The sequence below is a fragment of the Methylobacterium oryzae genome (assembly GCF_036441375.1).
In the GTDB taxonomy this organism is placed as follows: domain Bacteria; phylum Pseudomonadota; class Alphaproteobacteria; order Rhizobiales; family Beijerinckiaceae; genus Methylobacterium; species Methylobacterium oryzae_A.
In genome coordinates, this window is sequence record NZ_MLCA01000014.1 from 682,599 (window position 1) to 792,571 (window position 109,973).

Annotated in this window: 105 protein-coding genes, 3 tRNA genes and 10 pseudogenes (2 of these 118 cut by a window edge); 57 read left to right on the top strand and 61 right to left on the bottom strand. The window is 71.0% G+C overall.

Going from position 1 to position 109,973, the window contains the following annotated elements; translation table 11 throughout:
• Window positions 1-287, bottom strand: the 5' portion of a protein-coding gene (locus tag MOTC310_RS26895; protein WP_331303954.1) for an 8-oxoguanine deaminase. It extends 1,084 nt beyond the left edge of the window; the window shows 287 of its 1,371 coding nt (coding positions 1-287); the start codon lies at window positions 285-287; its stop codon lies off the left edge, out of view.
• Between the two features lie 179 nt (window positions 288-466).
• Here MOTC310_RS26895 and MOTC310_RS26900 point away from each other — a divergent pair, with 179 nt between their 5' ends.
• On the top strand, window positions 467-1,021 hold the full coding sequence (locus MOTC310_RS26900) for a MarR family winged helix-turn-helix transcriptional regulator (protein ID WP_419539959.1): 555 nt from the start codon (window positions 467-469) through the stop codon (window positions 1,019-1,021).
• Window positions 1,018-1,725 (top strand): response regulator, encoded by a 708-nt coding sequence (locus MOTC310_RS26905; RefSeq protein ID WP_331289403.1) that lies wholly within the window; start codon window positions 1,018-1,020, stop codon window positions 1,723-1,725. The genes MOTC310_RS26900 and MOTC310_RS26905 overlap by 4 nt, the downstream gene beginning before the upstream one ends.
• A gap of 38 nt (window positions 1,726-1,763) precedes the next feature.
• On the opposite strand, the gene MOTC310_RS26910 is transcribed toward MOTC310_RS26905, so the two are convergent.
• Window positions 1,764-2,000 (bottom strand): hypothetical protein, encoded by a 237-nt coding sequence (locus tag MOTC310_RS26910; RefSeq protein ID WP_331303955.1) that lies wholly within the window; start codon window positions 1,998-2,000, stop codon window positions 1,764-1,766.
• Between the two features lie 102 nt (window positions 2,001-2,102).
• Window positions 2,103-2,927: a 2-keto-4-pentenoate hydratase gene (locus MOTC310_RS26915; protein WP_331303956.1), complete on the bottom strand. Its 825-nt coding sequence runs from the start codon at window positions 2,925-2,927 to the stop codon at window positions 2,103-2,105.
• A gap of 349 nt (window positions 2,928-3,276) precedes the next feature.
• Between MOTC310_RS26915 and MOTC310_RS26920 the strand changes: the two genes are divergently transcribed.
• The 9 genes from MOTC310_RS26920 (at window position 3,277) to MOTC310_RS26960 (ending at window position 16,494) form a co-directional block, all read left to right on the top strand.
• Complete coding sequence (locus tag MOTC310_RS26920) at window positions 3,277-5,619, top strand: TonB-dependent siderophore receptor (protein ID WP_331303957.1); 2,343 nt, start codon at window positions 3,277-3,279, stop codon at window positions 5,617-5,619.
• A gap of 10 nt (window positions 5,620-5,629) precedes the next feature.
• Window positions 5,630-7,195 carry a PepSY-associated TM helix domain-containing protein gene (locus MOTC310_RS26925; RefSeq protein WP_331303958.1) on the top strand — a complete coding sequence of 522 codons (1,566 nt, stop codon included), beginning with the start codon at window positions 5,630-5,632 and terminating at the stop codon, window positions 7,193-7,195.
• Window positions 7,196-7,594: 399 nt separating this feature from the next.
• The gene (nikR, locus tag MOTC310_RS26930) at window positions 7,595-8,038 is read left to right on the top strand and encodes a nickel-responsive transcriptional regulator NikR (RefSeq protein WP_331303959.1); all 444 of its coding nucleotides are present in this window, start codon (window positions 7,595-7,597) and stop codon (window positions 8,036-8,038) included.
• 189 nt (window positions 8,039-8,227) lie between these two features.
• A complete protein-coding gene (locus MOTC310_RS26935; RefSeq protein WP_419539960.1) occupies window positions 8,228-10,366 on the top strand; it encodes a TonB-dependent receptor in 2,139 nt (712 codons plus the stop codon).
• An 849-nt stretch (window positions 10,367-11,215) separates the two neighbouring features.
• Window positions 11,216-12,730, top strand: a complete 1,515-nt coding sequence (locus tag MOTC310_RS26940; protein ID WP_331303961.1) for a methyl-accepting chemotaxis protein — start codon at window positions 11,216-11,218, stop codon at window positions 12,728-12,730.
• Entirely contained in the window at window positions 12,727-13,194 is a 468-nt protein-coding gene (locus MOTC310_RS26945; protein WP_331303962.1) for a hypothetical protein, read from the top strand. Before MOTC310_RS26940 ends, MOTC310_RS26945 begins: the two co-directional genes overlap by 4 nt.
• 8 nt (window positions 13,195-13,202) lie before the next feature.
• Window positions 13,203-14,429 (top strand): pyridoxal phosphate-dependent aminotransferase, encoded by a 1,227-nt coding sequence (locus MOTC310_RS26950; protein ID WP_331303963.1) that lies wholly within the window; start codon window positions 13,203-13,205, stop codon window positions 14,427-14,429.
• On the top strand, window positions 14,426-16,207 hold the full coding sequence (locus MOTC310_RS26955) for a patatin-like phospholipase family protein (protein WP_331303964.1): 1,782 nt from the start codon (window positions 14,426-14,428) through the stop codon (window positions 16,205-16,207). The genes MOTC310_RS26950 and MOTC310_RS26955 overlap by 4 nt, the downstream gene beginning before the upstream one ends.
• A 71-nt stretch (window positions 16,208-16,278) precedes the next feature.
• Window positions 16,279-16,494, top strand: coding sequence for a ferredoxin (locus MOTC310_RS26960; RefSeq protein WP_331303965.1), 216 nt, complete (start codon window positions 16,279-16,281; stop codon window positions 16,492-16,494).
• 200 nt (window positions 16,495-16,694) lie between these two features.
• On the opposite strand, the gene MOTC310_RS26965 is transcribed toward MOTC310_RS26960, so the two are convergent.
• Window positions 16,695-17,351 (bottom strand): TetR/AcrR family transcriptional regulator, encoded by a 657-nt coding sequence (locus tag MOTC310_RS26965; RefSeq protein WP_419539961.1) that lies wholly within the window; start codon window positions 17,349-17,351, stop codon window positions 16,695-16,697.
• Window positions 17,352-17,432: 81 nt separating this feature from the next.
• Here MOTC310_RS26965 and MOTC310_RS26970 point away from each other — a divergent pair, with 81 nt between their 5' ends.
• A complete protein-coding gene (locus MOTC310_RS26970) occupies window positions 17,433-18,173 on the top strand; it encodes an SDR family NAD(P)-dependent oxidoreductase (RefSeq protein ID WP_331303967.1) in 741 nt (246 codons plus the stop codon).
• A gap of 428 nt (window positions 18,174-18,601) precedes the next feature.
• Here the strand turns inward: MOTC310_RS26970 and MOTC310_RS26975 are convergent, their stop codons facing one another.
• A complete protein-coding gene (locus tag MOTC310_RS26975; protein ID WP_331303968.1) occupies window positions 18,602-19,348 on the bottom strand; it encodes a glucose 1-dehydrogenase in 747 nt (248 codons plus the stop codon).
• Window positions 19,349-19,454: 106 nt separating this feature from the next.
• Between MOTC310_RS26975 and MOTC310_RS26980 the strand changes: the two genes are divergently transcribed.
• Window positions 19,455-19,820: an ArsR/SmtB family transcription factor gene (locus MOTC310_RS26980; RefSeq protein ID WP_331292751.1), complete on the top strand. Its 366-nt coding sequence runs from the start codon at window positions 19,455-19,457 to the stop codon at window positions 19,818-19,820.
• A 235-nt stretch (window positions 19,821-20,055) separates the two neighbouring features.
• Here the strand turns inward: MOTC310_RS26980 and MOTC310_RS26985 are convergent, their stop codons facing one another.
• Complete coding sequence (locus tag MOTC310_RS26985; protein ID WP_331303969.1) at window positions 20,056-21,672, bottom strand: FAD-dependent oxidoreductase; 1,617 nt, start codon at window positions 21,670-21,672, stop codon at window positions 20,056-20,058.
• 492 nt (window positions 21,673-22,164) lie between these two features.
• Between MOTC310_RS26985 and MOTC310_RS26990 the strand changes: the two genes are divergently transcribed.
• Window positions 22,165-22,374, top strand: coding sequence for a hypothetical protein (locus tag MOTC310_RS26990; RefSeq protein ID WP_331303970.1), 210 nt, complete (start codon window positions 22,165-22,167; stop codon window positions 22,372-22,374).
• 19 nt (window positions 22,375-22,393) lie between these two features.
• Here MOTC310_RS26990 and MOTC310_RS26995 read toward each other — a convergent pair whose 3' ends face one another.
• Window positions 22,394-22,762, bottom strand: a complete 369-nt coding sequence (locus MOTC310_RS26995; protein WP_331303971.1) for a response regulator — start codon at window positions 22,760-22,762, stop codon at window positions 22,394-22,396.
• A gap of 741 nt (window positions 22,763-23,503) precedes the next feature.
• Window positions 23,504-23,722 (bottom strand): DUF6894 family protein, encoded by a 219-nt coding sequence (locus MOTC310_RS27000; protein ID WP_331292744.1) that lies wholly within the window; start codon window positions 23,720-23,722, stop codon window positions 23,504-23,506.
• A 270-nt stretch (window positions 23,723-23,992) separates the two neighbouring features.
• Between MOTC310_RS27000 and MOTC310_RS27005 the strand changes: the two genes are divergently transcribed.
• The 3 genes and pseudogenes from MOTC310_RS27005 to MOTC310_RS33000 form a co-directional block, all read left to right on the top strand.
• Window positions 23,993-24,190 carry a hypothetical protein gene (locus MOTC310_RS27005; protein ID WP_331292743.1) on the top strand — a complete coding sequence of 66 codons (198 nt, stop codon included), beginning with the start codon at window positions 23,993-23,995 and terminating at the stop codon, window positions 24,188-24,190.
• A gap of 812 nt (window positions 24,191-25,002) precedes the next feature.
• A pseudogene (locus tag MOTC310_RS27010) lies at window positions 25,003-27,009 on the top strand (HAMP domain-containing methyl-accepting chemotaxis protein); the annotation flags it as partial.
• A 3-nt stretch (window positions 27,010-27,012) separates the two neighbouring features.
• A pseudogene (locus tag MOTC310_RS33000) lies at window positions 27,013-27,318 on the top strand (methyl-accepting chemotaxis protein); the annotation flags it as partial.
• Window positions 27,319-27,506: 188 nt separating this feature from the next.
• On the opposite strand, the gene MOTC310_RS27015 reads toward MOTC310_RS33000, so the two are convergent.
• A complete protein-coding gene (locus MOTC310_RS27015) occupies window positions 27,507-28,439 on the bottom strand; it encodes a helix-turn-helix domain-containing protein (protein WP_331303973.1) in 933 nt (310 codons plus the stop codon).
• 246 nt (window positions 28,440-28,685) lie between these two features.
• Here MOTC310_RS27015 and MOTC310_RS27020 point away from each other — a divergent pair, with 246 nt between their 5' ends.
• On the top strand, window positions 28,686-29,657 hold the full coding sequence (locus MOTC310_RS27020; protein ID WP_331303974.1) for a bifunctional helix-turn-helix transcriptional regulator/GNAT family N-acetyltransferase: 972 nt from the start codon (window positions 28,686-28,688) through the stop codon (window positions 29,655-29,657).
• A gap of 538 nt (window positions 29,658-30,195) precedes the next feature.
• Here the strand turns inward: MOTC310_RS27020 and MOTC310_RS27025 are convergent.
• Window positions 30,196-30,467, bottom strand: a pseudogene (locus MOTC310_RS27025) (hypothetical protein).
• A gap of 200 nt (window positions 30,468-30,667) precedes the next feature.
• Entirely contained in the window at window positions 30,668-31,597 is a 930-nt protein-coding gene (locus tag MOTC310_RS27030) for a LysR family transcriptional regulator (protein ID WP_331303975.1), read from the bottom strand.
• A 114-nt stretch (window positions 31,598-31,711) separates the two neighbouring features.
• On the opposite strand from MOTC310_RS27030, the gene MOTC310_RS27035 reads away from it, so the two are divergent.
• From MOTC310_RS27035 to MOTC310_RS27050, 4 genes are all read left to right on the top strand, one after another.
• Complete coding sequence (locus MOTC310_RS27035) at window positions 31,712-33,028, top strand: CitMHS family transporter (RefSeq protein WP_331303976.1); 1,317 nt, start codon at window positions 31,712-31,714, stop codon at window positions 33,026-33,028.
• Between the two features lie 16 nt (window positions 33,029-33,044).
• Window positions 33,045-34,382 carry an acyclic terpene utilization AtuA family protein gene (locus MOTC310_RS27040; protein WP_331303977.1) on the top strand — a complete coding sequence of 446 codons (1,338 nt, stop codon included), beginning with the start codon at window positions 33,045-33,047 and terminating at the stop codon, window positions 34,380-34,382.
• Between the two features lie 18 nt (window positions 34,383-34,400).
• Window positions 34,401-34,736, top strand: coding sequence for an AtuA-related protein (locus MOTC310_RS27045; protein WP_331289416.1), 336 nt, complete (start codon window positions 34,401-34,403; stop codon window positions 34,734-34,736).
• 295 nt (window positions 34,737-35,031) lie between these two features.
• Window positions 35,032-35,319 (top strand): hypothetical protein, encoded by a 288-nt coding sequence (locus MOTC310_RS27050; protein WP_331289417.1) that lies wholly within the window; start codon window positions 35,032-35,034, stop codon window positions 35,317-35,319.
• A 304-nt stretch (window positions 35,320-35,623) separates the two neighbouring features.
• On the opposite strand, the gene MOTC310_RS27055 is transcribed toward MOTC310_RS27050, so the two are convergent.
• The 9 genes and pseudogenes from MOTC310_RS27055 to MOTC310_RS27095 all read right to left on the bottom strand — a co-directional run.
• Window positions 35,624-35,715: transfer RNA gene (locus MOTC310_RS27055), tRNA-Ser, on the bottom strand.
• A gap of 12 nt (window positions 35,716-35,727) precedes the next feature.
• Window positions 35,728-36,585 (bottom strand): glycosyltransferase family 2 protein, encoded by an 858-nt coding sequence (locus MOTC310_RS27060; RefSeq protein ID WP_331303978.1) that lies wholly within the window; start codon window positions 36,583-36,585, stop codon window positions 35,728-35,730.
• Window positions 36,582-37,850, bottom strand: coding sequence for a diaminopimelate decarboxylase (lysA, locus tag MOTC310_RS27065; protein WP_331303979.1), 1,269 nt, complete (start codon window positions 37,848-37,850; stop codon window positions 36,582-36,584). The genes MOTC310_RS27060 and lysA overlap by 4 nt, the downstream gene beginning before the upstream one ends.
• Window positions 37,851-38,007: 157 nt before the next feature.
• Window positions 38,008-38,142 (bottom strand): hypothetical protein, encoded by a 135-nt coding sequence (locus MOTC310_RS27070; RefSeq protein ID WP_331304135.1) that lies wholly within the window; start codon window positions 38,140-38,142, stop codon window positions 38,008-38,010.
• Window positions 38,143-38,343: 201 nt separating this feature from the next.
• The gene (locus MOTC310_RS27075; RefSeq protein ID WP_331303980.1) at window positions 38,344-38,646 is read right to left on the bottom strand and encodes a 3',5'-cyclic-nucleotide phosphodiesterase; all 303 of its coding nucleotides are present in this window, start codon (window positions 38,644-38,646) and stop codon (window positions 38,344-38,346) included.
• 145 nt (window positions 38,647-38,791) lie between these two features.
• Complete coding sequence (locus MOTC310_RS27080; protein ID WP_331303981.1) at window positions 38,792-39,505, bottom strand: hypothetical protein; 714 nt, start codon at window positions 39,503-39,505, stop codon at window positions 38,792-38,794.
• Window positions 39,506-39,642: 137 nt separating this feature from the next.
• The gene (locus tag MOTC310_RS27085; protein ID WP_331303982.1) at window positions 39,643-40,275 is read right to left on the bottom strand and encodes a DUF1134 domain-containing protein; all 633 of its coding nucleotides are present in this window, start codon (window positions 40,273-40,275) and stop codon (window positions 39,643-39,645) included.
• Window positions 40,276-40,376: 101 nt separating this feature from the next.
• A pseudogene (locus MOTC310_RS27090) lies at window positions 40,377-40,814 on the bottom strand (inositol monophosphatase family protein); the annotation flags it as partial.
• 72 nt (window positions 40,815-40,886) lie between these two features.
• Window positions 40,887-43,682, bottom strand: a pseudogene (locus tag MOTC310_RS27095) (bifunctional [glutamine synthetase] adenylyltransferase/[glutamine synthetase]-adenylyl-L-tyrosine phosphorylase); the annotation flags it as partial.
• Window positions 43,683-43,980: 298 nt separating this feature from the next.
• Here MOTC310_RS27095 and chpT point away from each other — a divergent pair.
• From chpT to MOTC310_RS27145, 10 genes and pseudogenes are all read left to right on the top strand, one after another.
• On the top strand, window positions 43,981-44,691 hold the full coding sequence (chpT, locus tag MOTC310_RS27100) for a histidine phosphotransferase ChpT (RefSeq protein ID WP_331289420.1): 711 nt from the start codon (window positions 43,981-43,983) through the stop codon (window positions 44,689-44,691).
• Window positions 44,692-44,795: 104 nt separating this feature from the next.
• A pseudogene (locus MOTC310_RS27105) lies at window positions 44,796-45,386 on the top strand (Hpt domain-containing protein); the annotation flags it as partial.
• A 97-nt stretch (window positions 45,387-45,483) separates the two neighbouring features.
• Complete coding sequence (locus MOTC310_RS27110; protein WP_419539969.1) at window positions 45,484-47,982, top strand: hybrid sensor histidine kinase/response regulator; 2,499 nt, start codon at window positions 45,484-45,486, stop codon at window positions 47,980-47,982.
• Window positions 47,983-48,130: 148 nt separating this feature from the next.
• The gene (locus MOTC310_RS27115) at window positions 48,131-48,649 is read left to right on the top strand and encodes a chemotaxis protein CheW (RefSeq protein ID WP_331289422.1); all 519 of its coding nucleotides are present in this window, start codon (window positions 48,131-48,133) and stop codon (window positions 48,647-48,649) included.
• 11 nt (window positions 48,650-48,660) lie between these two features.
• The gene (locus MOTC310_RS27120) at window positions 48,661-49,053 is read left to right on the top strand and encodes a response regulator (protein ID WP_043352407.1); all 393 of its coding nucleotides are present in this window, start codon (window positions 48,661-48,663) and stop codon (window positions 49,051-49,053) included.
• Window positions 49,054-49,111: 58 nt separating this feature from the next.
• Window positions 49,112-50,282, top strand: a pseudogene (gene cheB / locus MOTC310_RS27125) (chemotaxis-specific protein-glutamate methyltransferase CheB).
• Entirely contained in the window at window positions 50,279-51,142 is an 864-nt protein-coding gene (locus MOTC310_RS27130) for a CheR family methyltransferase (RefSeq protein ID WP_020094379.1), read from the top strand. Before cheB ends, MOTC310_RS27130 begins: the two are co-directional and overlap by 4 nt.
• 159 nt (window positions 51,143-51,301) lie before the next feature.
• Window positions 51,302-51,592 carry a hypothetical protein gene (locus MOTC310_RS27135; RefSeq protein WP_331303984.1) on the top strand — a complete coding sequence of 97 codons (291 nt, stop codon included), beginning with the start codon at window positions 51,302-51,304 and terminating at the stop codon, window positions 51,590-51,592.
• Window positions 51,593-51,756: 164 nt separating this feature from the next.
• Window positions 51,757-52,773 (top strand): asparaginase, encoded by a 1,017-nt coding sequence (locus tag MOTC310_RS27140; RefSeq protein WP_331303985.1) that lies wholly within the window; start codon window positions 51,757-51,759, stop codon window positions 52,771-52,773.
• Between the two features lie 89 nt (window positions 52,774-52,862).
• Window positions 52,863-53,396, top strand: a complete 534-nt coding sequence (locus tag MOTC310_RS27145) for an isochorismatase family protein (protein WP_331303986.1) — start codon at window positions 52,863-52,865, stop codon at window positions 53,394-53,396.
• Between the two features lie 13 nt (window positions 53,397-53,409).
• On the opposite strand, the gene MOTC310_RS27150 is transcribed toward MOTC310_RS27145, so the two are convergent.
• A complete protein-coding gene (locus tag MOTC310_RS27150) occupies window positions 53,410-54,006 on the bottom strand; it encodes a sigma-70 family RNA polymerase sigma factor (RefSeq protein ID WP_331289431.1) in 597 nt (198 codons plus the stop codon).
• Window positions 54,003-54,269: a NepR family anti-sigma factor gene (locus tag MOTC310_RS27155; protein ID WP_331303987.1), complete on the bottom strand. Its 267-nt coding sequence runs from the start codon at window positions 54,267-54,269 to the stop codon at window positions 54,003-54,005. Before MOTC310_RS27155 ends, MOTC310_RS27150 begins: the two co-directional genes overlap by 4 nt.
• Before the next feature lie 566 nt (window positions 54,270-54,835).
• Here MOTC310_RS27155 and MOTC310_RS27160 point away from each other — a divergent pair.
• Window positions 54,836-54,961 (top strand): hypothetical protein, encoded by a 126-nt coding sequence (locus tag MOTC310_RS27160; protein ID WP_331289433.1) that lies wholly within the window; start codon window positions 54,836-54,838, stop codon window positions 54,959-54,961.
• Between the two features lie 70 nt (window positions 54,962-55,031).
• Here the strand turns inward: MOTC310_RS27160 and MOTC310_RS27165 are convergent, their stop codons facing one another.
• From MOTC310_RS27165 to MOTC310_RS27180, 4 genes are all read right to left on the bottom strand, one after another.
• Complete coding sequence (locus MOTC310_RS27165) at window positions 55,032-55,790, bottom strand: SDR family oxidoreductase (RefSeq protein WP_331289434.1); 759 nt, start codon at window positions 55,788-55,790, stop codon at window positions 55,032-55,034.
• 17 nt (window positions 55,791-55,807) lie between these two features.
• The gene (locus MOTC310_RS27170; RefSeq protein ID WP_331303988.1) at window positions 55,808-57,022 is read right to left on the bottom strand and encodes an ABC transporter substrate-binding protein; all 1,215 of its coding nucleotides are present in this window, start codon (window positions 57,020-57,022) and stop codon (window positions 55,808-55,810) included.
• Window positions 57,023-57,321: 299 nt separating this feature from the next.
• Entirely contained in the window at window positions 57,322-57,822 is a 501-nt protein-coding gene (locus MOTC310_RS27175) for a hypothetical protein (protein WP_331303989.1), read from the bottom strand.
• A 1,672-nt stretch (window positions 57,823-59,494) separates the two neighbouring features.
• Window positions 59,495-59,566: transfer RNA gene (locus MOTC310_RS27180), tRNA-Thr, on the bottom strand.
• A gap of 293 nt (window positions 59,567-59,859) precedes the next feature.
• Here MOTC310_RS27180 and MOTC310_RS27185 point away from each other — a divergent pair.
• Together MOTC310_RS27185 and MOTC310_RS27190 are read left to right on the top strand one after the other, a co-directional pair.
• The gene (locus tag MOTC310_RS27185) at window positions 59,860-60,036 is read left to right on the top strand and encodes a hypothetical protein (protein WP_331303990.1); all 177 of its coding nucleotides are present in this window, start codon (window positions 59,860-59,862) and stop codon (window positions 60,034-60,036) included.
• A gap of 82 nt (window positions 60,037-60,118) precedes the next feature.
• Complete coding sequence (locus MOTC310_RS27190; protein ID WP_331303991.1) at window positions 60,119-60,379, top strand: hypothetical protein; 261 nt, start codon at window positions 60,119-60,121, stop codon at window positions 60,377-60,379.
• A gap of 286 nt (window positions 60,380-60,665) precedes the next feature.
• Here MOTC310_RS27190 and MOTC310_RS27195 read toward each other — a convergent pair whose 3' ends face one another.
• From MOTC310_RS27195 to MOTC310_RS27245, 10 genes and pseudogenes are all read right to left on the bottom strand, one after another.
• A complete protein-coding gene (locus MOTC310_RS27195; protein WP_331289437.1) occupies window positions 60,666-60,869 on the bottom strand; it encodes a hypothetical protein in 204 nt (67 codons plus the stop codon).
• Window positions 60,870-61,542: 673 nt separating this feature from the next.
• Window positions 61,543-61,788 (bottom strand): hypothetical protein, encoded by a 246-nt coding sequence (locus MOTC310_RS27200; protein ID WP_331303992.1) that lies wholly within the window; start codon window positions 61,786-61,788, stop codon window positions 61,543-61,545.
• 27 nt (window positions 61,789-61,815) lie between these two features.
• Window positions 61,816-62,713 (bottom strand): annotated as a pseudogene (locus MOTC310_RS27210) (3TM-type holin); the annotation flags it as partial.
• A 2-nt stretch (window positions 62,714-62,715) separates the two neighbouring features.
• Window positions 62,716-63,330, bottom strand: a complete 615-nt coding sequence (locus MOTC310_RS27215; protein ID WP_331303993.1) for a lysozyme — start codon at window positions 63,328-63,330, stop codon at window positions 62,716-62,718.
• A gap of 59 nt (window positions 63,331-63,389) precedes the next feature.
• Window positions 63,390-64,634 carry a hyaluronate lyase N-terminal domain-containing protein gene (locus MOTC310_RS27220; RefSeq protein WP_331303994.1) on the bottom strand — a complete coding sequence of 415 codons (1,245 nt, stop codon included), beginning with the start codon at window positions 64,632-64,634 and terminating at the stop codon, window positions 63,390-63,392.
• Window positions 64,631-65,086: pseudogene (locus MOTC310_RS27225) on the bottom strand (GTA baseplate fiber-binding domain-containing protein); the annotation flags it as partial. The pseudogene MOTC310_RS27225 and the gene MOTC310_RS27220, both read right to left, overlap by 4 nt.
• Window positions 65,071-65,391, bottom strand: coding sequence for a hypothetical protein (locus MOTC310_RS27230; RefSeq protein WP_331289441.1), 321 nt, complete (start codon window positions 65,389-65,391; stop codon window positions 65,071-65,073). The gene MOTC310_RS27230 and the pseudogene MOTC310_RS27225, both read right to left, overlap by 16 nt.
• Window positions 65,392-65,672: 281 nt before the next feature.
• On the bottom strand, window positions 65,673-66,866 hold the full coding sequence (locus MOTC310_RS27235; RefSeq protein WP_331303996.1) for a tetratricopeptide repeat protein: 1,194 nt from the start codon (window positions 66,864-66,866) through the stop codon (window positions 65,673-65,675).
• A 501-nt stretch (window positions 66,867-67,367) separates the two neighbouring features.
• Window positions 67,368-67,574, bottom strand: coding sequence for a hypothetical protein (locus MOTC310_RS27240; protein ID WP_331303997.1), 207 nt, complete (start codon window positions 67,572-67,574; stop codon window positions 67,368-67,370).
• Window positions 67,575-67,843: 269 nt separating this feature from the next.
• Window positions 67,844-68,881, bottom strand: a complete 1,038-nt coding sequence (locus MOTC310_RS27245; RefSeq protein WP_331303998.1) for a YihY/virulence factor BrkB family protein — start codon at window positions 68,879-68,881, stop codon at window positions 67,844-67,846.
• Between the two features lie 470 nt (window positions 68,882-69,351).
• Between MOTC310_RS27245 and MOTC310_RS27250 the strand changes: the two genes are divergently transcribed.
• Complete coding sequence (locus MOTC310_RS27250; protein ID WP_331303999.1) at window positions 69,352-69,795, top strand: VOC family protein; 444 nt, start codon at window positions 69,352-69,354, stop codon at window positions 69,793-69,795.
• A gap of 252 nt (window positions 69,796-70,047) precedes the next feature.
• Here the strand turns inward: MOTC310_RS27250 and MOTC310_RS27255 are convergent, their stop codons facing one another.
• Entirely contained in the window at window positions 70,048-70,767 is a 720-nt protein-coding gene (locus MOTC310_RS27255; RefSeq protein WP_331304000.1) for an SDR family oxidoreductase, read from the bottom strand.
• A 56-nt stretch (window positions 70,768-70,823) separates the two neighbouring features.
• Window positions 70,824-71,480 carry an SDR family NAD(P)-dependent oxidoreductase gene (locus MOTC310_RS27260; protein WP_331299796.1) on the bottom strand — a complete coding sequence of 219 codons (657 nt, stop codon included), beginning with the start codon at window positions 71,478-71,480 and terminating at the stop codon, window positions 70,824-70,826.
• Window positions 71,481-71,573: 93 nt separating this feature from the next.
• Here MOTC310_RS27260 and MOTC310_RS27265 point away from each other — a divergent pair, with 93 nt between their 5' ends.
• Window positions 71,574-72,497, top strand: coding sequence for a LysR family transcriptional regulator (locus tag MOTC310_RS27265; RefSeq protein WP_419539970.1), 924 nt, complete (start codon window positions 71,574-71,576; stop codon window positions 72,495-72,497).
• A 453-nt stretch (window positions 72,498-72,950) separates the two neighbouring features.
• Here MOTC310_RS27265 and MOTC310_RS27270 read toward each other — a convergent pair whose 3' ends face one another.
• A complete protein-coding gene (locus MOTC310_RS27270) occupies window positions 72,951-73,979 on the bottom strand; it encodes an IS110 family RNA-guided transposase (protein ID WP_331304001.1) in 1,029 nt (342 codons plus the stop codon).
• A 242-nt stretch (window positions 73,980-74,221) separates the two neighbouring features.
• On the opposite strand from MOTC310_RS27270, the gene MOTC310_RS27275 reads away from it, so the two are divergent.
• Window positions 74,222-75,172, top strand: a complete 951-nt coding sequence (locus MOTC310_RS27275) for a helix-turn-helix domain-containing protein (RefSeq protein WP_331289451.1) — start codon at window positions 74,222-74,224, stop codon at window positions 75,170-75,172.
• On the opposite strand, the gene MOTC310_RS27280 is transcribed toward MOTC310_RS27275, so the two are convergent.
• The 9 genes from MOTC310_RS27280 to MOTC310_RS27320 form a co-directional block, all read right to left on the bottom strand.
• Complete coding sequence (locus tag MOTC310_RS27280; protein ID WP_331304002.1) at window positions 75,124-75,639, bottom strand: hypothetical protein; 516 nt, start codon at window positions 75,637-75,639, stop codon at window positions 75,124-75,126. The two genes, MOTC310_RS27275 and MOTC310_RS27280, sit on opposite strands and share 49 nt — an antisense overlap.
• 111 nt (window positions 75,640-75,750) lie before the next feature.
• Window positions 75,751-76,611 carry a flagellar motor protein MotB gene (locus MOTC310_RS27285; RefSeq protein ID WP_331289453.1) on the bottom strand — a complete coding sequence of 287 codons (861 nt, stop codon included), beginning with the start codon at window positions 76,609-76,611 and terminating at the stop codon, window positions 75,751-75,753.
• 22 nt (window positions 76,612-76,633) lie between these two features.
• Complete coding sequence (motA, locus tag MOTC310_RS27290) at window positions 76,634-77,563, bottom strand: flagellar motor stator protein MotA (RefSeq protein WP_331304003.1); 930 nt, start codon at window positions 77,561-77,563, stop codon at window positions 76,634-76,636.
• A 118-nt stretch (window positions 77,564-77,681) separates the two neighbouring features.
• Entirely contained in the window at window positions 77,682-78,059 is a 378-nt protein-coding gene (locus MOTC310_RS27295; protein WP_331304004.1) for a hypothetical protein, read from the bottom strand.
• A gap of 57 nt (window positions 78,060-78,116) precedes the next feature.
• On the bottom strand, window positions 78,117-78,446 hold the full coding sequence (locus MOTC310_RS27300) for a hypothetical protein (RefSeq protein WP_331304005.1): 330 nt from the start codon (window positions 78,444-78,446) through the stop codon (window positions 78,117-78,119).
• A 105-nt stretch (window positions 78,447-78,551) separates the two neighbouring features.
• Complete coding sequence (locus MOTC310_RS27305) at window positions 78,552-78,917, bottom strand: response regulator (protein WP_043354361.1); 366 nt, start codon at window positions 78,915-78,917, stop codon at window positions 78,552-78,554.
• A 157-nt stretch (window positions 78,918-79,074) separates the two neighbouring features.
• Entirely contained in the window at window positions 79,075-79,641 is a 567-nt protein-coding gene (hpt, locus tag MOTC310_RS27310; RefSeq protein ID WP_331304006.1) for a hypoxanthine phosphoribosyltransferase, read from the bottom strand.
• A 151-nt stretch (window positions 79,642-79,792) separates the two neighbouring features.
• Window positions 79,793-80,155, bottom strand: a complete 363-nt coding sequence (locus MOTC310_RS27315; protein WP_331304007.1) for a hypothetical protein — start codon at window positions 80,153-80,155, stop codon at window positions 79,793-79,795.
• 245 nt (window positions 80,156-80,400) lie between these two features.
• Window positions 80,401-80,477, bottom strand: a tRNA-His gene (locus MOTC310_RS27320).
• A gap of 469 nt (window positions 80,478-80,946) precedes the next feature.
• Between MOTC310_RS27320 and MOTC310_RS27325 the strand changes: the two genes are divergently transcribed.
• Together MOTC310_RS27325 and MOTC310_RS27330 are read left to right on the top strand one after the other, a co-directional pair.
• Window positions 80,947-82,641, top strand: coding sequence for a chloride channel protein (locus tag MOTC310_RS27325; RefSeq protein ID WP_331304008.1), 1,695 nt, complete (start codon window positions 80,947-80,949; stop codon window positions 82,639-82,641).
• A 105-nt stretch (window positions 82,642-82,746) separates the two neighbouring features.
• Window positions 82,747-83,838 (top strand): tartrate dehydrogenase, encoded by a 1,092-nt coding sequence (locus MOTC310_RS27330; RefSeq protein WP_331304009.1) that lies wholly within the window; start codon window positions 82,747-82,749, stop codon window positions 83,836-83,838.
• 325 nt (window positions 83,839-84,163) lie between these two features.
• On the opposite strand, the pseudogene MOTC310_RS27335 reads toward MOTC310_RS27330, so the two are convergent.
• From MOTC310_RS27335 to MOTC310_RS27390, 11 genes and pseudogenes are all read right to left on the bottom strand, one after another.
• Window positions 84,164-86,150, bottom strand: a pseudogene (locus MOTC310_RS27335) (1-deoxy-D-xylulose-5-phosphate synthase).
• Window positions 86,151-86,193: 43 nt separating this feature from the next.
• Window positions 86,194-86,454, bottom strand: a complete 261-nt coding sequence (locus tag MOTC310_RS27345) for an exodeoxyribonuclease VII small subunit (RefSeq protein ID WP_012320922.1) — start codon at window positions 86,452-86,454, stop codon at window positions 86,194-86,196.
• 125 nt (window positions 86,455-86,579) lie between these two features.
• Window positions 86,580-87,092 (bottom strand): tyrosine phosphatase family protein, encoded by a 513-nt coding sequence (locus tag MOTC310_RS27350; RefSeq protein ID WP_331304010.1) that lies wholly within the window; start codon window positions 87,090-87,092, stop codon window positions 86,580-86,582.
• Window positions 87,093-87,142: 50 nt separating this feature from the next.
• Entirely contained in the window at window positions 87,143-87,703 is a 561-nt protein-coding gene (locus MOTC310_RS27355; RefSeq protein ID WP_331304127.1) for an HD domain-containing protein, read from the bottom strand.
• A 26-nt stretch (window positions 87,704-87,729) separates the two neighbouring features.
• Window positions 87,730-88,344 (bottom strand): DNA-3-methyladenine glycosylase I, encoded by a 615-nt coding sequence (locus tag MOTC310_RS27360; RefSeq protein ID WP_331304011.1) that lies wholly within the window; start codon window positions 88,342-88,344, stop codon window positions 87,730-87,732.
• A 109-nt stretch (window positions 88,345-88,453) separates the two neighbouring features.
• Window positions 88,454-89,305 (bottom strand): CAF17-like 4Fe-4S cluster assembly/insertion protein YgfZ, encoded by an 852-nt coding sequence (gene ygfZ / locus MOTC310_RS27365; RefSeq protein WP_331304012.1) that lies wholly within the window; start codon window positions 89,303-89,305, stop codon window positions 88,454-88,456.
• A gap of 101 nt (window positions 89,306-89,406) precedes the next feature.
• The gene (locus MOTC310_RS27370; RefSeq protein ID WP_331289477.1) at window positions 89,407-89,661 is read right to left on the bottom strand and encodes a hypothetical protein; all 255 of its coding nucleotides are present in this window, start codon (window positions 89,659-89,661) and stop codon (window positions 89,407-89,409) included.
• 159 nt (window positions 89,662-89,820) lie between these two features.
• Window positions 89,821-90,279 carry a TIGR02301 family protein gene (locus MOTC310_RS27375; RefSeq protein WP_331304013.1) on the bottom strand — a complete coding sequence of 153 codons (459 nt, stop codon included), beginning with the start codon at window positions 90,277-90,279 and terminating at the stop codon, window positions 89,821-89,823.
• Complete coding sequence (locus tag MOTC310_RS27380) at window positions 90,276-90,776, bottom strand: NUDIX hydrolase (protein WP_331304014.1); 501 nt, start codon at window positions 90,774-90,776, stop codon at window positions 90,276-90,278. Before MOTC310_RS27380 ends, MOTC310_RS27375 begins: the two co-directional genes overlap by 4 nt.
• Window positions 90,773-91,651, bottom strand: coding sequence for a hypothetical protein (locus MOTC310_RS27385; RefSeq protein WP_331304015.1), 879 nt, complete (start codon window positions 91,649-91,651; stop codon window positions 90,773-90,775). Before MOTC310_RS27385 ends, MOTC310_RS27380 begins: the two co-directional genes overlap by 4 nt.
• Before the next feature lie 59 nt (window positions 91,652-91,710).
• The gene (locus tag MOTC310_RS27390; protein WP_331289482.1) at window positions 91,711-92,433 is read right to left on the bottom strand and encodes an SDR family NAD(P)-dependent oxidoreductase; all 723 of its coding nucleotides are present in this window, start codon (window positions 92,431-92,433) and stop codon (window positions 91,711-91,713) included.
• A 187-nt stretch (window positions 92,434-92,620) separates the two neighbouring features.
• Between MOTC310_RS27390 and MOTC310_RS27395 the strand changes: the two genes are divergently transcribed.
• The 4 genes from MOTC310_RS27395 to MOTC310_RS27410 all read left to right on the top strand — a co-directional run bounded on the left by MOTC310_RS27395 (window position 92,621) and on the right by MOTC310_RS27410 (window position 95,474).
• Window positions 92,621-93,208 (top strand): carboxymuconolactone decarboxylase family protein, encoded by a 588-nt coding sequence (locus MOTC310_RS27395; protein WP_331304016.1) that lies wholly within the window; start codon window positions 92,621-92,623, stop codon window positions 93,206-93,208.
• A gap of 227 nt (window positions 93,209-93,435) precedes the next feature.
• The gene (ribH, locus tag MOTC310_RS27400) at window positions 93,436-93,930 is read left to right on the top strand and encodes a 6,7-dimethyl-8-ribityllumazine synthase (RefSeq protein WP_331304017.1); all 495 of its coding nucleotides are present in this window, start codon (window positions 93,436-93,438) and stop codon (window positions 93,928-93,930) included.
• A 137-nt stretch (window positions 93,931-94,067) separates the two neighbouring features.
• Complete coding sequence (gene nusB / locus MOTC310_RS27405) at window positions 94,068-94,547, top strand: transcription antitermination factor NusB (protein WP_419539072.1); 480 nt, start codon at window positions 94,068-94,070, stop codon at window positions 94,545-94,547.
• A 3-nt stretch (window positions 94,548-94,550) separates the two neighbouring features.
• Window positions 94,551-95,474, top strand: coding sequence for a thiamine-phosphate kinase (locus tag MOTC310_RS27410; protein ID WP_331304018.1), 924 nt, complete (start codon window positions 94,551-94,553; stop codon window positions 95,472-95,474).
• Here the strand turns inward: MOTC310_RS27410 and MOTC310_RS27415 are convergent.
• On the bottom strand, window positions 95,394-95,759 hold the full coding sequence (locus MOTC310_RS27415) for a hypothetical protein (protein ID WP_331304019.1): 366 nt from the start codon (window positions 95,757-95,759) through the stop codon (window positions 95,394-95,396). The genes MOTC310_RS27410 and MOTC310_RS27415 overlap by 81 nt on opposite strands.
• Window positions 95,760-96,282: 523 nt before the next feature.
• On the opposite strand from MOTC310_RS27415, the gene MOTC310_RS27420 reads away from it, so the two are divergent.
• From MOTC310_RS27420 to MOTC310_RS27435, 4 genes are all read left to right on the top strand, one after another.
• Complete coding sequence (locus MOTC310_RS27420; protein ID WP_331304020.1) at window positions 96,283-98,427, top strand: sodium-translocating pyrophosphatase; 2,145 nt, start codon at window positions 96,283-96,285, stop codon at window positions 98,425-98,427.
• Between the two features lie 193 nt (window positions 98,428-98,620).
• Window positions 98,621-99,712: an alkene reductase gene (locus tag MOTC310_RS27425; RefSeq protein ID WP_331289488.1), complete on the top strand. Its 1,092-nt coding sequence runs from the start codon at window positions 98,621-98,623 to the stop codon at window positions 99,710-99,712.
• Between the two features lie 104 nt (window positions 99,713-99,816).
• The gene (locus MOTC310_RS27430) at window positions 99,817-101,730 is read left to right on the top strand and encodes a PAS domain S-box protein (protein WP_331304021.1); all 1,914 of its coding nucleotides are present in this window, start codon (window positions 99,817-99,819) and stop codon (window positions 101,728-101,730) included.
• Window position 101,731: 1 nt separating this feature from the next.
• Window positions 101,732-102,451, top strand: coding sequence for an HAD hydrolase-like protein (locus MOTC310_RS27435; RefSeq protein WP_331304022.1), 720 nt, complete (start codon window positions 101,732-101,734; stop codon window positions 102,449-102,451).
• Here MOTC310_RS27435 and MOTC310_RS27440 read toward each other — a convergent pair.
• Window positions 102,388-102,885, bottom strand: coding sequence for an outer membrane protein assembly factor BamE (locus tag MOTC310_RS27440; protein WP_331289491.1), 498 nt, complete (start codon window positions 102,883-102,885; stop codon window positions 102,388-102,390). The genes MOTC310_RS27435 and MOTC310_RS27440 overlap by 64 nt on opposite strands.
• A 155-nt stretch (window positions 102,886-103,040) precedes the next feature.
• On the opposite strand from MOTC310_RS27440, the gene MOTC310_RS27445 reads away from it, so the two are divergent.
• The 9 genes from MOTC310_RS27445 to MOTC310_RS27485 all read left to right on the top strand — a co-directional run.
• On the top strand, window positions 103,041-103,610 hold the full coding sequence (locus tag MOTC310_RS27445; RefSeq protein WP_331304023.1) for a ubiquinol-cytochrome C chaperone family protein: 570 nt from the start codon (window positions 103,041-103,043) through the stop codon (window positions 103,608-103,610).
• Entirely contained in the window at window positions 103,607-104,122 is a 516-nt protein-coding gene (locus MOTC310_RS27450; RefSeq protein WP_331289493.1) for a YceD family protein, read from the top strand. Before MOTC310_RS27445 ends, MOTC310_RS27450 begins: the two co-directional genes overlap by 4 nt.
• A gap of 144 nt (window positions 104,123-104,266) precedes the next feature.
• Window positions 104,267-105,301, top strand: a complete 1,035-nt coding sequence (plsX, locus tag MOTC310_RS27455; protein ID WP_331289494.1) for a phosphate acyltransferase PlsX — start codon at window positions 104,267-104,269, stop codon at window positions 105,299-105,301.
• Window positions 105,302-105,406: 105 nt separating this feature from the next.
• Window positions 105,407-106,414, top strand: a complete 1,008-nt coding sequence (locus MOTC310_RS27460; protein ID WP_331289495.1) for a beta-ketoacyl-ACP synthase III — start codon at window positions 105,407-105,409, stop codon at window positions 106,412-106,414.
• 168 nt (window positions 106,415-106,582) lie between these two features.
• Window positions 106,583-106,903 carry an integration host factor subunit alpha gene (locus tag MOTC310_RS27465; RefSeq protein WP_012320898.1) on the top strand — a complete coding sequence of 107 codons (321 nt, stop codon included), beginning with the start codon at window positions 106,583-106,585 and terminating at the stop codon, window positions 106,901-106,903.
• A 113-nt stretch (window positions 106,904-107,016) separates the two neighbouring features.
• Window positions 107,017-107,508 (top strand): MerR family transcriptional regulator, encoded by a 492-nt coding sequence (locus MOTC310_RS27470; protein WP_331304024.1) that lies wholly within the window; start codon window positions 107,017-107,019, stop codon window positions 107,506-107,508.
• Between the two features lie 79 nt (window positions 107,509-107,587).
• Window positions 107,588-108,007 (top strand): hypothetical protein, encoded by a 420-nt coding sequence (locus tag MOTC310_RS27475; protein WP_331289497.1) that lies wholly within the window; start codon window positions 107,588-107,590, stop codon window positions 108,005-108,007.
• Between the two features lie 120 nt (window positions 108,008-108,127).
• Window positions 108,128-108,571, top strand: a complete 444-nt coding sequence (locus MOTC310_RS27480) for an Ig-like domain-containing protein (protein WP_331289498.1) — start codon at window positions 108,128-108,130, stop codon at window positions 108,569-108,571.
• Window positions 108,572-108,789: 218 nt separating this feature from the next.
• On the top strand, window positions 108,790-109,973 hold the 5' portion of the coding sequence (locus MOTC310_RS27485; RefSeq protein ID WP_331289499.1) for a PrkA family serine protein kinase. The gene runs 769 nt beyond the window's last position; only the first 1,184 of its 1,953 coding nucleotides appear in the window; the start codon lies at window positions 108,790-108,792; its stop codon lies beyond the right edge, outside the window.

Below are 109,973 nucleotides of genomic sequence, written 5' to 3' on the forward strand. Positions count from 1 at the left end.
AGCGCCTTCAGCCAGGGGAAGAGCGGCTTGTTGATCGCCAGCGGATGGGCGCGGGTCAGCGTCTGGAAGGCGTGGTGGTGGGTGTTGATCAGCCCCGGGATGACCACGTGGCGCGTTGCGTCGAAGGTCCCGTCCACGGGCGCGGCGGGCCGCGCGCCCGCCGGCACGCACTCGACGATCCGGGTGCCCGCCACGACGATCCCGCCCCCGGCGCCCTCGGCCAGGATCGCGCGGGGCTCGCGGATCCAGAGGCGGCCTCCCGGTCCCGGTTCAGCTGCCTCGGCCATGCGCGTCCGCTCCCGTCGCTCGATGATCCTGCGTAGCGGAGCGGCCGGACCCGCGGCAATCCCGCTTGAGGATCCGGGGCGGTCGGCGCCCCCGCCGCCCCGGCCAGGGTTGACGGGCCCGGGCCGCCTTGAGAAACGTCACGGGGACTGACCTATCACCCGTTGGGAGCGGCCGCGCCGTGACACGGACAGCCCCGCGCGAGGAGATCTTCGCGCCGAAACCCGTCCCGGGCGCCGCGCCGGCCGCCCTCGGCAGCGACGACCTGATCGAACTCCTGTTCTTCGCCTACCGGGACTTCGTGGGCGATCCCGACCGGATCCTGGCCGCCTACGGCTTCGGCCGCGCCCACCACCGCGTCCTGCACTTCGTCGACCGCTACCCGGGCCTGACGATCGCCGAACTCCTCGACATCCTGCGGATCACCAAGCAGAGCCTGAACCGGGTGCTCAAGGACCTGATCGGGCAGGGCTACGTCGCGCAGAAGCCCGGTTCGAGCGACCGGCGCCAGCGGCTCCTGTACTGCACCGAGTCCGGCGCCGGGCTCGCCGCCGACCTCACGCGGGTCCAGGCCCGCCGCCTCGCCCGGGCGCTCGCGGCGCCGGATGCCCGAGGCTCCCCGGAGGATTTCCTGATGGCGATGATCGAGCCGGAGGACCGCCCGGCGGTCCAGCGGCTGATGGCGCGGCGCGGGGGCGGATCCGAGGGGCGGGTCGGCGCGGAGGAGCGCGCGTGAGCCACGCTGTCCGGGCGGACCTGCCCGACGAGGCGCCCCACGTCCTCGTGGTCGACGACGACCGCCGCCTGCGCGAATTGCTCGCCCGCTACCTCACCGACCAGGGCTTCCGGGTCACCGCGGCGGCGAGCGCCGCCGAGGCCCGGGCCCGGGCCCAGAGCGTCGTGTTCGACGCCATGGTGCTCGACGTGATGATGCCCGGCGAGAACGGCTTCGACTACGCCCGCAGCGTGCGCGAGACCTCGCGGGTGCCGATCCTGATGCTCACGGCGCGCTCCAACCCGAACGACCGGGTGATGGGGCTGGAGATCGGCGCCGACGATTACCTGCCGAAGCCCTTCGAGCCGCGGGAGCTGACGCTGCGGCTCAACAACATCATCAAGCGCAGCGCGCGGCCCCGTGCCGCGCCGGCCGAGGCGGTGACGTTCGGGCCGTTCGCGTTCCGGATCGACCGCGGCGAGCTGCGCCGGGACGACGAGCTGATCCGCATCACCGAGCGCGAGCGCGAGATCCTGACGATCCTGGCCATGGCGGGCGGCGCCAATGTCGAGCGCGAGCAGCTCGCCGGTCCGGGCGGCGCCGCGGCGGAGCGCACCGTCGACGTGCAGATCAACCGCCTGCGCCGCAAGACCGAGGTCGACCCCGCCAACCCGGTCTTCCTGCAGACCGTGCGGGGCGTCGGCTACCGGCTCGCGGTCGACTGAGCCGCCGCCGGGCCGGGAAGCCGGATCGGGAGCGCGGCTCAGATCACCCGCGGCTCGTCGGGCTTCAGCTTGAGGGCCTTGGCGATCCGGGTGGACAGGCTCCCCACGACGGCGAGGGCGGCCGACGGGCCCGCGAGGGGGCGGACGGCCTCCAGCGCCTCCTCGGCGCAGGGCTTCATCACCGCGTAGACCGTCGCGCCCGACGCCGGGCCGGAGCCCTCCGCGGTGACGGAGACGAGGAAGGTCGTGTGGCGTCGCCGCAGGCGTCCAGGCATGGTCCAGCATTTGGCATGTCGGCTAACCATCACCAATGCCTGAATCCCGGAGCCGGTCCGGGAAACCGCACGATCCCGACACGATAATCCGTGCCGGGCCTTTCAGCTCAGGGCAAGGTCGATGCCGGGAAGCCGCAGCCCCCCGAGTCGCGTGTGCCAGTGCTGGCCCGAGGCGACGGGAAGCGCGTCCGTCAGCGTGCCGGTGGTGACGATTGTGCCGGCCGGGAGCGGCAGGGCCGCCGGATCGTTAGCCAGCGCATCGACGAGGTGGCCGAGGGCTCCGAGCGGCCCCGTCCCGAGGACGCAGCGGCCCCCGCCCCGGTCGGCGACAACCCCGTCCCGCAGCAGGTCGACGGTGAAGCCCGCGAGGCCGTCGATCCAGGCGGATCGCGCGCCCGGCGCAATCGGCACCCGCTCGCCCACCACCAGCAGCCCGTGCAACCCGAAAGCCGCGACGGTGTCGGGCGCGGTGAAGCGCCAGCCGGGGTAGAGCGACTGCACGATCTCGAATCCGCTCGCCGCCCAGTCGAGGCAGGCGATCAGCGCCTCGGCGTCCATGCCGGATTCCGGCGCGCGCGCCAGCCCGAACACGATCTCCGGCTCGATCCGCGGCTCGACGAAGGCGGCGAGCGGCACCGGCCCCGACAGCGCGGCCCGGTCGCGCAGGGTCGTGTCGTAGACAGGTCCCCAGATCGGCGCCCGGACGCCGTAGCGCTCCCACAGGGTCGTGTTGGTGAAGCCGATCTTGTAGCCGACGGGCCGCTCGCCGCGTTCCGCGCGCAGGGCCCGGACCGCCTCCGCCACCCGGTAGGCGGCCGGCAGGTCGAGGGCCGGATCCCAGTCGGTCAGCGGCGCGATCTGGCGGCGATGCTCGTGCGCGGCCAGGATTGTGCGGGCGTGGGCCGCGGCGGATATCGGCTCGGTCATCGGCGAACGGCGTGAGGGCCGACGGGGCGGCATCCGCGCCGGGCCGCCTCGATCGCGGCGCCGGCGATCTTACGCGGGGTGCTCGTCGCCGGGAACGGGCGTTTTGTCCCCGCGCCGCCGGCCGCGGGTGCTCTCCCGCCCGTCCTGGCGGCGGGGCTCTCCGGAGGCGCTCGGTCCCGCCCGATCCCGCGCGGCGATCCGGACCGGGCTGGCGTATATTTTCATTAGATCAATACCAAAATACGATTCCTAGAGTTGTGTCTTCAAAGGCACATACTGGTCACGGATCCGTGATAGCTGGCTATCGGAGCGTATCAACGCCCAGTAATGCTTGTTTAGAGTCGGTGTAATGTCGAGATATGTTGGTGACCGGAGCGCGCCGCGCGCGTTCGATCATGCGGAGAGGCTGCTCCGGATCGGGTTAGTGTCGTCGACATCTCTGCTGGCTCTCGGGGCGGCCGCGATCGCTCAGCCCGCGCCCGGCACGGAGATCGAACTGTCCGAACTCAGCGTGATGGGCGAGGCGAGCGGGCGCAGCCTGAACAGCGACCTTTACGGGCGCGGCGGCGCGACCGGGCCGGTGCCCGGCTACGTCGCCAGCCGCAGCACGGTCGGCACGAAGACCGACACGCCCATCCTGGAGACGGCGCAGTCGGTCTCGGTGATCGGGCGGCAGCAGATCGAGGATCAGAACGCGCTCACCATCAACCAGGCGCTGCGCTTCACCCCGAGCGTCACCACCGAGCAGCGGGGCGGCGCGGGCTCGACCCGCCTGGAGCAGTTCTACATCCGCGGCTTCACCGCGCCGATCTTCCTCGACAACATGGCGCTGCCCTCGAACCGCGACGCCTTCCCCAGCGTCGACCCCTACCGCCTGGAGCGGGTCGACATCATCAAGGGGCCGGCCTCGGTTCTCTACGGGCAGTCCGGTCCGGGCGGCCTCGTCAACCTCGTCTCGAAGGTGCCGCAATTCGTCCGCCACGGCGAGATCTTCGTCCAGGGCGGCGGCTTCAGCGAGGTCCGCGGCGGCTTCGACATCGGCGGTCCGATCGCGTCCGACATCCCGGGGCTCGCCGACCAGTTCGCCTACAGGGTCGTCGGCCTCGGCTGGAACGGCGACGGGCCGGCGGTGACGACCAAGGTCGAGCGCGCCTTCATCAACCCGAGCCTCACGTGGCGGCCCTCGGCCGACACGTCGCTCACCATCATCGCCAACTACCAGCGCGACCCGTTCTCGGGCTTCTACGGCGGCTTCCCGGCCGTCGGGACGGTGTTCCCGCGCAATTTCGGCAGCGGCGTCTTCGGCCGGCTGCCGGTGAACTTCTACGACGGCGACCGCACCATCGAGCGCTCGGACCGCACCCAAGCGTCCATCGAGTACCTGTTCGACCACCGGGTCACCGAGAACCTGCGCTTCCACTCGGCCGGCCGCTACCTGCGCTCGAACGGCGACTACCGCAGCGCGTTCACGACCTTCGGCGACGTCAACGGCCCGTACACGAGCGGCCCGATCATCGGCCGCTCGGTCGGCGGCACCCAGGTGGACATCGAAGCCTACACGATGGACAACAACTTCATCGCCGATTTCGACACCGGCCCGATCGCCCACACGGCGCTGCTCGGCGTCGACCACCGGACCTTCAGCACGCGCTCCGTCACCGGCCCGTTCCCGGCGACGACGAGCCTGAACGCCCTCGCCCCCGACCACGACCTGCCGATCCGGTTCCCCGCCTTCACGTCGACCGCGCGGATCGACGCGCAGCAGACCGGCGTGTACTTCCAGGATCAGGCGAAGTTCGACCGCTTCATCCTGACGCTCGGCGGCCGCTACGACACCGCCCGGCAGACCGGCCCGACCCGCACCTTCGCGCCGAACGGGCTGACCATCCAGGACGTGCCGGCCGAGGCCTTCACCGGCCGCGCCAGCCTGCTCTACCTGTTCGACAGCGGCGTCGCCCCGTACGTCTCCTACAGCGAGGCGTTCGAGCCGATCGTCAACGGGCGGATCTTCGACGCGGCCTTCGGCTCGGCCGGGCGCATCCCGGTCCCGATCGCCAGCAACCAGTACGAGGCCGGCATCAAGTACCAGCCGCCCGGCACCGACATCCTGCTGACCACCGCGTTCTTCGACATCCGCCGCTCGAACGCGACCGCCACCGACCCAATCAATCCCGGCTTCGTCGTGCAGACCGGCGAGGTCGGCGTGCAGGGCGTCGAGTTCGAGGCGCGGGCCACCGTCGCCGAGGGTCTCAGCCTGATGGGCGGCTTCTCGCTCCTCGACATCCGCAACGTCCGCGACACCGGCTTCACCACGAACGACCTGACCCGCCGGCAGGTGTCGCTCCAGGGCCTGCGGCCGGTGCAGGTGCCGGACACGACCGCCTCGCTGTTCGTCGATTACCGCTTCACCGAGGGCCCGCTGCTCGGCCTCGGCCTCGGCGGCGGCGTGCGCTATCTCGGGCCGTCCTGGGGCGATCCGGCCAACACCTTCAAGGTGCCGGAGAGCGTGCTGCTCGACGCCGTCGCCTCCTACGACATGAAGCATCTCGACCCGCGGCTGACGGGGCTCACGGCGCAGATCAACGTGCAGAACCTGCTCGACGAGCGCTACGTGACCGGCTGCTTCACCTATTCGGGCTGCTATTACGGCCTGCCGCGCACGGTCTACGCGACCCTGCGCTACCGCTGGTGAGGCGGTCGCCGTGGGCAGGACCTTCCGGCAGTCGATGGCGTGGCTCCACGCCTGGTCGGGCCTCGTCGTCGGCTGGGTGCTGTTCGCCGTCTTCGTGACCGGCACGGCGAGCTACTACCGGCCGGAGATCTCGCAGTGGATGCGGCCGGAACTCCGCACCGACCGGACCTTCGGGCCGGCGGAACTCGCGGCGGCGGCCGAGCGCGGCGTCGCCCACCTGCAGGCCCATGCGGGCGGCGCGCGGACGTGGTTCCTCGCGCTGCCGCGGCCCGACAGGCCGGTGCTGGAGCTGTTCTGGCGGACGGGGCCGGGCCGCCCGCCCGGCCACGTCCTCCTGGATCCCGACAGCGGCGCGTCGGCGGCGGTGCGCGCGACGCGCGGCGGCGACTTCCTCTACCGCTTCCACTTCGAGCTGAACCTGCCGCCGCTCTGGGGCCGCTGGATCGTCGGCGCCTGCGCGATGATCATGCTGGTGGCGCTGATCTCGGGGATCGTCACGCACCGGCGCATCTTCGCCGACTTCTTCACCTTCCGCCGGGACAAGTCCGCCCAGCGGGGCTGGCTGGACGCGCACAACGTCACGGGCGTCCTCGCCCTGCCGTTCCACCTGATGATCACCTATACCGGGCTCGCCACCCTCATGGTGATGTACGTGCCCTGGGGCCTGAACACGGCCTATCGCGGCGACGGCCAGCGCTACTTCGCCGAATCCGGCCAGATCACCGCGCTGCGCCCGCCCGCCGGCCAGCCCGGCACGCTGGCGCCGGTCGGGCCGCTGGTGGTCCGCGCCCTGGCGATGCGGGCGGAGCCCCTGGAGCGGATCACGATCGTCAACCCGAGGGACGCGCAGGCCACGCTGGTCGCGGTGTTCGAGGAGCCGCACGGACTCTCCCACGAGCATCCGCAGATCGCCTTCGACGGGGTGACGGGCGCGGTCCTGGAGGTCCGCGCGGGCGGCCTGCGGCCGGCGACCAAGACCTTCACCACGATGGTCGGCCTGCACGAGGCGCATTTCGCCGGGCCGGCGCTGCGGGTCCTGTTCTTCCTGTGCGGCCTCGCCGGCAGCGCCATGGTGGCGACCGGGCTGCTGCTGTGGTCGGTGGCGCGCCTGCCCAAGCGGGGCGCGTCCCGGGGCTTCGGCCTGCGGCTGGTCCAGGGCCTGAACGTCGCGACGATCGCCGGGCTGCCGGCGGCGCTCGCCGCCTATTTCCTGGCCAACCGGCTCCTGCCCGCCGCGCTGCCCGCGCGGGCGGACTGGGAGGTCGGGGCCTTCTTCGCCGCCTGGCTGCTCGTCGCCCTGGCGGCGCTGCTGCGCCCGGCCGGCCGGGTCTGGCCGGAGACCCTGACGGCGGCGGCCGGGCTGTTCGGCGCCGTCGCGGCCGCGGATGTCGGGCGCCTCGTCGCGCGCCGGCTCGGCGGGGACGCGCCGGTCGAGCCGGTCTTCCTCGCCTTCGACGGCGCGATGCTGGCCGTCGCCGCCCTCATCCTGGTGGCGGTCCGCACGATCGCGGAGCGTCCCCGGCAGGATCAGGCCCGGTCCGGAACGCCGATACCGGTAGATCGGAGGCCGATATGATAAAATTGAACCGGTAACCGGAACCGGACGCGGCGAGATAATTCAAAATACTTCTCGAAGTCTGTCATATATCGGATGCGCTTCGACTGTATCTGTGCAGAATGGATCGGCCGGCATGCCAGCCGGCCGCGCCTGCGCCGTCGATTTTCACGCCCTTGATCCTTCGGCCCAGGCGCTCCAGCGCGGTCCATCCCAAGCGCGCGCGGGACATGTCCCCGAGACCCAAGACTCGAGCCCCGGGGCGCGGCCCTCGGGGCTCTTTTTCTGCCGCGCCGGCCCCGGCGGGTCGCCCGGGATCGCCCGTGCTCGCGCGGTTTCGCCCGGGAGGATGCGGGCCCGGCGGCTGTTCACGGCCCCCGCATGCCCGTACCAGAACGCCAGGGGAGCGGCAGGACGGGCATGCAGCGCATCACCATCACCATCGGCGACGCCCTGCTGACGGCGGTCGACGATCTCTGCGAACGGCGCGGCTACGGCAGCCGCTCGGAGGCGGTGCGCGACATCGTCCGCGACGCCCTGGCGCCCACCCGGGCCGCGGAGACCGGATCGGAGCCCTGCTACGGGGCCCTGAGCTACGTCTACAGCCACGGCACCCGCGATCTGGCCCGCCGGCTGACCGGTGAGGGGCATGAGCACGGCGTCTCGATCGCCAGCCTGCACGTGCACCTGACCCACGACGCGTGCCTCGAGGTGGCGGTCCTGCGCGGGCCCGTCGCCCGGATGCAGAGCTACGCCGACGCCGTCGTCACGCAGCGCGGCGTCCGCTACGGGCACCTGCACCTCATCCCCGAGGCCGACGACGCGCGGGGCCGCCCGGGTCACGGCGACGACAGCCCGGATTGAGGACTGCGCTCCGACGGCCCGGACTGCGCTCCACGCGACACAGGACCGGGTTACGGCGTCGGTGTGACGTTTTCGTATGTTTATCATACGCGCGGCGTGCGAGACCCTGAGGATCGCCACGCCACGTCCGGTCTGCCGGTGTCTCAACCGACCTCCCGCCACCGTCCTGCCGGTCCCGGCCTCCGCGCCGTGACCCGGCTGCTCACCGCGGGCGGTCTCGTCGTCGCGACCGGCGGCCGCGGCTGGGCGGCGCCGGAGGCCGGCGCCCCGACGCCGTCCGCCGTGACCCTGTCCGAGATCTCGGTGGTCTCCGCGGCGCCTCCGGTCATCGCCGCGACGGGCACGCCCGGCGCCAGCGCCGGCTATGTCGGCGGCGTCACCGGGATCGGCGGCTCCCTGCTGACCGTCGACGCGGCCAGCGCCGGCCTCATCGGCGGCGCGGCCGTCAATGCCCGCCCGGTGACGCGCCCCGGCGAGGTCCTGGAGGCGGTGCCGGGCCTGATCGTCACGCAGCATAGCGGGGAGGGGAAGGCCAACCAGTATTTCCTGCGCGGCTTCAACCTCGACCACGGGACCGACATCGCCCTCAGCGTCGACGGCATGCCGGTCAACATGCGCACCCACGCCCACGGCCAAGGCTACGCCGACCTCAACTTCCTCATCCCCGAACTCGTCGGCGCGGTGGAGTACCACAAGGGGCCGTACTTCGTGCGCGACGGCGACTTCGCCTCCGCGGGCTCGGTGCGCATCGACTACCTCGACACCGTGCAGCAGAACCTCGCGCTGACCACGCTCGGCAGCTTCGGCTACAGGCGGGCCCTGTCGATCGCCTCGGCGCCTCTGGGCGAGGGCACCCTGCTCGTGGCCGGCGAGGCGCAGGTCTACGACGGGCCGTGGGCCGTCCCGGACGCGCTGCGCAAGCTCAACGGCGTCGCCCGCTACAGCCAGGGCACGGCGCTGAACGGGTTCGCGGTCACCGGCATGGCCTACGCGGCCCGCTGGACGGCCACCAACCAGATCCCCGAGCGCGCCGTCGCGCAGGGGCTGATCGGCCGCTACGGCACCCTCGACCCCACCGACGGCGGCGACACCGGCCGCTTCTCGCTCTCGGGACGGTTCAGCGCCGCGGACGGGACCGGCGTGACGCGGGCCTCGGCCTACGTGATCCGCTACCGGATGAACCTGTTCAACGACTTCACCTACTTCCTCACCGATCCCGTCGGCGGCGACCAGTTCCACCAGCGCGACCAGCGCGTCCTCGGCGGCGGCGAGGTGCTGCACATCTTCCAGAGCGGCCTGTTCGGCCGGCCGCTGGAGGTCGAAATCGGCGCCCAGACCCGGACGGACGCGATCCGCGTCGGCCTGTTCAACACCGCCTCCCGCCAGTACCGCTCGACCGTGCTCGACGACCGCGTGCTGGAATCGAGCGGCGCCCTCTACCTCGACGCGCGGGTGCGCTGGACCGCGTGGCTGCGCACGAGCGTCGGCGTGCGGGCGGACGGCTACTCCGCCGATGTCCGCTCGGACACGCCGGCCAATTCCGGCCGGGTCACCGACGGCATCGTCAACCCGAAGCTCGGCCTCGTGCTCGGGCCGTGGTCCGACACCGAGATCTACGTGAATTACGGCGGCGGCTTCCACTCGAACGACGCGCGCGGCGTCACCGCCACGGTCGATCCCGCGAGCCCCCTGTTCAACATCACCCGGTCGCCCTTCCTGGTGCCCTCCACCGGCTACGAGCTGGGCCTGCGCAACCGCTCGCTCCGTGGGCTGGAGACGAGCCTCGCCCTGTTCCGGCTCGACTTCGCCTCGGAGAACATCTTCCAGGGCGACACCGGCACCACGGAGCCGAGCCGCCCGACCCGGCGCTTCGGCGTCGAATGGACGAACCGCTACGCGCTGACGCCGTGGCTCGCCCTGGACGGGGATCTGACGATCACCAACGCCCGGTTCTCCAGCTCCGACCCGGCGGGCAACCGGATTCCGGAAGCCCCCACGACCGTCGCGTCGGCGGGCGTCACCTTCGGCGAGCCGCGCGGCTGGTTCGGGTCGCTGCGGTTCCGCTACTTCGGCCCCAGGCCGCTGATCGAGGACGGCTCGATCCGCTCGCGGGCGACCGCCCTCGTCAACGGCCGGATCGGCTACACGTTCGACACCGGCGTCAGCGTCTCGCTGGACGTGCTGAACCTGACCAACAGCAGGTCCGACCAGATCACCTACGCCTACGTCGCGCGCCTGCCCGGCGAGCCCGCCGCCGGGCTGATCGACCGCGTCTTCCACCCGGTGGAGCCCGCGGCCGTGCGGCTGACGATCGCCGGACGGTTCTGACCGTCGGCGCCGGCCCGATCCGTCGGGTCCCGCACGGCGGGGCGGCCTCCGGACCGCACGCCATCCTCGGATCATCTCGCGAAGTCCGCGGATGACGGGTCCCGCAGGATCGTCCCGCAGGATCGTCCCGCAGGATCGTCCCGCACGCCCGCCATCGATGCTGTCGCGACGGCAGGAGGCGCGCTCCGGCCGACAGCGCGGTGCGGATCCGGCGCGGCCCGGTCTCGCCCGTCCGCTGACGGCGCCTTCCGCGGGTGGACCTGACCACCCCGCCGGCGAACGGGCTCCGCACGCGCAAGCGTCGGCGGCGGCGCCCGAGCGTGGGCGCCGCAGATCGGGCTCCCGGCCTGCCGCAACGAGGGCTGTTGCGCGTCTGCGACACCGCGCCCGGCCCGGTGCGCGCCCCGGGAACCCGACCGGCCTCAGCGCGTTCGCCGGCCCATGAACATGGCCGAACAGCCCCGATTCCTGTCCTGGGGCGACGTCATCCTCGCGCTCTGTGTCGGCGCATCCAGCGCGCTCGCCCTCCTCGCGCTGATCTAGCGCGCCCGGAGCCCCGGTACGGGGATAAGGAAGTCGGGGGCCGCGGCAAGAACAATCCTGTCGTCGGATAGGGTCGCCGGGAAAAGCGGCCGATCACCTTTAGTTGACCGCCGGCAAAGCCGGCAAAAACTGTCGCGAATATATATATTAAGCCTTTCAGGGCGAGGTGTAAGCTGCTTGGTGGCTGCCTCGATGGGCGGGAAGCTCGTCCAGGCTCACCCCTTCGTGCCCGTGCGGCCGCCTGACCGCCTGCGCTCCGGCAGGTGCCGTCGCGGACGTGCGGGGTGCCCCGTCCAGGACCCGATCATGCGCCTCCACCTGACCGTCAAAGCGTCGCTCCTCGCCGCCTTCGGCCTCCTCGCGCTCCTGTGCGCCGGCCAGGCCGTTCTCACGACCCTCACGCTCTCCGGCCTCCGTGCCAACGTCACGGGCGTCGCCGCGAACTGGCTGCCCTCCGTCGTGGCGATCACCAACATCCGCGCCGCGGCCTCGGAGGTGCGCATCAAGCAGCTGCGGACGCTGACGCTGGCCGGCAGCCCCGAGCAGCGGACCGAGAACGCGCGGCAGGTCAACGCGGCCGTCGTGGCCCTCGCCGCCGCCCGGAAGGCCTACGAGCCCCTGATCTCCTCGGCCGACGAGCGAGCCCTCTACGACGCGTTCGATGCCACCTGGGATCGCTACCAGGCCGTCGGTCGCGCGGCGGCGCGCTTGGCGGAGGCGGGTCAGGGCGCCGACGGTATCCGGCTCATGGCCGACCCGGCCAATGTCGATCTCTACAACGCCGCCCGCGACACGCTGGCCGAGGACGTCGCCCTGAACGAGCGCGGCGCGCACGCGGATGCCGACAGCGCCGTGGCGGCCACGGAGTCCGCCACCCTGACGGCCTACCTCTCCATCGCGCTGAGCGTGCTGGCGGCCTGCGGCGCGACCGCGTTCGTGCTGCTGCGCGTCTCCCGCCCGATCCAGGCGATGACGGAAGCGATGACCGTCCTCGCCGCGGGCGACACGAGCGGGGCGGTGCCCCACCGCGCGCGCCGCGACGAGGTCGGCGCGATGGCGGCGGCCGTTCAGGTCTTCAAGGACAACCTGATCCGCACCCGCCGGCTCGAGGCGGAGACCGCGCAGGCGCGCCTGGCCGCCGAGGAGCAGCGCAAGGCCGGCATGCGGCAGATGGCCGACGGCTTCGAGGCCGCGGTCGGCGGGATCATCGGCACGGTGTCGTCGTCCGCGACCGAGCTCCAGGCCACGGCCCAGCAGATGACCGCGACGGCCCAGGAGACGGCGAGCCAGTCGACGACCGTGGCGGCGGCGGCCGAGGAGGCCGCCTCCAACGTCAGCACCGTCGCGGCCGCGGCCGAGGAGCTCGGCTCGTCGGTGCAGGAGATCGGCCGGCAGGTGACTGGCTCGGCCCAGCTCGCGCAGGCCGCGGTGGGCGAGGCCGGCCAGACCGCCCACCTCGTCCAGGCGCTCAGCCAGAACGCCGCGCGGATCGGCGACATGGTCGGGATGATCTCGGGCATCGCCGGCCAGACCAACCTGCTGGCCCTCAACGCCACGATCGAGGCGGCGCGCGCGGGCGCGGCGGGCAAGGGCTTCGCGGTGGTCGCCTCCGAGGTGAAGGCGCTGGCCGAGCAGACCGCCCGGGCCACGCAGGAGATCTCGGGGCAGATCGCGCAGATCCAGGCCTCGACCGGGCAGGCCGGTGTCGTCGGCCAGGAAGAACAGCCGGTGGTAGCCGCCCCAGACCGGCATGATGCCGGCGAAGCCACGGCCGGGCCTGCGCGCACGGGGCGGCCGCGGCCGCCCCGGCCTCGCGCGTGATCGTCTACCTCGACGGGGACGGCGCCGATCGCGGCGACCTGATCGACCGGATCGCCGGCCCGGTCCTCGCCGGCAGCCACGACCTCGTCCTCGCCTCGCGCACCCTGGGGCGCCGCGCGCCCGGATCGATGCTCTGGCACCAGGTCCTCGCCGGCCGCCTCGCCGGCCTCGGCATCGGCCTGCGCTACGGTGTCCGCTACACCGACATGTGCGCCTTCCGCGCCATCGACCGCGCCGCGCTGCGGGCCCTCGACCTGCGCGAGCTGACCTACGGCTGGAACATCGAGATGCAGATGCAGGCCGCGCGCGCGGGCCTGCGCATCCGCGAGGTGCCGATGCCCTACCGGCGCCGTCTGGGCGGATCCTCGAAGGTCGCGGGTTCGCTCGGCGGGACGCTGCGGGCCGCGACGCGGATCGGCGCGACCTACCTGCGCGTCGCCGCAGGGCCGGCGCGGGGCGCGTGAGGTCGGCGATGGCGCTCGAGGACGACGCTGCACCGGGCCTGCGGGCCGCCCCCCGGACGGAGGAGCCCGGCCCCGACGCGGGGCGGGATTGCGGGATCGCCCCGTCGCGGGCGTTCGCCTTGGCGGCGTATCTCGACCGCTGGTCGGGCTGCGCGCACCACGCCCTCGCCGCCTCGGATTCGGAGCCGCTGACGCTCACCGCGCTGCTGCGCCTCGCCGGCCCGGAGGAGCGTCGGCGCTGGCGGGAGGCCGATCTCGGCTACGCCGACCCGCGCGGCGCCTCCTGGCTGCGCGCCACAGTCGCCGCCCGCTACCACCGGCTCGAGGCGGGCGACGTTCTGATCAGCGCGGGCGCGCAGGAAGCGGTGACCTGCGTGCTGAGCGCGCTGCTCGGTCCGGCCGATCACGCGGTGGTGGTGGTGCCGATCTACCAGCCCTCGGAACTCGTCGTGACCCGGCTGTGCGCGGCCGATGGCGTCGCTCTCCACTCGGACCGGAACTGGACCCTCGACCTCGACCGCCTCGCGGCGGCCATCCGGCCGAACACGCGGCTGGTGCTGATGAACTTCCCCAACAGCCCGACCGGCGCGGCGCTGGATCGAGCGACCCTGGACGGTCTGATCGACCTCTGCCGCCGACACGGGCTCTGGCTGGTCAACGACGAAGTCTACCGCCAGACGGATCGCGACCCGGAGCGCGCCGTCCCCCCCGTCGTCGACCTGTACGAGCGCGGGATCTCCATCGACGGGCTGTCGAAAGGGTTCGGGCTTCCCGGCCTGCGCGTCGGCTGGGCCGCCTGTCGCGACCGCGGGGTGCTCGACCGCGCCCTCACCGCCAAGAGCCTGCTGTCGAGCTGCCTCGCCGGACCGAGTGAGATCCTGGCGCAGGTCGCGCTGCGGGCCGAGCCGCACCTGACCGGCCGCGCCCGCGGGATCGGACACCGCAACCAGCACCGGCTGCGGGCGCTCCTCGACCGCTACCCGGACCTGTTCGATCCGGACGAGCCGGCGAACCTCGCCTTCGCCTGTCCCCGCTTCCGCGGGCGTGAGGGGGCGACCGCCTTCGCGCGCACTCTCGCGTCCGAGGACGGCGTCCTCGTGCTGCCCTCCGTCCTGTGGCACTCTGCGCTGGCGTCGATCCCCACGGACCGCCTGCGCCTCGGCCTCGGCCGCGTCGGCAGCGGTGCGGCGCTCGGGATCCTCGCGGATCACCTGCTGCGGCGCGCCGGCCGATGAGCACCGAACGCCTCGACATCTGCGGCCCTGTGCCTGACCCGGTCGCCATTGCCCCGGGGCGCCCGGAGATCCCGTTCCTGGCCGACCTCGACGGAGAGGCCGCCGACGCGGTCCGGGCGCGGATGACCTCGGTCGCCGTCGCCGGGGGGCGTACGCTGTTCGAGGAAGGGGACGAGGCCGACGCGCTCTACACGCTGGCCAGCGGCGCGGTCGGCCTCTCGACCCGCGACCCGCGCGACGGCGGCGTGCGCCGCCTCATCCGCCTGTCCCCGCCGGACACCGTGGGCGAGCTCGCCCTGCTCAGCGGCGAGCCCCGCTCGATCACCGCGACGGCCCTGCGCGACACGCACCTCCTGCGGCTCTCCCGCGCGGCGTTCGCGGATCTGATCGCCGCCCATCCCGGGACGCTGCTCTACTTCGCCCGGATCCTGGCCGCGCGGCTGCGCATCGCCCATACGGGCGTGACCCTGCGCCACGCGCCGCGGAGCTTCGCCATCTTGGCGGTGACCGAGGGCCGCAAGGCGACGGCCTTCGGCGAGCGGCTGGCGCGAGCCCTCGACGCCGCACTGCCGGGGCAGACCGGCTGCCTGTCCGAATGGCCGCCCGAGGCCGACGAGGCGTGGTTCCACCGCTACGAGCAGGCGCACGACCGCACGGTCTTCGTCGCCCACCAGATCGACTGCCCGTGGTGCCGGCTCTGCCTGCGCCATGCCGACCACGTCCTGCTGCTGGCCGAGCCCGGCGTGCCGCCGCGGCCGGGCGCCGCCGCCTACCTGGCCGCGATCCGCTCCCCCTGGATCCGCATGGACCTCGCGGTGGCGCAGCCCGCCGAGGCGCGCCTGCCGCGCCCCCTGCATCCGGACGTCGCCGCCCTCCCCTTCTCGCTACGGCTCCAGGTCCGCGAGAACCACGGCGGCGACTTCGGCCGGCTGGCCCGGATCGCGTCCGGCCATGCCCGCGCCCTCGTCCTCGGCGGCGGCGGGGCCCGCGGCCTCGCCCATCTCGGCGTCCTGCGGGCGCTCGGCGAGGCCGGGCTCGACATCGACCTCGTCGGCGGCACCAGCATGGGCTCGATCCTGGCCGCCAGCGTCGCCCTGGACTGGAGCCTCGACGCGATCGAGAGCCACACGGTCGCGTCCTTCGTCGGGCGCAACCCCCTCGACGACTACACCCTGCCGTTCCACGCGCTGACGCGCGGGGCCAAGGTGGATGCGGGACTGGCCGCGCGGTTCGGGGACGCCCGGGTCGAGGATCTCTGGCGCCCGTTCTTCTGCGTGTCGTCGAACCTCACCACCGGCACCGCCATGGTCCACTGGGCGGGCCCCCTCGACCGGGCGATCCGGGCCAGCATCGCCATTCCTGGCCTGCTGCCCCCGGTGGCGAGCGCGGACGGCATCCTCGTGGATGGCGGCATGATGAACAACCTGCCCGCCGACGTGATGGCCGATCTCGACCGCGGGCCGGTCCTCGCGGTGGATGTCGGCAGCGACGCCGCCTTCCAGGTCATGCCCCGACAGGGCCGGGGCGCCCAGGCGTTCCGCCGCTTCCTCGGCATCTCGGATCAGCTCCCCGGCATCGCCCACCTGCTCCTGCGCTCGGCCATGGTGTCGAGCGACGCCCAGACCATGGCGGCCGTCACGCGCGCCGCCGTCCTGCTCAAGCCCGCCCTGGCCGGGGTCGACCTGCGGGCGTGGTCGAGCTTCGCGACGACGGCCGAGCTCGGCTACCGCTGCGCCCGGGAAGCGCTGGACTCCGGCCGCCTGCGCGCCTGGACATGAGCCGATCCGGCATTCGAGCGAGCGCGACTCCCGCCCCACCGATCACCCGCCCCCTCGCTCGGAGCCGAGGAATGCGTGTCGTCGTCGATCTCAACCGCTGCCAGGGCTACGCCCAGCGCCGCTCCGCTGCCCCGGACCATTTCGAGGTCCGGGGTCACGAGATCCCGTTCTACGATCCGGCGGCGCCGGAGGCGAAGCGGTCGCAGATCGAGCGGGCGCAGCACCCCCGCCCGGTCCGGGCCATCAAGGTCGAGGCTGCCGGCCTCTCCGAGGAGATGGAAACGTGACGGGCGGGCAGCGACCGGCCATCGTCGTGGCGGTCGCCTCCCGGGCCGCGGGGCGCGGAGGCGCTGCGGGACGGCGGCTATGACGGACCCCTCGCTCGTCTGCTGCGCGGACTTGCGCCGACCGGCACCCAAGCGGCCGACGGGCGGCGGGGCACCCGCTCGGTTCACCGGCGGGCCGTCACCGACGCGGGACACGGTCATCAAGCGCCGACACGCGCATCCCACCCCAGCAGCGTGAGACGGGCGACGGCCTCAAGCTCTTCGCGGCTCGCACCATCGCGTGCCTGGAGCGACATGCCGTTCTGCACCGTGAGCACGAAGCGGGCGAGCGCGGCGACGTCGACCGAGGGCTCGATCTCGCCCTCCGCGACCGCGCGCGCGAGCCGCTCCTCGACCCTTGCGAACCCGTGGGCGCGGGCCGACCGCACCAATGCGCCGAGCTCCGCGTGTCCTTCGCTGCCGGCAGCCGAGAGCGTCACCATACAGCCGAGCGGCTCGACGCGTCCGCAGCTGTCTGTGAGCGCAGCCGCCGAATCCATCAGGAGCGCCTCGACGGCCGCGCGAGCGGTCGTCGCTGCGGCGAAGTTGGCCCAGACCATCGCCTCGTACTGATCGCCGTAGTGGCGCAGGGCCTCGGCGTAGAGTGCCTCCTTCGAGCCGAAAGCCGCGTAGAGGCTCGGCGAGCCGATCCCCATGACCGCAGTCAGATCGGAGATGGATGTCGCGGCAAAGCCCCGGCGCCAGAACAACCGCATCGCCTGTTCGAGAACTGCGTCACGGTCGAAGGCGCGGGGCCGGCCGCGCCCACGGGTCGGCCCTGCCCGCGTCGTTCTCAAGGTCGGAGACGATTTCTGCATCGGTCGTTATATAAAACGCTTGACCCGGACCGACAACGCATCTAGCCATTTCTGTGTCGTTCATTATAGAAAGAGACGGATGTGAGCGAGCTGGCAGGCAAGCGCGCCTTGGTGACGGGCGCATCACGCGGCATCGGTGCGGCCATAGCCCTGATGCTCGCCGACCGGGGGGCGGACGTCGCCATCACCTACGAGCGGTCCGCCGAACGGGCGGCCGAGATCGTCCGCGCCATTGAGGCGAAGGGCCGCCGCGCTCTCGCCATCCAGGCCGACAGTGCCGACGCGACGGCGGTGAAGCGCTCGGTCGACGAAGCGGCTCAGAACCTCGGGGGGCTCGACATCCTCGTCAACAACGCCGGCATCGCCCGCGGCGGCCCGGTAGCGGAGATGAGCCTCGCCGACATCGACGCCATCCTCGACGTCAACGTTCGCTCCGTCGTGCTGGCGTCGCAGGCGGCCATCCCGCACCTCGCGGAGGGCGGCCGGATCATCTCCATCGGTTCCTGCCTCGGGGAGCGGGTCCCGTTCCCCGGGGTCACGGTCTACTCGATGTCGAAGTCCGCCCTGCTCTCGTTCACCCGGGGCCTGGCGCGTGAACTTGGTCCGCGCGGCATCACCGTGAACCTCGTGCAGCCGGGATCGACCGACACCGACATGAACCCGGCGGATGGCTCGCAATCGGACATGCAGCGCTCGATGACCGCGCTCGGCCATTACGGGACGCCCGACGATATCGCGGCCTCGGTGGCGTTCCTGGCGAGCCCGGCCGCGCGCCAGATCACCGGCACCACCATCACGGTCGACGGTGGCGCGAACGCGTGAAGCTCCTCGGCGGACCCGGGCCGAGAGTAGGCCCGATCGCGTAGGATCGCCGATTGCCGCTCCGCCTCCATACGGAGCGGCCCTCTTGCGCGGCCCCTCACGGCTGGAGCCCGCTGTCGCGAGCGCGGCGTAGGCTCAGCGCGCACGTTTCCACGTGATGGCGATCCGCGCGCCATGCGGATGCCGGAAGCTCTCGCTCACCCGGTCCCTCCCCCGAGCGGTCCGGCTAATCCCGGCCAGCCGGGCTCATCGCGCGGCGCCGGCATCATCATCTCCGCGGAGCGTGCTGGCCACGGCCCGTTTCCGGCCCGACGACAAGCGGAGCGGAAGATGCGCGGACGAGCTCCGCCGCTCATCGACGCGCGGCTCGCGTGGTGGCCCTGCGCGCAGTCTGGCACTGACAAACGCGCAGGTGCCGTCGTCGTGTCTCAGCGGATGCCGCCGCTGGCGGTGATGTTCTCGCCGGTGAGCCAGCGCGCGTCATCGGACGCGAGGAAGGCCACGATTGCGGCGATGTCATCCGGCTGGCCGGCGCGGCCGAGCGGCGTCTGCGCGATCATCCCGGCCTCCATCTCCGAGCCGGAGATGCCGGCCGTGCGCGTGCCCTCGGTGACCACGTAGCCGGGGCTGACCACGTTGACCCGGATCTTGCGCGGAGCCAGCTCATTGGCGAGGACGCCCGAGATCGCGTTCACCGCGCCCTTGGTGCCCGCGTAGACCGCCGCCGTCGGCGTATGCACGTGCGTGATCGCCGAGGAGATGTTCACGATGCTCGCGCCCGCGCCGAGATGCTTCGCGGCCGCCCGCGTCGCCAGCAGGATGCCGAGCACGTTGACGTCGAACTGACGGCGATAGTGCTCCTCGGTGACCTCCTCGATCGCCGCGAACTCGTAGATGCCGGAGTTGTTGACCAGCACGTCGAGCCGTCCGAACGCCCGCACCGCTGCATCGATCACACCCTGCGCCTCGGAGGCCTTGGACACGTCGCCCTGGACCGCGACGGCCCTGCCGCCGGCGGACGTAATCGCGGCCACGACGGCGTCAGCCGCTGCCTTGCTGGACGCGTAGTTCACGACCACAGCGGCGCCCTCCTGCGCCAGCGCCTTGGCGATCCCCGCACCGATGCCTTTGGATGCGCCGGTCACGACGGCGACCTTGCCCTCGAGCTTCGACATATGTGCTATCTCCGACATGGGCCGGCTCCGGGATGGCAGCCATTGTCCCATAGTTCGGAACTTCGGAACTAATGGCGCGTTGTTCAAGGCCCCTCTAGGACGAAAGATGAGATCCCTGTTTCACCCCGCTATCGAGGACGTGCGGCCCGAGACCATCCTGCACGCGCTCGCCGACCCGAACCGCGCGGCCATCTTCGCCAAGATCATGCAGGCGGGTTGTGTCGAGGCCTGTTCGGCCGTGTCGGCGGTCGGGGACCGGGTCATCCCGAAATCCTCGTTGTCGAACCACTTCAAGGTTCTGCGTGAGGCCGGGCTGATCCGCAGCGAACGACACGGCGTCGAGGTGCGCAATCATTCTCGCTGGACCGAGGTGGAAGCGCGCTTTCCCGGTCTTCTGGCGGGGATCATCAATGCCTACGCCTCGGATACCGGTCCCGACGCGCGTCCTGCGGAGGCGATCAGACAGCGATAGCGGTGCGCTCCAGGCCTGCTTCCGCGCATGCCGCGATCGACGTCGGCCGTACGGGCTCAAAATCGCATGACTGCTCGGGCAGGTCCGAGGCGCTCCGGGGCATATCACGGGGCCGACAACACCCAAGTTCGCGCTGCGTGCCCATCTGCGATGTTCCCAGCGGATCAGGTGCTCAAATCTTCCGACGAGGCATTCCGTTCTCCGGGCGCCCGCGTCGGAACGCCGGACGTGTGTCCTATGTCCGGATGTGCTCCCACACCTTCGAGATGACCACCGAGCCCTCGCCGACCGAGGCCGCGACGCGCTTGACGGAGCCGGCCCGCACATCGCCGACCGCGAAGATGCCGGGGCGCGACGTCGCGTAGGGTGAATCGGCGCCGATCGTGTTTCCGGTCGTGACGAACCCGTGGCTATCGAGTTCGACGAGCCCCGAGAGCCAGCCCGTATTGGGGGCGGCCCCGACCATGACGAACACGGCGCAGGTCGGGACCACGCGCGTCGTCTGATCGGCGACGGTGCGGATCGTGACCGCCTCGAGATGAGCATCGCCGTGCAGGGCGGTGAGTTCGGCGCCGTACTCGACGGTGATCGCCGGCTCGGCCTCCAGCCGGCTCGACAGGTAGCTCGACATCGAGGTCGCGAGCGACGGCCCGCGCACGAGGAGGCGCACGTGTCGGGCGGAGCGGCTGAGATACATCGCGGCCTGTCCCGCCGAGTTGCCGCCGCCGATGATGATCGCCTCGGCGTTCCGGCAGTAGCGCGCCTCGATCTCGGTCGCCGCGTAGTAGATGCCGGCCCCCTCGAACGTCTCGAGGCGCTCGATCGGCAGCCTCCGGTACTGGACGCCGGTCGCGACGACGACCGCCTGTCCCCGGACGCGTCGACCATTGTCGAAGGTCGCGCAGAACGATCCGTCCTCCAGCCCTTCCAGCTTCGCGACGCGCCGCGGCATCGCGAACCGCGTGCCGAACTTCATCGCCTGGACCTCGCCGCGCCAGACGAGATCGGCCCCGGAGATGCCGGTCGGAAAGCCCATGTAGTTCTCGATGCGGCTCGAGGTGCCGGCCTGACCGCCGATCGCCACGTCCTCGATCACCAGCGCGCGGAGCCCTTCCGCGCCCGCGTAGACGCCGGCGGCCACCCCGGCCGGGCCACCGCCCACGATGAGGACGTCGAAAGCCTCGTCGTCGACGAGGTTGTAGTCGAGGCCGAGCAGCCGCGCGACCTTGGCGGGGGTCGGCTCGGCCACGACGACGCCCCGGCCGAAGATGACCGCCGGCCGTTCGGCCGAGATCGCGCAGCTTCCGGCCACGCTCACCGCCTCCGGGCTGCCCAGCGGATGCGACCTGTAGGGAAGGCGGTTGCGGCTCGCGAACTCCGCGATCCTTCGCACGCTCCGGTCGACGTCCTCGCCGATGAGCACCAGCGTCCCATCATGCGCGTCGAGCTGCCGCCGTCGCCGTGCGGCGAGGACCGTGATGATGATGTCCGACATCTCCGGGATCTCGGACATCAGTCGCAGCATCGCCGGACGCGGCACCTCGGTGACGGTGGCATCGGCGCTCGCCCGCATGGGCATCGACCAGACACCCCCGTTGAGGAATGAGATCTCTCCCATGAACTGAGCCGGCCCGAGCGTCGAGGGCAGATGCCGCTCGTCGGTGAACGGGTTGACCACTTCGATTTCGCCCGCCTCGACATAGTAGAAGCGATCGGCCACGTCGCCGGCGCGCACGAGGAAGGTTCCGGCCGGGTAGTACTTCTCGACCCCGATGTTCCGAAGCGCGGCGACGTGCGATGCGCTCAGGGGGATGCGCTGCATCTCCCCCAGGTCACGACCGATCGATTCCATGGATCGTCCTTATCGCGCGTTGCACGCGGCGGCGCAGCATCGACGGCCCGGCTTCGGCCGGCAAGATCCTCGGCCGCGTGCCTGTCGCGGCGGCGCCCGCAGCGCGGGGCCACGCGGCGCCGAACCGTTCATCGGCCACGTCACCGGAGGCACGGCGTCGGGCCGCCCGGCAGGTCCGCTCGAACGGCCAGTGTAGCGACGCGTCCAGGCGCATCGGCGCCGCTGATCGATGCGGGTATCTGCTGCCGCGGCGATCGGGCTTCTTGAGCGGGTCGGTGCACCGCGGATCGGGGCCTCTTCCTGCGAGGGCCGCGGCCGTGAGTTCTCGCCGTCATGAACCGACGGGCCCGCGCGGGTCGCCGGCGCGGACCGCTTCGAAGCGCCGCGGGTGAGGATCTGTTTTCAGGCGGGTGCGTCGGAGCACGCCCGCCGATATCGGAACCTGAGATCTTATTAGAAGACCACTAGATCAATATTCCGACGGAGGATCCCATGGCTGATGTTGATGCGATCCGCGAAACGATCCACCTCGACGAAGGTGACGTGATCGTCCTGCTCCCCGGCACCTTGTCCCCGACGAGCATCGGCCTCCTTCAGGCCAAGCTCGACGGGCTGGCCGCAGACCTGAACGCGCGCCGCATGGAAGAGAGTCCCTCCTCCTTGTCGGGATTGGCCGGACTGGCCGCCTTCCTGGCCAATTGAGGCGGAACAGACAGCGTAATCAGTGAAAGTGCAGGGCCTTCAGCGCGTCGCGCACCAGCCGCTCCCCGCAGGGCTTGGCGATGAAATGGACCTCCTCGGGCAGCAACGTCGCCTCGCGCGGAGTGCAGCCCGAGCAGACGATGATCCGTGTCTCCGGCCAGCGTGCCCGGACGGTGTGCGCGAGATCGCACCCATCCATCGCGCCGGGCATGTTGATGTCGGTGTAGAGCAGGGCGGCTCCGTCATAGGCCTCCAGATGCTGGAGCGCGCCGTGGGCATGCTCCGCCTCCAGCACCTCGAAGCCCAAGGCCGTCAGCATGTCGGCCGCGACGAGGCGACTGAACTCTTCATCCTCGGCGAGAACGGCGATGGGGCGAGATCCTGACATGCATTGCAAAATGCATCGGCGGGTCACCTGTTTCAGCGTTGCCGCAGATTTTCCGGGCGCCGCGGTCGGACAAAGCCCGGTTCGGGACGTCCGGGCACGCGATATGCATCGGGGCGGGTAGCCGCAGAGATCATCGTGCTGGCCCGGATCCGCGTTGCGCACCGTCCGGACGGCGGCGGGGCTCTTCGGCGCCGATCGCGAGCGCGGCACGGGGCGAGCGGCGGACACCAGCGCCCCGACGGTCAACGATGCCCGGGTCGTCGGCCCGGAACCTGACCGGCTCGTGTTCGACGGCTTCCCAGCGACCGGACCAAGCACCGGCAAGGCCAAGTTTGCGTTCAGCGCAGTACTATTTTCCAGTTTCACAAGCATTTTTCACTGTGGAGCGGCGGTTTTTCTGCGCAACGCAGCCGCGGATTACGCATCACGCTCGCTCCGACGAAGACCCAAACCTGAATCGACGCTGCCGCGCGGCTCCGATTGTCGGTCCGTTCGGCCCTGTCTGCGTAGAAACCGCCCTCCGCTGTAGGGCAAACCCTGACTTATGAGGGTTGCAACGGTTTGCTAGGGTTGCTGGTTACTGCTCGCGGAAAGCGTGGAGAGCTGGATGTACGCCTCGGTCTTGGGCGATCTGGAGATTTCGGCCGAGCCTCCGGATGCGAGTCCGACGCCCGAGACACTCCTTCTTCGCGAACACATCCGCCGGATCTTGCGGAGGCTCCCGCGGCCCGCGGCGAAAGCTCAGTACAGCTGAAGGGAGCGGAGCACGACGCCGTCGGCGGTGTGGATCTCCACACACCAGCGCTCGTCAGGAGCGGGCAATTCGCCCCGTGCGTGCATATCGGCGATCAGCTGCGTCGCCTCGGCTACCGCGACCTCGATCGAACTCGCCAGCACGCCCTCCTCGTCCTCGATGACCTCGCTCGGGCCTCTCAGGCGGAAATGGTACCGCTCTGCCATGTCGCTCCTGCTCACGCCGTCGGCACAGCGCTCCGACAACGCGAGGGTAACATCGAATGGCCGGATAAGGCCAAGCTTGCCTCCCGAGGCGAGGCCGATCGGGGAGATACCCGTCCGGGTCCGCACAGGATCCCGGCTGTGATCTGCGAGGATGTTGGGGGCAAACCCGGTGCGCGCCGATGCAGGTTGTTGCACCGGTCAAGCCATTAACAGCTCGGGGCTTTCTGCGGCGCATGGTGCAGGCATGTCCCATTGTCCGACGAGCTCGCCATGCATTTCGAGATCCGCGCGACCGACACCCGCCTGTGGACCTGGGTGCTCCTGGACGCGGCCCAGATGCCAGTCCTGACATCGGACCGGACCTTCCCCTCGGAGGCCCAGGCCTCGGCGGCGGCGCTGGCCTTCGCCAAGCTCGTCACGCGGGCCGGCAGGACCCTCACCGCCACACCGGCGGGCGGCCTGATCTGAGCCGACGGCCGTTCCTGAGGAAGCCGGACGGCGCGTCGACCGGACTGGACCGGCACCACCACGCGACCGCCTGCGCCGGAGACGCGCCTCGCCCGCGGGAGGATCGAACGCCCGCCTGACCGCGGACCCCGCAGTGCTACCGCAGGGCAGAATCCGCCATCGCCGGCCACGCAAGCAGGGTGAGCTTCGTTCGGATCCCGCTTGGCACAGGATCGGCGCGTCCGTCCTGATCGAGCCGCGCGACCGCAAGCGCGCGCCCAGCCTTCGTGGCCCAGCCGACGTACCGGCCGTGTCGTGGGTCTTCGACCCCTGACGCCGCGGACATCGCTTCGACAGGCTCCTCTGCTTGTCGGCCGCCGCGTCCTCTCGGTGGACGACGCGTACCTGATCGCCGTGGCGGTGCAGCGCTCCGCGCGGCGGCCGATGCCAGCCGCGCGCGGCGAGGATGCCTGGGAGTCGACCGGCCATAGGAGCCGACGGGCCGATTTCGAACCAGAGCAGGCCGAGATCATCGTGGATGCGCCACCCAGAAGTGGCTTTACTCGGCAGAGCGCAACTTTTAGAGGCGCGGCCATATCCGGCGACATCGCCCTTGAGTTGAGCGACGATCCAAGACAAGTCCTAGAAGGTGGGGAAAGGCGCGATTCTATCCAAGCTCACGATCAAGAGATTGCCTATTTCGCGACCCTAAATTCTGAACTCCAAGCGCACATCTTAATCATTGCGCCCGTATCTTGGGCGACTTGCCCAGGGCTGGTCATCGGTCATCCCGATGCCACAGGCTCGGGCCCGGGCTCTTGGAAGACCGCCATATGACGATGACGATCAGACAAAGACTTGTATCGCTCCTCGCCGGCCTCGGACTGGCCCTGATCGCAACCGTCGTCTTAGGAAATTTCGCCCTTCACTGGAGCCATCAAAGTCTTCAAACCGTCTTCGACGATCGTGTCGTCTGCCTTCGGCAGTTCAGCATCATCCGCGACGCCTATGACGACCTGATCGACGTCTCGCGCCTGCTGCGGAGCAAGCAGATCGAGCCGGCCCAGGCCAAGGGCAAGATCGAGCGCGATCTGTCGAATATCCACACGGAATGGTCGGCGTACCTGGCGACCTACCTGACACCGGAAGAGGACGTCCTCGCCAAGGATCTGCAGGGACAGATCGATCGGAATGACACGATCGCCGCCGAAATCCTCAAGCACCTCGCTGCCGGCGCCGCTGCGGATTTCGAGATGACGCACGCGGATCTGCTGAAGAGCATGCGGGCCACCAACGCGACCCTCAGCAAGCTGACCACGTTGCAGGTGCGTGAAGCCGAGGCGGAATTCCAGCGCTCCGAGACGACCGCGAGCTGGTCGCGCCGCGCGCTGATGGCCGCGCTGATCGTCGCAGCGCTCGGCATCGCCTACGGCGTTTACGCGGTCGTCGTGCGGGTCACGCGACCGCTGAATAGCCTCGTCGGGGTGCTGCAGCGGATGGCCCGCGGCGAGGTCGACGCCGAGATCCGGGAGGCCGCCCGCGGCGACGAGATCGGCGCCGTCGGCAAGGCGGTCGAGGGCATCAAGGCCATGGTCGCCCGCAAGGCCGCCGAGGAGGCCGAGGTCAAGCGCCGCGCCGACGAAGCCGCCGCCGCCGAGCGCCGCCGCACCATGATCGAGCTCGCCGACGGCTTCGAGCGCGCGGTCGGCGGCATCGTCGGCCTGGTCTCGTCCTCGGCCACCGAGCTCCAGGCCACCGCCCAGCAGATGACCGCGACGGCCCAGGAGACCGCCAGCCAGTCGACGACCGTGGCGGCGGCGGCCGAGGAGGCCGCCTCCAACGTCAGCACCGTCGCGGCCGCGGCCGAGGAGCTCGGCTCGTCGGTGCAGGAGATCGGCCGGCAGGTGACTGGCTCGGCCCAGCTCGCGCAGGCCGCGGTGGGCGAGGCCGGCCAGACCGCCCACCTCGTCCAGGCGCTCAGCCAGAACGCCGCGCGGATCGGCGACATGGTCGGGATGATCTCGGGCATCGCCGGCCAGACCAACCTGCTGGCCCTCAACGCCACGATCGAGGCGGCGCGCGCGGGCGCGGCNGCCACGGCCCAGCAGATGACCGCGACGGCCCAGGAGACCGCCAGCCAGTCGACGACCGTGGCGGCGGCGGCCGAGGAGGCCGCCTCCAACGTCAGCACCGTCGCGGCCGCGGCCGAGGAGCTCGGCTCGTCGGTGCAGGAGATCGGCCGGCAGGTGACTGGCTCGGCCCAGCTCGCGCAGGCCGCGGTGGGCGAGGCCGGCCAGACCGCCCACCTCGTCCAGGCGCTCAGCCAGAACGCCGCGCGGATCGGCGACATGGTCGGGATGATCTCGGGCATCGCCGGCCAGACCAACCTGCTGGCCCTCAACGCCACGATCGAGGCGGCGCGCGCGGGCGCGGCGGGCAAGGGCTTCGCGGTGGTCGCCTCCGAGGTGAAGGCGCTGGCCGAGCAGACCGCCCGGGCCACGCAGGAGATCTCGGGGCAGATCGCGCAGATCCAGGCCTCGACCGGGCAGGCGGTCGCGTCGATCGCGGGCATCACCGCGCGGATCCGCGAGATCAGCGGCGTGGCGACCTCGATCGCGGCCGCCGTGGAGCAGCAGGGCGCGGCGACCCAGGAGATCGTGCGCAACGTCGCGCAGGCCTCGACCGGCACCAACGAGGTGACCGGCAACATCGCCGGCGTGGCGCAGGCCTCGGAGGAGACGGGGGCGGCGGCCGGGCAGGTCCTGTCGGCGGCCTCCGAGCTGTCGCGGCAATCCGAGCATCTCGGCGCCGAGGTCGCCCGCTTCCTCGCCACCGTCCGCGNCGGGCAGGCGGTCGCGTCGATCGCGGGCATCACCGCGCGGATCCGCGAGATCAGCGGCGTGGCGACCTCGATCGCGGCCGCCGTGGAGCAGCAGGGCGCGGCGACCCAGGAGATCGTGCGCAACGTCGCGCAGGCCTCGACCGGCACCAACGAGGTGACCGGCAACATCGCCGGCGTGGCGCAGGCCTCGGAGGAGACGGGGGCGGCGGCCGGGCAGGTCCTGTCGGCGGCCTCCGAGCTGTCGCGGCAATCCGAGCATCTCGGCGCCGAGGTCGCCCGCTTCCTCGCCACCGTCCGCGCCGCCTGATCGCGTCCGGGCCGGGAGGCCCAGCGCGTGGTTCCGATCGTCGGGGGGCACGCCGCCGCCCGGCGGCTTGCCGGCCGGTCCGGCCCGCTGGACGCGGCGGCGTACCGGGCGCTCATCGGCGCCGGACTGTGCCGTGGCCACGTCCGGGGCGCCGTGCGCGCCGGCACGGCCGCGGCGGTCCCGATTCTTCAGCCGCCGCGGGCGGCCCGGTAATCGCGCGGGCTCAGGCCGTAGGCGTCCCGGAACGCACGGCTGAGCTGGGCGCTGCTCCCGAAGCCATAGGTCTCCCCGATCTCGCCGATCGACCGCGGCTCCAGCGGGTTGTCGAGGGCGGCCCGCACGGCCGCGAGGCGCTGCCGCGCGAGGTAGCGTGCCACCCCGCCTTCCGGCTCGAACAGGCGGTAGAGCTGGGAGCGCGACATGCCGAGCGCCCGCGCCATCGCGTCGACCCGGGGCGGCGCGGTGAGCTGGCCGCGGATGAGCCGCTTCGCGGCCCTGAGCCGGGCGGCGTCGAGCGGTGCGGCGGCGCGTGCCGCCCCGTCGAGACTCGGGCGCGCGCAGGCCGCCACCATGTGGAGCGTGGCCAGGGCGATGTGGCCGGCATCGGCCGTGGTGATCGCGTCGCTGTGCGCGGCCAGGCTCCGGATGTGGTCGGCCAGGAGGCGGCCCGCACCGCCCGCGAGGATCAGCCCGTGCATCGCGTCCTCGTCCGGCAGCACGGTGGCGATGGAGGCGCGCGAGACGGCCAGGATCAGCGAGTCCGTCTCCGGCACCCGGCTGCGGCGGTACGGCTGCGACAGGTCGTTGAGGCTGACGGCGCCCGCCGGAACCTCCACCACGCCACGCTCGGTCTCGACGCTGTAGGCGTGCCGGCTCAGGTGCAGGACGAAGCCGTCCTGTCCGTCGCGCCGGATCTGGGATCTGGACCGGGCAGGCCCCTGCGGCGCGGCGTTCATGACGCGCAGCGCCATCGGGCCGATCAGCGTCGTCTCGATCCGGCCCGAGAAGCCGTGCGGATCGGCGTCGAGGTCGTGGGCGGAGAACAGCGCGCGCCACGCGGCGAAACGGTCGCGCTCCGGCAGGACATCGGTTGTGAAGAGGGACCGGGGTACGAAGTTCACGGCAAGACCGACGACCGAAGGCCGGTGACCTTACCTTACGTTGCGTGTCCGGCTAGCCCTCTCGGGACACAATCTACGATTTCGCGGGACGCGGCGCGTTTCGCGCGGTGGCACGGCGCGGGCCGAGGCCAATGTCGGAGACCGGTGATCCCCGCCGGGGCCGGGCGACGAGATGCGTGGGACCGCCGGGTCCCGGACTCTTGCACGAAACATAACGCGTTATATAAACGGCTTCAGGAGGACGACATGCCCGCAGACATCCTCGACGACCTCGGCCCGCTGTTCCTGGGCAGCCGCCTGAAGCGTCTCGCCGACCGCTTCCAGGCCGACGCCGCCCGGATCCTGAGGGACGAGGGGCTCGGCATCCAGCCGGCCCAGTTCCCGCTCCTCGCCGCCATCGACCGCTACGGCCCGCTGACCATCGGCGATGCCGCCGCCGCCCTCGGCGTCAGCCAGCCGGCGGCCACGCGCACGGCGGCCGGGCTGGTCGAACTCGGACTGCTCGACGAGGCGCGGTCGGACGCGGACCTTCGCCAGAAGGCCCTGACGCTCAGCACCGCCGGCAGGGCCCTGATGGCGCGCGCCAAGGACGCTCTGTGGCCGCGCGTCGACAGGGCCGTCGCGGGCCTGTGCGCCGGGCTGTCGGGTCCGTTGCTGGATCAGATCGCCGCGCTGGAGCGCAGGCTCGAGGCCGTCCCGTTCGCGGCCCGCATCCGCCAGGACGGCGCGGATGCCGATGCCGCGGCGGGCCTGACGATCCGGGACTACACGGACGCGCTGGCGGGCCGCTTCCGCGACATCAACGCCGAGTGGATCGAGGCGATGTTCGCGCTGGAGGAGAACGACCGCCGGATCCTGTCCGATCCCCGCGGCCAGATCCTGGACCGCGGCGGCCACATCCTCTTCGTCGAGGCGGAGGATCTCGGGATCGTCGGCACCTGCGCGCTGATGCGGATGGACGATGGCTGCTTCGAGCTGACCAAGATGGCCGTGTCGGAGCGGGCCCGGGGACGCAAGGCCGGCGAGCACCTCCTGCGGGCGGTGCTGGCCCGGGCCGAGTCCATGGGGATCGAGACGCTCTACCTGCTGACCAACACCAAGTGCGAGGCCGCCGTGCACCTGTACGAGAAGGTCGGGTTCCGGCACGACCCCGAGATCATGGACCGGTTCGGCCGACGCTACGCGCGCTGCAACGTGGCCATGCGCTATCCCCTGTGACGCCGCCCGGGGGCGACCGTTCACCGCGTCGCGGATCGCGCCGTCGGCTCGGCGCCGGGGGATCCGCAGGCGTCCCGGTTCGCGGGGAGTGTCGCCCTGCCGTCGGGGTCGGGAAGCGTCGCGATCGGCTCGAATCGCGGCGGAGCCGGCGGCCGCGGGCCGGCGCGTCAGAGGACGGGGGCCGGGACCTGCGCGCGCCGCCCGGTCCGTCGACAGGCGGACGACCTGACCGCCGTCGCGATCCTCTGCCGCTCACCGCGCGACAGTTACAGGCCCCGCTCGCCCATCGCCGCCGATAGGGGAGCGGACACCCCCGTGACGGCGCCGGCAAGGGGGCGGCCAGGACCGTCGGGATCGTCGGCCTGCGCGGCCTGGTCCTCCCCGGCGACCCGCGGCGGCCGGGTCCGGCCCGTCGGGCCGCGACGGGATTGCGGGGCCGCGCGGGTCGGCAGGCCGGACGACATGCCGGCGGCCCTATCGCCAGGGGCCGGTGCCGTTCGGCCGGCCCGAGGATCGGACAGCCCGGCACGCGCCGCGCTCAGTCGCGGCCGTTGCAGATGCTGCGCTCGATCTCGTCGAGCCGGGCGCGCTCACGCGTCTGCACGGCGCGCGGCGGCGCTTCGCCCGGGCCGAGCGAGGTCCCGGGGGCTTGGTGACGCCGAGGCTGCCGGTATTCGGGGCCGTGATCGTCGAGGCCGGTCCGCCGCCCGTGCCGGTCTGGTCGGGCGCCAGGCCCTGTGCCGCGAGCGGGGTGGGGATGGCCAGGATCGGCATGGGCAGACCCACGGGGCGGAAGAGGAGTCGGGTCATCGGACCTCCCGTCGTCGAGCGCGCGGGAAACGTCCTGGCAGTATCGATCCCCAGCCGGAACCGCTCTCGTCAGGACGTGAGCCGGCTGGCTCCACGATCCACCGTAATCTGGCTGCCCGATAGTGTCCCGATGGCGCGCAACGATTGCGGGCCATCCGCGGGGTCGAGCGCACCGGTCCCGGTCTCGCCGCCGTCGACGGTCACGGGAGGGCCGGGCCGGCGGCGTCGCCCCGATCCGCCGGGCGCACGATCAGGTCCGACACCATCCGGCAGAACGCCTCGGCCGCCGGCGGCATCGTCCGCCCCGCCTTCTTGATCAGGCAGACCGGGCGCTCGAAATGCGGGTCGTCGATCGGCCGCGACCGGAGCTGCGGCTCGGCCCGGATCTCCCGCGCCGAGCCCGGGAGGATCGTCAGGCCGAGACCCGCCCGGACCATGCTCACGGCCGTCATCATGTAGGTGGCCTCGCAGGCCACGCGGGGCAGTCGGCCCGCGCCGATGAAGGCGCGATCGACCACCGCCCGCACGCTCGTGGCCGCATCCATCAGGATCAGGGGGTGTTCGGCGAGTGCCGCGATCGTGACCTTCGGCAGCGCGCCGATCGGGTGGTCGCCCGGATAGATCACGTGCAGGGCGTCGCGCGTCCGATGCAGGACGCTGATCTCCGGATCGCGGACGTCGCCGCCGACGATGCCCAGGTCGGCCTCCTCGCCGCGCACGAGGTCGAGCACCCGCTGCGCGATGACGTCCTTGATCTGGAACGTCACGGCGGGGTGCTCGGCGCGGAACCGCACGATCGCGTCGGACAGCGCGCCCGCCGCGAAGGACGGCAGCGTCGCGACGCGCACGATGCCGTGGCGCCGGGCCGCGAGATCGCGCGCGTCGACGACCACGGCGTCGAGGTCGCGCAGCACCCGCTGGAACACGGGCAGCAGCTCGCGGCCGAGACGCGTCGGCGCGACGGTCCGGCTGGTCCGGTCGAGCAGACGCGCGTCGAGCGTCTCCTCCAGGCGCTGGATCTGAACCGTCAGGGCCGGCTGCGACAGGTTCAGCAGGGCGGCGGCGCGGGTGAAGCTGCCCGCCTGGACCACGGACACGAAGGCCCGCATCTGCCGCAGGTTGAGATCCATAGACTCACGCTATCGCTGCGATCCGATCTTTTCAATTGTATCATGCAGTATTCGGCCGTCTCCTGGCCCGACGCAGGCGCGGATTCGAACCGCGCCGCCCGACGGGAGGAACGGATGCTGGCCCTGCTCGGCCTGTGCACGATCGCGCTGCTGCTCGCCGCCATCCTGACCAAGCGGATGTCGCCGCTCGTGGCGCTGGTCGTCATCCCGGTCGCGGCCGCCCTGATCGGGGGGTTCGGTTTCGACACCGGCAAGTTCGTCCTCGCGGGTCTGCAGAGCCTCGCGGGCGTCGTCGGCATGTTCGTGTTCGCGATCCTGTTCTTCGGCATCGTCAGCGATGCCGGGATGCTCGACCCGATCATCGACCGGATCCTGGCCCGGGTCGGCACCCGGCCGACCCGGATCGTGCCCGGCACCACCCTGCTGGCGCTGCTGATCCACCTCGACGGGTCGGGCGCGGTGACGTTCCTGATCACGATCCCGGCGATGCTGCCGCTCTACGACCGCGTCGGCATCGACCGGCGCGTCCTGGCCTGCGCCGCCTCGATGGCGGCGGGCGTGAACTTCCTGCCCTGGACCGGGCCGATGATCCGCGCCTCCGCCGCCCTGAAGCTGCCGATCCCCGAGATCTTCTCGCCCCTCTTGCCGGTTCAGGCGGCCGGCCTCGTCTTCATCTTCGCCGCCTCGTACTGGCTCGGCCTGCGGGAGGAGCGTCGCCTGGCCCGCGTCCCCGGGACCGCGGGGGCCGCGCCCGGCCCGGCCGCGACCGCCCGCGCCCTGAGCGACGCGGAGCGGGCCCTGCGCCGCCCCGACCGATTCTGGATCAACATCGTGCTGACCGCCGCGATCCTCGGGACGATGGTGTTCCTGGCCGAGAAGGTGCCGCCGGCGCTGATGTTCATGCTCGGCACGGCGCTCGCGCTGATCATCAACTACCCGCAGGTCGACGCCCAGCGGCAGCGCGTCGACGCCCATGCCGGGGCCGCGATCCTGATGGCCTCGATCCTCCTCGCCGCCGGCGTGTTCACCGGGATCATGCAGGGCACCGGCATGCTCAGGGCCATGGCCCAGGCGGCCGTCACCTTCGTGCCCCCGGAGATGGGGCGCCACATCCCGTTCGGGCTCGGCCTCGTGTCGATGCCCCTGTCGATGCTGTTCGACCCGGACTCGTTCTACTTCGGCGTGCTGCCGGTGGTGTCGGAGGTGGCCCACCAACTCGGCGTGCCGCCGGTGCAGGTCGCCCAGGGCGCGCTGCTCGGCCAGATGACGACGGGCTTCCCGGTCAGCCCGCTGACGCCGGCGACCTTCCTGGTCTGCGGCCTGACCGGGATCGACCTCGCCGACCACCAGAAATTCACCTTCCCGTTCCTGCTCGCGGCCTCGGTGGTGATGACCGTCACCTGCGTCGTCCTCGGCGTCTTCCCCCTCTGACAGCGGAGATCGTTCCATGAGACAGGTCCGCCTCGGCGCCGGCGCGGGCTATGCCGGAGACCGCATCGAGCCCGCCGTCGAACTCGCCGAGCGCGGCGCCATCGACTACCTCGTGTTCGAGTGCCTGGCCGAACGCACCGTCGCCCTGGCGCAGGAGGCGAGGCTGCACGACCCCGAGGGCGGCTACGACCCCCTCCTGGAGGCCCGCCTGCGGGCCGTGCTCGCGCCCTGCCGGGCCCGCGGCATCCGCATCGTCACCAACATGGGCGCGGCCAACCCGGTCGCCGCCGCCCGGAAGGCCCGGGCGGTCGCGCAGGATCTCGGCCTCGGCGGCCTGAGGATCGCCGCGGTGACCGGCGACGACCTGCTCGACGCGGTGCGGGCGGGCGACTTCGTCCTCGAGGAGAGCGGCGAGCCGGTCGCCAGCCTCGGCAACCGCGTCGTCTCGGCGAACGCCTATCTCGGCGCGGCCCCGATCGTCGCCGCCCTCGCGGACGGCGCCGACGTGGTCATCACCGGCCGCGTCGGCGATCCGGCCCTGTTCCTGGCCCCCCTCGTGCACGCCTTCGGCTGGGCCATGGACGATTGGGAGCGCCTGGGCCGCGGCACCCTGGTGGGCCACCTCCTCGAATGCGCCGGCCAGATCACCGGCGGCTACTTCGCCGATCCGGGCTACAAGGACGTTCCGGACCTCGCGCGCCTGGGCTTCCCCATCGGGATCGTGGGCGAGGACGGCACGGTCGAGATCACGAAGGTCGCGGGCTCGGGCGGCCGGGTCAGCCTCGCCACCTGCAAGGAGCAACTGCTCTACGAGGTGCACGACCCGGCCCGCTACATCCAGCCGGACGTGGTCGGCGACTTCTCCGGCGTGGCGATGGAGCAGGTCGGCCCCGACCGCGTCCGGGTGACCGGCGCGACCGGCGCGCCCGCGACGGGCCTCCTGAAGGTCTCGGTCGGGTACGTGGATTCCTATATCGGCGAGGGGCAGATCTCCTACGCCGGACCCGGTGCCCTCGACCGCGGCCGGCTCGCCCTGGCGGTGGTGCGCGAGCGCCTCGCCCTCACCGGCGTGGCGACGAGCGAGCTGCGCTGCGACCTGATCGGCGTCGACGCGCTCCACGGCGCGGCGCTGGCGGCCGGGCGGGAGCCCTACGAGGTCCGCCTGCGCGTCGCCGGGCGGACCGAGACCCGTGCCGAAGCCGTGCGGATCGGCAACGAGGTCGAGACGCTCTACACCAACGGCCCGGCCGGCGGCGGTGGGGCCTGGAAATCGGCCCGCGCGGTGGTGGCGGTGCAGTCGGTCCTCGTCCCGGCCGCGCTCGCCCGGCCGCGCGTGCACGTCGTCGAAGCCTGAGAGCCGGGAGCCCCGAGGATGAAGCTGCGCGCGCTCGCCCATGCCCGCACGGGCGACAAGGGCAACACGTCGAATATCGCGCTGATCGCCTACGACGCGGCGGATTACGAGCACCTCGCGGCGCATGTCACGGCCGAGCGGGTGCGGGAGCATTTCCGCGGGATCGTGACCGGCGCGGTGACGCGCTACGCGCTGCCGAAGATCGGGGCGCTGAATTTCGTGCTCACGGGGGCGCTCGGCGGCGGCGTCACCCGCTCCCTGGCCCTCGACGCGCACGGCAAGGGTCTCGGTTCCGCGCTCCTCGATCTGGACATCCCGGACCGGCCCGCGGCCGGTGCCGCGCCGCCGCGGTGAGGCCGCCGGCACGACCGGCCCCCGGGCGACCCGTCTCGTCCAGCGCGCGGCCCGGGCCTCAGCGCCAGCCGAGCAGCACGACGAAGCCCGAGAAGGTGAGGGCCGAGGCCATGAGGGTGAGGGCGAGCGCGTCCATCGCCACCGGCTAGCGGCCGGCCGCCGGCGCGGCCATCGGGCGTTCGGCCGCTGCGGCATGATCGCGGCACGATCGCGGCACCGCCCGCGATCCGGGCGCGAACCGGAGGCCGCTTCCGACCGTTGACGGTGGTTCAGCGTGACCGTTCGAAGAGCCCTGATGGACCGCCCCCGCCGCGTCGGACTACCCTGGTACGCCCCGGAGCATTACCAAGCCTTGCGCACCGGCCTCGCGGACGGTGCCAAGCTGCCGCCCGACTACGAGACCTGGCGCATCGCCACGGAGCAGATGGAGCGGGAGGTGCAGCGCAGCGGCGTCGAGGTCGTGCGCGTGCCGATCGAGCCGGAGATCTTCGCGACGTGGTGCGAGGGCGCCGGTCTCCCGCGGGACGCCGCGGCGCGCGCCCGGTACGCGGCCGCGGCGCTGGCGGCGGACTGGGCTGTCTGAGGGCGGCCCCGGACCCGGGCNCGGCGAGCGGCGGCGCGCCCGGCCCGCGCGGATGATCGCCTTAGGAACCCGCCGGCCCACGTCTCGACGCGCCGATCTCGGTCCTCGACATCGCCCGCGCCGTCGAGATCCTCGCCCTCGTGCACGATCTGGCGGGTCCGCGGGGCGCGGGGCTCGGCTGGGCGCCCGAGCGGGGAACGGCGCACCGCTGGCCTCGTCTCCGTGCGGCCGCGGTGACACTGTGTCACCAAGCCGGTCAGGCGAAGCGAGAAAAGCGCTGCATTTACAGCGGCTTTGAGGGTGCTGGCGGAGACGGAGGGATTCGAACCCTCGATACCCATTTCTGGGTATGCTCATTTAGCAAACGAGTGCCTTCAGCCGCTCGGCCACGTCTCCGGCGCTCTGGCTCTAGAAGGTCGGATCCGGCGGGTCAACCCGATCCTGGCGGGCGGCGGCCACGCGGCGGCGCTCCACGTGCTTGGCGACGCGCAGATGCCGCGAGATCGCGTAGTTCATCGCCGTCAGGAAGCCGTAGGTGCCCCGCACGAAATGGCGGCGCCCGAGATAGGCCTTCAGGAAATTGCCCGGCAGCTCGACGAACACCCGCCAGGTCGGGATCACCACGCCCCGCGCGTCCAGGTCGTCCGCCTGCTGGTCGGAGTAGCGGTTCAGCTTGTCGAGCTGGTCGCCGAGCGAGCGCACCGAGAAGTGGTGGATCACGCCCTTCAGGCGCCCCGGGCTCACCCCGGGCTCCAGCGCCACCCGGTCGTGGACCGGCGAGGCGGCGTAGCGGCCCCAATCCTTCCGGTAGAGCCGGACCGGCGTCAGCGTGTAGGCGAGCGGGTGCGGCCGGCCCTCGCCGGGAAAGATCTCCGCGATGCCGATCCGCCACGCCGGCCGGCGCGGCTCGCCCGCGGCCCAGAGGCCCCGGATCTCCCGGGCCAGCTCCGGCGGCACCACCTCGTCGGCGTCGAGGTTCAGGAGCCAGACGTGCCGGCACTGCTCCTCGGCGAAGCGCTTCTGCGGACCGTAGCCCGGCCAGGGATTGTGCAGCACCCGCGCGCCCAGAGACTCGGCCAGCGCCTGCGTGCCGTCCGTGGAGCCCGAATCGACCACCACGAGGTCGTCGGTCAGGCCGCGCACCGCCCGGATCGTCGCGCCGATCCGGTCCACCTCGTTGTGGGCGATGATGAAGACCGACAGCGGCAGGGGCCCGTCGGATCCCGGGGCCGGCGTGGAAGCGGCGCCCGCCGGAGCGCGGCTCACGCCAGCCAGTCCGGCACCCGGTCGAAGGCGATCAGCGCGTCGACGTCGAGGCGCGGGCGCACCACGGCCGCCCGATCGCCCCGCACTAGAACCTCCGGCACCAGCGGCCGCGTGTTGTAGGTGCAGGATTGCACCGCCCCGTAGGCGCCGGCGCTCATCACGGCGATCAGGTCGCCGGGCTTCACCTCCGGCATCTCGCGGTTGAGGGCGAGATAGTCGCCGCTCTCGCAGACCGGGCCGACCACGTCGGCGACGAGGCGCGGCGTCTCGGGCCCCGGCTCAGTGACCGGCCGCAGGGCGTGATAGGCCTCGTACAGGGTCGGGCGGATCAGGTCGTTCATCGCCGCGTCGACGATCACGAAGGTGCGCCCCTCGCTGTGCTTCACGTAGAGCACCCGCGTCACCAGGATCCCGGCATTGCCGACGATCATTCGGCCAATCTCGAAGACCGGCCGCAGGCCGAGCGGGGCGAAATGGGGCCGCAGGGTCGCGGCCAGCGCGGCCGGGTCCGGCGGCGGGGCGTTGTCGTCGCGGTAGGGGATGCCGAGGCCGCCGCCGAAATCGATGTGGCGCAGGGGATGGCCGGCCGCCATCAGCTCCCGGGCGAGGCCGGCGAGCAGCCGCGCGGCGTCGGCGAAGGGCGCCAAGTCGGTGATCTGGCTGCCGATATGCATGTCGACGCCGTGCACCGCGATGCCCGGCAGGGCGGAAGCGGCGGCGTAGACCGCCGGCGCCCGGGTGATCGGGATGCCGAACTTGTTCTCGTACTTGCCGGTGGAGATCTTGGCGTGCGTGCCGGCATCGACGTCGGGGTTCACCCGGATCGAGACCGGCGCCCTGAGGCCGAGGCCCACGGCCACCTCGGACAGGACCGCGAGCTCCGGCTCGCTCTCGACGTTGAAGCAGAGGATGCCCGCCCGGAGCGCCGCCTCCATCTCGGAGCGGGTCTTGCCGACCCCCGAGAACACGATCTTGTCGGGATTCACCCCGGCCGCAAGCGCGCGCCGCAGCTCGCCGCCCGAGACGATGTCCATCCCGGCGCCCCGGGCCGCGAGGGTGCGCAGGACCGCCTGGTTCGAGTTCGCCTTCATGGCGAAGCAGACCAGCGCGTCGTCGGCCGCGAAGGCCTCCGCGAAGACGCGGTAGTGCCGCTCCAGCGTGGCGGTGCTGTAGCAGTAGAACGGGGTGCCGACCTCCGCGGCGAGGCCGGTCAGGTCGACATCCTCGGCGTGCAGGCGGCCGTCGCGATAGTGGAAGTGGTGCATCTCGGCCGTGTCTCGTTGCCGTGTCTCGTCCGTGCCGGAGTGCGGGCTGTTTCCCGTGAAACAGCCCGCCGCTGGCCGCGGCGGGCGCGCGCCGATGACCGGATCGGACCGGGGCACCGGGCGCGCGGCACCGCGACGGCGTGCCGGCCTCCGCCCTCTACAGCAGCGGATCCAGAATGAAAGGCTCCTTCGGCACGCGGTAGCCCCGCCGCGCGCCGCGGCTGGTCTCCACCGGCGCGTCGGTGCCGCCCGGCGGGACTGCCGCCGCGGAGAGCTCGTCGCCCGCGCGCACCGAGGCCGGATCCGGCTCCGGGTTTCGACAACATCGCGCGAGGGTCCGGCGGGCTCGGCACCGGCACGCGAGGGCCGGCGGGAGCGCCACCTTAGCCGTTGCCGCGCGCCGGCGCGAGCGCCCGTCCGCCACAGGCCGGACTCGGCCCGCGGCCGGGCGCCCGTGCCCGGGTCTCCCGCCCGCGCGGTCGGCCGGGGAGCGTCAGCCCCGCCGCTCCCGGCCGCCCTGCGAGCCCTGCCGGTTCTTGGCGGGGGCGTTCTGCTGCTGCTCGGCCTCGTAGGCGTCGATCGCCCGGCGGCAGTTCTCGCTGAGCTTCTTCCAGTTCTTCTGGAAGCAGGCATCGGTGGCCGGATCGTCGGGGGCCAGGTTGCCGCAGTAGGTCAGGTAATCACCGGTGCAGTACTTCTTCAGGGTCTCATTGCCGCGCTTCGTCTGCTGCGCCGCTGCCGGCAGCGTCAGGGCAACGGTCGCCGCGACGGCGAGGGCGATCGGCTTCAGGCGCATGGGGATCCGTACCATCTGTCGAAGTTGTGAATGCAGGACGCGTCGGCGTTGCGATGATGCCTTTGCGTGGTCGAAACAAGGCAGTCATCGCAGGTTTTCGGCTGCGATCCGGTCGCCGAGCGCCCGCCTCCAGGGGCTGATCCGCTCAGACCCGCTCAGGCTGCGGCATCGCCGACGCGGCGCGGGGCATCCGGCTCGGGGCCGTGAGCGCGTCGGCGACCTCGACGATTCGCCGACGCAGGTCGGCGTTCTCCCGCTCGATGCCGGCCTGCCGGTCCGGCTGCTGACTTCCGGACCGGTCGTTCTGCCGGTCGGCCAGGGTCAGCGCCAGGGCGTCCTCGGCCGCCTTCAGGCTCGCGCGCAGATCGTCGCGCTCGGCCGCCAGCGCGGCGGCGTCCGTCGCCGGGGCCGTGCCCTGCCGGAGCGCCAGGAGGCTGTCGAGCAGGTCGGCATGGGCGTCCTCCAGGGCCTGGAGCGTGGCGAGGCTCGCGCTCCCGTCCTCGCGGGCGAGCGCCAGTTCGGTCTCGAGTTCCCGGGTCTTGGCCTGGACCTGGGCGATCTCGGCCTCGCGCGCCGCGACGTCGCGCGCCAGGGCGGCGACCCGCATCGTCCCGGCCCCGATCGCCGCCATGTCGGCCTGACGCCGCGCCTCGACGGTCTCGACCCGGCGCTCCAGGCGGCGCTGCTGCACGGCGAACTGCGCGCGCAGGAAGTCGCGCTCCGCGGCGATCTCGGCCGGCGACAGGGGCAGGCGCGCCTCGGCCCGGCGCCGCTCCAGCCGCGCGGCGCGCGCGTTGAGGGCCGGCAGCAGCAGCAGGCCGCACAGGCTCGCTGCCAGGAAGCCCAGCGCGAAGATCATCACCGTTTCGATCACGAGGGTGCAGCCCGCGCATCCGGCCGGAAAACCCGACCCGTCTTCACTCTAGCCCAGGTTGGCCGCGAGGGTGAAATCCCGCGGCGCCGGTCAATCAGAACGCGTTCCGACCGCGTGCCGGATCAGAACGGGTTCCAGGTGGGCTCACGGGTGAACTTCAGATAGCCGACATTGATCCCGAGCCGCGCGCCGACGCCGCTGCGGATCGGCACCACGATGACCCGGTCGTTGACCACGGCGGTCATCCCGAAGCCGCCCACGAGGTAGGCCGAGCCGTCGACGCCGGCGAAGCGGCGGTACAGGTCGCGCACGTTGGGCAGGTTGTAGACCAGCATCATGGTGCGGGCGCCGTCGCCGCCGACATCGAAGCCGAGGGACGGGCCCTGCCAGTAGATGCGGCGCTTGCCGGCGTTCCGGGTGTAGAGCGTGCCCTCGCCGTAGCGGACGCCCGCCACCACGGCGCCGCCGCCCTCCTGGCCGAGGATGTAGCCGTTGGGCTCGCCCCAGCGCCGGCCCGCCTCCTCGACGGTGAGCGCGAGGCCGCGCGACACCGTGCCGAAGAACCGGTGGCCGGATTCCACGATCTCGCCGGGCCGGAAGGTCTCGGGCGTGTCGAGATCCTCGCCGGCCGCGCGGGCCGCGCCCGCGGCGCCGAGGCCGATCAGGGCGGCGCTCAGGGGAGCGCCGAGCGCCAGGCCGAGGCCCGCGCGCAGGAGGGAGCGGCGGTCGGTGCCGCGATCGTCTGGTGCCGTCATCGTTGCCTCCTCGCCCGGTTCGATTAACGGTTCGTGCGATGGACCTGTGCCGCTCTCGTCCCGCACGGCGATATGCGTCGCATCCGGCCGCGACGGATTCACACGGGGCCTTCCAGGGTCGCGGGGCCGGCCCACCAGACCCGGCCGAGGCCGGGGGCCGCCAGCGCGGCCGCCACCGGGCGGGCGCCGGAAACCAGCGCGATGTTGACCGAGTAGTCCGGCGTCCCGGCGAGGAAGTCGCGGGTGCCGTCCAGGGGGTCGACGAGGAAGAAGAGGTCGGCCGGGCGCGCGCTGTCGCCCTGGGCGCGCTCCTCGGCCACGACCGCGATCCCGGGGAAGCGCCCGGCGAGGGCGTCGACGATCAGGTCCTCGGCCTCGACGTCGGCGGCGCTGGAGGGTGAGCCGTCCGGCTTCAGAGCGTGGGGGCAGGGCCCCCGGTGGTAGCGGCGCAGGATCTCCCCCGCCGCGCAGGCGATCTCGGCGAGCGCCGCGGCGATCCGCTCACGCTCCGGTCCCGAGATCGTCGCCGCGCCCGTCATGGTGCCTCCCAAGACCGCCCTGAATGCCCGAGCGGGGCGTGAATGTCGACGGCCACGGGCCGGAGCGCCGCCTCATCCGCGCTCCGGCGGCTCCCGCGCGGCGGCCGGCATCCGCCCCGGCATCCGCACCGTCCGCCGGATCCGCGCCAGCAGGGCCCGGCTCCGGCGGCGGTGGCGGCGCAGCTCCGCCGCGAGGCCGCGCGCGTCCGGGAGGCCCACCGCCTTGGCGATCTGCCGGGACGCGGTCTCGGACGGCTCGGCGGCGGGATCGGCCATCACGAGCCGCTGCCACTGGTAGACGGCGTCGAGGAACCCGTAGGTCTCGGCGAGGGCCTCGCCCGCCGCCGCGGGCAGGAGGCCGCGCGCCGCCGCCTGCCGGAACAGCGCCTCCGCGCCGAGGCCGATGCAGCCCGGCCAGTCGTGGGCCTGGCTCAGCACGATCGCCTGGGCCAGGAAGTCGAGGTCGAACAGCGCGCCGGGGGCGAGCTTCAGGTCGTAGGGGCCGGCATGGCCCCGCTCCCGCGCGACCAGGGCCCGCATCGCGCCCGCCTCGGCGCAGACGGCGGCGGTCTCGCGCGGCTGCCGGAGGATCCCGGCGATCGCGGCCGTGACGTCGGCCGCCAGGGTGGCGTCGCCGGCCACGACCCGGGCGCGGGCGAGCGCCATGTGCTCCCAGAGCTCCGCCTCGCCGCCGTGATAGGCCGTGAAGCCGCTGAGCTGCACGGCGGGCGGGCTGTGGCTGCCGTAGGGCCGCAGCCGCAGGTCGACCGCGTAGAGCCGGCCGCGCCGCGTGGCCGTGGTGAGCGCCGCGAACACGCGCTGCGCCAGCCGGTTGTAGGCCACCACGGCGTCGAGGGGACGCCGTCCGTCGCTGGTGCGGTTCTCCGGGTCGAAATCGTACAGGAACACGAGGTCGAGGTCGGATTCGGCGCTGAGCTGGCGGGATCCGAGGCGGCCGAGCGCCAGGATGCAGCAGCGCCCCGCCGGCACCGCGCCGTGGTCCAGGGCGAAGCGGCGCTCCTCCGCCTCCAGGCTCAGCGCCACCGTGGCCTCGGCGATCGCCGCGTAGGCCTCCCCGGCCTGGCGCGGGGTGAGGATGCCCGACAGCAGGCGGGCGCCGGTGACGAAGGCCATCTGCCGCGTGGCGTCGCGGCAGCGGTCGAGGCTCTCCTCGTGGCTCGCCGGCCGGCCCAGGAGCGCCCGGTACTGGGCGCGGACCTCTCCGGGATCCGTGGTCGGCGTCACGAAGTCGGCGTCGAGCACGGTGTCGAGGACGTGCGGGCTCAGGCCGACCGTGTCGGCAAGGCGCGGCGCCGTCCCCAGGATGTCGGCGAACAGCAGGCGCAGGCGCTCGTGCGAGCGCAGGATGGCGAGGAGCTCGGCCACCGCGGGCATCCGCGCGAAGGCCCGGTCGAGGGCGAGGAGCGCCGCGTCCGGATCGGCGGTCCCGCCGAGCGCCCGCAGCAGCGCCGGCAGCATCTCGGCGAGGATCTCCCGGGCCCGGCCGGTCCGCAGGGCCGGGCGGCGCCCGAGATGCCAGCCCTGCACGGTCTCCCAGGCCAGGGGCGGGTCCCGGAACCCGAAGGCGCCGAGCCGCGCCAGGGTCTCGGGCTCCGGCTCGCTCGCGCCGAGGACCAGGGCGGCCCCGTCCGCGCCGGCCTCCGGCTCCGCCTCGAACAGCAGGGCGTAGTGCGCCTGGACCCGGCCGGCGTGGTGGAGCAGGGCCGCCTCGAAGGCCGGCAGGTCGGGGAAGCCCGCGAACAGGGCGAGCGCGGTCAGCGCCTCGGTCCCGGTGGGTAGGCGCTGGGTCTGCTCGTCCCGGACCATCTGGATCCGGTGCTCGAGGGTGCGCAGGAAGTCGTAGGCCGCGGTGAGCTCGTCCCGCGCCCGCCCGTCGATCCAGCCCTCCGCGACGAGCTCGCCGAGCATCGCGACGGTCCGGCGGCCCCGCAGGGCGGGCTTGCGTCCGCCGAAGACGAGCTGCTGGGTCTGGACGAAGAACTCGATCTCCCGGATGCCGCCGCGGCCGATCTTGATGTCGTGGCCGCCGACCGCGATGGTCTCGTGGCCGCGGACCATGTGGATCTGCCGCTTCAGGGCGTGGATCTCGGCGATGGCCGGGAAGTCGAAGTGCCGGCGCCAGATGAACGGCGCCAGCTCCGCCAGGAAGGCCTCGCCCGCCGGGATGTCGCCGGCGATCGGCCGGGCCTTGATGAAGGCCGCGCGCTCCCAGTTCTGGCCGAGCGTCTGGTAGTAGTCGAAGGCGAAGCCGGTGGAGAGCGCCACCGCGGTCGAGCCCGGGTCCGGCCGCAGGCGGTAGTCGATGCGGTGGACGTAGCCGTCGGCGGTCCGGTCGGCCAGGAGCTTCACCAGCCCCTGCGCCAGCTTGACGAGGAAGGGCTTCGGATCGCCGCCGGTCGCCGCGGCGGCGGGCTCGGCCTCGTAGAAGACGACGAGGTCGATGTCGCTGGAGTAGTTCAGCTCGCAGCCGCCGAGCTTGCCCAGGCCCAGCACGATCAGGCCGGACCCGTCCTGCGGCGCCTCCGGGTTCCGGGGCCGGTACCGCCCGGCCGCCATCCCCTGCCGGAGGAGCGCCTCGACCGCCGCGCTCACCGAGGCGTCCGCGAAGGCCGACAGGGCGCGGGTCACCGCGTCGAGGTTCCAGCAGCCGCCGAGATCGGCCAGGGCGACCAGGAGGGCGTGCGCCTCCCGGTTGGCGCGCAGCCGCCGGCCGACCTCGGCGAGGTCGGGATTCGCCCCGCAGGCGGCGCCGACCGCGCGCTGCCGCGCGATGATGTCCCGGCTCGCCGCGTCCGGCGGCTGCTCCAGCAGGGCGACGAGCCGCTCGGGCGACCGGGTGGCCGCCCGCNGACAGGGCCGCGGCGGCGCGCGCGGGGCCGCGCGGCCCCGGAATCGGCGCCCGGCCCGGCCTTCCGTCCGATCCGGTAACGCTTTTCAAAGCCGGCCGTGGCGTCTATCCGTGCGGACCGGTCGTCGCCCCCGGTCCGGCCCGCGGGCCGCGCGGGATCCCTTCGGGCGACTCGATCGCCGCAGGGGCGGCCGAGGACTGGGCGGCCGAGAACCGGGCGGCCGGGAACCGGCAGCCCCGACCGGGGCCCCGGCCCGCAGACGTCCGCATTTCCGATCCGCCCGCCCGGAGCGCACCATGTCCTCCCCGACCTCGCCCACCCTGAATCTCGACGGCCTCGACCTCGCCGCCCTGCTCTGCTCCCGCGTCTGCCACGACGTGATCAGCCCCGTCGGCGCGATCGTGAACGGGCTCGAGGTCCTGGAGGACGACCAGGACGAATCGATGCGGACCTTCGCCCTGGAGCTGATCGGGAAGAGCGCCCGTCAGGCCTCGGCGCGGCTGAAATTCGCCCGCATCGCCTTCGGGGCCGCCGGCTCGGCCGGCGCCTCGATCGACCTCGCCGACGCCGAGAGCGTGGCTAAGGGCATGTTCTCCGACGAGAAGACCAAGCTGACCTGGAGCGCCCCGCAGGCGCTGTTCCCGAAGAACAAGGTCAAGCTCCTGCTCAATCTCGTGATGGTCGCGACCTCGGCGATTCCCCGGGGCGGCCTGATCGACGTCGTCGTCTCCGGCGACGGCGAGGCGCCCACGCTGGTGCTGAAGGCCAAGGGCTCGCACGCCCGCATCCCGCCCCACGTCGAGGAGCTGATGGCCGGCAGCCCCGAGAGCGGCACCGTCGACGCCCACGGCATCCTGCCGTTCTACGCGGGCCTCGTGGCCCGGGCCGCCGCCATGGATGTCCGCTTCGCCATCGAGGGCGATGAAGTGACTATCACCGCCACGCCCGCAGTGATCGACGCGTCCGAAGACTCCGATGGAGAAGCTTCGGACACGGCGCTGGCGTGAAACTCTGAAAAAGGTGCCGCGCGGGGCCGGGATGGAAACGCTTCCCTAACCCCGCGCGAGTAAGTAGGTTGCGCGAGACCTTCTCCGCGTAACGAGTAGCGCCTATGGACGACCTGCTTCGCGAGTTTCTGACCGAGAGCGGGGAGCATCTCGACACGGTCGATGCAGAATTGGTTCGATTCGAGCAGGATCCGAACAACGAGACTATTCTGCGGAACATTTTCCGACTCGTGCACACGATCAAGGGAACCTGCGGGTTCCTCGGTCTCCCGCGGCTGGAAGCTCTGGCGCACGCCGCCGAGACCTTGATGGGTCGCTTCCGCGACGGGCTGCCCGCCACGTCGGATTCCGTCACCCTGATCCTGCTGACGCTGGACCGGCTGAAGGCGATCCTGGCCGATCTGGAGGCCACCGGCACGGAGCCCTCGGGCTCGGACGACGATCTCATCTCCGCCCTGGAGCGCATGGCCGAGGGCTCGCCCGAGCCGGAGGCCGCCGCCCCGCCGCCGCCGCCCGAGCCGGTCCTGCCCGACCCGGTGGTCCGCGAGCTGAAGCCCGGCGAGGTCTCCCTGGACGACCTGGAGGCCGCCTTCCTGGCCGCCCCCGGTCCGGACGAATCGGATTTCCTCCCGCCACCGCCGGCCGCCCCGGCCCCGATGCCTGCGCCTGCGGCCGCCGTCGCCCCCGCTCCGGCCCCCCTCCACGGCGGCGATCGCCCCGGTCGCGGCCGCGCAGGCCGTCGCCGAGGTGACCGAGCCGGCCGCCGAGGCCCCGGCCCGCGACTGGTCGGACCTGCCGGACTGGTCCGAGGTCCAGCCCTGGTTCGACGGCGCCGACTGGTCGTCCGTGGACGCCTGGTCCGCGCTGGAGGCGCAGCCCGCCGAGGCCGCACAGATCCCGGCGGCCGTCGCGGCGCCGGCGGCGTCCGACGAGCGGTTCGTCTCGATGCCCCTCGATATCTCGCACCTGCGCTCGCTGCCGCCGCGGCCGGTCTACGTGCTCGACCGGCTCGTCCGGTTCGACCAGCCGCCGCGCCCGGCCGACGGCCAGGATAACGGGCAGGATAAGGGGGCGGAGATCGACCAGCGGACCGACGAGGCCGCCGCGATCCGGAGCGCTTTCCTGCCACCGGTCGCGCCAGCGGCCGCGTCCGGCCTGTCGCTGGTCTTCGGCCCCGGCAGCGCCGAGAAGGCCGAGCCGGCGCGCGCCGAGAAGGCCGAGGCCGTCGAGGGCGAGACGACCGCCGCCGCCAAGAACCAGACGATCCGGGTGAACGTCGACACGCTCGAGCACCTGATGACCATGGTCTCGGAGCTGGTGCTGACCCGCAACCAGCTCCTCGAGATCGCCCGCCGGCACGAGGATTCGAGCTACAAGGTCCCGCTGCAGCGGCTGTCGCACGTCACGGCCGAGCTGCAGGAAGGCGTCATGAAGACGCGCATGCAGCCGATCGGCAACGCGTGGCAGAAGCTGCCGCGCGTGGTGCGCGACCTCTCGGCCGAACTCGGCAAGCAGATCGACCTCGTGATGGTCGGCAACGAGACCGAGCTCGACCGGCAGGTCCTCGAGGTCATCAAGGACCCGCTGACCCACATGGTCCGCAACTCGGCCGACCACGGCCTCGAATCGACCGCCGAGCGCGTGGCGGCGGGCAAGCCCGCCCGCGGCACGATCCGGCTCGCCGCCTACCACGAGGGCGGCACGATCACGATCGAGATCGCCGACGACGGCAAGGGCCTGAACCTCGCGGCCATCCGCAAGAAGGCGGCGGAGCGCGGGCTGGCCTCCCAGGCCGATATCGAGCGGATGACCGACGCCCAGGTCGCCAAGTTCATCTTCCACGCCGGCTTCTCGACGGCGGCGGCGGTGACCTCGGTCTCGGGCCGCGGCGTCGGCATGGACGTGGTCAAGACCAACATCGAGACCATCGGCGGCCTGATCGACATCGCCACGACGGCGGGCCGCGGCACCACCTTCACCATCAAGATCCCGCTGACGCTCGCCATCGTGGCCGCCCTGATCGTGCGGGCCGGCGAGCACCGCTTCGCCCTGCCGCAGGTGGCGGTTCTGGAGCTGGTCCGGGTCGATGCCGGGGCGCAGCGGGTCGAGCACATCAACGGCGCGCCGGTGCTGCGCCTGCGCGAGCGGCTCCTGCCGATCGTCTCGCTCACCGGCCTGCTCGGCCAGTCGAGCCCGGGCGCGGAGACGGATCAGGCCGGCTTCGTGGTGGTCGCCCAGGTCGGGCGCGAGCGCTTCGGCATCCTCGTCGACGAGGTCTTCCACACGGAGGAGATCGTCGTGAAGCCGATGTCGGTGAAGCTGCGGCACATCCCGATGTTTGCCGGCAACACGATCCTCGGCGACGGCGCCGTGGTGCTGATCGTCGATCCCAACGGCGTGGCCCGCCAGGTGGCGCAGGGCGTCCAGGGCAGCGGCGGCCACATCGACGCCGACGCCGACGAGGCGGTCGAGATGGCCGACACCAAGACCACGCTCCTGGTGTTCAAGGGCGGCCAGGGCAGCTTCAAGGCGGTGCCGCTGTCGCTGGTCACCCGCCTCGAGGAGATCGAGTGCGCCAAGGTCGAGTGGCTCGGCGGCCGCGCGCTGATCCAGTACCGCGGGCGCCTGATGCCCCTGGTCCCGGCGGACGCGGCGATCACCATCAAGTCGGAGGGGACGCAGGCCCTGGTGGTGTTCTCCGACGGCGAGCGCGCCATGGGCCTCGTGGTCGACGAGATCGTCGACATCGTCGAGGAGCGCCTCGACATCGAGATCGCGGCCGACCGCTCGGACCTGATCGGCTCGGCGGTGCTGCGGGGCCGGGCGACCGACATCATCAACATCGCCCACTTCCTGCCGCTGGCCTACGACGACTGGGCGCGCGGCCTGAAGCGGCCCGAGCAGATCTCCACGATCCTGCTGGTCGACGATTCGGCCTTCTTCCGCGACATGCTGAGCCCGGTGCTCAAGGCGGCCGGCTACCAGGTGGTCACGGCGGCGAGCGCGGAGACGGCGCTGTCGACCCTCCAGTCCGACCCGCAGATCGAGGTGGTGGTCACCGACCTGGAGATGCCGGGCCGCAGCGGCTTCGACCTCGTCGCCGCCATGCGGCGGGCCGAGCCGCGCCTCGCCGGGCTCCCGGTGATCGGCCTCACCGGCGCGATCGGCGCCGACGCGGTGGAGAAGGCGCGGGCGCTGGCGATCAGCGACCTCGTGGCGAAGTTCGACCGCAGCGGCCTGATCTCGGCGCTGGCCGAGATCGGCGCCGCCACGGTGTCGAAAGCCGCCTGAGCCTCCGCGCCGCCCGCCCCAGGGCGATCGACCCAGGCCGATCGCTCCAAGCCGATCGCTCCAAGCCGATCGCCCCAAGCTGATCGCCCCAAGCTGATCGCCCGAAGCCGATCGTGACGATCGCGACGAACGAATCCGGAGAGTTCCGATGCAGGCTGCCAACGCCAACACCAGCGGTGCCACCACCAACGGCGTCGAGACCGGCGCCACCGACGACTTCGTCACGGTCTTCGTCGGCGAGACGCTGTTCGGCCTGGCGATCGAGCGGGTCCACGACGTCTTCGTCCCGTCGGGCGTGACGCCGGTTCCCCTGGCGCCGGCCGAGATCGTCGGCCTCCTGAACCTGCGCGGCCGGGTCGTGACGGCCATGAGCCTGCGCCGGCGCCTGGGCCTGCCCGACGCGGAGGCCGAGGCGGACGGCACCAAGGCCAGCCCGAAGATGGCGATCGGCCTGGAGCAGGCCGGCGAGACCTTCGCGCTGGTGGTCGACGGCGTCGGCGAGGTGCTCAAGCTCGGCGCCGACAGCCGCGAGGCGGTGCCGATCAACCTGGATCCGCGCTTCCGCGACCTCGCCACCTGCGTCCACCGCCTCGACGGGCGGCTCCTGGTGATCCTCGACGTGGACGCGCTCCTCGGCTTCACGCCCGCCGGCGCCAAGGCGGCTTGAGGGAGAGGTCGATGAAGGCGCCCCACGAGACCACCTGCCTGGTGGTGGACGATTCCGCGGTGATCCGGAAGGTCGCCCGGCGGATCATCGAGGATCTCGGCATGAATGTCAGCGAGGCCGAGGACGGCAGCGCCGCCCTCGAAGCCTGCGCGGCCAGCATGCCCGACGCGATCCTGCTCGACTGGAACATGCCGAACATGGACGGCTACGCCTTCCTCCAGGCCCTGCGCCAGAGCGAGGGCGGGGGCGTGCCGAAGGTCCTGTTCTGCACCACCGAGAACGATGTCGGGGCGATCGCCCGCGCCCTCCGGGCGGGGGCGGACGAGTACATCATGAAGCCCTTCGACCGCGACATCCTGACGGCCAAGCTCGAACAGGTCGGACTCGTCGCCGACGCGGCCTGATCGCCTGCTCCCTGACCCGCGGCCCGAGCCCCGCGACCCTGCACCCGAGGCAATCATCATGGCCCTGAGTCCCGCGGTTGCCCCGCTGCGTATGCCGCCAACCCAGAGCACGACCTCATCGGCCACGGCGATCCGTGTGCTCGTGGCCGACGACTCGGCCGTGGTGCGCGGCCTCGTCGCCCGCTGGATCGGCGAGGCCGGGTTCGAGCTCGTCGGCACGGCCTCGAACGGCCGGATCGCCCTGGAGCTGATGGCCAAGCACGACCCGGACGTGGTCCTGCTCGACATCGAGATGCCGGAACTCGACGGCACGACCGCGCTGCCGCGCATGCTCGCCATGAGCCCGAGCGTGCAGGTCGTGATGATGTCGACGCTGACGACGCGCAACGCCGACATCTCGCTGAAATGCCTCGCCCTCGGGGCGGTGGACTACATCGCCAAGCCGGAGAGCAGCCGCGGCGTCACCACCTCGGACACGTTCCGGGTCGAGCTGATCGAGCGCGTCCGCGTGTTCGGATCCGCCCGCGCGCGGAACCGGCGCCCGGCCGCCGCGCCCGCCCCGGGGCACCACGNCGGCGCCGGCCGCCGCGGCGCGCCCGGCCACCCCCTTCACGCTGCGGCCCAAGGTCCGCAACCGCACCCAGCCCCGGGCCCTGCTGATCGGCTCCTCGACCGGCGGACCGCGCGCGGTGGGCGAGATGCTGGAGGGGATCGGCGCGGCCGCCCTGCGCCGCCTGCCGGTCCTGATCGTCCAGCACATGCCGCCGATCTTCACGGCGGTCTTCGCCGAGCACCTGGCCACCCGCACCGGGCTGCCGGCGGCCGAGGGCAAGGCCGAGGAGCGGGTCGAGCCGGGCCGGATCTACGTGGCCCCGGGCGGCCGCCACATGGGGCTGGCCGCCGGGGCCGGCGGTCCGATCATCAAGCTCACCGACGGCCCGCCGGTGAATTTCTGCCGCCCCGCGGTCGACGTCCTGTTCAAGGACGCGGCGGTCGTGTTCGGCGCCGCCACCGCGACCGTGATCCTCACCGGCATGGGCTCGGACGGGACCAACGGCGCCCGGGCGCTCACCGAGGCCGGCGGCCCGGTCCTCGCCCAGGACGAGGCCACCAGCACGGTCTGGGGCATGCCGGGCAGCGTCGCGCGGGCCGGGCTGGCCGAGGCCGTGCTGCCGCTGCCCGAACTCGCGACGGCGCTGCGCGCCCTGATCACGGGGCAGCCGGCATGACCGAGCTCGAGTTCGAATTCCTGCGCACCTTCCTGAAGCAGCGCTCCGGCCTCGCGCTGACGCCGGAGAAGCGCTACCTCGTGGAGAGTCGGCTGACCCCGGTCTGTCGCCGCTTCGGACTCGCCAGCCTCGGCGACCTGATCGGCGCCCTCAAGCTCGCCCAGAACAGCACGATCGAGCGGGCCGTGGTCGAGGCCATGACCACGAACGAGACCTTCTTCTTCCGCGACCGGATCCCCTTCGACCTGTTCCGCGACACGCTCCTGCCGGACGTGCTGGCGCGCAATGCCGGCCGCCGCCGGCTGCGGATCTGGTGCGCGGCGGCCTCGACCGGGCAGGAGCCGTACTCGCTGGCGATGCTCCTCCAGGAGGCGGCGCCGCGGCTCGCCGGCTGGCAGGTGGAGATCGTCGCCACCGACCTGTCCACCGAGGTGATCGAGAAGGCCAAGCTCGGGCTGTACAGCCATTTCGAGGTCCAGCGCGGCCTGCCGGTGCAGTGGCTGATCAAGTACTTCACCCAGGTCGGCGAGCAGTGGCAGATCGCTCAGAGCCTGCGCAGCATGGTCGATTACCGCCAGCTCAACCTGCTGCACAGTTTCGCCTCGCTCGGCCAGTTCGACGTGATCTACTGCCGCAACGTGCTGATCTACTTCGACGCGCCGACCAAGTCGGACGTCCTGGCCCGGCTCGCGGCGCAGCTCGCCCCGGAGGGCGCGCTCCTGCTGGGCGCCGCCGAGACGGTGATCGGCCTGACCGACCGGCTCTCGCCGAACCCCAAGCACCGCGGCCTCTACGGCCACGCGGAGGCCGCGGCACGCCCGGCCGAGGCGCCGCCGCTGCGCATGGCCGCGAGCCTCTGAGCGGCGCGATCGGGGTTCCCGATCGCGCCCGCGGCACCGGCTCCGGGCAGATCCGGCTTCCATGACCGCGACGGGGATCCGAGCGCGCGGAAACGCGGCTCCAAGAACCGCGTGGGTAATTCGCACACGGACCCGCCGCCGGGCGAATCCGGCTCCTCCGTGACCCGAGCCCCGTCCACGAGTTCCGTCTCGTCCACCGCGCCATCGCCGCTCCCCGCGCCGCGATGGTCGCCGGCCGGGCCGCCGCCCGGTCCGCCGCCGGGCGACGCCGCCTCCGGCAGAACAGAGAGCGGGACCTCCTCCACCTCCGCGACGCGGACGGCGGACGACCCGCTGTCCACCTTCATCCAGCAGCTCCAGAGCGGCCAGTCGGGCAGCGCGGGCCACGGGGCGAGCGGCACCGCCAACAGCGGCGCCGTCTCGGCCCTGCTGCTCGACTTCCGCGGCTGAGGCCGCGGCCCGTCCCGGCGCGAGGCCGGGGCGCNGTCCCGGCGCGAGGCCGGGGCGCGCTCGGCGGGCCTCCCGCCCGGCGCATCGCCCGCCTGCGCGCCACCGGGGTCGACCCCGGCCGCGGGACGCGGCATCACAGGGCATCGGCTGGCGGGAGAGACGGCATGGCGGCAGGATCGGGGACTGGATTGCCCAAGGTCGCGTTCATCGGCACCGGCGGGACGATCGCGTCCCTCGGGCGCGACACCCTCGACATCCTCGACTACACCGCCACCGACCGGCGCCTCGAGGCCGGCGCCATCCTGGACGCGGTCCCGGAACTCGCGACCGTCGCCGCTCTGGTGCCGGTGCCGTTCCGGGCGGTGCCGAGCCCGGCGATCGGCTTCGCCGAGTGGCGCGACCTCGTCGGCCTGTGCGAGCGCCTCGCGACCGAGCACCCGGATCTCGCCGGCATCGTCATCGGGCACGGCACCGCCACCCTGGAGGAGACCGCCTACGCCCTCAGCCTGACCCTGACGGTGGATCTGCCGGTGGTGCTGGTCGGCTCGCAGCGGCCGATGAGCGCCCTCTCCACCGACGCCAAGCTCAACCTCGTGGCGGCCGTGCGCACGGCGGCGGCGCCGGCCTCCCGCGGGCGCGGCGTGCTGGTGGTGCTCAACGACGAGATCCAGGCGGCCCGCGAGGTGACCAAGACCTCGGTGGCCCGGCTCCAGACCTTCCGGACCCCGGATTTCGGCGTGCTCGGCCAGGTCGACGGCGAGTCCGTCCGCTACTACCGCCGCTCCGAGCGGGCGCACGCGCCGGGCACGCCCTTCGACATCCGCACCCTGTCGGCGCTGCCGCGGGTCGACGTCGCCTACGGCTACGCCGATGCCGACGGCACCGCGGTCCGCGCCTTCCAGGCCGCAGGCGCCCGCGGCCTCGTCGCGGCCGGGCTCGCCCCGGGCATGACCCCGCCCGCCGAGGCCGAGGCCCTGGAGGCGGCGGCCGCCGCCGGGATCGTGGTGGTGATGTCGACCCGGGCCGGCAGCGGCGTGGTCCCGCTCACCACCCGCCTGCGCAGCCGCGGCATCCTCAGCGCCGACAACCTCACCCCGCAGAAGGCCCGGATCCTGCTCGCCCTGGCGCTGACCGTCACCGCGGAGCCGGAGGCGGTGGCGCGGCTGTTCGCGACCTACTAGGCACCGCGCCCGCCGGACAGTCCCCGACCGTCCGGCGCTCGCGATCGCGTCCGTCCCTGACGGAACCCGTCCGCAGGTTGCAGAGACCGATGCCGCTGATCGACCCCGCCCGCTCGCTCCTCCTCGTCGTCGACGTTCAGGTCCGGCTGATGCCGGCGATCGCCGAGGCGGCCGGGGTCGTCGCCAATGCGGGCCGCCTCACCGCCGCCGCGCGACTGCTCGACGTGCCGGTCCTGGTCACCGAGCAGAATGCCGGCGGGCTCGGGCCGACCATGCCGGCCTTGGCGCCCGAGCCCGGGACGGCCTTCCCGAAGATGAGCTTCGGCGCGACCCGCACGCCCGGCTTCCTCGCGCGCCTGCCCGCGGATCGCGACCCCGTGGTCACCGGCTGCGAGGCGCATATCTGCGTGCTTCAGACGGTTCTCGGGCTGATCGAGGCCGGCCGCCGCGTCCGCGTGGTGGCCGACGCCGTGGGCGCGCGGCGGATCGAGAACCGGGAGGCCGCGCTCGCCCGGATGGCGGCCCACGGCGCCGAGATCGTCACCACCGAGATGGTGGTGTTCGAGTGGCTCGGCACGGCGCGGCACCGGCGGTTCCGCGACGTCCTCAAGCTCATCACCTAGCGCCTTCGCGGCCTCAGGGACCGTCGAGGGCCGCGCGGGTCTGCGGGTCGGGGCCGATATCGTCGGTCCCGTTCATGCCCAGCACCTCGATCAGGCGCGTCCGGGCGCGGCTGACCCGGCTCTTGATCGTGCCCACGGCGACGCCGCAGATCGCCGCGGCCTCCTCGTAGGTGAAGCTCTGGGCGCCGACGAGGACCAGCGCCTCGCGCTGGGCCGGCGGCAGGCGGTTCAGCGCGCTCTGGAACTGCGCCATCTCCATCCGGATCTCCTGCTCGGGGAGGGCGGTCAGGCGCCCGGCATGGACGCCGTCGGCGTCCTCCACCTCGCGCTTGCGCTTGCGCTGCTCCGAGTAGAACAGGTTCCGCAGGATCGTGAACAGCCACGCGGTCAGGTTGGTGCCGCGGCGGAAGCTGGCGGCGTTGACCCAGGCGCGCACGAGCGTGTCCTGCACGAGGTCGTCCGAGCGGTCGAGATCGTAGGTCAGCGAGAACGCGAAGGCCCGCAGCGCCGGGATTGCCCCCAGCAGGAGGTCGCGCATCTCGGCGTCGGCGCCGAGGGGCGCCGGACCGGACCCGTTCCCCGCGGGAGCGGCTTGCAGCATCAGGGTCATTGCGAGGCCTCCGTGTCGGAGCGGGCGGCGAGATCGTCGAGCAGCGTCCGGAGCCGGTCCGGGACCGGCAGGGCCAGGACGCCGGCATAGTGCAGGCGCAGGCCGCGCCCGATCCGGTCCCGCGCCGCGTCGCCGATCGGGCGGACGGGTCCGCCGGCCCGTCGTGCCGGGCGGGATGCCGGATCCCGCGGCGCGGCCGCGGCGACCGTTCCGGCCGCGTCCGCCGCGCCCGGGATCCCTGGATCGTCCTCGGTCCCTGACATGGTCGCGCCCCCTGTCGTGCGCGATGCGGCCCCCGAGGGGCCCGGCGATCCGCCGGACCGCTGTCCCCACCGGTTCGGCGAAGACGCGTCTCATCGCCTTCCGGCGGCGCTGGTAGGCGGGGCGGATTTAATCGGCTCTGAACTCGGCATTCATCAAATTTTAATCTTGAAATGGCCCAGCTTGTGGCGAATTTATTCGATATAAAACGAGATACAATCCAGAAATACTTGTCTCTAGCTTGACTGTGGTGACTTTCGGTCGCCCCGCCTGAACGGCGGATGAGCGGGCGCGCGCCGCGCGAGGGGCCGACGCGACCGCTCGGACGGGCGGCCTCCCGCTCCCCGCCCGCCCTCGACCCGGGCCGCACGTGTCAGCAGGCGCATTGGCGGCCCGGACGATCGCGCGGCCACGCTCGGATTTCCAACCTGCCTTGCAGGATGAGCGCGGATTGCGGTCTGCTTGCCGAAGGACACATGCTGGTTCCCAGCCTCTACAGGATGTCAGTACCGCGAAGGCGCCCAGCGGCGTCCTTCAGCAGACGAGAGCCCGGGCCGCGAGCGCGGTTGTGCTCGCGAGAGCGTGGCTCGCGGTGGCTCATCCCGATGTTCGGATCGTGGACCCGCTCGGCCAGGCGCTCCACACCGCGGGCTGCCGGATGGCGATCCTGAAGGGCGGAAAAGCCTATCGCTGACGGGGTCCCGGCCGGGCTCCCGGCGCGGCGTCGCGACGGCCCGACGCGGATCGCGCCGGGGCGACGCCGCTCAGAGCTTCACGCCTTCGAGATAGCCGCGGTTCCAGGTGGGGCTGATGAGGATCTCGTTGACGCAGACGGTGGCCGGCAGGCGGGCGACGAACAGGATCGTCTCGGCGAGATCCTCCGCCTGCAGCATGCGCCCCTTGTCGTCCGCCGTCACGGGGACCGGCCGCTTGTCGAGCAGCGGCGTCGCGACCTCGCCGGGGCAGATGCAGCAGGACCGGATGCCGTGCCCGCATTCCTCCTGGTTCAGGCTCTCCGAGAGCGCCACCAGCCCGTGCTTGGCCGCCGAATAGGCCGGCCCGGTCAGCTTGGAGACGTAGCGGCCGGCCCAGGAGGAGACGTGGATGATCAGGCCGCTCCCCTGGGCGCGCATCGCCGGCAGCACCGCCCGCGACGCGTAGAACGGGCCGTTGAGATTGGCGCCGACCACCGCGTCGATGCCCGCCGGCGTGATCGCGTCCCAGCCCCGCTGCGGCACGTTGAGGCCCGCCGAATTCACCAGCAGGTCGCAGCGCCCGTAGGCGGCCTCCACCGCCGCCCAGGCGCGCTGCACGGCAGCGGACACGCTCATGTCGGCGGGGGCGACCAGGGCGTCCCCGCCCGCCGCGCGGACGAGGTCGGCGGTGTGCTCCAGGGCCTCCCGCCCCCGTCCGGTGAGCGCGAGCCGCAGCCCGGCCTTCGCCAGCGCCAGGGCGGCCGCCTGTCCGATGCCGGACCCGGCCCCCGTCACCCAGGCGACCTGCCCCTCGAGCGCGCGCATCATGCCGGTCGACTCCGTCCCTACGGCCTGGCGACGAGCGGGCAGCCGCCCTCGGCCAGGGGGCGGAAGGCCTGCGCGGCGGGGATCGTGTCGAGGAGCTTGTAGAGGTCCCACGGGCCCTTCGACTCGGACGGCGCCTTCACCTCGAACAGGTACATCGGGTGGACCTTGCGCCCGTCCGCCCGGACCTCGCCCTTGCCGAACAGCGGGTCGTTGGTCGGGTTGGCCTTCATCCAGGCCATGGTCTTCTGCGGGTCCGTCGACTTCGTGGCCGCCACCGCCTTCAGGTAGTGCAGGAGCCCGGCATAGACGCCCGCATGGTTCATCGTCGGCATGCTGTTGCCGTTGCGCGGGTAGAAGCGTTCCGAGAAGGCCCGCGTCCCCGGGTTGAGATCCCAGTAGAACGACTCGGTCAGCACCAGCCCCTGCGCGGTCTGCAGGCCGATCGCGTGGACGTCGACGGCATAGATGAGCAGCGCGGCGAGCTTCTGGCCGCCGTCGGTCAGCCCGAATTCGTGCGCCTGCTTGACCGCGTTGACCGTGTCGCCGCCGGCATTGGCCAGGCCGACCACCTTCGCGCCCGAGGCCTGCGCCTGCAGCAGGAACGACGAGAAGTCCGTGGCGGGGAACGGGACGCGGGCCGCGCCCAGGACGCGGCCGCCGCCCGTGTCGATCACGGCCTTCGCCTCGCTCTGCAGCGAGAGGCCAAACGCGTAGTCGGCGGTGAGGAAGTACCACGTGTCGCCGCCGCGCCTGAGCATGGCGCCGGCCGTGCCGTGCGCCAGGGCGTAGGTGTCGTAGGTCCACTGGATCGTGTTCGGCGAGCATTGCTTGCCGGTCAGCTCCGTGGTGCCGGCCCCCGAGTCGATGAAGACCTTGTTCTTCTCGCGGGTGACCTGGCTCACCGCCAGCGCCACCGAGGAGGTCGGGACGTCGAGGATCGCGTCCACGCCGTCGCGGTCGTACCACTGGCGGGCGACGGCGGCGCCGACATCGGGCTTGTTCTGGTGGTCGGCCGAGACGATCTCGACCTGCACGTCCGGGTCGGTCCTGGCGAAATCCTCGACCGCCATCTGGGCGGCGACGACGGAGCCCTTGCCGCCGGTATCGGCGTAGACGCCCGACATGTCGTTGAGGATGCCGACCCTGACGCGGATCGGCTCGGCGGCGGCCGGTCCGGCGAGGAGGGCGAAGCTGACCGCGGCCGAGAGGATGCAGCTCCGGATCAACGCCATGGCAGACCGTCCTCCGCGGTAAATTCTTTATTTCCGCCAGGAGGGCACGCTGGCATCCCAGCGTCAAGCGCCGGTCCGCGACGGGATCCGGTCTCGGCGAGACAGGGTGGGGCCGGATGTGTCGCGCCGGTGCGGCGACGGCCTCGGGACCGGAGGCGCCCGCGCGGCCGCCCGTCGCGAAATCTGGTGCCGGCGGAGGGCGCCTGAGGGCTCTGGCGGGTATCCTAAGTCGTTGATCTGCCGCGAGTCAGATTTCGGCCCAAGGGCATGTGTTTCACCCGATGTGACACCTGGGTCAGCTAGCCGTTGCCCCCTGCGCCCTCACCGGAACGCCGCGTGTTCAAGCTGCCACCCTCGTAGAGTATGACCGGGTGCGGCCCTGCGAAACTGACGCCGAGGTCAAACTTCGCCGATCCACTCTTGCGTGTCCCACGGTTGGGGTTGGCAACGGTGAAATCGATGATGGAGCGAGCTGCACACTTCCGAGCGGCGGCATTGCAGATTACCCGCAGGGTGCCGGGGCGGTGGACATAGTGCCGGACAGGCCACTGCGAGATGGCGCGTCGCTTCTCGGCCTGGAGGTCGGCCTGGGTGTACGGCTTCCCATAAAACAGGACAGTCCGCCCATACATGTAGGGTACGCCCGCCACCGGGCTCACGTTACCTGAGGACCAGATTTGCAGATATCTATCAGCAATAAACGCTGTGCGATCCTTCATCTCTTGAGTAGAAATGGCGTAGGAAGGTGAGGCAGACACAATGGCGGCCGCGCCAAATAGCAGTGCCTTAAATTTTGCCATGCTGATCCCCGTCCGTTACACGCTCAGGAGGCTCACCGTTCCACAAGCCACCGCATAACGCCGCCGGGCTGAGTGGACGTGGCCTCCTTCCTGTACTGTTTTGGCTGATAGCCTACATCGCGCTCATAACGGTCAGGGAGTTCGCCAAGGCGGCGTCCATAGGGACGGTCTGGCGGATACTCGGTACTCCGGCTTGGAACATAGACACGGCGAACCTGCCGCTCGACTGCGGGGCTGCTGTCGTCTTCGGGGTCCTCGTTCGAGGCTATGCGCGCGGTTTCAGGCTTGTGGGCAAGCTTTGCCGTAAGTCTGTGAGCCTGTGTCTTGCGGGCCGCTAGGTCGTCCGAGGGTTTCGATGTTGCGGTTCGCTCAATCGGCTTTTCGGCTGGGATTGGGCGACTTGGCGCCTCTGGCTTCGCCATGAGATCTGACGACGAGGGCCGAGGCGGTGGAGAGACCTGGGCCACGATTGAACGCTGAGCCTGACGTGCTCCATCCTGCTCACCCTCCTGTGACGCGGCGTTCTTCGCTCGATCCGCCTTCTCATCCAGATGGAATACAAGCGGGGGCAGAGACGAGCGCGTGGAGGGTGTCTGCGAGCTTTGCTTGACGGGATCGACCCACCCGTTTGAACCGGACGAAGGCTGAGAGCCGGTCGCAGGAGGAGCCTCAGGGGAGCGTGACGTGCTCTCAAGGGCAGCCATCTTTCCAGGCTTGGGCGCTACATCTGATTCCGGTGGAGTGGTTGGGCGGCCAATGAAGGCCACTGTCATAGCAACTCCACCCGCGAAGGCGGCTATCAGGCCAAGGGCTGGCTTTACAGGCGCGCTCATGGGCACTCTGTCCATTAGGTGGTCTGGCTCGGGCGTATCGGCACAAACCCCGCGGGAGTCAGAGTGGTTCCGATAGCCTGCGACCCGCCGCCGCCTCCCGGGCGCCTGCTACCATTCTAGGCGGTGTCAGGCTCACAGGGCGCCCCGGTCTCGCTCGGAGGCTCAGGGCGGCCCCTCGATTTCGCCCGGCCCCGGCGTTCCACAAGGGGTGTCGGCGCTTGGTGGTGCCCCCGGTTCGGCCGCGAGGCTCATCCGGTCCCTCAGATTTGAGGAGCATGTAGCTTCAACGGGTTAGCCCAGGGCGTGGGCCTCAGCGGCCTTGCAGCATCGTCCCGACTCTATAGGCGAGAGCATAACCCTTCGGTGTAAGCTGGTACTGGATCTGCCTCCGGCTCTCGGGATGCGGATGATGCTCCACCAGGTTCAGCGGGGCCGCTCGGGACCGGGGATTGTCTCCAATCTCCATGAGCGGCCTTGAGGCGCTTGGCTGGATCGTGCCCAGCGTGACTGCATAGTCAGAGGATCCGAGGCCGGGTCTCAGTGCCACCGCTAGGTATGTGTCACTGTGGGCAGCCGGCAGGTTCGGCTCCAGGCTCCTGAAGGCTCCCACGACATCTCTGCGGCGTCCAAGAGTCCGCAGGGTGGGGTTGAGCGTGCTTGGGAATCTGCCGGATGTACCAAAGGACCCCATCGCCCTTGAAGTCGTGAACGTAGCGGGTCGTCACCACCAGCTAAATCGAGGAACTTCCGAGCCACGGGTACACCCAAAGTTACACCCGGGGACACCCTCTGGAGGCCTTAAGCTCCTACGATCACGACACAAAATCAAGTTGTGGCGGTGCCGGCGGAGGGGATCGAACCCCCGACCTTCGGTTTACAAAACCGCTGCACTACCGCTGTGCTACACCGGCAGGCGCTCTGAAACCATTGAGAAAATTGGCGGTTTCGTCGCGTCAGGGCCGCTTTTGACTACGTTTGGGGGCGCTTCGTCAAGGCGCAAGACTCGGCACATTCCGTTCACTGCTCGTTCGCGTTACCCTTCGAGCGAGCCTAACAGGCCGGCTCTCGAGGAAATCGGGGGTCGGCACAAGAGTCGGCACAGTTCACGGCACAGGATCGAATGGCCTAAGAGTCCGCGGCCGTCTCCCGGCTGCGCAAGGCCACAGAGGTCGCCGATCAGGAGATCGAAGCAGCGGTCGACGCGGTGCTCGCGGATTTTGCGACCGAGGCCTATCTGCTCGCGAAAGGCCGGACCCTCGACCTGGTCGAGACGCCCGACACGAACACGCGTGCGGTCGAGGCGCTGACGACCGACAAGCCGGCCTGGAAGCGCAACATGGTTCAGACCGCGATCCTGCTATCCAACTCGATCGGTCGATAAAGCCCGACGATGGAGGTCGGCACTGTTGGCCATTCACGGGCGCCTATAGCTCTGCCGACGAGGCTGCGGTAACATCGCTCGCATGCCTAATCACCGAGCCACGCCGGAGCAGCAGTTCCACGCTTGGCTCGACGAGCATGCGCCTGCCATCGAACCTCCGCGAAGCCCCGAACGAACTTGGCGACTCCTTGGATCACGAACGATCCTCCTCGCCCTCGCCCTCGCCCTCGCCCTCGCCCTCGCCCTCGCCCTCGCCCTCGCCCTCGCCCTCGCCCTCGGGCTCTGGGCGACGATCCTCTATTCCTGGGGCTGGGCCTTCAGGCAGATCCTACCCGGTCGATGACCAACCGGGGATCACGCAATTGCCCCAGCTTTACTGATGCCGGAGCTCCCGCCGTCTAGCGGCTGAGATCGTCCGTCTGCGTGGCCATCGCTTCCACAATCCGCAGCGCTTGAAGGCGCCGCTGAGCAGTAGGCAGATTGACGTATGCTTTGAATAGGCGTGGCAATAGGGTCGCACGCCACAGCCACTCTGAATGCATGTGGCTGCGCTGTTCATATCGGCGGCTAGCCCGCGCGAAGTCCATGACATCAAGTCCGGTAGCCGAAGAAGCGGCTGAGCGTAGCGCTTACTCGTCGTCCCACTTCATGCCATCCAGCCTTATGGACGCGACCTCCATTCCAGTCCCGTCCACGTCGATCACGAGCGCGATCTCGGCGTCACGCTGGGCGATCTCTGCCTCTGCAAGCCGCTTGGCCGAAGCTCGATCTTCGAGGCCCTCGGCCTCGCCGATGACAGCGCCGTCTCTGCGAAATTCGACACGGTAGGTCATGGCTTCGTATGCCATGCGCTGCCGACGGGCTCAAAGCGTTCAATCAGGTCGCGTCAGGAGGCGACGTCGGGTGGGAGGTCAGTCGAGGCCGGGCTGTCGGACATAGCCGGCGGGGTAGCGCGCAGGTATTTCCAGTGAGCCAACCTGGCGCACCGCTGCTCGGGGATGAGTATAAAGGAGGCGCTCACCGATGTCGCTGGCGAGCGCCTCACGTATCGAACAGGTGGTGCCTAGTCGCTAATTCGTTTTTACCCACCGCCGAAGGCGATTCTTCTGAAGGTCGAGCCACGCCTCGATATCTTCAAGGCTGGCTTGGCTGAACTCCTCGGGAAAGCTCAAGACCACCACGCCTTCCGGTATATTACAGGTCAGCGGTGCCAAAGGCCCCCGATAAGGCGTCAACCTCCGTGCCGCACATGGTCACGCCGGATCAGCCACCGGGCGCAACCCTGTGACCTGACAAGGGCGTCTCAGCGATGGCTGGGACGCTCTTTGGCTTTGGGTGTAGGGCGCAGACGATCCGCTCGGCCCCGCCCCGATCTGCTCACAGGGCGCGGGAGCGTCCGATCTCACCAGCGTGTGAGCCGAGCCGATCAGAGACGCAACGTCACTTCAGTGTACTAAATTGCCATCTACTGAGGGTGCCGATAGCGCGAACCCTAAAATCTTAACCTCACTGGCACGCAACGAGGCCGCTAACAGCCTTGGCTGCATCGGCGAGATCGGCGGGGTCAAGCTTCACCCCTGTGATCGAGCCGGGTGTAATCGTCACGCCGTTGCTCTCAAGGAACGAGGCTAGGATCGCGCCCTTGATCGCGAAGTTAATATTCTGCGGAAAGTCGCCGGACGCGAGGGCGACTTTAAGAACGTTGAGCTTCGACTGAACCACGCCGGCAACGTTGCCGAAATTGTCGAGCACGGGGCCGCCGGAATTGCCGGACTGGACCGGCGCGGAGATCTGATAGAATCGCGAATCGTCGTTCACGCCTGCCAGAGCGGTGACGTTGCCCAGCGTGAAGTTGCCGGTGTTGGCAAGCATGTCGAGGTGCGGATAACCGAAGGTGGCGACGCCTTCGCCGAGCCGTGCGCCCCGGCGTAGCGAGGCGAATTTGTGGGCCCTCGGCGCCGACGACCTGAACCAGGGCCATGTCGTTGGCGGCGTCGGTCGCCTTGACGCTTGCCTTCCGGATCTGGCCGTCCGGCGTCTTTACGACCACGTCCTTGCACAAATCGATCACGTGGTTGTTCGTGATGAACCGCCCCTGTCCATCAACGAAGAAGCCGCTGCCCGTCGAAATCTTGTCCTCCGGTTTGGCTTGCGCGACGGGCGGTGGCGCTGCGGGACTCGGTGCGGGTGTCAGCACTTTCGGCGCCGGGGGGATCACTGCGGGATCCGGCCGACAGACCGGCACGACGGCCGGCGCTGCGGCAATGGCGGGCGTCTCTTCTAGGAAACCGGGCGGTTCGACGAACGGCCGGCCGTTCAGCATGTAGGCGCCGATGCCGACGGTGAGCAGCGACCACAGCTCGGCCGGCACGCCCTTGAGCGCCGCCACAACCTCGACCTGCAGGCCGACCATCGGCGCGACCACGCTCACCCAGGTGATCATCGCCAGCGCCCAGAGTACGGTGATCGGCCGGGCGTTGCGGGCGAGCGGGCTCTCCGAGCCGGCATCGGCCTTCATCACCTCGGCCATGGCCCGGCCGAGATCGGCCTGCTGCTCGATCAGCGCGCGCTGCAACTCCAGCTGCACCTGGAGGCGCTGGCCCGCGTCGGGCAGCACCTTCTCTAGGATCGGGCCGAGCGCGCCGAGCAGCGCCGGTAGGAGCGCGAGAAATCCCATGGTCACGCACCCTTCTGCATGTTGAGGCGGATCGCGTCGCGCAGGCGCAGCCACCAGGACTCCGACGCCGGGTCCGCCGTGCCGGTCATCGGCGCGAGCGCATCGGGCCGCGGCGGCGGAGCCTGCACCGGTCCGTCCGGCGCGTGCACCGGCACGGGATCGCCCCGGCGGGCGTAGACGAGGCCGTAAGCGGGCAGGGCCGCTTGATCCCGCTCCCCCTGTCGGCGCGCGAGGATCGCGGCCGGCCGGTCCCACATCAGGAATGCGTCCACGGCCCGCGGCAGATCGCCGGCATTGGCGAAGCGCACCACGCTGGACTGCGCGAAGTTCGGCTGTCCGATGTTGAAGCACAGCGAGCAGCAGGCGTCGAAGAACGGCTGCGGCACCGGCTTGGCCAGCGCGGCGCGCACGGCCGCGACGTAGGGCTCGAGATCGGCGGCGAAAAGCGCCTCCACCTCCGCCTGGGTCACGCACAGACCGTCGGTCACGGCGGGCGGGCCGGCCGCGCTGGTGTGGCCGCGGCCGATAGTCCAGACACCGACGCTGTCGCGGTAGGCGCGCAGCCGGCAGCCTTCGCGCGCCGCCAGGGCCGCGCGTCCGAGCCGGGAGAGGTCCATGGGAGACTCCTGTCCGAGCGTCGGATGAGGACCGCTGCCCTACCGACGGCGGAGGATGATCACGGCAGCTGTCGGGCGCTGAAGAAGGAATCGGCCGCAGCGACGTAGCCGTCGGCGCCGGTGAGCCGCACGAACACCTCGACGGTGTCCTTCGCCGCCAGTTTCAGGACCGACGCGAGGTTGACCGCGCTGACGCCGTCGACGAGCGCGCCGGTCGCCGCGGCGCGCCCGCACCCGGCCGCCGCGCCGTTCCGGTAGAGCTGCACCTCCAGCGCTGTCGGGGCGCTGGACCCATTCCGCTTGTACGTCAGCGCGACGTCGAAACCGTGCAGGCCGGCCTCGAGGGCGACGAAGCGGTTCTTCGCCGCGTCGAATGCGCCCTGGTCGTTGCTGTCGGTGGTGTTGAACTGGACCTTCGTCCAGGCGTCCGCGGGGACGTAGTTGTCGAAGTTCGTGGACGCGATCGCCTTGGCAAAGTTGGTGATCCGGCTCCAGGCGGCGCCGTCGTGCCATCGGAGCGCCGTCAGGGTGCTGTCCGCGTAGATCTGACCCTGCGCGCCGCCCGCGGGCTCCGCGGCGAGCGGCTGCAGCTCCAGCGCGCCGCTGCCGCGGACTTTCACCACCGACCGGCGGGTGGTCGTGCCCGGCGCAGTGGTCTGGACATCCAGGCAGGTGCCCTGCGCCGTCGCCGTGAGATCCTCCTCCGCAACGCCGAGCAGCGCGACGGCGTCGGCCGTATAGGCGCCTCCAGTGTGGTAGCCGGCCCCGAACAGGCCGAGGAGTGTGTCGGTCGTCTTGAGCGGCAGCGGCGCGCCCGGCGCGCCCGGTTCGGTCACCCCCGACAGGCCGAGATAGCCCGTCGAGGCCGCGACCGTCATGGCCGTCCGGAAGGCCGCGCCGTCCGGGCTCGTCTTCACGGTCAGGTCGTCGCTGCCCAGCGTGCCGAACAGGACCCGGCTGGCGTAGCCGGTCTGGAGCACGAGGCCGGCGTCGTTGGTCGCGGCCTTCTTGTTGAGGGTCAGCCGCATGTTGCCGGCCCCCGGGGTGACCTCGTCCCACGAGAGCAGCGCGGCCTCGGACTTCACCGCCAGGCGGTTGGTGGTGTCGGCGGCGGTGTTGACACCCAGGGCCGGCACGCCGCCCGTCAGATCGCCCGCGGACACGGCCGGATGGCCGCCGGGCGTCACGCCGTCGTGGACGACGAGGCGCCAGTTCGTGGTGTCGACGACGAACTCACCCGGCCGGCCGACGAAGGTCGCGAGGAACGACCACGCGTCCCGCAGCCACTGCGTGCGCACGCTCATGACGAGGCGAGCCCCAGATCGAGGAAATTCGGGTAGGGGTCGGAGGCGAGGCCGAAATCGTCGCTCCGCGTGGCGGCCTGCGAGGTAAGCCCCAGATCCGGGCCGCTGCCGACAGCGAGCGTCTCGGCGACCGGACCGAACCGGCCCGAGCCGACCGGCGTCACCGTGTAGGGCGTGCAGGTCGCGAGGTCCTGGGCCGCGCCGCCGAAGATGTTGAACGCCTGCAGCTTCAGGGTGAGCGGCGTGCCGATATAGGCCGCCGGCACGCTGTAGCGGAACAACGCCTCGTCGAGCCGGGTGAAGGCCGTCCCGGCCGGGTGCGCGCCGGCCGGCGAGCCGGAGAGCCCGCGCTCCAGATAGGTCAGGGCGTAGACGTGGGGCACGGTGAGTTTCGCGGTGGCGAAGGACACCAGTTCCTGGCCGACCAGGGCGCGGGTCACGCCGTCCCGCGCGTCGGCCTCGCTGGCGGAGGCGAGCGTGCCGCCGGACCGGCTGAGATCGACCGCGAGCGTGCTTCAGCGGCGCGATCGAACACGAAGCCGAGGTAGCGCTCGTCGTCGCGGTGGAGATGCCAGTCCTGCGGGTAGGGTCGCGGATCGAAGGCAGGCACGAGGCCGGCATCCACGAACACGCGCACGAGGAGCATGCCGCAGTCGACTCCGACGCCGCATAGGTCGGCGCCGGGGTGGTACTGGGTGCCGATCCAGCTGCGGGCTTCGCGCACGAGGATCCGGCGTGCTTCATCTTCAGCGAGCATGCGAAGCTCTCGACGCGCTTAATTCCCGGTCACGCCATCGCGCGCCGAGCCCTACTCGCTGGAAGACGAGTCCAGCTCAGCGTTTCGGATCTGACGCTGGATCCAGGCTCGATATGTCTGCTTGGGGTGGTTTTCCGCCAGTCTGCTTCCGGGCGGCGTAGGCATCAAAGCGGACTTAGCCGGTCGTAACGCTTAGGACCCCTTGCAGCCCCTTGTGCGCTGGGTCAGCCATGGATAGCCCGCCGCCGCGAGCGTCTGGGGCGTGAGCATTGAAATGCAGCTCACGACATGGCGACATGGCCAAGCCGTGGCTTGGCGAATTGAGGGGTGCCAAAACGAGCCCGTGGGATCAGGTAATTGGTCAGCGCTACGCCGACATCCTTCGGGACAAGCTCTTTGTGATTTTCGATTATGAATTCGGCGTAGTTTACACTGCCGGACACGCCACAAGCAAGACAATATCGAACGACCGCCTCGGTCGTGCGCCCGTGAATAGATAGATACGACTCTATGTTTTTCACGAAAACTGTATCCGCAAAGACCGTCCGACCTCTGGAGATTTGGTCTCTATGCTGAGTGGCATACCTCCAATTCTCATTAGTCAAGTGCAATACCTCAAAATCGTGTCCGCGCATGTAGGCGACAGTCTCGTCGAAGTATGGCTCACCCTTGTAGGCCGGCATGAAACGGAGCTCAGCCTGAACGACAGCGGCCCCGCCGATGTGCTTCTGAGCGTCGCGCAGGACCAGGCCATCTATGCCCTCGAGATCGCTCTTGAAATAATCGAGACTTGAAATCCCGATTTCATCGAGGGCGTCCGACATTCGCTTGGCTTTGACTTTGTGAACGGCTTTAATTTTTGACAGTTCCTGAAGTCCAAACGCATCGATTATTTCATGTTTGGCTTCCAAAAGTGAAGAACCGTAGATAAAATACTTCTCGCGAAATTCATAATCGCCTGCCGTGGGGGCAATTACACAGTTGATGGGCGTATACCGACCAAATTTCGACCTGTTGGAACCTACAGATAGAGCATCAAGCGATATGAAGTGAATTGCACTTGCAATCCCAGATGGGACGCTGACTATGGCCTCGCCCGATGATCCGAAATCCGCCATCTTGAGGAAGCTGTTGAGGTGCGCCTTGATTATCTGCGCATCTTTCTCGGCGTCGTCTTTTATAGCTTCGACACGATCGGCGAACTCCTGCGCGGAAAAACTTCTCAGAAGGGCCGAGCACGTGCTGAGGAGATCGGCGTCGAAAGAATTGTCCAGGACTATTCCCGATACGTAGTTAATCGCGTTCGGAAGGTCGCCTTGCTGAAAACTAACAACAGAAAATCCGATCAAGGCCCGCGGGTTTTTGTCTTCTACTTTGAGTACAGCTTCTAATAGATTTTTGGCTTCTTGATGTCGTCCCGCTTGGATTTCGGCGTTGGCTCGGTTTAGAGCTTCATCGACGGACATCTCAGCCATTCAAACGCGCCTAAGCTATGGTTATCGGATGGTCCATGCGAGCGAGCGACGGATCCTCGGCGCAGGCTGATAAGACGCCTCGACAGTGACCTGAGGTATGGTCCGGTACCTCTATATTTAGGGTTAACGCTTGTTTGATGCCGAGCCGCCGCTTAAGCCGCCAGGTTGGAACCGGAAGCTTCCCATCAAGGCCGGAATGTCTGCTTATGAGCGGCGCATATCGCTCCGTTCCCTTCCGATCCGGGTCGATAGAAGGCCGTCTGCTTTTCCGATGGGCCTTCTCCGAAGCGGCCGTTCCATTTCCGGCCAGGTTCGGTCCCCTCGGCGATCGCCTCTTACTGGCTGGGTTGGGTGGATTTCAGCTAGTCTGCTTTCACGCGCAACGGTTTTGAAGCGGACATTGTTTCCTGTATGCTCATAACTTCGAATAATCTCCAACTGCCATAATACCGTGATTTGGCCCAGAGTATTCATCTGCTGAACAATAAATACAGATGGAGCCTAATGTTTATCTGACCGTGAACTCTTATCAATTGCACAAATCGCCGTCCCTGCGGCCATCAGAACCAGATAAGAAAGAAAGACGTTCCAGGCTACATTCCAGCTCACCCATTTCCATCCCCAAAAGCAAGCAATGAGCATGGCAGCAACCGCGATTGTTGCAAATACGCAGGTTGGCCTTAAAATTGAAATGATATTAGCGATCATAGCATTCTCCTCGGCCTAGTCTATTCCGCAAGGCGCTGAGAGACCAGAGAAGCCAAGAATTTAAACGAGGCACCTTCGGGGCAAAATACACGTAGGGTGAATAGCGAGCCAGCCCGTGCCCGCACAATAGGCCGCATCCGATTGCTACCCCAGCGGAAAGGCGGGACGGTGAACTCATGACTGCTTTGGAGAAGCAGCGGCGGCAATCCGAGTGGCGATGTTGGGTCGGAAGACGCCTTTCGAATGCCCAAGCTGGTGAGTTCAAACCCTTAGGGTGGCCCGACCGTGTCGGCGGCAAATGCCTTTCGAGATCCCAACGGCCTCGGTTGGCCAACGGTGCTATCCCGCGCCGTCTGCCGTTCCATCTCGGAGTTCAGTTCAGCACCAAGTAGGACGATGACTATCGAGATCCAGATCCAGGACATAAAGCCAATGCCAGCTCCGAGAGAGCCATAAATTCGGTTATAGCTATCGAAGGTCACGACATACCAAGAGAATGCGGCCGAGGCGCCTACCCATCCGATCGCCGCAACGGCACTACCCCAATTGACCCATCTCCACTTTGCCTCACGGCGGCTTGGGCCATATCGATAAACAAGCGAAAGGCCGAGGCTAACGAGGAAGATCAGAGCTGGCCAACGCATGATCCGGATCACTGTGTCCGTTCGTGCACCAAAGCCGATCTCGTTCAGCAGAATGGGAACGCCCACCACGATGCCGATAGCGGCCACTGTGACGATGGCTCCGGTCGTCGTGAATAGGAAGGTGGTCGCGTAGACACGCACTAAGGCTCGCTTCTCGCGCTCCCGATAGATGACGTTCAGTGCGTCGAAGAGGGCGACAACCCCTGAGTTGGCGCTCCAAAAGGCGATGAGGAAGCTGAGCAGTGAGGCCGTGCTGAGGGTCCCTGTGCCCTGTTGGGCAACGTGCTGAAGCTGAGCCGAAATCAGATCGAGAACGCCGTCGGGTAGGACTCCTATGAGCACGCTCAAGTGCTGGCCAATGACAGCAGGATCTGCGAACAAGCTGTAGAGTGATACGATCGTCGCGATGCCTGGGAACGTGGATAGAAGGGCGAAGAAGGCGACGCCACCAGCCGTTGACAGAACACGGTCGCGAGGGACCGCCCAGAAGACCCTCTTAAGAATGTCCCGCCATCCAGCGGGAGGTATTTCAGACGGCTGAGCCGCAGAGCGGCCATGGCCAAGCTCACGAGCCCGCTCTTTCGCTATCCTGATTGTTTCCTCATCGGGAACGCGCGTGCTGACCGAACGCCAATCGTCACCGTCTGCCTCTTCTCGATTCATGAGATGGCTCACAGTGCGAAAGCGGGCTCTATGTCGAGCTTAGCCACCTTCCCCTCAATGGGCCAATAGGCCTATAGCTCGAGGCTCCCGTGTGCCTATGGCTGATGGATCTTACCTGGGAGCGCGGCCCGCTCAAGAACGCTTGAGGCGGAAGGCTTCTCTACCAACGGGCGTGATGACGTCGTTCAAGCAGCAACACCGTGACTGAACGGCATGCCCATCTTGGCACCTAGCTGATTGGATGGACGGCGTTTCATATTCGAGACAAGTCCGCTCCCGACCCTCTGCCGACCGCGCAGATGTCCGCATCCCGGCCGCATGACCGACGGCGGGTTATGACTGTAGCGGGTGGATTTCCGCCGTTCCGCTTTCAGGGCGACAATGCACGGATGCGGTCGCTGTCTCCCCCATCGACTCGATCCGGACCTTTCGCACGCGATCTGATCCTAGCCTGAAGGGTTTGCCGCCGATTGATAGGAGGACCTGCTCTGGAACCACGTATCAGCCTCGTCACTCTCGGCGTCACTGACCTCGACCGCGCAACCGCCTTCTACGAAGGGTTGGGCTGGCCTCGCCGGGTCATTGCCGCACAGGGTGTCGCCTTCTTCCAGCTGGGCGGTCTGGGCCTCTCGCTCTATCCACGCGCTGAGCTGGTCGCGGATGCTGGCGTCCCTCTGCAGAGCCACCCCTCGCAGGGCTTCACGCTCGCTTACAACACGCGCAGCCGTGACGAAGTGGATGAAGTGCTCTCGCGTGCCGAGGCGCTCGGAGGGACGATCACCCAGTTGGCGCAGAACGCAGTCTGGGGTGGATACCACGGCCATTTCTGCGACCCGGATGGGTTTGTGTGGGAGGTGGCCTGGAACCCTGACTTCGCTCTCGCAGACGACGGTTGCCTGATCCTCCCGACGTAGCCGTCATGGCTGATCCATAGAGGCCTGCTCGCGACCCTCCCCAGACCCTTGGAAGGTTCACTTCGCGGTAGGGGGCAGTGGATGGCTTACGTCTGGGTTGGGTGGTTTCCTGCGCGTCGGCTCTGGGCGCTTGCCGCCCCATAATCGGACATGGTCGTCAGCGAAACCAAGCTATGCTGCCACCAGTCGCTTGGCATCCGCCCGTCGACCCTGTCTTTGACGTTTGGGTGGCGTCGAGGACTGGGGATTCGATCACGCGATGGTGCCGCCGCCATCGACGCGTACGTTCGACCCCGTCGCGAACGGGGTGCTGGCGAGGAACATCACCGCGTTCGCGATGTCCTCGGACTGGCCCACGCGTCGCGCCGGCAGCCTCTCGGCCGCGTTGGCATACATGGCGGCGCGGTCCTTCTCCGGCATGCGCGACCAGAGCGGGGTCTCGATCAGGCCGGGCGAGACGGTGTTCACCCGGGTGGGCGCGAGTTCGAGCGCCAGTCCGCGGGCGAGGCTCTCCAGCGCCGCGTTGATCGCGCCCTGGAGCGGAGCGGCGGCCTGGGGCCGCTCGCTCATGAAGCCCGAGATGAAGGTCAGCGTGCCACCCTCCCTGATCCGCATGGACCGGGCGATTCGGTAGGCCCCCCAGAACTTGCTCTCCACAGCCGCCTTCGCGGCATCGAGGTCTAACTGCCGGACGGGGCCCCGCGCCGTCTCGGCCGCCGAGACCGCGATGTGGTCCCAGGGCGCCTGATCGGCGAAGAAGCGCTCGATACCCTCGGCGTTGCCGGTGTCCAGCACGGCGGCGCTGGCGCCGGTCCCGAGCGTGCCGATGGCGGCGTCCAGCTTTTCCCTGGAGCGGGAGGCGACCGTGACGTCGGCGCCGGCCGCGAGGGCCGCCGCCGCGATGGCTAGACCGATCCCGGAACTGCCGCCGACGACGAGGAAGCGTTGGCCTTTCAGCGTCTGCGTCGTCATCGGCGTACCCCCGTTCCGTGGATCGGCTCGCGTGTCGTCGGTCACCCTAAGATGGCTCAGCCCTTCGGGGTGTACATGGCCTCGACTTCCCAGGCGCCCTTTGGCTGGCTGTGGAGCTGCCAGAAGTGCTCGGCGACCGCGTTGGCGTCATCGGCGGTGGTGACGAAGCCCGCGACCGTCACGGTGGCGACGTGTACGCCCTTCTCCTTGAACGGCTCGAAGATGCCCTGCGCCAGGGCGCGGATGCCGGCCTTGCCGATGCTGAGCGAGAGGTACTCGGGATGCGGCTGCAGCCCGAAGCCGCCGCCCGTGAACAGGACGGAGCCCGATCCGCGCTGGAGCATCTTCGGCGCCGCGGCCTGGGCGGCGACGGCGGCACCGCCGATGTTGACGGCGAGGTCGGTGTTGAAGCTGTCGCGCGGCTGGTCGGCCAGCGTCTGGTTGCGCATCGAGGCGGCATTGAAGTGCAGCACGTCGATGCCGCCGAAGTCGCGCTCGACGCCCTCGACGAGCTTCGCGACGCTGGCGGGGTCAGCGGCATCGACGGTGCGGACGTCAACCTTGTGGCCCTTGGCCTTGAGCTGCTCGGCGAGGTCCCTGACCTTGCCCTCGTTGCGGGCGCTCAGGACGACCTGGAAACCCTCGCGGGCGAAGCGCTCCGCGGTCGCGAGACCCATGCCTGGGCCGGAACCGATGCTGAGGAAGGTGCTCATCGTTTGTGTCTCCTCGACGTTTCGATGCACCCGATGTACGCCTTGCACTTGGCCGGATTAATCCGGCGTCCTCGCATTTCACTCGTGCAGATCATGCAGGAATTGTCGGATCAAATCAGCTTGGACGAGCTGGCTGCCTTCGTGGCGGTGGCTGAGGCGGGCAGCTTCGCCAAGGCTGCGGAGGCGCTCGGCCGGGACGCCTCAGTGCTGTCGCGGCGCGTAAGCCAAGTCGAGCAACGCCTCGGGGTCCGCCTGCTGTCGCGCACCACGCGGCGCGTGGCGCTCACGGAGGTCGGCGCGACCTACTGTAGGCGCGTCCAGGCGCTGCTTGAGGAGCTGGCGAGCGCGAGCCGGGAGGCCAGTGACCATGCTGCCAGCCCGCAGGGGCTCGTAAGGGTCTCCCTGCCGCTGACCTTCGGACGCCAGTGGGTCTCGCCACTGCTGCCCGGCTTCCTCGCACGTCACCCGCTGATCCGGCTGGACCTGCGGTTCACCGACCGCTTCGTCGACCTCGTCGCCGAAGGCATCGACGTCTCGATCCGGGTCGCGGCGGGCAAGCCGCGCGACAGCAGCCTGACCACCCGCAAGATCGCGACCTACCGGAACCTGCTGGTGGCCTCGCCGGGCTACCTGGCCGAGCGGGGCAACCCGGCCACGCCCGCCGACCTCGCCGGCCATGCCTGCCTGGGCTTCACCGGCTACGCCGCCTCGCCCGACTGGCCGCTGACGAAGGGCGGCCGGCGACAGACGGTACGCCCCGACTGCACGCTCGTCGCGGACCACTCGGAGGTTCTGCTGGCCGCGGCGGTCGAGGGCGCCGGCATCACCTTCACGGCCGACTGGCTGGCAGGACCGGCCCTGCGCGATGGCAGTCTGGTCGAGGTGCTGCCGGGTTGGGGCGGACGCGAGGACGGCGGCGTCTACGCCGTGATGCCACCGGGCCGCTTGGTGCCTGCGAAGACGCGCCTGTTCGTCGATGAAGTCGCCTCAGCCATCAAGGCGGGGTGGGTGCGCTGAGTTGCCCTTGCTGTGCATCCTGCACGTCCGCTTCGGAGAACAGCACCGAGCCCGTTCTGCGTCCGGCTTGGGTCGATAGAAGGCCGTCTGCTTTTCCGATGGGCCTTCTCCGAAGCGGCCGTTCCTTTTCCGGCCAGGTTCGGCCCCCTCGGCGATCCCCTCTTACTGGCTGGGGTGGGTGGATTTCAGCTAGTCTTGTGTGGATGGCTCCCGCATTGCAAGTGGCGAATTGAGCTTCTGACGCGTTGGTCGGGTGCAGTCTTGTGTCCGGCCTTTTGATGCAGTCGTTCATGTGACCGCTGGCCCTGATGGTATCCGCGAGCTAGGTCCCACTCTGCTTTGCGGGCTATCACGCCCTGGACTAGCGGCGGGGTGTCCCGGCTCCCGGGCTGACCGGTTCGCCATCAACTCCCATCGTCCTCGCAACCTGGAAAAAGTCTCCTTGCCGTGCTGTCAGGCGGCCGCGGCCAGGGGTGCGCGGTAGGTGCCGCCGCGGGTCATGATCGCCCAGGCGACCCGCGCCGTGCGATTGGCCGCCGCAACGGTCACCACGCGCACCGGCTTGCGCTGCAGCAGTGCCGGCAGCCGCGGGTCGACCGAGGTCGGCGTCGCCTTCGCGCGCCGGATCAGAGAGGTCATGCCGACCACGAGCAGGCGACGCAGGTAGCGGTCGCCCATGCGTGAGATCCGGCCCAGGCGCTCCTTGCCGCCGCTGCAATTCTGAAGCGGCGTCAGCCCCAACGAGGCCGCGAACTGCCGACCGGAGCGGAAGCGCTCTGGCTCGCTCACCGAGGCGGCCAGCGCGGTCGCCGAGACGATGCCGACACCCGGGATCGTCGCAAGCCGCTGCGACAGGTCGCTGTCCCGATGCCAGGCCAGCAACTCCTTCTCCAGCCGGGTGAGCTGGATCTGCACGGCACCGATCTGATCGGCCAGCCCGGTCACCACGCGCTGGGCGAGCGGCGGCACCTCGGCCGCGTCTCCGGCCGAGAGCCGGGCCGCCAGTTTGAGCGCGTGCCGCAGGCCCCGCGCCATCTCGATCCCGAACTCGGCGAGCAGGCCGCGGATCATGTTCACCAACTGCGTGCGTTGCTTGACCAGCAAGTCGCGCGTCCGGTGCAGCGCCAGCGCCGCCTGCTGGTCGGTCGACTTCACCGGCACGAACCGCATGCTCGGGCGCGTCACCGCCTCACAGATGGCTGCGGCATCGTTCGCATCGGTTTTGCCGCGCTTGACGTACGGCTTCACGTAAGCCGGCGGCATCAGCCGCACGTCGCGGCCGAGGCTCATGAGCTCCCGGGCCCAGTGGTGCGCCGTGCCGCACGCCTCCATGCCGACCAGGCATCGCGGCAGCTTGGCGAAGAACGGCATGACCTGCGCCCGCCTCAAGGCCTTGCGCACGACGACGTGCCCAACTGCATCGACGGCGTGAACCTGAAAGATGCTTTTGGCCAGATCGATGCCGACGGTGGTGATCTCCACGGGGATGGCTCCTGCATGAGCGTGGCTGCTGCTTTGACAGCAACCACATCTTGGCATCGAGATGCCGTCAGTCGGAGCGGGAGCCATCCACCCCATCTGCTTTCCGGCGGCGCCACTCGAGAGAGGGCATCATGTCCGCACCCACATCAGAGACGATCATGTTGAACAAGTAGATTATATACAGTAAGCGTCTAGGCCCTCGAACTCCGCCGTCGGACGGCGAGAGACGCACGAGAGCCGGGATGCAGCCATTCTTCTCAACAGACGGGGCCCATCCCAGGAACGCGGTCCGCCAATGGCGAGCGATGGTCAATGAGCGGCTCATGCCGGCTCGAATTGAGGCCCCGGACGGTCTCCCGTTCCAGGGGCGGCTGGAGGTGACGCGTATCGGCGCGATGCCGGTCTCGCATTTCTGGCACACATCGGTGCGGACCACGATCGCGGCTGCAGATGCGCGACGCCACGCAAACCACGATCGAGTCTTTGTGATCCTGAAGCTTTCCGGGCGAGATACTGTTCAGCAGAGCGACCGGGAGGCGAGGATCCGGCCGGGCGACCTCGTCATGCTCGACTCGAGCGCATCCGTGCTTGAAGCGGATACCGGCGATTGCCTGGTCATTGATTTGCCACGCCAGCGTTTCGAAACCGTTCTGGGACCGTCCCGGCTCTACACCGCGCTCACGGCCGGAGCAGACCTCGCCTCGACGACCCTGACAGGCTCATACCTTCGGGAACTCATCCAGGTGCGCCATCGACTCACCGCCGACGAGGCTGCGCGTATGGCGGAGATCGGCGTCGATCTGATCGTCGCCAGCCTCGCCGAACGGATGGCGCAGGAGGTGCCGCGTTCCATTCACGGCAGCGCTACGGTCCAACGCGCCAAGGCCTACATCGAGGCTCACTTGGGTGACACGACCCTCGACCCGCCGCTGCTCGCCGCCGCGGTCGGCGTGTCGCTGCGCCGGCTGCAGGAGCTGTTCCACGAGCGCGGCCGGCACATCTCCGACTACATCTGGGAACGCCGACTCGAGGCGGCAGCCAAACGACTGAGCGACCCAGCCCACGGCCACCTGTCGATCGGGATGCTGGCCTACGGGTGCGGGTTCAGCACCCAGGCGCATTTCTCTCGCCGCTTCAGAGAGCGCTACGGTATGAGCCCGCGTGAATACCGGCAGGGTGCAGGCAGGATGTGAAGTCGGTCGCATCCGCTTTCGGGCTGTCGTCCGAGTTGGCTGATCACCGTACGCCTGCGGCGAACCCGAGCGCATCTGCGCGCGAGCGCGAGTGGCTGCGGGTTCTGATGTGAGACCTTGATCAGGAAGTCCGCGCGCGCTTCGGGGCTCATCTTGGCGAGATGGTCGCGGATCGCCTCGGCTGATGGGGCGTCTGAGGCGACCGAGCTGCCCTCGGTACCCTTCGTGACCGCGCGGCCCACGAGATGGCGCGGCACGGGCTGGTCCCCCACCATCTTCGCGAGCGCCGCGATCTGCGGCAGCACCTCGTCGGTCAGCGTCCTCTGCAGGGCGTCGCGCTGGCCGGTCATCTTGGCGAGTTCGGCGCGCATCGCCTCGATCGCCGCGCCGCCCTTGGCCAGGTCGGCGCCGGCGGCCTTCTGGGCCGACTCACAGGTCGCCCCGAGGCCGCAGGCGTCGTCGTGCATGCGCTGGATCCCCTGGCCTCCGGGGGCGATCCGGTCCGGCGCCCGAGCGAGATCGGGGCGGGCACCAAGTCCGCCTCGACCGCGCGCCGGGAGCGCCGAGGCGCCTCGGCGTCAGCGAAGAAGGTTCGGAGGCACCGGCGGGCTCGCGTTGAGCAGGGTGATGGCCACCCGTCGGTTCGGCGCGAGGTAGGGATTGTCGGGGAAGACCGGCTCGGTGTCGGCGCGTCCCGTCACGGACGCGAAGTTGTCGTTGGGAACCCCGGCCCCCGCCAGGATCTCGCGCACGGCGAGCGCACGACCGGCGGAGAGGTTCCAGGGTTCGGCCGTCCGCGCCGAGCCCGGGCGCGCGACGGCCGTGTGGCCGGTTATCGACAGGCGGTTGGGCATCCGGCGCAGGACGGGCGCGAGCGCCTCCAGCACGCGACGGGTGCGCTCGGTGGGCTCGACCGAGCCCTCGCGGAACATGGAGCGGCCGTCCTGGTCCACGAGGGACACGTTCACGCCCTCCCGGGTCGGCTCGATCACGATGTTCTTCGACAGATCGGCAATGTCGGGCATCGACTGGAGCGCCTGCCGGAGGCTGGCGATGGCGCTGTAGTTGGCCTCCACGCTGGCGACCGGGCGGCTGGCATCGACATCGCTGGCGCGGCCCGGGCTGGTCGGGCGCGCCTTGTCCTCCCGCTCGGCCGAGCCCCGCTCCGCGTCGCGCGGCGTCGACGGCTTGTTGCCCGACGTGTCCAGGGCGGTGCCGTACAGGATTCCGCCAGCGCCGCTGGTTGCAGGGCTCAGGGCCGCCGGTGAGAAGTATTCCGCCAACCCGATCTTCTGCTCCTGGGTCGTCATGCTGATCAGCCACATCAGCAGGAAGAACGCCATCATGGCGGTCACGAAGTCCGCATAGGCGATCTTCCAGGCCCCGCCGTGGTGCGCGTGGCCGGCCTTCTTGACCTTCTTGATGATGATCGTGGTCATCGCGTCTCTGCCGGATAACGGGTCAGTTCAGGGCCGGCAGAGCGGCGGTTGCCGCTTCCACCTCGTTGAAGGTCGGGCGGACGTCGCTCATCAGAGACTTGCGGGCAAACTCGACCGACATCACCGGCGGCTGACCGGCGATGTGGGCGAGCAGACCCGCCTTGAGGGAAAGGTAGTACTTGGCTTCGGCCTCGAAGAGGCTCTTGAGCGACTGCGCCATGGGCCCGAAGAAGCCGTAGGCGACGAAGACGCCGAAGAAGGTGCCGACGAGCGCGCCGCCGATCAGATGTCCCAGCACCTCCGGCGGCTCCTTGATCGCCCCCATCGTCTTGATCACGCCGAGCACGGCGGCGACGATGCCGAGCGCCGGCGTTCCGTCGGCGAGCGACTGCATGGCCGAAACGACACGCTCCTGCTCCTGGTGGTGCGTCTCCAGCTCCTCATCCATCAGCGCGTCGATCTCGTGGACGTTGTTGGCGCCCAGCGTCACCATGCGCATGTAGTCGCAGACGAACTCGACCGCGTGATGGTTCGCCGCGAAGGTCGGGAAGGCGTTGAACAGCGACGACTCGCCCGGATTTTCGATGTGCGGCTCGAGCGCCATCGAACCCTTCTGCTTGGCAAGTTTATACAGTGAATACTGCATGCCCAGCAGCTCGACATAGGATTGCTGGTTGTATTTGGGCCCCTTCACGAGCGTGCCCAGCATGGCGGGCACGGCCTTGAGCACCGGCCCGGTGTTGCCGATGACGAAGGCGCCGATCGCCGCGCCGAGGATGATGACGAACTCGAACGGCTGCCAGAGGACCAGCAGGTGGCCGCCCATGGCCGCGTAGCTGCCGAAGACGCAGGCGAAGACGATCAATGTGCCGACGATCAGCCGCATGACTTGCCATCCTTGCGCGGCTGCGGGGACAGAACGCGCGAAGCTATCAATGATCTGGCAAATCACCGATCAAGGTTAACGGCGGGTTTAGAGCCCGGGCCGGAGCATTGCCGGATGTTGTGCCCCGGTAGCGGGCGGGGCGGGCTCGACCCGAGCCGGGGCGCGCGATCTGCGCGGCCGTGCCTCAATGGCCCGAGCGGCGGATCAGGCTCTTGAGGCGCTGGTCGGCCGTGTCGAGGCGGTCGGCGATGCCGCGCCGGACGCACTTGCCGACGGAATCGCCGGCGTAGAACCCGACCGTCTGGTCCTGGTTCCGGCAGGACTGGACCGGCGGCCACGCCACAACCCCGGCCACGACCAGCAGCACGACCAGGCAGTCGACGACGAGCCAGCCCTTCCAGCCGAGCCGGAGGCCGCGCCGCCGCCCGGGCGCCCGGCTCCGGCGCGGGGCGCGGCTCGCCCCGTCGGGGCCGACCCGCGCCATGCGGGCGCGGAACTGGGCCTCCTCGAGGGCGTCGGAGGCGCGGGCGGATGAGGCCGGTAGGAGCGGGCGGCTGGACATGGCGGCCTCACGGAGGTCGGTTCGGGGCGGATCGGAGGGGTGCGGCGCGGCGGGCGCTCAGTTGATCAGCCGCTTCAGCAGCGCGAGGTTGTCCTGGATCGAGAGGACGTTGCCGAGCATCTCGGTGCGGGCGCAGGCGCCGGCCCCGACGAGCCCGAGCCAGCCCGCCGCCGGGCGGGCGCCGCAATCGGCGAAGCTGCCGTACAGGAACAGCGCCGCCGGCACCGCGAGGACGGAGAGCTTCGTCAGCGAGAACAGCCGCCCGAAGAAGCCCCTGCGCGGCCGCCGCGCGTCCCGGTCATCGTCCCGGTCCCTGTCGTCCGGGTCCCAGGCGTAGCGGTCCGCCTCGTAACCCGCCGCGTCGATGTCCCGGTCCCGGCGATACATGGCGCTCTGTGCTCGGTCTGATCCAGTCCGATCCAGAGTGCCACGCTTTCGTGAAGCTCAACCTAAGAGCAATGTTTAACTTCGTCCGAACCGGTCCCGCCCGGCTCAGGCGGCGAGCGCCCGCTTCACCGTGGCGCGCAGGTCCGCCAGGGAGAAGGGCTTGGTCAGCACGTCGGTGACGATGGCGTCGAGCCCGCGCGCCCGCTCGCGCTGATCGGCGAAGCCCGTCATCAGCAGGATGGTCAGGTCGGGGAAGTCGCGCTTGGCGGCGAGCGCCAGCGCGATGCCGTCCATGAGCGGCATGCGGATATCGGTGAGCATCAGGTCGAAGCCGCCATCGGCCTCGTTGAGGCGATCGAGCCCGTCGCTGCCGTCGCTGGCCGTGACGACCGCGTGCCCGTCGATCTCGAGCCCCCGCTTCAGGAAGCCTCGGACGGTCTCTTCGTCATCCACCAGGAGGATGCGCGCCATGTGGTCCTGTAGCCGTCCCCGGAATCCGCGCGTCCCGCCGCGACGGCGCGCCCAAACGTCGACAGACACAGACGAATTCGGCGCCTGTCAAGACGTCGCAGGCCGAATTGTCCCTCGGGCCGCGGGGTGCGGCGAAAATGCCGCGCCGCGGGCGCGGTCAGGCGTCGAACAGATCCGGGTCGCCGTCCCCGTAATCGACCACGCCCACGAAGGGCAGCTGGCGGAAGGCGTGGGCGGCGTCCATCCCGTAGCCGACGACGAACACGTCGGGGCAGGTGAAGCCGACGAAATCCGCGTCGATCGTCACCGCGCGCTTGCCGGGCTTCTCCAGCAGCACCGCGGTGAGGACGCGCCGGGCGCCGCGGGCCATCAGGAGGTCCTTGGCGAAGACGACGGTGCGGCCCGATTCCAGGATATCGTCCACGAGCAGCACGTCCCGCCCGCGCACCTCGCTCTGCACGTCGCGCAGGATCTCGACCTGCCCGCTGGAGACGGTCCCGGTGCGGTAGCTCGACAGGTGCACGAACTCGACCTGCGGGGCGAGCCCCACCCGGTGCAGCGACCGGAGCAGGTCGGCCGCGAACATGAAGCTGCCCTTGAGCACCGCCACGACGAGCAGGTTCTCGGGCCGCGCGGCGAGGATCTCCTGGGCGAGCTCGTCGTTGCGCTTGGCGATGGCCGCCTCGTCGAACAGGGTCCGGACGCGCCGTTCAGGGATGCTCATCTCTCGTGTCCCGAAGCCCGTTGGCGGGGCGGAATCCGCCGCCACGCTCGACCACGGTCTTAGCGTCCCCGGCGCGCGCGGGGAACTCCGGATCCGCGACGGTGGTCCCGCGCCGTCACGCGGCGCGGCCGCGATCCGCCCGCGACGGGAATCAGGCTTCGGCCGCCTGCCGGAACGGGCGGAGCAGGCGGGTGAGCCCGCGCCCGCGCGACGGCCGGTCCGGACGCCGCGCGGCGGTCAGGTCCGGTTCGAGCCCCGTCTCGGCCTCGTCCGCGTCGCCGGCCTCGCCGGCCTCGTCCGGCTCGACGTGCCGGACCTGCTCCAGGACGTCCGTCACGATGCGCGGGACGGGCCGCGCGTGCTCCTCCAGGAGCAGCGAGGCGGTCCAGAGGCGGCTGGCATTGGCGAGCGGCAGCTTCCCCTGCGTCAGGCGCTCCATCAGCATCCGGTCGGCCAGCGAGGCCGCGAGGGCGCTCACGATCTCGAGTTGATCCTGCTGTGTGTCGCTCTTCATGGCAGTCTTCACGCTAACGAAAATAGTTCTCTCCCGGCCGTGAAGGTGGGCGGGCAAATTTGGCGATTCTATAACGTGCGCGAGCACCGGGCCGCCGCCTGTGTACAGGCCGGCCACGGCGCGCGGATTGGCGCGGCCGGCTCCGACACGCGTTCGGGCAGGCCCGAGCCGGCCGTGAACCGGCGGGGGCGCAAGCAAAAGGGGCTGGCGATCCGCCAACCCCTCGCGCTGTCGTGCCGAATGGATGGTACCACCGCCCCGGCTCGAACGGGGGACCCCCAGATCCACAATCTGGTGCTCTAACCAACTGAGCTACGGCGGCACTGGCGCGGGGTGTATCGTGGGCCGCGGCAGTTTTCAAGGCGATGTGTGCACGGGATTTGGAGTCCGTGGATAGAGCCGCCCGGGTGCCCCGCGCCGGGACCGGCCGCGCCGCCGCGGCACGCGCCCGTTTGCAACCGGATCGGACCCGGCTGTAACTGCGACGGCGGGGCCGACGCGTCGACCCCGCCCATCCGACGGACCGGAGGCGAAGAAGCGGACCGTGAGCGCGCGACAGCCAGCGGGCGCCGCCGGCCGGGGCAGGGCGCCCGGCGACGGCGCGGCCGACAGCCCGGCCCGGTCGGCCGCCCGGCCGGGCCGGCGGGCCCGCCNGGGCCCGCCGGCGCTGGGCCGGGATCGGGCTCGTCCAGGCGCCCGGACGGCTCCGCAGCCTCGTCCGGCGGAGCGAGGGCGGCCTCGTCGCCCTCGCGACCCTGGTCGGGTGCGTCGCCGGCGCGGCGGTCTCCGCCATGACCTGGATCACCCAGACCCTGCGCGAACTGCTCTACCAGCTGCCCGCGGGCGCGCGCCTCAGCGCCGTCGACGCCGTGCCGCCGGTGCTCCTGCTCGTGGGCCCGTGCCTGGGCGGCGCCGTCCTCGGCCTGCTGATCCTCGCCGCCAACTACGTCCGCGGCCCGCGCAAGCGACCGGCCATCGACCCGATCGAGGCCAACGCCCTGCACGGCGGCCGCATGTCCCTGCGCGACAGCCTCTACCTCGCCCTGCAGAACGTCATCTCGAACGGCTCAGGCGCCTCGGTGGGACTGGAAGCCGGCTACACGCAGATCGCCTCCGGCCTCGCCTCGCGGCTGGGCATCGCCTTCGAGGTGCGGCGCAGCGACCTGCGCACCCTGGTGGGCTGCGGCGCGGCCGGGGCCATCGCGGCCGGCTTCGGCGCGCCGCTCGCCGGCGCGTTCTACGCCTTCGAGCTGATCATCGGCACCTACTCGATCGCCACGCTGACGCCCGTGGTCGTCGCGGCGCTGTGCGGCAACCTGATCTCGCGGGCCCTGATCGAGGCGCATCCGCTCGTCGATCTCGGCGACATGCAGGCGGTCACGACCTCGCACGTCACCAGCCTGGAGATCCTGCCGAGCCTCGCCCTCGGGCTGGTCTGCGCGGCCCTGGGGATCCTGATCATGCGCGGGGTCACCCTGGTCGAGCGCCTCGTCCAGGCGTCCGGCGTGCCGCGGCTGGCGGCGCCGGCCTTCGGGGGACTGTGCGTCGGCGCGCTGGCGCTGCTGGCGACGCCGCAGGTGCTCTCGGGCGGCCACGGCGCCCTGCACATGCACTTCGCCGCCGAGGGGCAGGGGCACGGCATTGCGGTCCTGGCCGGCCTGTTCGCCGCCAAGGCCACCGCCTCGGCGATCTCGATCGGCTCGGGCTTCCGCGGCGGCCTGTTCTTCGCGTCCCTGTTCCTCGGGGCCATCGCCGGCAAGCTGTTCGCCGCCCTCGCCCCCGTCCTGGTGCCGCCGCTCGCGGATTTCGGCCTGACGCCGCTCGCCTACGCGGTGATCGGCATGAGCGCCCTCGCGGTGGCGGTCATCGGCGGCCCGCTCACCATGACGTTCCTGGCGCTGGAGGTCACCGGCAGCCTGCCGATCACCGGCGTCGTGCTGGCGGCGGTGATCGCGTCGTCCCTGACCGTGCGCAAGACCTTCGGCTACTCCTTCGCCACCTGGCGCTTCCACCTGCGCGGCGAGAGCATCCGCAGCCCCCACGATGTCGGCTGGATCCGCTCGCTGACCGTCGGCCGGCTGATGCGCCGCAATCCCGGCACCGTCGCCCTCGACACCCCGCTGCCCACCTTCCTGCGCGCTCATCCCCTCGGCTCGCCCTCCCGGGTGATCGCCGTGGACGGGGGCGGGCGCTACGCCGGCATCCTGAACGTGCCGGAGGCGCACGCGGCCGCCCGGGATTCCGAGGCCGACGCGCAGCCCGTCCTCGCCGACCTGCTCCTGCACGCGGACGATTTCCTCACGCCGGGCATGAACGCCAAGGACGCCGCCGCCGCCTTCGACCGGACCGAGAGCGAGGCGCTCGCGGTCGTCGAGAGCGCCGAGAGCCGGACGGTGCTGGGCCTGCTCACCGAGAGCCACACGCTCAAGCGCTACAGCGAGGAGCTCGACCGCCAGCGCCGGGCGATGGCGGGCGAAACCGACTGATTGTCAGGCGGGCCTGTTGACCGCACACACGGGGGCAACAATCACCCTGACGTCTCCGATCCGGGCTCCCCGAAAGGCCCGATCTCCGAAACGCGTGGAGGACACATGCCCGGCCCAGACAACAGCCCGTCCCGCCGCTACCGCATCGCGGTGATCCCCGGCGACGGCATCGGCAAGGAGGTGGTGCCGGAGGGCGTGCGCGTGCTGGAGCAGGCCGCCAAGCGGCACGGATTCAGCCTCCAGCTCGACTGGTTCGATTTCGCGAGCTGCGACTACTACGAACAGCACGGCCGGATGATGCCGGAGGACTGGAAGGCGCGGATCGAGACCCACGACGCGATCTATTTCGGCGCCGTCGGCATGCCCGAGCGGGTGCCCGACCACATCTCCCTCTGGGGCTCGCTGATCCTGTTCCGGCGGGAATTCGACCAGTACGCCAACCTGCGCCCGGTGCGGCTGATGCCGGGGGTGAAGTGCCCGCTCGCCGACCGCAAGCCCGGCGACATCGATTTTTGGGTGGTCCGGGAGAACACCGAGGGCGAGTACTCGAACGCGGGCGGCCGGATGTTCGCCGGCACCGAGCGGGAGTTCGCCCTGCAGGAGACGATCATGACCCGTCACGGGACGGACCGGATCCTCAAGTTCGCCTTCGAGCTGGCACAGAAGCGCCCGAAGAAGCACCTGACCTCGGCCACGAAGTCGAACGGCATCTCGATCACCATGCCGTACTGGGACGAGCGGGTGAAGGCGGTGGCCGAGGCCTATCCGGACGTGCGGTGGGACCAGTACCACATCGACATCCTGACCGCGCACTTCGTCCTGAACCCGGACCGGTTCGACGTGGTGGTCGCCTCCAACCTGTTCGGCGACATCCTGTCGGATCTGGGCCCGGCCTGCACGGGCACGATCGGCATCGCGCCGTCCGGCAACATCAACCCGGAGCGGGTGCACCCTTCCGTGTTCGAGCCGGTTCACGGCTCGGCGCCGGACATCGCCGGGCAGGGGATCGCCAACCCGATCGGCCAGATCTGGTCGGGCGCGATGATGCTGGAGCATCTCGGCGAGCACGCGGCGGCGGCCGAGATCGTCGGCGGGATCGAGCGGGTGCTGTCCGAGCGGACGCTGCGCACCCGCGACCTCGGCGGGAATGCCGACACGCAGACCTGCGGCAAGGCGGTGGAGCAGGCGCTGGGGTAGGGGCGGCCGCGCCGCACCCGCATCCTGAGGTGCGGCGAAGACGCCCCGAAGGAGATCTCCGGGGATCGCGCGACCTCTGGACGGATCCTTCGCGGCCCGTGCCACGCTCCGGCACCTCAGGATGAGACGGGAGGCCGTTCCCGTCTCGAGGCTCTGGTTAGAGTGTCCTCTCCGTCATCACGCGCGAGGCGCAGGGACCCAGGGTTGGCGCGACGCCGGTGAGCGCCGCGCTGCCCTGGATCGCTTCGCTCCGCCCGCAAGGACGGAGGTTCGACCACATCGACAGGGAACGGAACGAGCGCGGGAGACCGCGTCTTCCGTGGCGTCAGCGCGGGCGGCGGCGCACGCTCACGACGTTGCTCGCCGGCTCGGCCTTGCCGGTCTCTGCCGGCAGCGTGTCGAGGGCGGTCTTGACGATGGTCTTGGCGTCGAGGCCGGCCTCGGCGTACATTTTCTCCGGGCTGTCGTGGTCCTGGTAGGTGTCCGGCAGCGTCAGCGTCCGGACCCGCACGCCGCCCGCGTCCAGCGCGCCGCGCTCGGCCAGAAGGTGCAGCACCATCGCGCCGAACCCGCCCCGCGAGCCCTCCTCGATCGTGATCAGCACCTCGTGCTCCCGCGCCAGATCCAGCACCAGCGCCTCGTCCAGCGGCTTGGCGAACCGCGCGTCCGCCACCGTCACCGCCACGCCCTGCTCCGAGAGCGTGTCGGCCGCCTTCAAGGCCTCCGACAGGCGCGTGCCGAGCGACAGGATCGCCACCCGCGCCTCCGCGTCCTGCCGCANATCACGGTCATGTTCGGCAGGCAGCACAGGTAGGCCAGGTCGAACGCGCCCGCATGCGTCGCCCCGTCGGCGCCGACCAGACCCGCCCGGTCCAGGCAGAACCGCACCGGCAGGTTCTGCAGCGCCACGTCGTGCACGACCTGGTCGTAGGCCCGCTGCAGGAAGGTCGAGTAGATCGCCACGAACGGCCGGTAGCCCTCGGTCGCCAGCCCGCCCGCGAACGTCACCGCGTGCTGCTCGGCGATGCCGACGTCGAAGGTCTTGTCCGGGTGCGCCTTGCCGAACAGGTCGATGCCGGTGCCCCCCGGCATCGCCGCGGTGATCGCCACGACCTTGTCGTCGGCGTCGGCCGCCTTGATCAGGCTCTCGCCGAACACCCGCGTGTAGGCCGGCGCGTTCGGCTTGGCCTTGGCCTGCACGCCCGAGACCACGTCGAACTTGACTACGCCGTGGTAGCGGTCGGCCGAGGCCTCGGCCGGGGCGTAGCCCTTGCCCTTCTGGGTGACGACGTGCAGCAGGATCGGGCCGTGCTCGGCGTCGCGGACGTTCTTGAGCACCGGCAGCAGGTGGTCGAGGTTGTGCCCGTCGACCGGGCCGACGTAGTGGAAGCCCATCTCCTCGAACATGGTGCCGCCGCCGACCACGAGCGAGCGGGCATATTCCTCGGCCGCGGCGGCGCGCTGGTAGAGGGCCTTGGGCAGGAGCTTGCCGAGCTGCTTGGCGGTCTCGCGCAGGGACTGGTAGGCGCCGCCCGAGGCGAGGCGGGCGAGGTAGGCCGACATGGCGCCGACGGGGGGCGCGATCGACATGTCGTTGTCGTTGAGGATGACGATCAGGCGCGAGTGCAGGGCGCCGGCGTTGTTGAGGGCCTCGTAGGCCATGCCGGCCGACATCGAGCCGTCGCCGATGACCGCGATGGCGTTGCGGCGCTTTTGCGGGCGGTTCTTGATCTTGGCGGTGGCGTTGTCGAGGTCGCGGGCGACCGCCATGCCGAGCGCGGCCGAGATCGAGGGGCCTCGTAGGCCATGCCGGCCGACATCGAGCCGTCGCCGATGACCGCGATGGCGTTGCGGCGCTTTTGCGGGCGGTTCTTGATCTTGGCGGTGGCGTTGTCGAGGTCGCGGGCGACCGCCATGCCGAGCGCGGCCGAGATCGAGGTCGAGGAATGCGCCGCGCCGAACGGGTCGTAGACGCTCTCGCTCCTCTTGGTGAAGCCCGACAGGCCGCCGCCCTGGCGCAGCGTGCGGATGCGGTCGCGGCGCTCGGTGAGGATCTTGTGCGGGTAGCACTGGTGGCCGACGTCCCAGACGATGCGGTCGTCGGGGGTGTCGAACACGTGGTGGAGCGCCACCGTGAGCTCGACCACGCCCAGCCCCGAGCCGAGATGGCCGCCGGTGACCGAGACCGCGTCGATCATCTCGGCGCGCACCGCGTCCGCCACCGCCTGAAGCTCCGACTCCGGAAGACGCCGAAGCGCCGAAGGAGACGGAACGCGGTCCAGAAGTGCACTCTGCTCGGGGGTAATCGCCACGGCATCAACCTCTAACGGATGGGATCGGTTCGACCGCCGAGCCTCAGGACATGTCGAGCGGGGCGACGCCCTCGGGCCGCCCGTCGGAGCCCAGCGTGATCCGCTGGATCCGCGCCTCGGCCCGCTTCAGCAGCGCCTCGCAATGCTTCTTCAGCACCTCGCCGCGCTCGTAGATCGCCACCGATTCGTCGAGCGGCACGTCGCCGCGCTCGAGCCGGCGGACGATTTCCTCGAGCTGTTCCAGCGCCTTCTCGAAGGGCAGGTCGCCGGCGGCGGGGGCCACCTCGGGTCTGCTCGCACTCATCCCAGATACTTCCTTTGGGGGTGGTTGTACGGCGCGATCCCCGGTGCCCACAACCCAGGGGGCCGGTCCGCCGGCCGGGTCCGCGCTGTTTTGGACGCGAGCGGCGGCCTTTGCGCCACACCCGGTCACGCCAGCGCGAGGGTGAACGGCGTGCCCTCGAAGGCGTCGACGCCGCGGCCGATCCGCGCGATCGCCGCGACCATGCGGCCGTCGCGGTCGAGCATCCGGTCGGCGATCGCCACGAACAGGGCGTTGGGCGTCGCCGAGGGCGAGGCGGACCGCAGGGCGTCGGCGATCGCCGCCTCGTCGCGCTCGGGCGCCAGCGCGCAGGCCGCGATGTAGGCGGCGGCCGTCGAGCGGCTGATCCCGGCATAGCAGTGGATCACCAGCGGCTTCTCCCGCGGCCAGGCCCGGACGAAGTCGAGGATCCGGGCCACATGCTCGTCAGCCGGCAGAACGTGCCCGTCGCGCGCCGCCGCGATGTCGCTGACCCCGATGACGACGTGGTTCTCGGCGTCGATCACGGCCGGCCGCTCCAGGGGCGTGCCGACATTGATCAGCGTGAGCACGTGGCTCGCCCCGGTGGCGGCGACGGTCTCGGGCAGGCGCGAGAGGGGACAGACGTGGAGGGTCGGCATGGTCCGGCGCCAGTGACCTGCGATCGTGACGGATCGAGGGCGGAGATCCGTCAGCGCGGGCACAGGGCGTTGAAGCGCGCGAGAAAGCGCGCCTCGGCCTCGGCGGTCGGCCACGGCTCGGCCAGCGCCAAGACCGGCTCGGGCAGGTCGACCGAGCGGCCGAAATAGCGCTCGGCCTCCTCACGCGCGAAGCCGGCGAGGCGCACCGCCTCGACATGGGCGGCGATCCGGTCGGCCCGCTTCACCAGGCGGGCGAGCGCCGGCGAGGGGGCGGCCAGGCCGAAGCGGCGGCGCACCGCCGCGAGCAGGCGCAGCTCGACGCCGCGATAGGCGTCGCCGATGGCGGCCTTCAGCGGCGAGATGATGTCCCCCACCACGTATTCCGGCGCGTCGTGCAGGAGCAGCTCGAGCCCGTCCCGGTCGGTGCAGCCAGGGGCGAGGTGGCGGCCCACCGCCTCGACCAGCAGGCTGTGCTGGGCCACGGAGAAGACGTGCGGCCCGCGGGTCTGGCCGTTCCAGCGCGCGACCCGGGCGAGGCCGTGGGCGATGTCGGCAACCTCGATATCGCCGGGCGCCGGGTCGAGGAGGTCGAGGCGCCGGCCGGAGAGCATGCGCTGCCACGCGCGCGCCGGCTCGCTCACCGGGGCCGGCCCAGTTCGGCGCAGGGTCCGTGCCGGTGGCAGCCGACGAGGTGATCGTTGACCATGCCGACCGCCTGCATGAAGGCGTGCACGATGGTCGGCCCGCAGAAGGAGAAGCCCTCCGCCTTCAGGGCTTTCCCGAGCGCCCGGGAGACCGGCGTCTCGGTGGCGATCTCCGCGCGGGTCCGGGCCGTGCCCTGGACCGGCCGGCCGTCGACGAAGTCCCAGAGGAAGCGCGCGAAGCCGGGACCGCGCTCCTCGATCCGCAGCCAGGCCCGGGCGCCCGCGACGGTGCCCTGGATCTTGGCGCGGTTGCGGATGATGCGGGTGTCGGCCATCAGCCGCGCGACGTCCGCCTCGGTGAAGCGGGCGATCCGCTCGGGGTCGAAATCCGCGAAGGCGTCGCGGAACCCGTCCCGGCGGCGCAGGATGGTGATCCACGACAGACCGGCCTGGAAGCCGTCGAGAATCAGCTTCTCGTAGAGGGCCCGGCCGTCACGCTCGGGCACGCCCCACTCGGTGTCGTGATAGGCGACGTAGAGCGGGTCGAGGCCGGCCCACCAGCAACGGGGGCAGCCATCCGGATGTTCGATGAGGCCGGTCTCGGACATGCGGCCACGGTAACGAGAACAGGAGCGGAACGCCACCGCCGGAGCGGGCACCGCGGACCGGCTTCCGCGGCCGCTCCGACGGTCAGGGACGGGCCGCGGCCCCGCGATCTTACCCGGCCGCGCTCGCCGCCACGTCCGGCATCGGGAAGGTCGCGCAGGCAGGGCGCGTCAGCGTCACGGGGCGGTCGCCGGCGAGCGGGGTCTCGCCGGACGCCAGCGCGTCGCCCAGGCGGTCGAGGCGGATTGTGGCGAGGCCGCGGTTTCCCGCGGCGCTGCCCGTGGTGCCGAGCACCTTGCCGCCCGCCGTGATCTCGGTGCCGGGCGCGGGCGCGGCGTCCGGGTAGGCCGCGGCCAGGATCCGGGTCCGGGCCGTACCCCGGTGCTGCATCCGCGAGACCACCTCCTGGCCGACGTAGCAGCCCTTGCGGAAGTCGACGCCGCCGAGCTGATCCATCAGCGCCTCGTGCGGGAAGGCGTCGCCGAAGGCGAAGTCGCGCCCGCCCTCGGGCACGCCGAGGGCGATCCGGTGGGCGTGGTAGTCGGCCTCGGCGGCCTCCGCCGAGAAGGCGCCCGCGGCGGCGTAGAGGCGGGCGCCGAGATCGGCCGCGCGAGAATCGGCCACGGCCTCCGCGGCTGGCGGGGTGGCGCCGGCCCAGGCCGCCGCGACCGCGACGGTCGGGTCGGCCGCGATGGTCGCCTGCGCGCGCAGGCGGTAGAGCGTCAGGCGCTTGGCGAGGTCCGCGGCCCTGTCGGCCAGCACGTCGAACCGGAAGCCGTCCGGGATCCGCGAGACCAGGAAATCGAACAGGATCTTGCCCTGCGGCGTCAGCAGGGCGCCGAGGCGCGCCTCACCGGGCTGGAGCGTCTCGACGTTGCAGGTCAGGACGCCCTGGAGCAGCGTCGTGGCGTCCGGTCCGGTGACGGTGACCAGGGCGCGGTCCGGCAGCAGGGCGACGGGCATGGGCGGCAGCTCCTCGGGCAGCGGGCGGTCCGGCAGGCCGGACCGCGGGCCCGGGACGTAGTCGCTGACCGCCCGCGCCTCAACCGTCCGCGCTCACGCGCTCAATGCTGGAGCGTCGTGGTGAAGGCGCCCCCGCGGATGCGCTCCGGGAATCCCTCGGCGTAACGGGCCGTGGCTTCCTCGCCGTACGTGGTCACCAGTTCCTGAAAGGCCGCGAACAGGGCGGCCTGGGCCATGCAGTCTCCGTCAAGTCCATCGAGGCAGCCTTCCGCGAACGCTTCCGAGACGTAACTCAGCGCGACGCGTTTCTCCTCGACATCGACCTCGACGGGCGCGGTGTGAGAGATGTGCTGCATGGCCGGACACTTCCATTGCGCCGGACACGGGGCCCGGCGGACGCAACGGATGATAAGCAGGTCCCGGCGGCTCGGCCAGCCGAGAATTTCGGATCGGTTAACACGGGTGCTCAAATCCGATGTTTCGCCGGCATCGCCGGCCCGTGTGTTGCGCCTGCATCACCCTCCGAAACGCCCGGCCAGGGCGTGCGACAGCCGGTCGCCCTCGGCCACGTACCGAGCGGCCGCCTCGTGGGCCGCGGGCGTGCAGACCCGGTAGGTCAGCGCGTAGCCGCGGTAGCCGCGGTTGTAGGCGCCGGCCAGCCGGTCGCGGCGGGCCGGGGTCACACCCTCGGAGTCGATCAGCGCCTTCATGCGGGCCGGCCAGTCGGCCGCGTCCGGAGCCGCGCAGAGGTTCCGCAGGAACGCCAGGGCGCCGATGATCTCGGACATGCGCAGCAGGTCGCGGTCGTAGGGCGCGGGCACGTCCGCGGGGGCGGTCGCCTCCTTGGGCGCCTCTTTGGCGGCTTCCTTGGCGGGCGCGGCGCTCCGGCCGGAGCGCTGCTGCGCCAGGGCCGGCGCGGAGAGAGGGCCGGCCAGGAGCGCCAGCAGGCACAGGAGGGTCGTGGGGCGCCTCACGCCGTCGCCTCCCCGCCGGTGGTCGCCGCGCGATCCGTGCCCTGTGCCGCCACCCGCGCGAAGGCCTCGCGCAGGGTGTCGACCAGGCCGGGGGTCGTCGGAAGGGTCGCGACTTCGGCGAGCGTCGCCCATCGGGTGCCCAGGGCCTCGGGCCCGGCCACGGGCTCGCCGCCGCGCCAGAGGGCGGCGTGGGGGTGGACGACGTAGTGGTGCCGGGCGCGGCCGGCCTCGTCCCGGACGATGATCTCGGTGGGCGAGAGCACGCCGATCACCTCCGCCGGCAGACCGACCTCCTCGGACAATTCCCGCAGGGCCGCCGCGGCCAGGGATTCCCCCGCCTCCACGAGGCCACCCGGCAGGGTCCAGACGCCGCGCATCGGCTCGTTCGCCCGCGCCGCCAGCAGGACCCGGTCGCCGCGGATCACCGCGATCGATGCCCCCACGAAGGGCCGGGCCGGGAACAGGCGGCTGTCGGAATCCGGTGCGCCCGCGGTCACGGCTTGCCCCCCTCGGGTGCCACGACGGCCACCCGGCCGTCGGCGAGGCCGACGAGCAGCCGCGTCGTCGGGCCCTCGCCGAGGACGACGATGCCGGTCTCGGCGGGCGCCGGCAGGGTCACGCGCGCCCGCTCGCGCAGGCCGCCCTTGGCCGCCACGAAGGCGATCTCCGGCCGGCCCGCCACCGGCAGGACCAGTTCGGGGCTGCCGCCGGCCGGAACGGTCACGGCGAGATCGGAATCGCCCTCGCCGGCCGCGTAGCCCGCGGCCTCGCCGGCGGGCTCGATCGCGTCGGGACGCAGCGTCCAGAGCTGGAGCTTGCCCTTGGCGCTGACCGTCGCGGCCTGGGTGACGCCGGACCCGGAGAAATCGGCGATGCCGGCGATCTTCAGCGGCGGGCCCGGCTGGGCGGGCGTGCGGGCGGCGACGGCCCAGGCCGCGCCCGGGTCGCCGGCGGGACGGTCGATCAGCGCGAGCCCGCCGNGGGGGCCCGAGAGCGCCCGGCGCGAGCCCGGCAGGGCCCCGCGCGGCGTCTCGGCGGCGGTCAGCCCCTCGACCGCCTCCTTGCCGATCGGCCGCACGGTGACGCTGCCCTCGGCGAGGGCGAGCACGGCGCCGCCCTCGTCGCCCCAGACCACGGCGATCGGCGCGCTCTCCTCGTCGCCGGCCTGCTGGCCGCCGGCCTGCGGCCTTCCCTTGGCGCCGGTGATCGGCAGGAGACCGGAGGTCGCCACCGAGACCGCGGCCTCGCTGCGCGAGCCGCGCAGCGCCCGCACCTTGAAGGGCAGGTCGAGAATCCGGATCCCGGGCTCCGCCCGCGCCCCCCCGGCGGGCGCGGCGGACAGGAGCAGGCTCAGGAGGACGGCGCGCCGCATCCGGCCCGGCGCCGGATGCCGGGGCGCGGCCGCCGCGCCCGAGGAAGCGCGCGGTCTGGTCAAACGTGCTGGCCGCCGTTGATGTGGAGTTCGGCCCCGTTCACGTAGGAGGAGGCCTCGGTGCACAGGAAGTAGATCGCCTTGGCGACCTCGTCGGGCGTGCCGAGCCGGCGCTGCGGGATCTGCTCGACGAGCTTCTCGGTGCCGGGCGACAGGATCGACGTGTCGATCTCTCCCGGCGAGATCGCGTTCACCCGCACGCCGAGCGGACCGAAATCGGCGGCCAGCTCGCGGGTCAGGCCCGCCAGCGCCGCCTTGGAGGTGCCGTAGGCCGCCCCCGCGAAGGGATGGACGCGCGAGCCGGCGATCGACGTCACGTTGACGACCGAGCCCTTCGCCCGGGCGAGCTCCTCGCGCAGGCCCCGGGCCAGCAGGATCGTGGCGAACAGGTTGACCTGGAAGACCCGCTGCCACGTGTCGAACTCGGTGGCCAGGGCGCCGAGGCGCTCGCCCTCCGGCCCCTTCGGCGAGATCCCGGCATTGTTGACCAGCGCGTGCAGCACCCCGCCCTCGGCGGCGAGCCGGCCCCGCACCTCCTCGACGGCGCGGACCGTGTCCTGCGCGTCGGCGAGGTCGACCTGCAGGTGGTCCTCGGGCCCCATCTCCCAGGGGCAGTTCTCCGGGAAGGCGTGGCGCGAGCAGGTGATCACCCGCCAGCCCGCGGCCGAGAAGCGCTTGACGGTGGCGTGGCCGATGCCCCGGCTCGCGCCCGTGAGCAGCATGATGCGCCGGCGTTCGTTGACGGGGAGGGCCAAAGCCGTAAGCCTCGCTGGCGTTCAGGGATCGCCGCCCGGTCGGGCGCGGTGCGTGCCGGTGAGCCCCAATGGTCTAGGCGCACGGGCACCGGAAATCCAGAGCGGGCCGCGCGTGGGCGCGGATGCGGGGCGGACGCGAATGGAGGGGAAACGCATGGCCAGCGGGCAGACCAGCGCGGAGCGCATGCCGGAGATCCCGGCCGGCAGCCTGTCCCCGGCGCAGGCCGAGGCCGCGGCCTCGTTCCGGGCCGAGCGCGGCGTCCCGGTCTTCGGGCCGTTCGTGCCGCTCCTGCGCAGCCCCGAGCTGATGCTGTGCGCGAGCCGGATGGGCCAGTACCTGCGCTACGGCAGCGTCCTGCCGCTGCGGATCAGCGAGTTCGCGATCCTGGTGGTCGCGCGGGAGTGGAGCCAGCCGGTCGAGTGGGCGATCCACCACCCGATCGCCCTCGGGGCCGGGGTCGACCCCGAGACCGCGCGGGCGCTGGCCGAGGGGCGCCGCCCCGACACGATGAGCGCCGACGAGGCGCTCGCCTACGCCTTCTCGACCGAGCTGATGCGCAACCGCGCGGTGAGCGACGCGACCTACGCGGCCCTGGTCGCGCGCTTCGGCGAGCAGGGCGCGATCGATCTCACCGGCATCAACGGCTACTACGCGCTGCTCGCCATGGCGATGAACGTCGCCCGCACGGCGCTGCCGGCGGACGGCCCCCCGGCGCCGCCGCTGCCGCCGCTGGCGGGCTAGGCTTCGGCCCCGCGCGGGCTCGGCGCCGGCGCCGCTGTTGGCGCCGGCCGCTTCGGTCTAACCGTCCTCCCCCGTGNTGCCGCCGCTGGCGGGCTAGGCTTCGGCCCCGCGCGGGCTCGGCGCCGGCGCCGCTTGTGGCGCCGGCCGCTTCGGTCTAACCGTCCTCCCCCGTGCGGGCGCCCGACGTGCCGGCCGCGCATTCCCGAAAACCCGGCCGGACGAGAGCCATGGTCGCCCATACCCGCGCCGATTCGGCGCCCAAGCCCACCGACCCGGCACTCGCCGGCGCCCGGATCCTCGTCGTCGAGGCGCGCTACTACGACGCGATCGCCGACGAGCTCCTGGCCGGCGCCCTGGCGGCGATCGCGGCCGCCGACGCGCAGGCCACCGTGGTTACCGTGCCGGGAGCCCTGGAGATCCCCGCCGCCGTGGCGATCCTGCTCGACGCGGGATCCTACGACGCCGTGGTGGCGCTCGGCTGCGTGATCCGCGGCGAGACCGGCCACTACGACATCGTCGCCGGCGAGAGCGCCCGGGCGCTCATGGACCTGTCGGTGCAGCGCCGCGTGCCGCTGGGCAACGGCATCCTCACGGTCGAGACCGAGGCGCAGGCGCTCGCCCGCGCGCGGGTCGCCGAGATGAACAAGGGCGGCGGTGCCGCCGAGGCCGCGCTCGGCGTGCTCGCCCTGAAGCGGGCCGCCGAGTCCGCGCGCACCCGATGACGGATACCCCCATGACCGGGACCCCCGACACCCAGCCTGAGGCCCAGCCGGAGACCGGCGCGGAGGCCGCCGGCGCTCCCGCCAAGATCAGCCCGCGCAGCGGCGCCCGCCTCGCTGTGGTGCAGGCGCTCTACGAGATGGACATCTCCGGCAAGGGCGTGCTCGACGCCCTCGCCGAGTTCGAGGCCTTCTGGATCGGCCAGGAGGTCGACGGGATCGCCCATCCCCCGGCCGAGACCGCCTTCTTCCGCGACCTGCTGCGCGGCACGGTCGAGGAGCAGCGGGCCATCGACCCGAAGCTCGACCAGGCCCTCACCCAGGGCTGGCCGCTGCGGCGCATCGAGATCGTGCTCCGGGCGATCCTGCGGGCGGGCGCCTACGAGCTGATGTTCCGCCGCGACGTGCCGGCGGCCGCGGCGATCTCGGCATACGTCGACGTCGCCCACAGCTTCTACACGGCCGACGAGCCGGGCCTCGTCAACGCCGTCCTCGACCGGGTCGCCCGGGAGGTCCGGCCGGGCGAGGTCGGGGCCCCGAAGGCCTCCGGCAAGCCGGGCTCGTCCAAGCCGCTCCCCGGCAAGCCTTCCGGCGGGAAATCTTCGGCCGGAAAGGCCTGAGCCTTGGCCGGGCCGGCCCGCGCCTCCGAGGAGGGGCTGATCGCCCGCTACTTCGCCCCGCTCGCGGGGCCGGGCGCCGACGGGCTCCGGGACGACGCCGCCACGCTGACGCCCGCGCCGGGCCACGACCTCGTCGTCACCGCCGACGCCGTGGTGGCGGGGATCCACTACTTCGCGGAGGATCCGCCGGCCTCGGTCGCCCGCAAGGCCCTCGGCGTGAACCTCTCCGACATCGCCGCCAAGGGCGCGGTCCCGCGCGGCTTCCTGCTGACCCTGGCGCTTCCCGACGACTGGACGGAGGCCTGGCTCGACGGCTTCGCGCAGGGGCTCGGCGCGGCGGCCGAGGCGGCCGGCTGCCCGCTGCTCGGCGGCGACACGGTGCGCTCCGGCGGTCCGGCGCTGATCTCCGTCACCCTGCTCGGCGAGGTGCCGAGCGGCACCATCGTGCGCCGCACCACCGCGCGGGTCGGCGACCGGATCTGCGTCACCGGCACGATCGGCGACGCCGCCCTCGGCCTGCGGATGCGCCTGGAGCCCGGCGCCCCCTGGGCGGCGCGGGCGGTCCGCCGCCACGCCTCGGCGGCCATGGACGTCTCCGACGGTCTCGCGGGCGATCTCGCCAAGATGCTGGGCGCGGGCCGCACCGCCCGGGTGGCGACGGCCGACGTGCCGCTCTCGGAGGCCGCCCGGCGCGCCTGCGCGGCGGAGCCCGCCCTGATCGAGGCGGCCCTGACCGGCGGGGACGATTACGAGATCCTCTGCACGGTCGCGCCGGAGCGCCTGGAGGATTTCCGCGCCGCGGCCGCGGCGGCCGGGATTGCCGTCGCCGCCATCGGCACCGTCATTTCAGGCGACGGCCCGCCGCGCTTCGAAATGCGCGATGGCGCCGAGCGCGTGTTCGCGGCCGGGGCCTTCAGCCACTTCTGACATCGCGGCCGGGCCCGCGATCATCGCGCCGGCGGCACCCGCGCCCGGTTGCCCGATCTGGCGCCGGACCTCTCCGATCATCTCGGCGGCGACGACCGGGATCCAGCGGCCGACCGGGTCCGGGCCCGCGCCGGGCGCCCGGGACAGGGCGCGCTGCAGCACGGACAGCAGGTCGCCCTGGATCGTGGCCGGCTGCGCCGCTACCCGCTCGGCGAGCAGGAACCCGACCGCGCCGCTCAACACCTCGATCGTCGCCGCCAGCTTGGCGGCCTGGTCGCTGCTCATGGCGAGCCCCCGTCAGAATACAACCAAAAATAGAATATCGGTTGGTTAAGGCGGGGTTAATGGTGGCCGGGGCCGTCCCCGATCGTTGTGCGACGGTCGGTCAGACAGGCATCTCCGCTCGAGCGAGGCACGCCGAGCCCCCTCTCCCGTGCGGGAGGGGGGACCCGCGCCTCCTGCGGCACGGCCTCGGGCGGTCGCCTTCGTCCCAATCGGATCGGAATGGCTCTGAACCGTCGCGCCGCGCCCGTGAAAACAAGCGGGCCGCGGCCGACAGGGACTAAGACCTGCAATATAATACCGTTTAGCGGGTCGATGAGCCCTGTTCGCGCCGCGCCATGAGACGCGATCCCTGGCGCCGCTCACCCACGCGGGGTTTGCGCTCACCGGCGAAGTTTGGCAATCAAGGCATTGTTCTGGGAAGGAAAGCCCCGAATCCGAGCACCGCGTCCCATGGCCGTCGTCCGGCGGCCAAGCTCGACAATCACAAGCCCACGCCAGGCACGATAATAACAAGGACGGTCGAATGATTCCCTTGGTCCTGATCATCGCGGGCGGGCTCTGCGCCGTCGCCTACGGCATCGTCACAATCCTCGACGTGATGCGGCGCGACGCCGGCACGCAGCGGATGCAGGAGATCGCCGCCGCCATCGCCGAGGGCGCGCAGGCCTATCTCCGGCGGCAGTACACGACGATCGGCCTCGTCGGCGTCGTCCTGTTCGTCCTTCTCGCCGTCTTCCTCGGGATCAAGGTCGCGGTCGGCTTCCTGATCGGCGCCGTTCTGTCGGGCGCGGCCGGCTTCATCGGCATGAACGTCTCGGTGCGGGCCAATGTCCGCACGGCCCAGGCCGCCTCGACCTCGCTGGGCGGCGGCCTCGACGTCGCCTTCAAGTCGGGGGCGGTGACCGGCATGCTGGTGGCGGGCCTCGCCCTCCTCGGCGTCGCCCTCTACTACCTGTTCCTCACCCGCGCCGCCCACCTCGAGCCGTCGAGCCGCGAGGTGATCGACGCCCTCGTGGCGCTGGGCTTCGGCGCCTCGCTGATCTCGATCTTCGCCCGCCTCGGCGGCGGCATCTTCACCAAGGGCGCCGATGTCGGCGGCGACCTCGTCGGCAAGGTCGAGGCCGGCATCCCGGAGGACGACCCGCGCAACCCCGCCACCATCGCCGACAACGTCGGCGACAATGTCGGCGACTGCGCCGGCATGGCGGCCGACCTGTTCGAGACCTACGCGGTGACGGTCGTCGCCACGATGGTGCTGGCCGCGATCTTCTTCTCCGGTCCCACGGGGAGCGGCCGTGACGTCCTCGAGCCGATGATGCTGTACCCGCTCGCCATCGGGTCGGCCTGCATCCTCACCTCCATCGCCGGCACCTACGCGGTGCGGCTCGGCGCGAACCAGTCGATCATGGGCGCCCTCTACAAGGGCCTGATCGCCGCCGGCGTGCTCTCCATCGCGGCGATCGCGGCGGTCAACATGACCCTGCTGGGCGGCTTCTCGACCAGCTTCACCACCTCGACCGGCGTGACCTTCACGTCGGCCGGCCTGTTCGGCTGCGCGGTGATCGGCCTCGCCATCACGGCGCTGATCGTGGTGATCACCGAGTACTACACGGGCACCAACTTCCGCCCGGTGAAGTCGATCGCCGACGCGTCGGTGACCGGGCACGGCACCAACGTGATCCAGGGGCTGGCGATCTCGCTCGAATCGACCGCGCTGCCGGCCATCGTGATCGTGGCGGGCATCATCAGCACCTACGCGCTCGCCGGCCTGTTCGGCATCGCCATCGCGGTCACCGCCATGCTGGCTCTGGCCGGCTTCATCGTGGCGCTCGACGCCTTCGGGCCCGTCACCGACAATGCCGGCGGCATCGCCGAGATGGCCGGCCTGCCCGCCGAGGTGCGCAAGTCGACCGACGCCCTCGACGCGGTCGGCAACACCACGAAGGCGGTGACCAAGGGCTACGCGATTGGCTCGGCCGGGCTCGGCGCCCTGGTTCTGTTTGCCGCCTACACGTCGGACCTGAACTACTTCATCGCCAACGCGAGCCCGACCCAGTACCGCTTCTTCCAGGGGGTCAGCGTCGATTTCTCGCTCTCCAACCCGTACGTGGTGGTCGGGCTGCTGCTCGGCGGGCTGATCCCGTTCCTGTTCGCCGGCATCGCCATGACGGCGGTCGGGCGCGCGGCGGGCGCGGTGGTCGAGGAGGTCCGGCGCCAGTTCCGGGCCAAGCCCGGGATCATGCAGGGGACCGACCGGCCGGATTACGGGCGGGCCGTGGACATGCTGACCCGCGCGGCGATCAAGGAGATGATCGTCCCCTCGCTGCTTCCGGTCCTGTCGCCGGTGGTGCTGTTCTTCGTGATCCAGCTCATCGCCGGGAAGAGCCAGGCCTTCGCCACCGTGGGCGCGAGCCTGCTCGGCGTGATCCTCACCGGGCTCTACGTGGCGATCTCGATGACCTCGGGCGGCGGCGCCTGGGACAACGCCAAGAAGTACATCGAGGACGGCCACCACGGCGGCAAGGGCTCGGAGGCCCACAAGGCGGCGGTGACCGGCGACACGGTGGGCGACCCCTACAAGGACACCGCCGGCCCGGCGGTGAACCCGGCGATCAAGATCACCAACATCATCGCCCTGCTGCTGCTCGCCGTGCTGGCGCACAGCTGAGTTTCGCGAGGATCCGATCGAGCGGCAGGGCCGGGCTCCGGGCGAGCCCGGCCCTGCCCGTTTCACCGTGTGCGCCCCCGCACGCGACGGTCAGTCCCGCGGCGCAGCACCTTGGCATCGCGGCGCCGCAGCGCCACCTCGGCGCCGGATTAAAACCCGGACGCGGCCCCGCCGCACCAGCACGAGGTAACCCATGCCGTCCCTGCTCGACCCGATCCGCATCGGCGCCATCGAGGCGAAGAACCGGATCTTCATGGCGCCGCTGACCCGCGGCCGCGGCACCCGCGAGCACGTGCCCACCCCGATCATGGCCGAGTACTACGCGCAGCGCGCCGGTGCCGGCCTGATCCTCACCGAGGCCACCGGTATCAGTCAGGAGGGGCTCGGCTGGCCCTACGCGCCCGGCATCTGGTCCGACGCTCAGGTCGACGCGTGGCGGCCGATCGTGAAGGCCGTGCACGACAAGGGCGGCAAGATCGTCTGTCAGATCTGGCACATGGGCCGGATGGTCCATTCGGACTTCCTCGGCGGCGCCAAGCCGGTCTCGTCCTCGGCCACGACGGCGCCCGACCAGGCCCACACCTATTCCGGCAAGAAGCCCTACAGCGAGGCCCGCGCCCTGGAGGTGTCCGAGATCCCGCGCCTGCTCGGCGATTACGAGCGGGCCACCGCCAACGCCCTGGCGGCCGGGTTCGACGGGGTGCAGATCCACGCCGCGAACGGCTACCTGATCGACGAGTTCCTCCGCGACGGCACCAACCACCGCACCGACCAGTATGGCGGGTCCATCGAGAACCGCGTGCGGCTCCTGCGCGAGGTGACCGAAGCGGTGGCGAAGGTCGCCGGGCCGGAGCGCACCGGCGTGCGCCTCTCGCCGAACGGCGCTATCCAGGGCTGCAACGACTCGAACCCCGAGCCGCTGTTCGTCGCCGCCGCCCAGACGCTCGCCGATGTCGGGATCGCCTTCCTGGAGATGCGCGAGCCGGGACCGGACGGCACCTTCGGCAAGGCCGACCACCCGCCGATCGCCCCGGCGATGCGGCGCGTGTTCCGCAACCCGATGATCCTGAACGCCGACTACGACGGGATCAGCGGCCAGAAGGTCCTGGATGCCGGCGAGGCCGACGCCATCGCCTTCGGTCGGACCTTCATCGCCAATCCGGACCTCGTCGAGCGGATCGCCAAGAAGGCGCCGCTCAACAAGGACGACGCCGCGACGTGGTACAGCCAGGGCCCCGAGGGCTACGTCGACTATCCGACCCTGACCGAGTCCCGCGCCGCCTGAGGCGCGGCGGCCAGGATCCCCTGCCGCGCCCCGGACGGGTGCGGCAGGAAAGCGCGGCGGTTCCTTGGCAGCGGGCCATCGCGCGCCTATGTGGGGGCAGGACCATGGATGTGCCTGCACCTCACGCGCTCGCGGAAGCCGGACCGACCGACGGGCGCTGGAGCGCCGCGGACCGGATCGCCGAGCTGCGCGACCTCGCGATCCTCGATTCGGAGCCCGAGCCGCTCTACGACGACCTCGTGCGCGTCGCCGCCTATGTCTGCCGGGCCCCGGTCGCGCTCGTCAGCCTGGTGGATGCCGAGCGGCAGTGGTTCAAGTCCGAGGTGGGCCTCGGCAAGCGCGAGCTGCCGATCACCTGCTCGGTCTGCGCCCACACGATCGAGGCCGGCGACCTCCTCATCATCCCGGACCTGACCGTCGATTCGCGGACCACGGAGAATCCCCTCGTGACCGGGGCGCCGGCCTTCCGGTTCTACGCGGGTGCGGTGATCCGGGGCAGCCACGGCATCCCGCTCGGCGCGCTGTGCGTGCTGGACCGCGTCTCGCGGCCGGAGGGGCTCGACTCCGAGCAGACCGCGACCCTGCTGGCGCTGGCGCGGCAGATCTCGAGCCTGCTGGAGCACCGCCGGACGCTGGCGCAGGTCGCCGCCCGCGAGGCCGAGCTCGCCGCGAGCGAGCGCCGCTTCCGCGTGATGACCGCGGCGATGCCCCAGATGGTCTGGACCACGCGGCCGGACGGGTTTCACGACTACTACAACGACCGCTGGTACGAGTTCACCGGCGTTCCCCACGGCTCCACCGACGGCGAGGCCTGGAACGGGATGTTCCATCCCGAGGATCAGCCGCGGGCCTGGGCGCGCTGGCGCCACTGCCTCGCGACCGGCGAGCCCTACGAGATCGAGTACCGCCTGCGCCACCACAGCGGCGAGTACCGCTGGACGCTCGGGCGCGCCATGCCGATCCGGGACGCCGAGGGGCGGATCGAGCGCTGGTTCGGAACCTGCACCGACATCGACGACCTGAAGCGCGCCGAGGCCGAGGCCCGCAAGCTCGCGGCGATCGTCGAGACCTCCAAGGACTTCATCGGGCTCTGCACCCTCGAGGGCGCGATCACCCATCTCAACGAGGCGGCCCTGGCCCTGGTCGGCCTGCCGGATCTCGAGGCCGCCCGCGCGAAGAAGGTGCCCGACTTCTTCACCGACGACAGCCGCCGGATCCTGGCCGAGACCGTGATGCCGGCGCTGCGCCGCGACGGGTTCTGGGAGGGGGAACTCGCCTTCCGGCACTTCGTCACCGGCGAGCCCCTGGCGGTGCTTTACAACATCTTCCCTGTGCGCGATCCGACCGGGGCGGAGATCGGCTACGCCACCGTCACCCGCGACCTGCGCGAGGCCAAGCGCGCCGAGGAGGCCCGCGACCTGCTGATCCGCGAGCTGTCGCACCGGATCAAGAACATCTTCGCGGTGGTCGGCGGCCTCGCCGCCCTGACCGCCCGGAGCGACCCCGCGGCCAAGCCGTTCGTGGCCGCGTTCCGCGAGCGGCTCGGCGCCCTGGCCCGGGCCCACGAATATGTCCGCCCGCATTCCCCGGACAGCGCGCCGCCGGTCGCCGGCCAGACGGTGCTCGGGCTGATGCGCCTGATCATGGCCGCCTACGAGGAGAACGGGCGGGCCCGCGTGGTGATCTCCGGGGACGATGCCGAGATCGGCGAGCGCACCGCCACGGCCCTGGCGCTCATCATGCACGAGCAGGCCACCAACGCGGTCAAGTATGGCGGTCTCTCGACGCGGCAGGGCGGCGTCTCGCTGAGCGGGATCCGCGAGGCGGGCCGCTACACGCTGACCTGGCGCGAGGAGGGCGGCCCGCAGGTCGCCGGCGCGCCGTCCCGGAAGGGATTCGGCACGGTGCTGGCCGAGCGCAGCGTCGCCGGCCAGCTCGACGGGGTGCTGGAGCACGACTGGGCGCCGGGCGGTCTCCTGATGCGGCTCAGCGTCCCGCTCGAGAACCTGCGGACCTGACATGGCCCCGATGCCGGCCGCATCGAGGCCGGATCTCGTCGTCCTCGATTTCGACGGCACGCTGGCCGACAGCTTCGCGTGGTTCTGCTCGGTGCTGAACGGCGTCGCCGACCGCTACCGGTTCCGCCGGGTGGAGGCCCACGAGGTCGAGGACCTGCGGCTCCAGGGCGCCCGGGCGATCGTCGCCCATCTCGGCATCCCGCGCTGGAAGCTGCCGCTCATCGCCCGCCACATGCACGCGCTGGCCGCGCGCGACGCCGCGCAGATCGCGCTGTTTCCCGGCGTCCCGGCGATGCTGGCCGCGATCGCGGCGGCGGGCGTGCCGCTGGCGATCCTGTCGTCGAATCGTGCCGACACGGTGCGGCGCGTGCTCGGTCCGGACAACGCCGCCCGCATCGGCACCTACGCCTGCGGGGCGTCGATCTTCGGGAAGGCGCGCCGGCTGCGGGCGCTGCTCGCGCGGACCGGCGTGCCGCCGCACCGGGCCCTCTGCGTCGGCGACGAGATCCGCGACCTCGAGGCGGCCCGGGCCCTCGGCTGCCCGTTCGGGGCCGTGGCCTGGGGCTACACCGACCCGCAGGCCCTCGCGTCCCTCGGCCCCGAGCACCTGTTCTCGGAGCCCGGGGCGATCGCCCGCCTCGCGGCGGGCGGGGGCGGTCACATGCCGCGATTGGCGCCCGGCACCACGCTGGTGCCGCTGCCGCTGCCGAACGGCTCGTAGCGGGTCAGGCCGCGGAACAGCTGGCTGAGGAAGGCGCGGTCGGCGCCGCTCGTCGGCGTCGTGCGCTCGATGAAGTCGAAGATCCGGCCGTCCTGGAGGCCGTAGAGCGCCACCCGCTCGACCTTGAAGCCGGGGGTGAAGTAGACCGCCGTGACCTTCTGGTCCTCGACCTGCTCGCCCAGGAACATGATCGTCCGGCGGGTGTTCTGCGAGATGTAGTACCAGGACTTGTTGCCCACCGTGGACACGGTCGAGGGCGTGCCGAGGATCTGCAGCACCTGCTCGGGGCCCATGCCGGGCTTGATCGTGGCGAGCGCCGCCTGATCGACCTGGTAGCCGTGGCGCAGCTCCTCGCCGATGCAGCCGGACAGGCCGCTTGCCGCGAGGCCGAGCAGGGCGAGGCGCGCGAAGGACTGGACGAGACGGCGCCGCATCGGGCCCCCAGAGAGCGTGTTGACGGACGGGGCGCGACCGTCGCCGCCTGCACGGGGCTCCGACGGCGCTTGCGCCCTGGGCGTGGGTTGCCGTACCGCGGGGTTATGGCTTTGACAAGGCAAGCTTGGCCACAGTGGGCCGGGGTTCCGCACCGATGATCGCCGGGTTGTTCCGCCGCGCGAGCGCCCGGCGCCGCGCCGTCGAGGGGCTGCATCTCGTCCTGAGCCAGGCCGCGCGCCGGCCGGGCCTGTACACGGATCTCGGCGTCCCCGACACGGTCGAGGGCCGGTTCGAGTCCCTGTGCCTGCACGCGATCCTGGTCCTGCGCCGGCTGAACCGGCTGCCGCCGCCGGCCGCCGAGGTGGCGCAGGATCTCGTGAATTCCGTCTTCACCCAGCTCGACGCCGCGCTGCGCGAGCTCGGCGTCGGCGACATGGGCGTGTCCAAGCGGATGAAGAAGCTCGGCGCCGCCTTCTACGGCCGGGCCGAGGGCTACGACGCGGCCCTGGCGGCCGGCGACGCCGCGGCCCTGGAGGCCGCCCTCGTCCGCAACGTGCTCGGCGGCGCGGGTGACGGGCGCGGCCTCGCCGCCTACGTGCAGGCGGCCGACGCGGCGCTGGCCGGGGCCGATCTCGACGGGCTGCTCGGGGCCGGGCCGCCCTTCCCGGAGCCGGACGGCTTCGCGCCGGCCACAGCCGGCCCTGACGACGGAGAACGCGCATGACCCGCGATGCCAGCCAGGACAGCTTCCCGCTCGCGCGCTGGGTCAATGTCGAGCGCCTGCCCCAGGGGCGCGGCGCCGTCACCGTGGAGGCGACCCCGGCCGAGTGCGCGGCGCTGGCCGCCGATTTCGGCATCCCGGGGATCCGCGACCTCGTCGGGCGCTTCGCCATCGCGGGGGCGACCAGCCGGCTGACCGTGACCGGCACCGTGGAGGCCCTGGTGACGCAGGTCTGCACCGTCAGCCTCGAACCCTTCGAGGCGCCGGTCCGGGAGCCGGTCGAGGTGGTGTTCACCGACACCGACCGGCTCGCCGGCACCGACGCCGAGGACGCCGACATCCCCGACCCCCTGGTCGGCGGCCGCATCGATTTCGGCGCGCTCACCGCCGAGTTCCTGGCGCTGGGCCTCGACCCCTACCCGCGCAAGCCCGGCATCGCCTTCGAGCCGGTCGTGGCGGGCGACGGGGCGGGGCCCCTCGACGGCCTGCGCAAGCTCCGCGACCGCGACGGCTGAGGCCGTCGCGTCCGGCCGGAACCGCCCGCCGCCCGATTTCATTTGCCCGCCGGGCCGGTATCGCTATGGTCCGCCGCGCCCGGCGGGCCCCGTCCCGCCGACGCCCGAACCCTTTCCCGCCGAGACCCGCGACCCGCTACCGACATGTCCCAACGCGTGTGCATCTCGCTCGACGCCATGGGTGGCGACCACGGGCCCACCACGGTCGTGCCCGGCGCGGCGCTGGCCCGGGAGCGCCATCCCGGCACCACCTTCCTGATGTTCGGCGACGAGGCCGTGATCGCGCCGCTGGTCGCCAAGGAGCCCCGGCTCAAGGACTGCGTCGAGATCCGCCACACCAGCGTGGCCGTGGCCATGGACGACAAGCCGAGCCAGGCGGTGCGCCAGGGCCGGGGCAAGTCGTCGATGTGGCAGGCGATCCAGGCGGTCCGCGACGGGCAGGCGGATGCCTGCGTGTCGGCCGGCAACACCGGCGCGCTGATGGCGATGTCGAAGATCTGCCTGAAGACCATGTCGGGCATCGAGCGCCCGGCCATCGCCTGCCTGTGGCCGACCGTGCGCGGCGAGAGCGTCGTGCTCGACGTCGGCGCCACGATCGGCACGGATGCCGAGCACCTCGTCGAGATGGCTGTGATGGGCTCGGCCATGGCCCGCATCGTGTTCGACCTCGACCGCCCCACCGTCGGCCTGCTCAACGTCGGCACCGAGGAGATGAAGGGCAACGAGGCGGTCAAGGAGGCCGCCCGGATCCTGCGCGAGATGGAGAGCCCCGGCCTGACCTATCACGGCTTCGTCGAGGGCACGGATCTCGGGCGCGGCACGGTCGACGTGGTGGTGACCGAGGGGTTCACCGGCAACATCGCCCTCAAGACCGCCGAGGGCACCGCCAAGCAGATCGGCACGTATCTCCGCGCCGCCATGACCCGGACGCTGGCCGCCAAGATCGGCGCGCTGTTCGCGCGGCAGGCCTTCAAGGCCCTCAGGGACAAGATGAATCCGAGCCGGGCCAACGGCGGGGTGTTCCTCGGCCTCGAGGGCATCGTCATCAAGAGCCACGGTTCGGAGAACGCGCAGGGCTTCGCCGCGGCGATCGATCTGGCGCACGACATGGCGCGCCACGACATGATCCGCACGATCCGCGAGATGCTCGACCAGACGGCGGCGCTGGCGCCGGCCTGAGGCCGCTGCCGGCCCGAGCCTCCGTCGACGGACGGGATGGAAAACGGACGCCACCGGTTCCACAACCGATGATTGTGACGCTGGTGTCGTCCGGGAAGGACAACGATGGCAATTCTCCGCACTGACCCCGGGCAGCACCGGCGCGTCCCCCCTCTGCGCTCGGTGGTGGTCGGGACCGGATCGAGCCTACCCGCGCGGGTGGTGACGAACGCCGATCTCGCCGAGCGGGTGGACACCTCCGACGAGTGGATCGTCCAGCGGACCGGGATCCGCCAGCGCCACCTCGCGGGGCCCGACGAGACCACCTCGGTCCTCGGCACGCGCGCGGCCAAGGCCGCCCTGGACGATGCCGGCCTGACCGCGGACGACATCGACCTCGTGATCTGCGCCACCTCGACGCCGGATCACACCTTCCCGGCGACCGCGACCCAGATCCAGTCGGCACTGGGCATCCATCAGGGCGCGGCCTTCGACCTGCAGGCGGTCTGCGCCGGCTTCGTCTTCGCGGTCTCGACCGCCGACAAGTTCCTGACCACGGGGGCGGCCCGCCGGGCCCTCGTGATCGGCGCCGAGACCTTCTCGCGGATCGTCGACTGGGAGGACCGCACGACCTGCGTGCTGTTCGGCGACGGCGCCGGCGCCATCGTGCTGGAGGCGCAGGACGGGGCCGGGGACCGCGGCGTCCTCAGCGCGAGCCTGCGGTCGGACGGCCGCCACCGGGAGAAGCTCTACGTCGACGGCGGCCCCGGCTCCACCGGCACCACCGGCCACCTGCGCATGGAGGGCCGCGACGTGTTCCGGTTCGCCGTGGGCCAGGTCACCGACGTGATCGTCGAGGCCTTCGCGCAGGCGGGCATCGCCGCGGAGGAACTCGACTGGTTCGTGCCGCATCAGGCCAATCGCCGGATCATCGAGGCCTCGGCCGACAAGGTCGGGGTCGCCCGGGACAAGATCGTCCTGACGGTGGACCGCCACGGCAACACCTCGGCGGCCTCGATTCCCCTGGCCCTCGACGTGGCGCGGCGGGACGGCCGCATCCGGGCGGGCGACCTCGTGATGATCGAGGCGATCGGCGGCGGGTTCAGCTGGGGCGCGGCCTTGATCCGCTGGTGAGGCCTCGGGCGGCGCCACCCGAAACAATTCGCTGCCCCGGCGCGGTTGACCGGGGGCGGAGCGCCGATTAGCGTGCCGGATCATAGGGATACGCCTTCAGCGTTCGGCGCGGCCACGGGTGCCGCGCCGCGCGTCATGGGGCGAGCGACGCGGGCGAGGGGACACGGCATGGCAGGCAAGACGGTGACGCGCGCCGACTTGAGCGAGGCCGTCTACCATCAGGTGGGCCTGTCGCGGACCGAGTCGGCCGCCCTCGTCGAGACCGTGCTGTCGGAGATCTGCAGCTGCCTGGCGAGCGGCGAGACGGTGAAGCTGTCCTCGTTCGGCTCCTTCGTGGTGCGCAGCAAGGGCAAGCGCGTCGGCCGCAATCCCAAGACCGGGGTCGAGGTGGCGATCGAGCCGCGGCAGGTGATGGTGTTCAAGCCCTCCAACGTGCTCAAGGCCAAGATCAACGGCCTCAACGGCGCGGGCGAGCACGACGACGATTGACCGCGCGGGCGTCACCATCCGGGAGCGCGGCCGGATCGACCGGACTCCAGGCTTGAGTGCGGCCCTGCGAGCCGGCAAGATCGCGCGGCCTCGCCCCGCTCCGTAAGACGCCCATGCCGCCAGCCCTCGCCGCCGCATCCACCGACGAACCGCCGACCGGGATCGGCGAGAAGAGCGCCCACGCGTTCCGGACGATCAGCGAGGTGGCCGAGGAGCTCGACGTGCCCCAGCACGTGCTGCGGTTCTGGGAGACCCGCTTCGGTCAGATCCGTCCGGTGAAGCGGGCGGGCGGGCGGCGCTATTACCGGCCCCAGGACATCGAGCTCGTCGCCGGCATCCGCCACCTCCTGCACGTGCAGCGCTACACGATCGCGGGGGCGCAGCGGGTCCTCAAGGAGAACGGCGTCCGCTTCGTGCAGGCCGTCGGCCGCGGCGAGGCCGTCGCGGCGGAGCCCCTGCTTCAGGAGGTCGAGACCGAGGCCGGTAGCCGGGCCGGGACGCTCGAGGCCTCGGACCGGGCGGCCCTGGCCGTGGCCCTGGACGAGCTGCGGGCCTGCCGCGCCCTGCTCGACGGCCTGCGCGACCTCCCCGAGGCGGAGGCCTGAGCGGACCGGCCGGGCCCGTCGGGCCCGGCTCCACACGCGGCAGGCGAACTTTTCGGCAACAACTCGCGTTGTCGCCCGCATGGCCGCGCCCAAATCCAAGCTGACGCCCAGCCAGGAACTCATGGCCCGCATCATGCGGATCGTCCGCTCCTGCCCGGAGGCGGCCTCCGAAGTCCTGGAGCTGATGTTCCTCGTCAGCCAGATCGAGGCGGCCACCGGCGTCGACCGGGAGTACCGCGACGCCAGGCGCGTGATCAGCCGCCTGCGCAATCCGCTCTGGGAGATGGGTCCCACCGACCGGGAGAAACTCCTGGCCGCGGCCGAGACGATCCGCCGGGTCTGCCGACTGGCCGAGGACGAGATTCCCCCCGTGCCGGTCGCCGATGCCGGGGAGCGGGCGCGGGTCGAGGGGCGGCTCGCCGCCGCGCTGGCCGGCGAGTTCGACGCCGCGCAGATCGCCCGCATCACCGGGATCGTCGCGGCGGCCCTCCAGAATTAAGCCGCCGCCCGGGCCCTCGACGCCCGCGCAGGGCGTCCCCACATGGTCTGGACCGATGAACGGGGCATCCGGACGCGCGTCCGGGGACAGGTCCCGGGTCGGGTTTGGAGAGACGCTGCCATGATCGCCCTACGTCCGCTCGCCGCGCTGCTCGCAGGGAGCATGGCGCTGGCCGCGCCCGCCCTGGCCCAGGCGCCGTCCAGCCGAACCAAGACGGTGGCACCCGGCAAGACGGTCCGCATCGAGATCGCGCCGAACCTCAAGAAGGATTGTTCTCCTGGGCCGATGCCCGAGTTCAAGGTTTCGGGGCCGCCGAAGAACGGGTCGGTGATCACCAAGGTGGGCAAGCTGAAGACGCCGTCGAGCTACCGCTGTCCCAACAAGGAGGCGGCCGTCCAGGCGCTGTTCTACCAGCCCAACAACGGTTTCACCGGCACCGACGAGGTGACGTTCGAGGTCAAGAGCTCCGACGGCCAAGTCCAGACGCAGACCGTCAAGATCACGGTTGGGGGCACGGGCGCCAAATCGGGAGACGATGCCAAGAAAGAGGGCACGGATTTGTGAGCAGGCTCCGGCCGACGCGGTATCTGCCCAGTTCTGCCGCCCGGACAGCCGCCCGGGCGCGGCACGGAGTCTCGTCTGTGCCGCCTTCAGCGCTCCGGAGTGTTGCAAGCAATCGACATGCCGGGCGCCGCGCTCGCCGCACTGCGACAAAAGCGGGCCTGTCGGTTGCATCCGAGCCGAGACAGGATGAAGCTGTCACGGTCTGAGAGGGTTATCGAATGCCCATGCATGCGACGAACGACCTTTTCCAGAGCTTCGCCCGAGGGTACGAGGCCCGCCGCGACACGGAGATGACGCTCTCCGAGTACCTGGAGGCCTGTCGCGACGAGCCCCTCATGTACGCCTCGGCCGCCGAGCGCATCCTCGCGGCGATCGGCGAACCGGAATTCGTGGACACCGCCAAGGATTCGCGCCTCGGCCGGATCTTCATGAACCGGACGATCCGGACCTACCCGGCTTTCCGCGAGTTCTACGGGATGGAGGAGACGATCGAGCGGATCGTCTCGTTCTTCCGCCACGCCGCGCAGGGCCTGGAGGAGCGCAAGCAGATCCTCTACCTGCTCGGGCCGGTGGGCGGCGGTAAGTCGTCGCTGGCCGAGCGGCTGAAGCTCCTGATGGAGGTTCACCCCGTCTACGTCCTCAAGGCCGGGGACGAGGTCTCGCCGGTCTTCGAGAGCCCGCTGGGCCTGTTCGACCCCGAGACGATGGGCGAGGAGATCCAGCGCCGTTACGGTATCCCGCGCCGTCGGCTGACCGGCCTGATGAGCCCCTGGGCGCTCAAGCGCCTCGACGAGTTCAACGGCGACATCTCGCGCTTCAAGGTGATCAAGGTCCGGCCCTCGCGGCTACGCCAGATCGCCATCGCCAAGACCGAGCCGGGCGACGAGAACAACCAGGACATCTCCTCGCTGGTCGGCAAGGTCGATATACGCCGGCTGGAGACCCTGTCGCAGGCCGATCCCGACGCCTACTCGTACTCGGGCGGCCTGAACCGGGCGAACCAGGGCATCCTCGAGTTCGTCGAGATGTTCAAGGCGCCGATCAAGATGCTGCACCCCCTGCTCACCGCGACGCAGGAGGGCAACTACGTCGGCACCGAGAATATCGGCGCGATCCCGTTCACCGGCGTGATCCTGGCCCACTCGAACGAGGCCGAGTGGCAGTCGTTCAAGACCAACAAGAACAACGAGGCCTTCATCGACCGGATCTACGTGATCAAGGTCCCGTACTGCCTGCGCGTCACCGAGGAGCAGCACATCTACGAGAAGCTGATCTCCGGCTCGGAGCTGTCGGACGCGGCCTGCGCGCCCGGCACGCTGGAGATGCTGGCCCGGTTCTCGGTGCTCTCCCGCCTGCGCGAGCACGCCAATTCCAACGTCTTCTCGAAGATGCGGGTCTACGA

Excerpts from the sequence above, each read along its gene's own strand:
- MOTC310_RS26910 (WP_331303955.1), bottom strand. The coding sequence starts at position 2,000 with ATGCCTGGACGCCTGCGGCGACGCCACACGACCTTCCTCGTCTCCGTC.
- MOTC310_RS26915 (WP_331303956.1), bottom strand. The coding sequence starts at position 2,927 with ATGACCGAGCCGATATCCGCCGCGGCCCACGCCCGCACAATCCTGGCC.
- MOTC310_RS26920 (WP_331303957.1), top strand. The coding sequence starts at position 3,277 with ATGTCGAGATATGTTGGTGACCGGAGCGCGCCGCGCGCGTTCGATCAT.
- nikR (WP_331303959.1), top strand. The coding sequence starts at position 7,595 with ATGCAGCGCATCACCATCACCATCGGCGACGCCCTGCTGACGGCGGTC.
- MOTC310_RS26940 (WP_331303961.1), top strand. The coding sequence starts at position 11,216 with ATGCGCCTCCACCTGACCGTCAAAGCGTCGCTCCTCGCCGCCTTCGGC.
- MOTC310_RS26950 (WP_331303963.1), top strand. The coding sequence starts at position 13,203 with ATGGCGCTCGAGGACGACGCTGCACCGGGCCTGCGGGCCGCCCCCCGG.
- MOTC310_RS26955 (WP_331303964.1), top strand. The coding sequence starts at position 14,426 with ATGAGCACCGAACGCCTCGACATCTGCGGCCCTGTGCCTGACCCGGTC.
- MOTC310_RS26960 (WP_331303965.1), top strand. The coding sequence starts at position 16,279 with ATGCGTGTCGTCGTCGATCTCAACCGCTGCCAGGGCTACGCCCAGCGC.
- MOTC310_RS26965 (WP_419539961.1), bottom strand. The coding sequence starts at position 17,351 with ATGCAGAAATCGTCTCCGACCTTGAGAACGACGCGGGCAGGGCCGACC.
- MOTC310_RS26975 (WP_331303968.1), bottom strand. The coding sequence starts at position 19,348 with ATGTCGAAGCTCGAGGGCAAGGTCGCCGTCGTGACCGGCGCATCCAAA.
- MOTC310_RS26980 (WP_331292751.1), top strand. The coding sequence starts at position 19,455 with ATGAGATCCCTGTTTCACCCCGCTATCGAGGACGTGCGGCCCGAGACC.
- MOTC310_RS26985 (WP_331303969.1), bottom strand. The coding sequence starts at position 21,672 with ATGGAATCGATCGGTCGTGACCTGGGGGAGATGCAGCGCATCCCCCTG.
- MOTC310_RS26990 (WP_331303970.1), top strand. The coding sequence starts at position 22,165 with ATGGCTGATGTTGATGCGATCCGCGAAACGATCCACCTCGACGAAGGT.
- MOTC310_RS26995 (WP_331303971.1), bottom strand. The coding sequence starts at position 22,762 with ATGTCAGGATCTCGCCCCATCGCCGTTCTCGCCGAGGATGAAGAGTTC.
- MOTC310_RS27000 (WP_331292744.1), bottom strand. The coding sequence starts at position 23,722 with ATGGCAGAGCGGTACCATTTCCGCCTGAGAGGCCCGAGCGAGGTCATC.
- MOTC310_RS27005 (WP_331292743.1), top strand. The coding sequence starts at position 23,993 with ATGCATTTCGAGATCCGCGCGACCGACACCCGCCTGTGGACCTGGGTG.
- MOTC310_RS27020 (WP_331303974.1), top strand. The coding sequence starts at position 28,686 with ATGCCCGCAGACATCCTCGACGACCTCGGCCCGCTGTTCCTGGGCAGC.
- MOTC310_RS27030 (WP_331303975.1), bottom strand. The coding sequence starts at position 31,597 with ATGGATCTCAACCTGCGGCAGATGCGGGCCTTCGTGTCCGTGGTCCAG.
- MOTC310_RS27035 (WP_331303976.1), top strand. The coding sequence starts at position 31,712 with ATGCTGGCCCTGCTCGGCCTGTGCACGATCGCGCTGCTGCTCGCCGCC.
- MOTC310_RS27040 (WP_331303977.1), top strand. The coding sequence starts at position 33,045 with ATGAGACAGGTCCGCCTCGGCGCCGGCGCGGGCTATGCCGGAGACCGC.
- MOTC310_RS27045 (WP_331289416.1), top strand. The coding sequence starts at position 34,401 with ATGAAGCTGCGCGCGCTCGCCCATGCCCGCACGGGCGACAAGGGCAAC.
- MOTC310_RS27050 (WP_331289417.1), top strand. The coding sequence starts at position 35,032 with ATGGACCGCCCCCGCCGCGTCGGACTACCCTGGTACGCCCCGGAGCAT.
- lysA (WP_331303979.1), bottom strand. The coding sequence starts at position 37,850 with ATGCACCACTTCCACTATCGCGACGGCCGCCTGCACGCCGAGGATGTC.
- MOTC310_RS27075 (WP_331303980.1), bottom strand. The coding sequence starts at position 38,646 with ATGCGCCTGAAGCCGATCGCCCTCGCCGTCGCGGCGACCGTTGCCCTG.
- MOTC310_RS27080 (WP_331303981.1), bottom strand. The coding sequence starts at position 39,505 with ATGATCTTCGCGCTGGGCTTCCTGGCAGCGAGCCTGTGCGGCCTGCTG.
- MOTC310_RS27085 (WP_331303982.1), bottom strand. The coding sequence starts at position 40,275 with ATGACGGCACCAGACGATCGCGGCACCGACCGCCGCTCCCTCCTGCGC.
- chpT (WP_331289420.1), top strand. The coding sequence starts at position 43,981 with ATGTCCTCCCCGACCTCGCCCACCCTGAATCTCGACGGCCTCGACCTC.
- MOTC310_RS27115 (WP_331289422.1), top strand. The coding sequence starts at position 48,131 with ATGCAGGCTGCCAACGCCAACACCAGCGGTGCCACCACCAACGGCGTC.
- MOTC310_RS27120 (WP_043352407.1), top strand. The coding sequence starts at position 48,661 with ATGAAGGCGCCCCACGAGACCACCTGCCTGGTGGTGGACGATTCCGCG.
- MOTC310_RS27130 (WP_020094379.1), top strand. The coding sequence starts at position 50,279 with ATGACCGAGCTCGAGTTCGAATTCCTGCGCACCTTCCTGAAGCAGCGC.
- MOTC310_RS27140 (WP_331303985.1), top strand. The coding sequence starts at position 51,757 with ATGGCGGCAGGATCGGGGACTGGATTGCCCAAGGTCGCGTTCATCGGC.
- MOTC310_RS27145 (WP_331303986.1), top strand. The coding sequence starts at position 52,863 with ATGCCGCTGATCGACCCCGCCCGCTCGCTCCTCCTCGTCGTCGACGTT.
- MOTC310_RS27150 (WP_331289431.1), bottom strand. The coding sequence starts at position 54,006 with ATGACCCTGATGCTGCAAGCCGCTCCCGCGGGGAACGGGTCCGGTCCG.
- MOTC310_RS27155 (WP_331303987.1), bottom strand. The coding sequence starts at position 54,269 with ATGTCAGGGACCGAGGACGATCCAGGGATCCCGGGCGCGGCGGACGCG.
- MOTC310_RS27165 (WP_331289434.1), bottom strand. The coding sequence starts at position 55,790 with ATGATGCGCGCGCTCGAGGGGCAGGTCGCCTGGGTGACGGGGGCCGGG.
- MOTC310_RS27170 (WP_331303988.1), bottom strand. The coding sequence starts at position 57,022 with ATGGCGTTGATCCGGAGCTGCATCCTCTCGGCCGCGGTCAGCTTCGCC.
- MOTC310_RS27175 (WP_331303989.1), bottom strand. The coding sequence starts at position 57,822 with ATGGCAAAATTTAAGGCACTGCTATTTGGCGCGGCCGCCATTGTGTCT.
- MOTC310_RS27190 (WP_331303991.1), top strand. The coding sequence starts at position 60,119 with ATGCCTAATCACCGAGCCACGCCGGAGCAGCAGTTCCACGCTTGGCTC.
- MOTC310_RS27195 (WP_331289437.1), bottom strand. The coding sequence starts at position 60,869 with ATGACCTACCGTGTCGAATTTCGCAGAGACGGCGCTGTCATCGGCGAG.
- MOTC310_RS27215 (WP_331303993.1), bottom strand. The coding sequence starts at position 63,330 with ATGGACCTCTCCCGGCTCGGACGCGCGGCCCTGGCGGCGCGCGAAGGC.
- MOTC310_RS27220 (WP_331303994.1), bottom strand. The coding sequence starts at position 64,634 with ATGAGCGTGCGCACGCAGTGGCTGCGGGACGCGTGGTCGTTCCTCGCG.
- MOTC310_RS27230 (WP_331289441.1), bottom strand. The coding sequence starts at position 65,391 with ATGCTCGCTGAAGATGAAGCACGCCGGATCCTCGTGCGCGAAGCCCGC.
- MOTC310_RS27235 (WP_331303996.1), bottom strand. The coding sequence starts at position 66,866 with ATGGCTGAGATGTCCGTCGATGAAGCTCTAAACCGAGCCAACGCCGAA.
- MOTC310_RS27240 (WP_331303997.1), bottom strand. The coding sequence starts at position 67,574 with ATGATCGCTAATATCATTTCAATTTTAAGGCCAACCTGCGTATTTGCA.
- MOTC310_RS27245 (WP_331303998.1), bottom strand. The coding sequence starts at position 68,881 with ATGAATCGAGAAGAGGCAGACGGTGACGATTGGCGTTCGGTCAGCACG.
- MOTC310_RS27255 (WP_331304000.1), bottom strand. The coding sequence starts at position 70,767 with ATGACGACGCAGACGCTGAAAGGCCAACGCTTCCTCGTCGTCGGCGGC.
- MOTC310_RS27260 (WP_331299796.1), bottom strand. The coding sequence starts at position 71,480 with ATGAGCACCTTCCTCAGCATCGGTTCCGGCCCAGGCATGGGTCTCGCG.
- MOTC310_RS27265 (WP_419539970.1), top strand. The coding sequence starts at position 71,574 with ATGCAGGAATTGTCGGATCAAATCAGCTTGGACGAGCTGGCTGCCTTC.
- MOTC310_RS27275 (WP_331289451.1), top strand. The coding sequence starts at position 74,222 with ATGCAGCCATTCTTCTCAACAGACGGGGCCCATCCCAGGAACGCGGTC.
- MOTC310_RS27280 (WP_331304002.1), bottom strand. The coding sequence starts at position 75,639 with ATGCACGACGACGCCTGCGGCCTCGGGGCGACCTGTGAGTCGGCCCAG.
- MOTC310_RS27285 (WP_331289453.1), bottom strand. The coding sequence starts at position 76,611 with ATGACCACGATCATCATCAAGAAGGTCAAGAAGGCCGGCCACGCGCAC.
- MOTC310_RS27295 (WP_331304004.1), bottom strand. The coding sequence starts at position 78,059 with ATGTCCAGCCGCCCGCTCCTACCGGCCTCATCCGCCCGCGCCTCCGAC.
- MOTC310_RS27300 (WP_331304005.1), bottom strand. The coding sequence starts at position 78,446 with ATGTATCGCCGGGACCGGGACATCGACGCGGCGGGTTACGAGGCGGAC.
- MOTC310_RS27305 (WP_043354361.1), bottom strand. The coding sequence starts at position 78,917 with ATGGCGCGCATCCTCCTGGTGGATGACGAAGAGACCGTCCGAGGCTTC.
- hpt (WP_331304006.1), bottom strand. The coding sequence starts at position 79,641 with ATGAGCATCCCTGAACGGCGCGTCCGGACCCTGTTCGACGAGGCGGCC.
- MOTC310_RS27315 (WP_331304007.1), bottom strand. The coding sequence starts at position 80,155 with ATGAAGAGCGACACACAGCAGGATCAACTCGAGATCGTGAGCGCCCTC.
- MOTC310_RS27325 (WP_331304008.1), top strand. The coding sequence starts at position 80,947 with ATGACCTGGATCACCCAGACCCTGCGCGAACTGCTCTACCAGCTGCCC.
- MOTC310_RS27330 (WP_331304009.1), top strand. The coding sequence starts at position 82,747 with ATGCCCGGCCCAGACAACAGCCCGTCCCGCCGCTACCGCATCGCGGTG.
- MOTC310_RS27345 (WP_012320922.1), bottom strand. The coding sequence starts at position 86,454 with ATGAGTGCGAGCAGACCCGAGGTGGCCCCCGCCGCCGGCGACCTGCCC.
- MOTC310_RS27350 (WP_331304010.1), bottom strand. The coding sequence starts at position 87,092 with ATGCCGACCCTCCACGTCTGTCCCCTCTCGCGCCTGCCCGAGACCGTC.
- MOTC310_RS27355 (WP_331304127.1), bottom strand. The coding sequence starts at position 87,703 with ATGCTCTCCGGCCGGCGCCTCGACCTCCTCGACCCGGCGCCCGGCGAT.
- MOTC310_RS27360 (WP_331304011.1), bottom strand. The coding sequence starts at position 88,344 with ATGTCCGAGACCGGCCTCATCGAACATCCGGATGGCTGCCCCCGTTGC.
- ygfZ (WP_331304012.1), bottom strand. The coding sequence starts at position 89,305 with ATGCCCGTCGCCCTGCTGCCGGACCGCGCCCTGGTCACCGTCACCGGA.
- MOTC310_RS27370 (WP_331289477.1), bottom strand. The coding sequence starts at position 89,661 with ATGCAGCACATCTCTCACACCGCGCCCGTCGAGGTCGATGTCGAGGAG.
- MOTC310_RS27390 (WP_331289482.1), bottom strand. The coding sequence starts at position 92,433 with ATGCTGCTCACGGGCGCGAGCCGGGGCATCGGCCACGCCACCGTCAAG.
- MOTC310_RS27395 (WP_331304016.1), top strand. The coding sequence starts at position 92,621 with ATGGCCAGCGGGCAGACCAGCGCGGAGCGCATGCCGGAGATCCCGGCC.
- ribH (WP_331304017.1), top strand. The coding sequence starts at position 93,436 with ATGGTCGCCCATACCCGCGCCGATTCGGCGCCCAAGCCCACCGACCCG.
- nusB (WP_419539072.1), top strand. The coding sequence starts at position 94,068 with ATGGACATCTCCGGCAAGGGCGTGCTCGACGCCCTCGCCGAGTTCGAG.
- MOTC310_RS27415 (WP_331304019.1), bottom strand. The coding sequence starts at position 95,759 with ATGAGCAGCGACCAGGCCGCCAAGCTGGCGGCGACGATCGAGGTGTTG.
- MOTC310_RS27420 (WP_331304020.1), top strand. The coding sequence starts at position 96,283 with ATGATTCCCTTGGTCCTGATCATCGCGGGCGGGCTCTGCGCCGTCGCC.
- MOTC310_RS27425 (WP_331289488.1), top strand. The coding sequence starts at position 98,621 with ATGCCGTCCCTGCTCGACCCGATCCGCATCGGCGCCATCGAGGCGAAG.
- MOTC310_RS27430 (WP_331304021.1), top strand. The coding sequence starts at position 99,817 with ATGGATGTGCCTGCACCTCACGCGCTCGCGGAAGCCGGACCGACCGAC.
- MOTC310_RS27435 (WP_331304022.1), top strand. The coding sequence starts at position 101,732 with ATGGCCCCGATGCCGGCCGCATCGAGGCCGGATCTCGTCGTCCTCGAT.
- MOTC310_RS27440 (WP_331289491.1), bottom strand. The coding sequence starts at position 102,885 with ATGCGGCGCCGTCTCGTCCAGTCCTTCGCGCGCCTCGCCCTGCTCGGC.
- MOTC310_RS27445 (WP_331304023.1), top strand. The coding sequence starts at position 103,041 with ATGATCGCCGGGTTGTTCCGCCGCGCGAGCGCCCGGCGCCGCGCCGTC.
- MOTC310_RS27450 (WP_331289493.1), top strand. The coding sequence starts at position 103,607 with ATGACCCGCGATGCCAGCCAGGACAGCTTCCCGCTCGCGCGCTGGGTC.
- plsX (WP_331289494.1), top strand. The coding sequence starts at position 104,267 with ATGTCCCAACGCGTGTGCATCTCGCTCGACGCCATGGGTGGCGACCAC.
- MOTC310_RS27460 (WP_331289495.1), top strand. The coding sequence starts at position 105,407 with ATGGCAATTCTCCGCACTGACCCCGGGCAGCACCGGCGCGTCCCCCCT.
- MOTC310_RS27465 (WP_012320898.1), top strand. The coding sequence starts at position 106,583 with ATGGCAGGCAAGACGGTGACGCGCGCCGACTTGAGCGAGGCCGTCTAC.
- MOTC310_RS27470 (WP_331304024.1), top strand. The coding sequence starts at position 107,017 with ATGCCGCCAGCCCTCGCCGCCGCATCCACCGACGAACCGCCGACCGGG.
- MOTC310_RS27475 (WP_331289497.1), top strand. The coding sequence starts at position 107,588 with ATGGCCGCGCCCAAATCCAAGCTGACGCCCAGCCAGGAACTCATGGCC.
- MOTC310_RS27480 (WP_331289498.1), top strand. The coding sequence starts at position 108,128 with ATGATCGCCCTACGTCCGCTCGCCGCGCTGCTCGCAGGGAGCATGGCG.